The organism is Pseudomonas sp. S2_H01 (assembly GCF_054668305.1).
In genome coordinates this window covers 632,983-748,325 of record NZ_CP162756.1, presented here as the reverse complement: position 1 = coordinate 748,325, position 115,343 = coordinate 632,983, and the positions used below count along the sequence as shown (strand labels likewise).

Sequence of the window (115,343 nt, the reverse complement as noted above, 5' to 3'; positions counted from 1 at the left end):
AGGCAGGCGTGGAGCGCGTGTTTTTCCTCAACGACCTGCGCTTTACCCCCGTGATTCGTGGCAGCCGTGCCGTCGTGCATGTCGAGTCGCGCAAGGCCGTCACTGAGCCTTACATGGATTTTGTCGTGCGCCTGGTGCGGCCTAACGGCGATCAGTTGCGCGAATACACGGTCTTGCTGGACCCCCCGAACTCGCCGACAGGGCTCGCCGCGACGCGCAGCCGTACTCAATCGCCTGCCGCTGGGACGAAAAACGATGAGTCCCGATTGCCTGTCGCACCGCCAAAGGCTGTGCAGGGCAAGCGTTATACAGTGGCCGCTGGCGACACCCTGGCGGGCATCGCGCGCCGGGTGCAGGCGCCGGGCAGCAAGACCTCTGGGAACGAGTTGATCAGCGGTATTCAGGCCCTCAATCCCCAGGCGTTCCCGAATGGGGATCGCAGCCAGTTGAAGGTGGGCCAAAGCCTTCTGTTGCCGGACAGCGCCATCGAGCCCAAGCCGTCCACACCCGCCACCGCAGCGGGTGCCCAGTCTCCGGTCACCGCTCCTGCCACCGCGCCCGTTGTGCCGGGAGCCCCTGCGCCGACTCCGGATGCGGGTCAGCAACTGACCGCCACCGCACTGGAAAACCAGCAGTTGGCCAAGACCGTGGACGACCTCAAAGGTCAGGTCCAACAGGCGAACGAGGAAGAGGCGGGCAAAGACAAACAGATCATCGAGTTGCAGACGCAACTGGCGGAAATGAAAGCGCTGGCGTCGCGACCGGCGCCTGCTGCTGCGCCTGCAACCCCTCCCGTACAGAAAACCCAGCCGGTGGCGACAACGCCTGCGCCGGTGACTGCGCCAGTGCCGGTGCAACCGGTGGATGACGACGAGCTGCCATGGACGACAATCCTGGCCGCATTGCTGGTGCTGCTGTTACTGCTTGCGTTGGCGTGGTCGGTTCGTCGTAACCGGATCAAAAACGAGTTGGCGCTGCAACCGGAGCCTGTCGAGCCGATCATCAAACCGGCGCAGGCGACGGTCACGCCGGTGTTTGAAGTGCCTGCCGTGACGCCGCGCCCGGTCGCGACCGCTGCGCCTGCTGCCAGCACCACCGCGCCCGCAGGTCAGCGGCTCGCCGGTGCAGCGACTGACGCGCTGGACGGTGCGAGCATCTACATTGCTTACGGTCGTTTTGCTGAAGCCTTGGCGATCCTGCGGGAGGCGCTGGACAAGCAGCCGCAGCGCACCGACGTGCGCATGCGCATTCTCGAGTTGCTGGGAGAGCAGGGCGATACCGCGGGCTTCGACGCCGAGGAAAAGGTCCTGCTGAGTCAGGGGATTGAGGCGCAAAAGCTCAAAGAGATCCGCGCTCGTTATCCGAAGCTCAATGTGGAGGTCGCCCCGACGGCGCCCGCTCCGGCGACGACAGAGCCGTCAGCGGCTCCGGCCGTTGTGGCGGGCGCTGCTGTTGCGGTAGCAGCGGCGGCTGCGGCAGCCAGCGACACGCAGGCAGGCCAACTGGACGAAAACGCAGCCGCCGCCTTGAATCCCGATCCGGCGGACGACTTCCAGCTCAACCTGGACGACCTGTCGATGGACGCCGACTGGGACCTGGTCGATCCATTCGACAGCGCACCCGCCCCGCGCAAGCCTGCACCCGATGCCGAGCCCGCACTGGATCCAGCGTTCGCCTCCAATCTCACGGAGTTGCCGGAAGTCTTCGAAATGCCGGAGGAGCAGTTCCTCAGCGATTTCGCCGAAGAAGACGAGACGATGGACATGGACGTGCAGTTCGAGGAAGAACCTGAGCCTGCGTTGATCGTACAGAGCAACAGTGACCTGATGGACGACGCGTTTCTCGACAGCTTCATGACCGATGACACCGAATTCGACCTGATGGACCTGGATGAAGCGCCGCTGAGCAAGATCAACGAAGCGCAGGTGCTGATCGATGAAGGCAATGTCGATGAGGCACGCCGTCTGTTGCAGCAGGTCATCGATGAGTCCGACGACGGTCCTCAACAAACGGCCCGTGATTTACTGGCTGGACTGGGCTGAGCCATGACCGCGAAACCTGAGATCGTCATCACCTATTGCACGCAATGCCAGTGGCTGTTGCGTGCGGCCTGGCTTGCTCAGGAATTGCTCAGCACCTTTGGTGACGATCTGGGCAAGGTGTCGTTGGTGCCGGGCACCGGTGGCGTGTTCCACATCACCTGCAACGCGGTGCAGATCTGGGAGCGCAAGGCCGACGGCGGCTTCCCCGAAGCCAAGGTCCTCAAACAGCGCGTGCGCGACCAGATCGACCCTGAACGTGACCTCGGCCATAACGATCGCAAAACCCCGCTCGACAGCTGACGCCCGATCACTGATCGAAACCCTCGATAGGGTCTTCATTAACAGTGATTGGACGCTGTTGATACCACCGACCTATGCTCAACCGGCTTCCTGACACTTTCGCCGAGCATAGACCGACCTCATGATCGTCCGACCGCATCCCAACCTGCTGAACGTGCTGCTTGCCCTCAAAGGGTCGATTGCTCGACGTATTGCCGTCCGCAGTCTGGCGGTGACGCTGCTTGCCGCGTTTATCGTGCTGATTGAAAACCTGCACCCGGAGTATTTTTCAAAGGTCAGCGCTGTGCCGTTCACGCTGCTGGGCCTCTCGCTGTCGATCTTCATGAGCTTTCGCAACAACGCCTGCTACGACCGCTGGTACGAAGCGCGCAAGGCGTGGGGCGACGTGATTACCGAGATCCGCTCGATCATCCGTGAAACCCAGGTGATCAAGGACGTGAGCGTACGCCGTCCGGTTCTGCGCGATTTGTGCGGGTTTGCCCACGCCCTGAGTGCGACGCTGCGCCGAGAGGACGCGCGCAAGGTCGCGCAGCCGTGGTTGAGTCGGATGCCGTCCGAAGAGGGCGCGAATTTTTGCGACAGGGTGCTGCGCGAGATTGGTCTGCAGTGTTCCAACGCCAGCGACAGCGGGCAGATCGACGAGTGGCGCTATACGCTGCTGGCCAATCATCTGAGCGTGATCAGTCGCGCGGTGACCGCGTGCGAGCGGATCAAGGGCACGCCGCTGCCGTTCCCGTACACCTTGCTGCTGCACCGGACGATTTACCTGTTTTGCATCCTCTTGCCCTTCGTGATGGCAGAACCCCTGGGCTGGGTCACACCCTTGTTCATGGCGATCGTCAGCTACACCTTCTTCGGGCTGGATGCGATTGGCAACGAACTGGAGGACCCTTTTGGCTTCGACGAAAACGACCTGCCGCTGGATGCGCTGGTGCGCGTGATTGAACGCGACATCCTCGACGCCCTGGGTGAAACGCCATTGCCGCCGCTGCTTGAACCTGTGGATTTCGTGTTGACCTGAGGCTTGACCCCGGGTCACGTTTGATCCGTCTGAGCGAGACTTTGTGGGAGCGAGCTTGGTCTGAGCGGCATTCCGACGACTACGGTCGTGCTGATCTGAGAAATGTGTCGGACACCCAACTGCGTTCGCGAGCAAGCTGCTTGTGTGGTGTGCATCTCCACTATTTGGGGTGACGCTGATGGTTTGGCTTGTCCTAACGTCCAAACTGTTCCGCCTTCGGCGGGTTACTTGAAAAGACCCCAAGTAACCAAGGGTCCTATGCTCCTGGTTGGGCTCCTCCTTCGTCGGAGTTCCCTCTCTCCGGCGACGCTCCGTGGGCCCGCCGCCATCCGCCATCCATGGCGGGGGGCGGCTCTCGCGGCATCCATGCCGCTCGGCCCACTGCGCGCCACCTGCGTTCAGCCTGCACCCAAGTCGCGCTTTGTGGTGTCTGGGCTGCTGCGGTATGAAGATCAAAAGCCAGAGCGCGCTTTGCGCTGTTTAGATTCAACACCTCGATCGTTGAATAAACATAAAACCTGTGGGAGTTAGCTTGCTGACGAATGCGGTGTGTCATTCACCCATCGCAAGCAATCTGATGGTTCCCACGCTCCGCGTGGTAACACATTCAATGACGCTCTGCGTCATCCGGGATGTGGCGCGTGCTGTCAGGCTTTGGAACCTAAAGAAACGGACTGAGACCACTGGTTTGAGAGCCATAGAATCTCCCACCGTGATCGATGTTCTGTCGTTCGGCCTCCGCAACGCTGGAACCCCGCCAGTGTGTTGCTTCGTTTGTCATGTCATCAAACCTCAACAATGCCGTCATGTTCACTTCACTGACCCGGTCCACCCTTGTGGAAACCAAAGTGGAGGTCATCCATGAGCATTGCCGAGAACGTGAAACCGAGTCGTAAGCAACGTGTCCGGACCTTATGGATCTCCGATGTACATCTGGGAACCCGGGATTGTCAGGCCGAGCACCTGTCCGGTTTTCTCAAGCAGTATCATGCCGACAGGGTTTATCTGGTCGGCGATATCATCGACGGCTGGAAGCTGCGTGGCGGCATGTACTGGCCGCAAGCGCACACCAACGTCATCCGCCGTCTGTTGACCATGAGCAAGCGCGGCACTGAAGTGATCTACGTCACCGGTAACCACGACGAATTCCTGCGTCGTTATTCCAAACTGATTCTGGGCAACATCCAGCTGGTCGACGAGGCGGAGCACGTCACCGCCGACGGCCGACGCCTGCTGGTGATTCATGGCGATCAGTTCGACGTGATTACCCGTTACCACCGCTGGCTGGCGTTCCTGGGCGATTCGGCCTACGAATTCACCCTGACCCTCAACCGCTGGCTCAACCACTGGCGCGCCAAGTACGGTTATGGCTACTGGTCACTGTCGGCGTACCTGAAACACAAGGTCAAGACGGCTGTGAACTTCATCAGCGACTTCGAAGAAGCCATCGCTCACGAGTGCGTGAAGCGTGGGCTGGACGGTGTGGTCTGTGGGCACATCCACCATGCCGAGATTCGTCAGGTGGGCGGGGTGGAATACCTCAACTGCGGCGACTGGGTCGAGTCTTGCACCGCGCTGATCGAACATTGGGACGGCACCATCGAGCTGTTTCGGCTGGCCGATGCGCACATCAAAGCCAAGAGCCTGGAGACCGAGGCGGTGGGCGAGACGGTCTGATACGCCGCACCGCCGGGGACCTGTAGGCGCTTGCTTGCCTGCGTTGCGGTGTACCCGTCAACGAACCGGGTGCAGACCTAACGCCATCGCGGGCAAGCAAGCGCCTGCATAAGGTCTTTGGTCAGGCCTGGACCTTCGCTGAGTTCTGCTCGATCGCAGCCTTGTAGATCGAGTTTTTGGGTTGAGCGAAGACCCTTTCCAGCATTGGCTCGAAAAAACTCAGCGGCAGGTTCTCGTAATCGGGATCGAACGCTGCCGCATCGTATTTGGCGCAGAACTCGATGGTCTGGCGGTACTGCGGATGGTCGGCGAAGGTGTCGCGCAGGTGCCGGTCCATGCCGAGGTGATGGAAGAAGTAATAGCCCTGAAAAATCCCGTGCTTCTCGACCATCCACAGGTTTTCGTCGCTGACGAAAGGCTTGAGGATCGCGGCGGCGATGTCCGGGTGGTTGTAACTCGCCAGTGTGTCGCCAATGTCGTGCAGCAGGGCGCAGACCACGTACTCTTCATCCCGACCGTCGCGATACGCGCGGGTCGCCGTCTGCAACGAATGGGTCAGACGGTCCACCGGGAACCCGCCGAAATCACCGTCCAGCAAACGAAGATGACTGAGAATGCGCGCGGGCAGTTGTCGCGCGTAGGCGCTGAAATCCTTGGCGATGATCGCCCAGTCTTCCTGCGTGCCGTCCTTCATGTGGGTGAAACGTGCTTGGTCTGTGTGGCTCATCGGCGGCTTCGGCTCTTCTTGTCAGTGACGCAAGAAGTGTAGGCCGGGTCGATCACCATAGTGTGACTGAGCGGGACGGCTTGATGGCTCAGCGGGCCTTGCCCTCGGCGCTATAAGCGACGTTGATAGGCCGTCATCAGGCTGCGTTGCTCATTTAAAAAGGCACTTTGCCGGTCAGCATGTCCCGGTACATCACGAAATCGCCGAGCAAACTGTAGAACGGATGCTTGAACGTGGCGGGCCGATTCTTCTCGAAAAAGAAGTGCCCCACCCACGCGAAGGTGTAACCCGCCAGCGGCAGCACCCACAGCAACACCCAGCTGGCGCTGAGCAGAGCGGTCGCCAGTATCAGGATCACCAGGCTCGTGCCGATGAAATGCAGGCGACGGCAGGTGCTGTCACGGTGCTCCTGCAGGTAATAGGGATAGAAATCGGCGAAACGATCGAAGCTTCTTGCGTCATCCACAGCGTTTTTCTCTGATGCCTGTCATGTCACTGAGTTTAGCCGAGCACGCCCGGCGGCCAGTGACAATGGGTGCCAACGTAGTATCCTTCGGCTATCCGTCGCAGGGGGCGACCGATTCTGAACAAGAAGACGTGAGCATGGAAAAAACGACTTCTTCAAGTTGGGCGATGGGGATCGTCAAGTCCCTGGAAATGGATGGGCTGGACTGCCAGGCGTTGTTCAAGGAACTGGGGTTGGTGTATGCCGATCTGGAAAACCCCGACGCCCGCTTTCCGCAGGACTCCATGACCCGACTCTGGCAACGCGCCGTCGAGCTGTCCGGCAACCCGGCGGTTGGCCTTAACATGGCCCGGGTCGTTCGACCCGCCTCGTTCAGTGTTGCCGGCTACGCCTTGATGTCCAGCCGGACCCTGAAAGAAGGGTTCGAACGGTTGGTGCGCTATCAGCGAATCATCGCTGACAGCGCGGACCTGAGTTTTCGGCTTCTTCCCGAAGGCTATGCCCTGATACTCACGGTGCATGGCGACCTTTTGCCGCCCACTCGACAAAGCGCGGAGGCTTCACTGGCCTTTGCGCTGGCGTTCTGTGGCTGGCTCACCGGTCGTCCATTGCACCCGCGTCACGTGCTGATCCAGGGCGATCAGCCCAAAAACGTCGAGCCCTACAAAAAGTTTTTCCATGCGCCCCTGACGTTCAACGCGCCTTACGACGCGCTGGTGTTTGACCGTGCAGACATGGAAGCGCCGCTGCCGACTGCCGATGAGGCAATGGCCAAGCTGCATGATCGTTTTGCCGGAGAATTTCTGGCCCGCTTTGCGAGCAACCGCGTGACGCATCAGGCGCGGCAGGTGCTCTGCCGTCTGCTGCCGCAAGGCGAACCCAAGCGCGAAGCCGTCGCCCAGAGCCTGCACCTGTCGCAGCGCACGTTGCAGCGACGGTTGCAGGAAGAGGGCACCAGCTTTCAGACCCTGCTCGACGACACGCGCCGCGAACTCGCCGAGCAATACCTGGCGCAGCCGCAGATGACGCTGTTGGAGATCGCCTACCTTCTGGGTTTTGCCGACCCGAGTAACTTCTTCCGCGCGTTCCGCCGCTGGTTCGATGAGACACCGGGGGAATACAGGGTGCGTAAGGCGATCGAGTAGTCACCACCGACTCCCGTCGGAGCGCGCTTGCCCGCGATAGCTGTTGGTCAGCCAGCCTCTGTGTAGCTGACACAACGCCACCGCGTGCAAGCGCGCTCCGACAGGGATCTGGTGTGGCTTGCAGGCCTGCGTTGAATCAATGCCGCCAGAACGCCGGGATACACAGCACCAGCACGGTGATGATTTCCAGACGACCCAGCAGCATGCCCACCGAAAGAATCCACTTGGCCGCGTCCGGCAACGTTGAAAAGTTGCCCGCCGGTCCGATGGTTTCGCCCAGCCCCGGGCCGACGCCCGATACCGTGCTGGCGGCGCCGGTCAGTGCGGTCATCCAGTCCAGACCCAGCAGCGACAGCAGCAAGGCGATCAGGCAGATGGTGATCGAGAAGAAGAACGAAAAGGTCAGAATCGACCGCACGATTTCATCGTCCAGGCGGTGGCCGTTGTACTTCTGCTTGATGACCGCGCGCGGATGAATGAGCTGATGCAGGTTGGCCTTGAGCAAGATGTAGGCGACCTGAAAGCGGAATACCTTCACGCCGCCTGCCGTGGAGCCGGAACATCCGCCAATGAAGCCCAGATAAAAGAAGAACATCAGCGCGAAGTTGCCCCACAGGCTGTAGTCCCCGAGCGCAAAGCCCGTGGTGGTCACCACCGAGGTCACGTTCAGCGCGACGTGCCGAAGCGCGTCGTACCACGGCAGGTCGGTGGTCGCCCAGTACCAGGCCGACATCACCAGCCAGGTCACCAACAGCAGGCCGATGAACCCCTGAACCTGCTCATCCTTGATCAGCGCCTTGCGATGACCGCGAAGGGTGGCGACATAGAGGGTGAACGGCAGCGCGCCGAGAATCATCACCACGATCGCCACCCAGTGCACGGCCGGTTGCGGCCATTTGGCGAGGGATTGATCAGAGGTGGAGAAACCGCCTGTGGAGATGGCCGACATCGCGTGGTTGATCGCGTCGAACAGGCTCATGCCGGCCCACCAGAACGCCAGACTCCCCAGCACGGTGATGCCGACGTACACCAGCACGATAAATTTGGCCACCATGTGCGAGCGCGGCATGACCTTCTCCGACCGGTCGGAGGATTCGGTCTGGAACAGGCGCATGCCACCGATACGCAGCAGCGGCAGGATCGCCACCGCCATGCCGATAAAACCGATGCCCCCAAGCCAGTGCAGCAGCGAGCGCCAGATCAGAATGCCCGGCGACATGCTGTCCAGCCCGCTGAGCACGGTCGAGCCCGTGGCCGTAATGCCGGACATGCTCTCGAAGAAGGAATCCGTGTAGCTGATGTGTTGCGTCAGCAGGAAGGGCAGCGCGGCAAACACGCACACCACCACCCAACTGGAGACGGTCAACAGGTACATGTCGCGGGGGCGCAGATGAATGTGCTCGGGACGCCCTTGGCCCACCAGCGCCAGCCCGGCGATCAGCGTGATCATGCTCGACCACAGGAACGACGGCATGTCGCCGGTTCGCTCGAAGATCAACAGCGTGACCATGGGCACGACCATGGCAATGGCCAGGGTGATGAGGAAGATGCCGATAATGAAACCGATGATGCGAAGAGTCGGCAACGCCATGCAGTCGCTCTGATCAGGTAGTGGAAAGGCGCACATTCTACCCGTGGGTCAAGGCAAGTAAACCGAGTCCGGCTTCGGGTGTCATGTAAGTAAATGCTTCTGTCATTCGTTATTGAAGTTCAAGAACGCATTGGCGGCACTACAATGCCCCATCATTTAAGGAGACGATTCAATGGAAGCGCTCGACGTATTACTCAATCGTGTGTCTGTTCCCCGGCTGGTCGAGCCAGCCCCGGATGCTGCCCAGCGCGAAATCCTGTTCAGCGCCGCCCTGCGTGCCCCCGATCATGGGCAACTGCGGCCTTACCGCTTCCTCACCGTGGAAGGCGATGCGCGTAACCGTATGGGCGATCTGTTGGCAGAGGCGCTGATCGAGAGCGGCAAAGGTGACGACGAGAAGGCCCTGGAGAAAGCCCGCTCGGGTCCGCTGCGTGCCCCGCTCGTGGTCGTGGTGGTCGCCCGATTGCAGGACCACTTCAAAGTGCCGAAGAAGGAACAAGCCATCACCGCAGGTTGCGCCGCTCACGGCGTGCTGCTGGCGGCCTACGCATTGGGCGTGGGGGCGGTCTGGCGCACCGGTGATCTGTCTTACGCCCCACAGGTCGCCAAAGGGTTGGGTCTGGCAGCAGATGAGGAGGTCGTAGCGTTCCTGTACCTCGGCACCCCACTGAATCCGCCACGTGAAGCGCCGAAGCTCGACGTCGCGGAGTTTGTCAGCGCCTGGCAGGGTTAACAGGCAGCGCGGACCTTGTGGGCGCCGGTTCGCACCGGGCTCACCCAAGAAGCCATGTCCGGCCGTACACCTGCTTTTAAGCCTCAGCCAACGGCCGTGCCTGTGTCGCGAGGCACGACGATACTGGCAATGAACCCGCCCTGTGGATGATTCTCCAGAACCAGACTGCCGCCGTGTTTTTCCGCCGCGCGCTTGGCGATGGCCAGACCCAGACCGTAGCCCGGCGCGGTCTGGTTTGGCGCGCGGTAGAAGGGTTCACCCAGCTGCGCCAGATGCTCTTCGCTCACCCCGGGACCGTGGTCGCGTACGCTGATGAACAGCATGGCATCCTCATTGCGCGCGCTCAGTTCGATGGGTTTTCCTGACGGATTGAACCGCACGGCGTTGCGCAGCAGGTTGTCCAGGGCGCGTTCGAGTACGTTCGGCCAGCCCTGCAACTGAATGCCTGACTGAGCGTCGACACTGACGGTCTGGTCATTACTGCTCAATTCGGTTTCAGCCTTCAAGTGATGCAGCAGCCCAGGCAGGTCAACGGGTGTCGCATCGCCCATGTCAGCGTCCAGGCGCGCGAGCGCCAGAATTTCACTGATCAGCTCTTCCAGCCGGTCACACTCTCGCGTCAGGCGCGGCCAGAGTTTTTCCCGCTCGGCAGGTCCACCGCGTTCAGCCAGCGCCAAGGCAATTCGCAGCCTCGCCAAGGGCGAACGCAGTTCGTGAGACACGTCCCGCAGTAACTGACGCTGACTGCCGATCAGGCTTTGCAGGCGAGCGCCCATGCGGTTGAAGTCATTGGCCAGCACGCCGAACTCATCGCGACGGTTAGCGAGCTGGGCCAGACTGTTCTGTTGATAAGTGGTTTGCCCCAGATCGTGAACGGCGCCCCGCAGACGGCTCAGCGGGCGGGTGATCGACAGCGTGACGAACAGGCTGAACAGCGTCAGCACGACCAGCGCGATCCCCAACGCACTGAGTGGCCAGAGCAGGCTTTCGCGGTGCCAGGCATCCAGTTCCGGGTGCGGAATGCGGTAAATCAGCAAATAGGTTTCGCTGGTTTTGGGGCTGGTGTATTCCGCGGTCAGGCGACGCCAGGGCAGGGGGCGTTCATCGTCTTTTTGCTGGCGCGCTTCGAACGCGGCTGCGCGAGGCGGAAAGGTGCCGGGAATCACGGCCTCGCCGCTGTCGTTCAGCACCTGAACGTCGATGTGATACTTGCGCTTGAGATTCTGCAGAAACGCCTGCGCCGGACCTTCGCCCTGTTCCTCGTAAAGCGTCGTCCACTTTTCCGGCAGTTTGTGCAGGCCGGGGTGGCGACTGAGGATCCAGGCATCCTGATTGAGCATGTGCCCCAGCAGGATCGACAGACCCGCCACCAACGCGATCGCGAGCCAGAAGCTCGCCAGGATTCGCCAGAACAATGAACGCACGTGAATCCCTCGGTCAAACCCCTGAACTGGAAAAGCCCGACACGCCGGGGAGAGCGTGTCGGGTTGCAAGTGTACGGCCGCGCCAGCAGCGTGTTACCGGATAATTACTGAGCCTTCTGCGCTTTTTGCGCCTTCCAGGCTTCAAACTCGGCACGGTCTGCGCGACGTTGCGCCTGGTCCTTCTGAATCTGATCGAAGGTCTTCTGCTGATCAGGTGTCAGCACGGCGCGGATGTCGGCCTGGGTTTTGGCGTGTTTGGCTGCCAGTTCGTCCTGCATTGCCTTCTGATCGGCTGGCGACAGCTTGGCCAGGTATTTCTGGGTGATTTCTGAGCGGCCGTGCCATTGATCGCCCATCAGTTTACCCACTTGCTGACGTTGTTCCGGGGTCAGGTTCAGTTTGTCGAACGGGCCTTTGCGGTGATGCATGCCGGGGCCGTCAAAACCTGGGCCGGCCATCGGGCCGCCTTCCGGAGGCATGGCCATCGCAACGGTTGGCAGAGCAGCAGCGAACATCAAAGCCATCAGAGTCTTACGCATGGTGTATCTCCTTGTCTCGAATCCGGCTCTGTGCCGGTTGTGGCCAGTTTAGGGAGATCAAGGTCAAGCGAGGTCAGGCGGGCGTAAAGCTTGGGTAAAGAGGTTTTGGCATGGGGCTTACAGATAGACCGGGCCACTGATGCCGCGCTACTTGACCGCACACAGGTGTTTCTGTGGGAGTGAGCTTGCTCACGAATGCTGAAGTTCGGTCCAGACGATGGTCTGACTGTGCCGACATCTTCGTGAGCAAGCTCACTCCCACAGGATTTGTGCAGTGCCGCGATGGCGGGACAGTCGCCTTAAACGGCGTAGTAATAGCCCCGGCTGCGCAACGCCACGATGCGCGGGCGTCCGTCAGCGTGCGGGCCGATCTTCTTGCGCAGGTTGCTGACGTGCATGTCCAGGCTGCGGTCGTAAAGCGTGAGCTTGCGACCCAGTGCCAGTTGCGCCAGCTCCTGTTTCTCCAGCGGTTCACCGGGTTGACCGAGGAGTGCTTCGAGCAGACGGGCTTCGGAGACGGTCAGGGTGAACTCCTGGTCATCGATGGTCACCACGCCTCGGGCCGGACTGAAGCACAGGTCGCCCAGTTCGATCTGGCTGGACACGGCGGCCGGATGACTGCGACGCAGGACCGCCCTCAGGCGTGCCGTCAGCTCGCGAGGGTCGCAGGGTTTGGCGAGGTAATCGTCTGCGCCCAGCTCCAGACCCAGAATGCGGTCCAGCGGCTCGCCGCGTGCCGAAAGCATCAACACGGGAAGGTCGGGGTGATCGGTGCGTAATTGCTTGAGCAGTTCCAGTCCGCTGCCGTCGGGCAGCATCACGTCCAGCACCACGGCCGCGGGAGCACTTTCGGCGAGCGCCTTGCGGGCACTCTGGCCATCGTGACACGCCCGGACCTGAAAGCCTTCCTGGCTCAACCAACTGCTCAGGAGCTCACACAGCTCCTGGTCATCATCAATAAGTAACAGCTCGCTCATGACTCACTCAATTTAGCCATTGCCGACGCTGTCTACGCCAGCCGCTGGCAAAGATACCGCACAGCAGGGCCACCATTGCAACGCCGCCCCCCGTGACGAACCATTGTTGTTGCTCGGTCAGTACGCGCGCAGGCATGACCGACTGTGCTTCTTTGAGCTGCAGTTTAAGCCTTTGGTTCTCCTGACGCAGGCGTCCGAGCTGAATACTTTCGCGTTCAGTGTCGGCATTTTGCAATTGCCGGGTCAACTCTTCGCGCTGCTTCTCGCTGTCGGCCAGACGCTGGCGAAGGTCGGTCAGCTGGCTGGCGGTGCTGGGCAACGGCAACGCGTGGCTGACGGTATCGGTTGTTTCTTCGGCCTGGACATCGAAACTCATTGCCGAAACGGCCAGCGCGGCCGCTAGCAGACACCACGGACGTGGACGCATCTGAACTCCTGACTTTTCTTGCGGCACCTGAAAGCGCGCCGGCTTTATTGGGCATTTGGCAGGGTATCGGCAGCAGAATGCGAATAATGAGCAGTCAGAAGGGGCGTGTTGCGAACCCGACCTCATGGCGAGGTCGGGCGGCCTGTCAGGCGTAAGCCGTTATGGCAGGACTTGCTTGAAAGGCTTGACCACGACGTGGTCGTAGACACCCGCCTTGACGTACGGATCAGCGTCGGCCCAGGCCTGCGCCGCGGCCAGGGATTCGAACTCGGCGACGACCAGGCTGCCGGTGAATCCCGCTGTGCCCGGGTCATTGCTGTCGACGGCCGGATTGGGGCCGGCAAGTACGATGCGGCCTTCGGCTTTCATTGCGTTCAGGCGCTCAAGGTGCGCAGGCCGCGCTTCAAGGCGTTTTTCCAGCGAGTTGGCGACGTCCGTTGCTACGATTGCGTAGAGCATTTCAGTCCTCTGTCTTTTTTGTTGAAGGCTGGGTCGATGCGTCGGCATCGTGGATGTGACGGGCCAGGAAGATGCCTTGGCCGATCAGGAAGATCAGGGTCATGCCCAGGCTGCCGAAGACTTTGAAGTCAACCCAGAAGTCTTGATACGTGAACGCCACGTACAGGTTGGCAGCGCCGCAGAACAGGAAGAACACGATCCAGGCGATGTTCAATTTGACCCAGATCGCCTGAGGCAGTGTGAGTGCGTGACCCATGATGCGCTGGATCAGCAGGCGGTCGCCGATGAAATGGCTGCCGGCGAAGATCAGCGCGAACAGCCAGTTGACCACCGGAGCTTTCCATTTAAGGAAGGTTTCGCTGTGGAACGCCAGCGTCAGGCTGCCGAACACCAGACAAGCGATCAGCGTCAGCCACTGGCTTTTTTCCAGTTTGCCCTGACGGATGAACAGGATGCCGTAGACCACGATGGAGCTGGCGATCAACATCGCGGTGGCGCTGAAAATCCCGCCTACCATGAAGGTGTGACCGAGGATGTCGACGGCCTGAGGACTGATTTTGTAGACGATGAAAAACAGGATAAGCGGGATGAAGTCGATGAATTGTTTCACAGTAAGAGCCAGAAGCTGGATGTGACGGCATAATAACAAACATCAATGACTGCGAAAGCGCCCCTATGAATGTCGATCTGCACTGCCACAGTACCGCGTCCGATGGTGCGCTTGCGCCCGCGGCACTTGTCGCGCGTGCCTACGAGAACGGCGTTCGGGTGCTGGCGCTGACCGACCACGACACCATTGAGGGCCTTGAAGAAGCCCGCGCGGCGGCGGTTGCGCTGGACATGCAACTGATCAACGGCATCGAGCTGTCCTGCGCGTGGGGCGGTGCCACCATTCATATTCTGGGGTATGGCTTTAATGTCGATGCCCGGCCTTTGCTCGACGCCATTGAGCAATTGCACACCGGACGCTGGTTGCGCGCCGAAGAAATCAGTCGCAAATTGGCGATGAAAGGTATGCCCGGCGCGCTGGAAGGTGCTCGCGCGGTCCAGCAAGCGCTCGGCGACAGTGGTAATGCGCCGGCTCGGCCGCACTTCGCGGATTTCCTGATCAATGAAGGTTTCGTGAAAGACCGCGCCGAAGCATTTCGAAAATGGCTCGGTGCGGGCAAGCTGGGCGACGTCAAGCAGCACTGGCCAACGCTGGAAGACACCGTCGCGACGCTGCGGGCCGCGGGTGCCTGGGTCAGTCTGGCGCATCCATCGCATTACGATTTCACTCGCAGCAAGCGTCGCAGGCTGGTCGCCGATTTCATTGAGGCGGGTGGCCATGCAATAGAAGTGGTCAACGGCCTGCAGCCTGCCGATCAGGTCGGCAGTCTCGCCATTCTGGCCCGTGAATTCGGTCTGCTGGTCAGCGCCGGCAGTGATTTCCATGCGCCTGGCGCCTGGTCCGAAATTGGTGTTTATCGCCCTTTGCCTGAGGATCTGCCGCCACTTTGGGGGCGATTCAAACATGACCAGCCTACTGCCGTCTGAACAGGAAGATACCGTGAGTCAATTTTTCCAGGTCCACCCGGAGAACCCGCAGTCGCGTCTGATCAAGCAGGCGGTCGAGATTATCAGGGCCGGCGGTCTGGTGGTTTATCCGACCGATTCGTCCTATGCGCTGGGTTGTCGAATGGAGGACAAGACGGCGGTCGACCGCATTCGCCGCCTGCGTCAGCTCGATGACAAGCACAACTTCACCCTGATGTGCTGCGACCTGTCGCAACTGGGCACGTTTGCCAAAGTCGACACCGCCGCGTTCCGCTTGCTCAAGGCGCACACCCCTGGCCCGTACACGTTCATTCTCGGGGCGACGCGCGATGTGCCGAGACTGGTGCTGCATCCCAAGCGCCGTACCATCGGCTTGCGGGTGCCGGAGCATCCGATCGCTCAGGCGCTGTTGCGCGAGCTCGGCGAACCGCTGATGAGCGTCAGCCTGATCATGCCGGGCGAAACCCTTCCGATGAGCGATCCCCACGAAATGCGTGATGTGCTCGAGCATCAGGTCGACCTGATCATTGACGGTGGCGAGGGCGGGATATCCGCGTCCACCGTGATCAATCTGTCCGAAGGCGATCCGCAAGTGGTCCGTGTGGGCTGTGGCGATCCGACGCCGTTCGGGGTCGAAGTCGAGTGACCGACCTCCAAACGCCTGGCGTTGCAGTGCTCGACCCGCAAGCCGATGCCCAGCAGGAACTGCCCTTTGCGATGGTCTACGGTCAGGCCGTCACGCAGATGCCGCTTGACCTGTACATTCCGCCGGATGCGCTGGAAGTCTTTCTCGAAGCGTTTGAAGGCCCCCTCGACCTTCTGCTGTATCTGATTCGCAAACAGAACATCAACATCCTGGACATCCCGGTGGCGGAAATCACTCGCCAGTACATGGGCTACGTCGAGCTGATGAAGACCGTGCGCCTGGAGCTGGCCGCCGAATACCTGGTCATGGCCGCGATGCTCGCCGAGATCAAGTCGCGCATGCTGCTGCCGCGCTCGGAGTCGGTCGAAGCGGAAGAAGACGATCCGCGCGCCGAACTGATTCGTCGCTTGCAGGAATACGAGCGCTTCAAGGCCGCGGCCGAAGGCATCGACGGGTTGTCCCGCGTCGGGCGCGATGTCGTGGTGCCGAAGCTCGACGCACCGGAAGCGCGGGCGCGCAAGTTGTTACCCGACGTCGCGCTGGAAGAATTGTTGATCTCCATGGCCGAGGTGCTGCGCCGTGGTGACATGTTCGAAAGCCATCAGGTCAGCCGGGAGGCGCTCTCGACCCGCGAGCGGATGAGCGATGTTCTGGAGCGCCTGAAAGGTGCCGGGTTTGTGCCCTTTGCCGAGCTGTTCACGGCAGAGGAAGGGCGTCTGGGCGTAGTCGTCACCTTCATGGCCGTCCTTGAGCTGGTCAAGGAGCAACTGGTCGAGCTGGTCCAGAACGAACCTTTCGCTGTCATTCATGTGCGTGCGCGAGCCGAATAAAGAGCAAGAGCTGATCGATGAACCTGACCGAACCCCGCGAACTCGCGCCGCTGCTCGAAGCCTTCCTGCTGGCCTCGGGTAAACCCCAATCGCTCGAGCGGCTGTACGAGCTGTTCGAGGAGGGCGAGCGTCCCGAACCCGCCGTCTTCAAGAAAGCCCTGACGTTGTTGAGCAAATCCTGCGACAACCGTGCGTTTGAATTGAAGGAAGTGGCGACGGGGTATCGCCTGCAGATTCGCGAAAAGTTCGCGCCGTGGGTCGGTCGCTTGTGGGAAGAGCGCCCGCAGCGCTATTCCCGCGCGCTGCTCGAGACCATGGCGTTGATCGCCTATCGGCAGCCGATTACCCGGGGCGAAATCGAAGATGTTCGGGGTGTGGCGGTCAACAGCAACATCGTCAAGACCTTGCTTGAGCGTGAATGGATCAGGATCGTCGGTTACCGCGATGTGCCGGGCAAGCCGGCGATGTTCGCCACCACCAAGGCGTTTCTCGATCACTTCAACCTGAAAAACCTCGATGAGTTGCCGCCGCTGGCCGACCTTCGCGAGATGGAAGCCGAACCGATCCTGGACTTCGACGACGCCCCGGTGCCCGCGCATTTGCAAGCGCTGGCCGACGCCAGCCTGGAAGCGGACCCCGACGCCGAGCCGGAACCACCGCGCGACGAAACCAGTTTCCGCAGCCTGCTGGCTGAGCTCGACACCATGGAGCAAGGCCTGAAAACTGATTTCGACGATTTATTGCTCGATCAGGACGATAAAGAGTCTGAATTGGAAGATGAGCCGGCGGACGACGAGGATCCGCGGTAGGCAATGAGTGACGGTCGCCACAATATTGCGATGAGGCGAGATCCTGTGGGAGCGAATTCATTCGCGAGAGGCCCATATGACCGACATATCCCTTTATGCCTGGACTTTTTTTCGCGAATGAATTCGCTCCCACAGTGTTATCGCGGTGGCTAAAGAAACCATGAGCACCAAAGACCCCTGCATCAGCGTCTGCAAATTCGACGACGACATCTGCCTTGGTTGCGGGCGCAGCAAGCGCGAGATCAAGTCGTGGAAGAAGATGGACAAGGACGAGAAACGTTCGGTCCTGGCCGAGTCGGCCATGAGGTTGGTCAAGCTCAAGGCGTCCGGTCGGCGGAAAAAGAAGTGAGCCCGCCATCGTTATCAGCGTTTTCGTCTAGTCTCTGATGCGCAACGCGTTCCATGAGCGTATGATTCTCGACCTTTTGGCGATCCACACTCGCCACAGGTTTCAGTTTTCAGCCCTTCCGGCCCAGAGAGTCACTCTTGCCGGAGAACAGGGCAACAGGCCGTGCCCACTCGCGCACGCCCTGATTCGACACACCGGGAGGTGCCCAGATGAGTGAACAAGACAAGCAGGACAAAGAGATCGGCCCAGCAGGCGAAAAACTGCAAAAGGTCCTCGCACGCATTGGCGTCGGCTCGCGCCGTGACGTCGAGGCCTGGATCGGCGAAGGCCGCATCAAGGTCAACGGCGTTCAGGCAAGCCTGGGTCAGCGCGTCGATCTGCATGACGCCATCACCGTTGACGGTCGCGTCATCCGTCGCGAAGAAGCGGCCGAAACCGTTCGCCGCGTCATCATGTACAACAAGCCAGACGGCGAAATCTGCACCCGTGACGACCCTGAAGGCCGTCCGACCGTGTTTGATCGTCTGCCGCGCCCGAAAGAAGGCCGCTGGATCAACATCGGTCGTCTGGACATCAACACCACCGGTTTGCTGATGTTCACCACCGACGGTGAGCTGGCCAACCGCCTGATGCACCCCTCGTTCGAGATGGACCGCGAGTACGCCGTGCGTGTGCGTGGCGAAGTCGACGACGACATGCTGCTGCGCCTGAAGAACGGCGTGATCCTCGAAGACGGTCCCGCGCGTTTCACCGACATCCAGCAAGCGCCGGGCGGTGAAGGTTTCAACCATTGGTACCACTGCGTGGTGATGGAAGGCCGTAACCGCGAAGTGCGTCGCTTGTGGGAATCCCAAGGTCTGGTGGTCAGCCGTCTGAAGCGCGTGCGTTTCGGTCCGGTGTTCCTCAATTCCGATCTGCCGATGGGCCGCTGGCGCGAAATGAGTCAGCAGGAAGTCGACATCCTCAGCGCTGAAGTCGGTCTGACGCCGGTTGCCATGCCACAGATGAACGCCAAGACCAAGGACAAGCTGGAACGTCTTCAGCGTCAATCTTCGCGTCCATTGGGCAAAGGCGAACGCGTGCGTCAGTTGCGTCCAGCCAAGGATGCCGTGCCTGCCGAGCGTGCACCTCGCGAGCCGCGCATGGCCGACGGCGAGCGCCCTGCGCGCAAGCCGGCCGAAGGGGGCGTCCAGCCCGTACGCCACGTCCGGCAGTTGGCGGTCGTAGCGACAGCCGTGGTGAAAACCGTGGCGACAGCAGCCGCGGCACACCCGTGGCCGAACGTCCTAGCGACATGAACAAGCGCCCGGCCAAACCGAAGACCTCACGTCCCGGCATCAAGCTGGTCGATGACAAAAGCCCGTCCGGCAAGCGCCGTGGCCCGCCAGCCGGTTCCGGTCAGCGTCCGGGCTTCGGTCGTCGCAAGCCTGAGTGATTGCGGTGTGAAATAAAAAACGCCAGTCGAGAGACTGGCGTTTTTGTTTCTGTTGCAAAGGTCAGTGAGAGTGAGCTTGCATCGCGATGCTTGCGCGCAGCCACTGGAGAAGTCGACGCCTAAACGTTCAGATGAAACGCCCCGTCAAACACCACGCGTTTATCCACAGCCAGCGTTCCGCTGTTGAAAATCAGGTCCAGGTGATGGCTGCCCTTCGCGCCGCCGCCGAGTCCCAGATGGAGGCCGCAATGGCGTTCTTCGAAGCCGGCGTTGCGTGCATACAGCCGGGTCACGCCCTCGTTGGTGCCGATGCCCAGCTCCTCCACCCGCCGGTTAGACGGGTTGGCATCCAGGTATTTGTTGAAGTCGTTTTCCAGCCCCGGTACGTCGGTTGCGACGCGGGTGATGGTGGAGTTTTCGATCCGCAGTTCCAGCGGTGATTCGATCACCCCGTATTTGCGGGCGAAGGGGATCGTGCTGAGAAAGGTGCCGACGAATTTAACGTGGCCATTGATCGAGTCGCTGTGGGTGGCGATCTCACCTGGCGCCAGGTCGTAATTGCCGACCCCATTGATGTTGGTCCATTTCTTCAACTCACGCAGCGGCGCTTCGAAGTAAGAGCCACGTTCATCGCTGAAACTCAGCGTCTCGCCTTGATTCATATGGTCGATCAGGGCTGCGTTCAGGTGGGCGATGCGTTCGGGTTTAACGCTGAAGGTGTCGTAGAAATAGCGGCCGTAATCCTTGAACAGCAGGGATTTCTTCCATTGATCCGACATCACCGTCTGCAACGAGCGAATGAAGGCCGGGCCTTCGGCGCTTGGATGGGGCAGGGTTGAGGCATCGTAGAACAGCACGTAGAGGTCGGCGTGGGTAATGGCTTGGGCCAACTCATCAATGGGGGATGCATCAAGCGCCATCGTGCTGAAGCGCAAGGCATTATGGGCGGTGGCGCTTTCGACAATGTTGCCGACGATTGCCGTGTAATCTCCGGTGTGGGCCAGCAACACGTTGGGTGAGGACATGCCGTCGATAGCCGGATGGTGTCGCAGGTAATAAAGAAAGTGCTCGATTGCGCTGCTCTGTTCCATCATGGGGGCGCTCCGTTGCAAATGCCGAAAACAAAAAAAGCGAACGCGTCAGACGCGTTCGCCCTTTGTCTGCCTTAGAACGGCCACATCGCGGTGCCAAACGCCACCACGGCGTCGGCTTGCATCATCTCCACGGCAGCGTCATGAGTCGGTGCTTCAAACCAGTCGTCCAGTTGCAGTTCTTCTTCCAGAGTATGTTCCACTGATTGCATAGGTGAATCTCCTGGGGAATGACGTACTTGCCGAATGCGACGAGGACCACTGGCTGGCGCCCGAGGCTGCCTCGTCATGGAAGCACACTGACCTTCTTGGCCAGCAGCGATGAAAAAACTAGTTCAATAGTCCGACTGTTGCAAAAGAAATTTCGGACGCGAAATACTGGCAATCTGCCTGAAAAACAAAAACTTGCTGGAAAAACAACGCCAGAGCTGAAGCGTTTCTTCTGAATTTTTTTTACGACGGAATTGTGTCGGTTTTGAAAAATTTTCCGTGCCATTCGAACGCGAAATAGTCTGACGTTTAGCCAAAAGCCTCCTGTTTTCCGGGGCAGGTCTCTGACCGAGCGCACAGGTTTTCTCGGCGAACCGCAACGTTGCCGGTGTACAATGCGCCGCGTTTTTTCTGTGAATCATCGGCGTATGGACGCCACAAAAATTCGGGGTTTACCCACCCCGTTTCATTCCGCCGCGTCATGAGCGCGTCGGGTTCGATTCCGTCACAGACAAGAACAAGAAGGTGACTATTCAATGAGTGAACACATGTCCCATTCGGGTGACTTGAAGCGTGGTCTTAAAAACCGTCACATCCAGCTGATCGCCCTCGGAGGCGCCATCGGCACAGGATTGTTCCTGGGGTCGGCGGGCGTTCTCAAATCGGCGGGGCCGTCGATGATTCTCGGCTATGCCCTGTGCGGCTTCATCGCCTTCATGATCATGCGCCAGCTGGGCGAAATGATCGTCGAAGAGCCGGTCGCCGGGTCGTTCAGCCATTTCGCACACAAGTATTGGGGCGGTTTCGCCGGTTTCCTGTCCGGCTGGAATTGCTGGGTACTGTACATCCTGGTGGGCATGTCGGAGTTGACCGCCGTCGGCAAATACGTGCAGTACTGGTGGCCGGAGATCCCGGCCTGGGCGTCTGCGGCCGTGTTCTTCGTGTTGATCAACGTCATCAACCTGGCCAACGTCAAAGTCTTCGGCGAGGCGGAATTCTGGTTCGCAATCATCAAGGTTGTGGCCATCCTGGGCATGATCGCGCTGGGCAGTTACATGCTCGTCAGTGGCAGCGGTGGCCCGCAGGCCTCCGTCAGTAACCTGTGGGACCACGGCGGCTTCTTCCCCAATGGGGTCAGCGGTCTGGTGATGGCCCTGGCGTTCATCATGTTCTCGTTCGGCGGTCTGGAAATGCTGGGGTTCACCGCAGCCGAAGCCGATCAGCCAAGAACCATCATCCCCAAAGCGATCAATCAGGTGATCTACCGCATCCTGATTTTCTACATCGGATCGCTTGTGGTCCTGCTGTCGTTGACGCCATGGGATGCCTTGCTGGTTGATCTCAACGCATCGGGCGATGCCTACAGTGGCAGCCCGTTCGTGCATGTGTTCTCGATGCTGGGCAGCACGACAGCGGCGCACATTCTCAACTTTGTGGTGCTGACGGCCGCGTTGTCGGTGTACAACAGCGGCACCTATTGCAACGCGCGGATGCTGTTCGGCATGGCCGAGCAGGGCGATGCGCCGCAAGCGCTGGCGCGGGTCGATGGTCGAGGCGTGCCGGTGCGGGCGATTCTGGTGTCGGCGGCGGTGACGTTGATTGCGGTGTTGCTCAACTACCTGATCCCGCAGAATGCGCTGGAACTGTTGATGTCACTGGTAGTTGCGACGCTGGTGATCAACTGGGCGATGATCAGCTACTCGCACCTGAAATTCCGCCAGCACATGACCCGTAAGGACCAGCAACCGCTGTTCAAGGCGCTTTGGTATCCGTTTGGCAACTACCTGTGCCTGGCGTTTGTTGTGCTGATCCTGGGCATCATGCTGATGATTCCGGGTATTCAGGTGTCGGTCTATGCGATTCCGGTGTGGCTGGTGGTCATGTGGGTGTTCTACGTGATCAAGAACAAGCGCTATGCCGACGGCGAGTCGATGGCGCAGCGCACGTCGATCATTAAGTAAGCGCTGGAACGGCGGCTTTATGTAGGAGCGCGCTTGCCCGCGATTGCCATCTGTCCATCACCTCTTCGGTGGCTGATACCCTGCAATCGCGGGCAAGCGCGCTCCTACAAGGTTTTTATTCCCTTCACGAGCTGCGATGTCCCATGCTGATCATCTCCAACAACGTGCACCTGCCGGACAACGAAGTCGAGCTGACGGCCATTCGCGCGCAAGGCGCGGGCGGTCAGAACGTCAATAAGGTGTCCAGTGCGGTGCACCTGCGGTTCGACATCAACGCGTCGGCCTTGCCCCTGTTCTATAAGGAACGGTTGCTGGCACTGCGCGACAGTCGAATCACCAGTGACGGCGTGATCATCATCAAGGCTCAGCAATACCGTACCCAGGAACAGAACCGCGCGGACGCGCTGGAGCGGCTGAGCGAATTGATTGTCAGCGCGGCGAAGGTCGAGAAAAAGCGTCGGCCAACCAAACCGACGTTGGGGTCGAAAACCCGCAGGCTGGAATCGAAATCCAAACGCGGGTCGATCAAGGCGGGGCGGGGGAAAGTGGATTTTTGACGTTGCGACAGGGCTCTCACTGCCGAACGCGTGGCAGCCCTGTCTTCGTCAGACCGGCGCTGCTTTGTCCCGCATCACCTTCCCCTGTTTGTACAGGTAAATGCTCAGCCCCAGCCCGCCGAGCGAGGCCAGTGCTGCAAACAGAAAGATCGATGAGAAGCCAAAGCCTGCGGCCACGGCGCCCGCCACCGGACCGGTAATCCCGAGCGACAAGTCGATGAACAGTGAGTACGCGCCCACCGCGGCCCCTCGACTGGCAGCGGGCACCAGATTCACGGCTTCCACACCCAGCGCCGGGAACACCAGCGAGAACCCGAAACCGGTCAGCGCGGCGCCCGCCAGCGCCAGGTTTGGATTGGGCGCCAGCCACAACAGCAGCAAGCCCAGCGCCTCGACCGACAGGCAGGCAATCGCCACGCGGAAGCCGCCAATGCGGTTGATCATGTTGCCGAACAGCAGTCGCGCGCCGATGAAGCAGGCGCCGAACAGGCTCAGGCACAGCACCGCATTCGGCCACGTGTGGCTCGCGTAATACAGCGTGATGAAGGTCGCGATGGTGCCGAAACCGATAGACCCCAGGGCCAGGCCCGTACCGTGGGGCAGGACAAGACCGAGCACATGCAGGAACGGCATGCGTTCGCCGTGCACGATGGGCGCAGGCGTCTTTTTCCACGCCAGCGAAATCCCCAGCGCCGCCAGCAGCATGATGCTCACGCCCATGCTCCACAGCCCCATGGCATTCACCAGCAAGACGCCCAGGGGCGCGCCGATGGCCAATGCGCCATAGCTGGCGATGCCGTTCCAGGAAATTACCTTGGCGGTGTTCGCAGCGCCTACTCGGCCTATCCCCCAACCGATCGAACCCGAACCCACCAGGCTCTCGGCGCTACCCAGCACCAGGCGGCCGATGAACAGGCTGATGAGGCTTGCCATCGGCCAGGCATCGAGCCATCCGGCCAGCAGCATGAACACGCCGCTCAGCCCGCAGCCGAACAGGCCGATGATCACGGCTTTCTTAGGCCCCTTGGTGTCGATGATGCGCCCGGCGTACGGCCGGCTGAGCAACGTCGCAAGGTACTGAACGCTGATCACGAGACCGGCAGCAACGGCTCCGAACCCCAGGTCGGTGTGGACGTAACCGGGCAGTACGGCCAGCGGAATGCCGATGTTCAGGTAGCCGATGAACGTGAACAGAACAATGGAAACGACCTGAAGCGTGACGGCGATAGGGCGAGGTGAAGCGGCGCTTGAAGCGTCTGGCATGGGCATCCATCCACGATTACGACAGGGGAGGTACAGAGAGGGCAGAAACAGATTGAAGCGTAGACGCTTGAAAGCCAAGCGATGCCACACATGATAACGAGGCTTGCTGGCTGATGGCAGCAGAAGGCTTCGCTCACGGCAGCAGAAGGATGAACCGAACGCGGGGTGCCGATAACGGCTTTTATGATTATTGGGCGGCGGGTGCCACGAGTTGCGTCGTGACCAAAGCAGCGAGCGCGTTTTCCTGAGTGCCGAAGCGGGCCAGCAACGCGTTCTGTTTTTCCGGGCTCAGACGTGCCCAGATTTCAATCATCTTCTCGGCGGTGCCGATCAAGGCCTGAGCCTGTGTTTCAGTAAATTCGGTCATCGAGTCATCTCAAAGCAATCAGCCCTTATGGAAGTACGCCTGAAAGACGCTCTTGCATAGGGGCTGAAATCAGCCTTCAGCGTTGGCTTTGGGCTTTCTTGCTATCACCACTTTTCCCGCTGGCTTTCATCTCGATCGGCTGACCGAGTTCCTGACGGGCTGCTGCGCTTTGCTGGTTTTGGCTTGGGAAGGGGAAGTTTGGGATTTCATGCATAGCGTCGCTCCTCACAAGTTTTGTTGCTGCTGGTTTGAACAGCGCGTCCAAAAAACGCTCAGGGAGGATACAGCACACGAGATGACAAACAGACTTTTAATGCTGGCCGTTGGTCATGTAGTGGCGATTGGTTGCTACAACCAAAATCCTGTAGAGGCGAGCTTGCCCGAGCGGCGTTCCAACGATTGCAGCGGGTCAGCGGCATTTGCGCTGAATGCCCCACCGCATTCGCTGCCCTCGTAACCTCGGACGTCCCCTACAGGAACCACGTCAATCCGCAAATCGGTGGCACGCTTTGAAACTGTAGGAGCCGGCTTGCTGGCGATGCGGTGGTTCAGCAGCGCAGAGGCTGAATAATCCACTGCCTTCGTCCGAACTGAGGGCCTTACCCTGGTAACCTCGGACGTCTCCTACAGGGACCACGTTGAAGCGCAAATCGGTGGCGTTCCTGTAGGAGTCGAAGGTCAGTCCTTACAAACCGCCGCAAACGCCGCCGCCAGTGCATCCAAACGCGTAGCGTCAATCCCTGCCACGTTCGCGCGGCCAGCGGCGACCATGTATACGCTGTGTTCCTTGCGCAGGCGGGCGACCTGGTCGTCGCTCATGCCGGTGTAGGAGAACATGCCGCGTTGTACGCCGATGTGGGCGAAGCGTTCGCCCAGGCCCAATGGGGTCAGGGCTTCAACCAGGCCTTGGCGCAACTGCGCGATGCGGCTGCGCATTTCTTCGACTTCGTCGGCCCACAGCGCTTTGAGTTCTGGATCGCCGAGGATCTCAGCAACGACAGCGGCGCCGTGATCCGGTGGGTTGGACCACAGGTTGCGCGCGGTGGCCGACAGTTGGCTGCGCACATCCATCAGTTTGTCGGTGCTGTCGGCACACACCAGCAACGCGCCGGTGCGTTCGCGGTACAGGCCGAAGTTTTTCGAGCAGGAGCTCGTGATCAGCAGTTCCGGCAGCTCGGCGGCGAACAGGCGGACGGCCCAGGCGTCTTCCTGCAGGCCATCACCGAAACCTTGGTAGGCGAAATCGATCAGCGGCAGCAGGTTGCGGCGCTTGACGATCTTCAAGACTTCAAGCCAGTCATCGTGGCCGAGGTCGAAACCGGTCGGGTTGTGGCAGCAGGCGTGCAGCAGCACGACGTCGCCTTCCGGGACGGTGTTCAGTGTCTCCAGCATGGCCGGAACATTGAGCGTGTTATCGCTGCCCACGTACGGGTAGTGGTTGACCTTCAAACCGGCCGCAGCGTAGATCGTTTCATGAATCGGCCACGTCGGATCGCTGAGCCAGATGCCCTTGCCCGGAAGGCAGTTGGCGATGAAGTCAGCCGACAATCGCAAAGCGCCAGTGCCGCCCGGCGTCTGAGTAGCGCCGACGCGTTTGGTCGTGATCAACGGCGAATCGGCGCCCATCACCAGTTCACAGATCAACGTGCCGAATCGCGGTTCGCCGTGGCCACCGATGTAGGTCTTGGTCGGTTGCGAATCCACCAGACGCTGTTCGGCCAGCTTGACCGCGCGCGGGATGGTGGTCAGGCCTTGCGCGTCCTTGTACACGCCAACGCCCAGGTCGAACTTGTTCGGGTTCGGGTCGTTGGCATAGGCCTGGATCAAGCCCAGGATCGGATCATCCGGTACACGCTGAATCTGTGAAAAATGCATTTACTTACGGCCCTCGGCGCCTTTGGCCACCTCGTCGGTGCGGGCGGCCATGATGAAGTCGTTGCGGTGCAGCCCTTTGATGGAATGGCTCCACCAGGTCACGGTCACTTTGCCCCACTCGGTCAGAAGACCGGGGTGATGACCTTCGGCTTCGGCAATTTCGCCGACCGCGTTGGTAAACGCCAGCGCAAATTTGAAATTCTTGAACAGAAAGACTTTCTCCAGCTGCATCACGCCGTCACGGACTTCGATGTTCCAGTCGGGAATCTGGCGGAGCAACTCTGGCAGTTCGGCTTCGCTGACGTGAGGCGCGTCGGCGCGGCAGGCTTCGCAGTGGGCTTGGTTGAGGGAGGTCATAAAGGGTGTCCTGTTCAGGCGGCTTTTGTTTTAGGGGGGAAGCGAGGGGTATGCAGCCCCAACTGCGTGGCAGTCTGGACCATGCCCATGATGTCTTCGTGGGCGAGGTCGAACAGACGCTTGAGCTCCGGCAGTACGAAATACAGCGGCTGCAGGATGTCGATGCGGTAGGGCGTGCGCATCGCTTCGATCGGGTCGAAGGCTTGATGCTCGGGTGTTTCGGACAAGCTATACACGGTCTCCTTCGGTGAGGAAAGAATCCCCCCGCCGTAAATCTTGCGCCCCTGCGCGGTCTCAACCAACCCGAATTCGATGGTCATCCAGTAAAGGCGGGCAAGGTACACGCGCTGCTCTTTGCTGGCTGCCAGCCCGAGCTTGCCGTAGGTGTGGGTAAATTCCGCAAACCAGGGGTTGGTCAGCAGCGGGCAGTGTCCGAAGACTTCATGAAAGATGTCGGGCTCTTGCAGGTAATCCAGTTCTTCTTCGCTGCGAATGAACGTAGCCACGGGAAACCGCTTACTGGCCAGCAGTTCGAAGAAGGTCTGGAAGGGAATCAGCGCGGGCACGCGGGCGACTTGCCAGCCCGTGGTGCTGTCCAGCACCCGATTGATTTCGCCCAGTTGAGGAATCCGGTCGTGAGGCAGGTTCAATTGCTCGATGCCGTCCAGGTATTCCTGGCAGGCGCGGCCTTCGATCACCTTCAATTGGCGGGTGATCAGCGTATTCCACACGGCATGCTCGGCGTCGGGGTAGTCGATAAACCCGACGGCATCCGGTTCACGGGCGACGTACTGCGTGCTCATGCTGCTCTCCTGAATGGCTTTTTGTTATCTGGAGCGAGGCAAGGTGCCTGACGCTATAGATAACGTTTTTCATGCCGTTTGCAGCGGTGTCAACGCCGTAGTGACTTCCAGAACTGCATCAATACCGTAAAGAAAACCTGACACCTGTATGAGTAAAGCCTGAAATCTGCAGCATTCCTGCCGCTGATCCGCTTGCGCTGTAACGTAATCTTGACGATAAACTTCGCTTCATGACAAAAACCTTCCCTGCTAGAAAGCTTTCCTGCTTAGAAGAGTCGACTGCCCATGCGCATCAAAGTGCACTGCCAAAACCGCGTCGGGATCCTGCGCGACATCCTTGAGTTGCTGGTTTCCTATGGTGTCAACGTCTCTGGCGGCGAAGTCGGCGGTGAACACGGCGATGCGATTTATCTGCGCTGTCCCAATTTGGTCAATCTTCAGTTCCAGGCGCTGGTGCCGAAGTTCGAGACCATTGCGGGTGTGTTTGGCGTAAAGCGTGTGGGACTGATGCCGAGTGAGCGTCGGCATATGGAGCTGAACGCCCTGCTCGGCGCGTTGGAATTTCCGGTGCTGTCCATCGACATGAACGGGTCGATCGTGGCGGCAAATCGCTCGGCGGCACAACTGCTTGGCGTGCGCGTGGATGAGGTGCCGGGTATTCCGCTCTCCCGCTATGCCGAAGATTTCGATTTGCCACAATTGGTGCGCGCCAATCGTTCGCGCATCAATGGCCTGCGGGTGAAGGTGAAGGGCGACGTTTTTCTTGCGGACATCGCGCCGCTGCAGTCCGAGCATGAGGACAGCGAAGCGATGGCCGGTGCCGTGCTCACCCTGCATCGCGCGGACCGCGTGGGTGAGCACATCTATAACGTGCGCAAGCAGGAGTTGCGCGGTTTCGACAGCATCTTCCAAAGCTCGAAAGTCATGGCGGCAGTGGTGCGCGAGGCGCGTCGCATGGCGCCGCTGGACGCGCCCCTGTTAATAGAGGGCGAAACGGGGACCGGCAAAGAATTGCTGGCCCGCGCCTGTCATCTGGCCAGCCCGCGCGGGCAGTCGCCGATGATGGCGCTCAATTGCGCGGGCCTGTCCGAGTCGATGGCAGAAACCGAGCTGTTCGGTTACGGGCCGGGTGCCTTCGAGGGCGCGCGGGTCGAGGGCAAACTCGGCCTGCTGGAGCTCACGGCGGGCGGCACATTGTTCCTCGACGGCGTCGCGGAAATGAGTGCGCGGTTGCAGGCGAAGCTTTTGCGTTATCTGCAAGAGGGCTGCTTTCGCCGGGTCGGCAGCGATGAAGAGGTCTATCTGGATGTACGGGTGATCTGCGCGACGCAAGTGGACCTCTCGGAGTTGTGCGCGCGCGGCGAGTTCCGGCAGGACCTTTATCACCGGCTTAACGTGCTGTCATTGCACATCCCGCCGCTGCGTGAATGCCTCGACGGTCTGGAACCCCTGGTGCAGCATTTCCTCGATCAGGCGAGTCGGCAGATCGGTTGTCCGCTGCCAAAGATCGCTCCGGGCGCGATGATCCGTCTCGGCCAATACCATTGGCCCGGCAACGTGCGGCAGTTGGAAAACGTGCTGTTTCAGGCGGTCTCGTTGTGCGAAGGCGGGGTGGTCAAGGCCGAGCACATTCGTCTGCCGGATTATGGCGCGCCACAACCGCTCGGGGACTTTTCGCTGGAGGGCGGGCTGGAGGATATTGTCGGGCGCTTTGAAAAAGCGGTACTTGAACACTTATATGCGGCGCATCCAAGCAGTCGATTATTGGGTAAACGACTGGGTGTTTCTCATACCACGATTGCCAACAAGTTAAAGCAGTATGGTGTCGATAAGAGTTAAGTCCGTGCGGGAGGGGAGTTATTGAATATTAAATACGCCCCGGCGATGACAATCGTCAGGGCGTTCATATAAAACGTTTTGATTATCCGTTGCTGCACCCGTTGCCCATGACCTGGTATTCCAGTACATGGCGCTTGCCCTGGGAGTCTTCGTACGTCATGTGCTGTGGCACGACGCTGCAGACGTTGGGCACTTCGTCCACGGAGATGACTTTGGCAATGTCCAGATGAGTCGAGTAAGTGTATTGCTCGACGGGTTGTGCTTGGCTGGAAATCTCACTCGGTCCGTCCTGCGCCATTGCCGCGGCGCTGAAACCACAAAGAGCCATTACAACCAGTGCAGCTTTCATTACATGTTTCCTCTTGGTTGCTTCATCAACGCTGCGAAACAGGAACTCCATTCGGCAGGGTGCACAGAACCCTTGTGGGGCTCTGCGTGAAGCCAGTTATTTACGTGATGGGTTGTTGATTGACAGGCCAGTGTGGGGGGCTGTTAGTTGTCAATCATTTGCCGTGTTGGCGAGATGAATTCTAAGTGGCTGTCATGGATTCATATAGAAACCATTCTGATAAAGACTATTGAGCAAATGCGCAACAATCGCTGAAGCGGTCTCGCGGGCCTTCAGTTTTATAGTGCTTTGGTCGTAGTTCATACATGAAGATTTGCCACAAATGGCGCATTTGAGCGCTTTTCGGCGTTATGCTGAGGTCCGGTAAGACCATCGTCGAATGGCTTTCGCGGCCATCGGCGGATACAACGGTTCCATACAAAAACAACATTTCCACCGAGGTAAGAAAGATGAGTGCGGCTTCCCTGTACCCCGTTCGCCCTGAAGTGGCAGCAAACACGCTGACTGACGAGGCGACCTACAAGGCCATGTACCAGCAGTCGGTGGTCAATCCCGATGGCTTCTGGCGTGAGCAGGCCAAGCGCCTGGATTGGATCAAGCCTTTCACCACCGTCAAACAGACCTCCTTCGACGATCACCGCGTCGACATCAAGTGGTTCGCCGATGGCACCCTGAACGTTTCCTACAACTGCCTGGATCGCCATCTGGCCGAACGAGGCGATCAGGTCGCAATCATCTGGGAGGGCGACGATCCTTCCGAAAGCCGCAACATCACCTACCGCGAACTGCATGAAGAAGTGTGCAAGTTCGCCAACGCCTTGCGCGGCCAGGATGTGCACCGTGGCGACGTCGTCACGATCTACATGCCCATGATCCCCGAAGCCGTGGTCGCCATGCTGGCGTGTGCCCGCATCGGTGCGATTCACTCGGTCGTGTTCGGCGGCTTCTCACCTGAGGCCCTGGCCGGTCGCATCATCGACTGCAAGTCGAAAGTGGTGATCACCGCTGACGAAGGTCTGCGTGGCGGCAAGCGCACGGCGCTCAAGTCCAACGTCGACCGTGCACTCACCAACCCGGAAACCAGCAGCGTCCAGAAAGTCATCGTCTGCAAGCGCACCGGTGGCGAGATCGAGTGGAACCGTCATCGCGACATCTGGTACCACACCCTGCTGGAAGTGGCATCGGCCACCTGCGCCCCGAAAGAAATGGGCGCCGAAGAATCCCTGTTCATCCTCTACACCTCGGGGTCTACCGGCAAACCGAAAGGCGTGCTGCACACCACCGCAGGCTATCTGCTGTACGCCGCGCTGACCCATGAACGCGTGTTCGACTACAAGCCGGGTGAAGTCTATTGGTGTACCGCCGACGTGGGCTGGGTCACCGGCCACAGCTACATCGTCTACGGCCCGCTGGCCAACGGCGCGACCACGCTGCTGTTCGAAGGCATTCCGAACTACCCGGACATCACCCGCATGTCGAAAATCATCGACAAGCACAAAGTCAACATCCTCTACACCGCGCCAACCGCCATTCGCGCCATGATGGCCGAAGGCACCAAGGCCGTTGAAGGCGCTGACGGTTCGAGCCTGCGTCTGTTGGGTTCGGTGGGCGAGCCGATCAACCCGGAAGCCTGGAACTGGTACTACAACACCGTGGGCAAGAAAAACTGCCCGATCGTCGACACTTGGTGGCAGACCGAAACCGGCGGCATCCTGATCAGCCCGTTGCCAGGCGCCACCGCGCTCAAGCCAGGCTCGGCGACCCGTCCGTTCTTCGGTGTGATTCCGGCGCTTGTGGATAACCTGGGCAACCTGATCGAAGGCGCGGCCGAAGGCAATCTGGTGATTCTCGATTCCTGGCCGGGCCAGTCGCGCACGCTGTACGGCGACCACGACCGTTTCGTCGACACCTACTTCAAGACCTTCCGTGGCATGTATTTCACGGGTGACGGTGCGCGTCGCGACGAGGACGGCTACTACTGGATCACCGGGCGCGTGGACGACGTGCTCAACGTCTCCGGCCACCGCATGGGGACTGCCGAAATCGAAAGCGCGATGGTGGCGCACCCGAAAGTCGCCGAAGCGGCCGTGGTCGGTGTGCCGCATGACCTGAAAGGGCAGGGCATTTATGTCTACGTCACCCTGAACGGCGGTGAAGTGCCGGACGAAGCGTTGCGCATTGAACTGCGTAACTGGGTGCGTAAGGAAATCGGCCCGATTGCCTCACCTGACGTGATTCAGTGGGCGCCGGGCCTGCCGAAGACCCGCTCCGGGAAGATCATGCGCCGCATCCTGCGCAAGATTGCAACGGGCGAGTACGACGCGCTGGGCGACATCTCCACGTTGGCCGACCCGGGTGTGGTGGCGCATCTGGTCGAAACCCACAAGACCATGAACGTCGCCTGACGCTCAGCGGTCGAAAACGCCCCGTTCGGTGAAAGCCGGACGGGGCGTTTTTGTGTGTACGGCCCCGGATCTGCTCATATCGGATGGAGCCTCCGAGAAATTGTGGGAGCTGCTGGAGGTTACGACAGTGGCGAACGCGATTTACCTGGCACTCCGCATTCGCCACTGTCGTAACCTCCAGCAGCTCCTACAGGGACAATAGGGGGATTGGAAACCGGGATATATATCGATTTGTTACCGTCCCCCTCAGGCTGTCACCCTGCGCACCTGGGTGGGGCATTTCACCCCGAAATTGATGCACTTCATCGCCTCAAACCGGCGTGCCTCCACGCCAGACTTGCCGGATTAGAAGGCTTTGCCAATAATGGGCGCGTTATTTGCTTCGTTGATAGGTTTGCCAAAAGAGCCTCTCGCATAAACGCCTAGGGCTGTCAATCAGGCTGATCGGCATTTCCAGTGCTTCTGTAACTAGTTGTCGCATTGAAGAAATATCGACTTTCAACCTGTCGCTAAAATGCCGATCACTCGCCGAAGGCTTGTCGAGCCCTGAGACTCGATGGCACCTCGCGTCGCAATTTCAGTTATTCCTTCTGCACATTGAGCGTTTCGCTCACTGCCATTTGTCGCGTTATACCGATGGAGTTCCAAGAATGAAAAAGCTCATGCTGCTGGGTGCGCTGGCGCTGTCCGTATTGGCACAGCCGGTGTTCGCCGATGAAAAGCCACTGAAAATCGGCATCGAAGCGGCGTACCCTCCATTCGCCTCGAAAGCGCCTGATGGCAGCATCGTCGGTTTCGACTACGACATCGGCAACGCCCTGTGCGAAGAGATGAAGGTCAAGTGCGTCTGGGTCGAGCAAGAGTTCGACGGCCTGATCCCTGCGCTGAAAGTGCGCAAGATCGACGCCATCCTGTCCTCGATGTCCATCACCGAAGACCGCAAGAAGTCCGTCGACTTCACCAACAAGTACTACAACACCCCGGCCCGCCTGGTCATGAAGCAAGGCACCGTCGTCAGCGACGGCCTGACCGAACTCAAGGGCAAGAACATCGGTGTGCAGCGTGGTTCGATCCACGAGCGTTTCGCCAAGGAAGTCCTGGCTCCACTGGGCGCTGAAATCAAGCCATACAGCTCGCAGAACGAGATCTACCTGGACATCGGCGCCGGTCGTCTTGACGGTACCGTTGCAGACGCCACCCTGTTGCAGGACGGCTTCCTGAACACTGATTCAGGCAAGGGCTATGCGTTTGTCGGCCCGGCGTTCACCGACGTCAACTACTTCGGCGACGGCGTCGGCATCGCGGTTCGCAAAGGCGACAAGGCCGATCTGGACAAGATCAACGCAGCCATCGCAGCCATCCGTGCCAACGGCAAATACAAGGCCATTCAAGACAAGTACTTCAACTTCGACATCTACGGCCAGTAAGTCGAAGCCAGCACCTGATGGCGCAAGCAGTGGGTATTCGATCCTTCTGATTGCGCCATTTTTCTATCCCGCGCTCGAGGGCCAAACAACATGTTGAAAGGCTACGGAGCCGTCATCCTCGACGGTGCATGGCTGACCCTGCAACTCGCTCTGTGCTCCATGGCACTGGCGATCGTGCTCGGTCTGATCGGCGTGTCGCTGCGCCTGTCGCCGGTGCGCTGGCTGGCCTGGCTGGGCGATCTGTACTCCACGGTCATTCGTGGCATTCCTGACCTGGTGCTGATCCTGCTGATTTTCTACGGCGGTCAGGACCTGCTCAACCGCGTCGCGCCCCTGCTGGGTCACGACGATTACATCGATCTGAACCCGCTGATGGCCGGCATCGGTACGCTGGGTTTCATTTTTGGTGCGTACCTCTCGGAAACCTTCCGTGGCGCTTTCATGGCGATTCCCAAAGGGCAGGCCGAAGCCGGTATGGCCTACGGCATGAGCAGCTCGCGGGTGTTCTTCCGCATTCTGGTGCCGCAGATGATTCGTCTGGCGATCCCGGGGTTCACCAACAACTGGCTGGTGCTGACCAAGGCCACCGCGCTGATTTCCGTGGTCGGTCTGCAAGACATGATGTTCAAGGCCAAGCAGGCGGCGGATGCCACCCGCGAACCCTTCACTTTCTTCCTCGCAGTCGCGGCCATGTACCTGGTGATCACCAGTGTCTCGCTGCTGGTACTGCGCTATATCGAAAAACGCTATTCGGCCGGCGTAAGGGTGGCAGACCTATGATCTTCGATTACAACGTCGTCTGGGAAAACCTGCCGCTGTACTTCGGCGGTCTGTTGATCACCCTCAAATTGCTCGCGCTGTCGCTGTTCTTCGGCCTGTTGGCGGCGTTGCCGCTTGGCCTGATGCGCGTGTCCAAGGTCGCCTGGGTCAACCTGCTGGCCTGGAGCTACACCTACGTGATTCGTGGCACGCCGATGCTCGTGCAGTTGTTCCTGATCTATTACGGTCTGGCGCAATTCGAAGCGGTGCGCGCGAGCATCCTCTGGCCGTGGCTGTCGAGCGCGACGTTCTGCGCGTGCCTGGCGTTCGCCATCAACACCAGCGCCTACACCGCCGAGATCATCGCCGGCAGCCTCAAGTCCACACCGCCCGGCGAGATCGAAGCCGCTCGGGCGATGGGCATGTCGAAGGCCAAGATGTACCGCCGCATTCTGCTGCCGTCGGCCTTGCGCCGGGCGCTGCCGCAATACAGCAACGAAGTGATCATGATGCTGCAGACCACGAGTCTGGCCTCCATCGTCACGCTGATCGACATCACCGGCGCGGCGCGCACCGTCAATGCGCAGTTCTATCTGCCCTTCGAGGCCTACATCACCGCTGGCGTGTTTTACCTGTGCCTGACTTTCATTCTGGTGAAACTGTTCAAGCTGGCCGAGCGCCGCTGGCTCAGTTACCTCGCACCGAGGAAGCACTGATATGCAACGCATCGATCACAGCCTGCCCTGGAGCACGTTGGGCACGGAACGCACGCTGAGCGTCTTTCGCTTCGGCGAGGGCGGGCGCAAGGCCTACATTCAGGCCAGCCTGCACGCTGACGAATTGCCCGGCATGCGCACCGCCTGGGAGCTCAAAAAGCGCCTGACTCAGCTGGAGGAGCAGGGGCTGCTCAACGGTGTCATCGAGTTGGTGCCGGTCGCCAACCCGATCGGTCTGGGTCAGTTGCTGCAAGGCAATCATCAGGGCCGATTCGAATACGGCAGCGGCAAGAATTTCAATCGCGACTTCACTGAGCTGAGTGAGCCGGTCGCCCAGCGGCTGGCGGGCAAGCTGGGCGACGATGCGCACGCGAACGTGAAGCTGATTCGTCAGGCCATGGTCGATGTGCTTGACCAGTTGCCGCCTGCGGGCAGCGAACTGGCCGGCATGCAGCGCGTGTTGCTGAGCCATGCCTGCACGGCAGACATCGTGCTGGATCTGCACTGCGACACCGACGCGTCGCTGCACATGTACGCCTTGCCGCAGCACTGGCCTCAATGGCGTTCATTGTCGGCGCACTTGGGCGTGAGTGTCGGTTTGCTGGCTGAAGACTCCGGCGGCAGCTCGTTCGACGAAGCCTGCTCGTTGCCGTGGCTGAGGCTGGCCAAGCAGTTTGCGGATGCACAGATCCCGCTGGCCTGCATGTCCACCACCCTGGAACTGGGCGGCCAGACCAACACCGGCAAGGCCGACGCCGAAGCGTACGCCGAAGGCATCCTGGCCTTCCTTGCCGAGCACGGCTTGATCAGCGGTGAGTGGCCGCAGCCGGCGTTCGAAGCCTGCGAAGGCATGCCGTTTGAAGGCACTGAAATGATCTACGCGCCGCACGCGGGCGTCCTGACGTTTTTGCGCCCGGCCGGGGCCTGGGTCGAGGCTGGCGAACCGCTGTTCGAAGTCATCGACCCCTTGAACGATCGCGCGACCACCGTGTGCGCGGGGACGGCAGGCGTGTTGTTCGCCATCGAAAAACTGCGTTATGCCCAGCCGGGCTACTGGATGGCCAAAGTGGCGGGTCGTACCCCGTTGCGCAGCGGCCGCCTGCTCAGTGACTGATTACTTGTGAGAACCGACATCATGAACAAACTGGAAGTCCAGGACCTGCACAAGTGCTACGGCAGTCACGAAGTGCTCAAAGGCGTTTCGCTCACCGCCAAGGCGGGCGATGTGATCAGCATCATCGGCTCCAGCGGCTCGGGAAAAAGTACGTTTCTGCGCTGCATCAATTTGCTGGAACAACCTAAGTCTGGCCGCATTCTGCTCAACAACGAAGAGCTGAAACTGGTCGCCAACAAGGACGGCGGGCTTAAGGCCGCCGACCCGAAACAGCTGCAGCGCATGCGGTCGCGCCTGTCGATGGTGTTCCAGCACTTCAACCTGTGGTCGCACATGACGGCCCTGGAAAACATCATCGAGGCCCCGATCCATGTGCTCGGCGTATCGAAGAAAGAAGCGCTGGAAAAGGCCGAGCATTACTTGAACAAAGTGGGCGTGGCCCATCGCAAGGATGCCTACCCGGGGCACATGTCCGGTGGCGAGCAGCAGCGGGTTGCGATTGCCCGGGCGCTGGCCATGGAGCCTGAGGTCATGCTGTTCGACGAGCCTACCTCAGCGCTGGACCCGGAGTTGGTGGGTGACGTACTGAAAGTCATGCAGGCGCTGGCGCAGGAAGGCCGCACCATGGTGGTGGTGACCCACGAAATGGGCTTTGCCCGCGAGGTGTCGAACCAGTTGATCTTCCTGCACAAGGGCCTGGTCGAAGAGAGCGGAGACCCGCGCGAAGTGCTGGTTAATCCGAAGTCGGAGCGGCTGCAGCAGTTCCTGTCCGGCAGTTTGAAGTAGGGATCGGCACCGTCTCGAACGGTGCGTTTTGTGTCAGAACAGTTCATGCTGCGCGTCACCCAAACCGCTGCCATGAACTGAGCGCAAGAGATTTACCGCACGCTCGCCGTGCGGCCCATAACAGCGACACGTTTCGGATTGCACGCCATGACTGCCCATCGAATTGGATTTCTTATCTGGCCCGGTACCAAAGCCCTGACGCTGGCACTGGCGGAGGAAGCCCTGCGTGTTGCTCAGCGCGTTCATCCCGACGTGGTCTATGAACTGACGTTCATGCAGGCCGAGCCCGCCATGGCGGTTGACGGCGCCAGCTGGCAATTGCCGGGTGAGCCGTGGGGCGGTCGTCTCGAAGGGTGTCAGAAAGTGTTCCTGCTCGCCGATGAGCCGCCAGCCCCCATGGCGTCTGCGCTGGCCGGTGCGCTCAAACAATTGGTGCGTGCGGGCTGTGTGATTGGCGGTCTGTCGGCGGGGGTTTATCCGCTGGCGCAGTTGGGGTTGCTGGATGGTTACCGGGCGGCGGTGCACTGGCGCTGGCAGGATGATTTCGCCGAGCGTTTCCCCAAGGTCATCGCCACCAGTCATCTGTTCGACTGGGACCGTGATCGCCTGACCGCGTGCGGCGGCATGTCGGTGCTGGACCTGCTGCTGGCGGTGCTGGCGCGAGATCATGGTGCAGAACTGGCCGGTGCGGTTTCCGAGGAACTGGTGGTCGAACGCATTCGTGAAGGTGGCGAGCGTCAGCGCATTCCGTTGCAGAACCGTTTGGGCTCCAGCCATCCGAAGCTGACCCAGGCTGTGCTGTTGATGGAGGCCAACATCGAAGAGCCGTTGACCACCGATGAAATCGCCCAGCACGTCTGCGTGTCGCGACGACAGCTGGAGCGGATCTTCAAGCAGTACCTCAACCGCGTGCCCAGTCAGTATTACCTTGAGTTGCGCCTGAACAAGGCGCGGCAGATGCTGATGCAGACCAGCAAATCGATCATCCAGATCGGCCTCTCCTGCGGTTTCTCCTCAGGCCCCCACTTCTCCAGCGCCTACCGCAATTTCTTCGGTGCCACCCCTCGCGAAGACCGCAACCAGCGCCGCAGCAGCAGCCCGTTCGAATTGTCCTCGGTGCCTGCCGAGCGCGGATAAGCAAGTCTTCAAGCGGATTCGAATCCCTGTGGGAGCGAATTTATTCGCGAAAAATGTTTCAGGCGACAGAGGTCGGCTGGATGTAAGGCCGTCTCGCGAATGAATTCGCTCCCACAGGATGCTAAGGCGCCGCTGAAATCCTTGTTCCTGTGCGCCCAATCCAGGCCCTGCTTCAAATCGAGCTCTACTATTTCTGCTTTAGTGCTTCAGTAAATCAAATCGACACGACGCTGCTACAACCGTCGTCCAACGTTTAAACTGCGCCTTTCCGACGCTATTTGTCGCATTGCCGAAAGCCGCGGAAAAAGCCGGTTTGGCGCTATAAGAAGTTGTCGCTTGGCGGCAAGGCCCGACCGAAATCAGTCCTTACAATCCTCCCATCGCTCGCCAGTCCCAGGCAGGCGTTCCTCTTCAGGAGACTCCGATGTCCGTTGAGCAAGTTCCGGTGCAACGTGCCGATTTTGACCAGGTGATGGTCCCCAACTACGCCCCCGCAGCGTTCATTCCGGTGCGCGGCCAGGGTTCCCGCGTCTGGGATCAATCGGGTCGTGAGCTGGTTGATTTCTCCGGCGGCATCGCAGTCAACGTGCTGGGCCACGCCCATCCGGCGCTGGTCGGCGCACTGACCGAGCAAGCCAACAAGCTGTGGCACGTCTCCAACGTATTCACCAACGAACCTGCGTTGCGCCTGGCCAAAAAGCTGGTCGATGCCACGTTCGCCGAGCGCGTGTTCTTCTGTAACTCCGGCGCCGAAGCCAACGAAGCGGCCTTCAAGCTGGCCCGTCGCGTGGCTCACGACCTGTATGGCACCGAGAAGTACGAAATCGTTGCCGCGCTGAACAGCTTCCACGGTCGCACCCTGTTTACCGTCAGCGTGGGCGGTCAGCCGAAGTACTCCGACGGTTTCGGCCCGAAGATCACCGGCATCACCCACGTGCCGTACAACGACCTCGCTGCGCTGAAAGCCGCTGTCAGCGACAAAACCTGCGCCGTCGTGCTGGAGCCGATTCAGGGCGAAGGCGGTGTGCTGCCCGCCGAGCTTGAATACCTGCAAGGCGCACGCACGCTGTGTGACGAGCACAACGCGCTGCTGGTCTTCGACGAAGTGCAGAGCGGCATGGGCCGCAGCGGCCACCTGTTTGCGTACATGCATTACGGCGTCACCCCGGACATCCTTTCCAGCGCCAAGAGCATTGGCGGTGGTTTCCCGATGGCGGCCATGCTGACCACCGAAAAACTCGCCAAGCACCTGGCCGTCGGCGTTCACGGCACCACGTACGGCGGCAACCCGCTGGCGTGCTCAGTGGGCGAAGCGGTGATCGACGTCGTCAACACGCCAGAAGTATTGGCGGGCGTTAACGCCAAGCACGACCTGTTCAAGGCGCGCCTGGAGAAAATCGGCCAGCAATACGGCGTGTTCAGCGAAGTGCGTGGCCTGGGCCTGTTGATCGGCTGCGTGCTGACCGACGCCTGGAAAGGCAAGGCCAAGGAGTTCTTCAACGCCGCCGAACACGAAGGCGTGATGATTCTGCAGGCCGGCCCTGATGTCGTGCGTTTTGCACCGAGCCTGGTGATCGACGATGCGGACATCACCGAAGGCCTGGACCGCTTTGAGCGCGCCGTGGCGAAGTTGACCAAGGCTTGATGCATCCCTTGTAGGAGCCGGCTTGCTGGCGAATGCGGTTTATCAGCAACGTGTGCATTGACTGACACTCCGCGTTCGCCAGCAAGCCGGTTCCTACGAATTGCGCTATTTCCATATTTGTTTTTTCTTTTTCACATGCCGTACAACCGGCCTGTTTTTCTCAAGGAGTGACACCATGCTGGTGATGCGCCCCGCGCAAATGGCTGATCTGAGCGAGGTTCAACGACTCGCCGCGGACAGCCCGATTGGTGTCACGTCCCTTCCGGATGACGCTGGACGTTTGAGTGACAAGATCGCCGCTTCCGAAGCGTCGTTCGCCGCCGAGGTCAGCTTCAACGGCGAGGAAACCTATTTCTTTGTGCTGGAAGACACCGACACCGGGCGTCTGGTGGGCTGTTCCGGGATTGTCGCCTCGGCGGGCTATTCCGAGCCGTTCTACAGTTTCCGCAACGAGACCTTCGTTCACGCCTCTCGCGAGCTGAAGATCCACAACAAGATCCACGTGCTCTCGCAGTGCCACGACCTGACCGGCAACAGCCTGCTGACCAGCTTCTACGTCTTGCCGGATCTGGTCGGGACCCTGTGGTCGGAGCTCAACTCCCGTGCACGTCTGCTGTTCGTCGCGGCCCATCCGGAGCGCTTCGCCGATTCGGTGGTGACCGAGATCGTCGGTTACAGCGACGAGAACGGCGACTCACCGTTCTGGGACGCCATCGGTCGCAACTTCTTCGACCTGAATTACGCCGAGGCCGAGCGTTTGTGCGGTTTGAAGAGCCGGACCTTCCTCGCCGAACTGATGCCGCACTATCCGATCTACGTGCCGTTGCTGCCCGACGAGGCTCAGGAAGCGATGGGTCAGGTGCATCCGCGTGCGCAGATCACCTTCGACATCCTGATGCGTGAAGGCTTCGAGACCGACCATTACATCGACATCTTCGACGGCGGTCCGACCTTGCATGCCCGTGTTTCCGGCATTCGTTCGATTGCCCAGAGCCGCGTTGTGCCGGTCAAGGTTGACCCTGTCAGCAGCGGCGATGCGGTCAAGGGCGGCCGTCCTTATCTGGTCGCCAACAGCCAGTTGCAGGACTACCGCGCGGTCATGCTGGAGCTCGATTGGGTGCCGGGTAAGCCGGTCACCCTGAGTCTGGCGGCTGCCGAGGCATTGGGCGTCGGCGAAGGCGCGAGTGTGCGCATCGTTGCGGTTTGACAGTTGAGTCGTCGGCGGTCAGTGCCAGAGTCAAAGCCTGACGCCGTATCGCGGGTTTGAGTTCGCCGGTTCTTCAAGCAGAGAACCGGGTTGAGGAGAAAGCATGATCGTTCGTCCCGTACGCAGCAGTGACCTTCCGGCGCTGATCGAGCTGGCGCGCAGCACAGGCGCAGGCCTGACCACGCTGCCGGCCAATGAAGAGCGTCTGGCGCACCGGGTCGGCTGGGCCGAAAAAACCTTCCGCGGCGAGGCCGAGCGGGGTGACACCGACTACCTGTTTGTCCTCGAGGACGATGACGGTCGTGTGGTGGGCATTTCCGCTATCGCGGGTGCGGTCGGTCTGCGTGAGCCTTGGTACAACTACCGCGTGGGCCTGACCGTCAGCGCGTCTCAAGAGCTGAACATCTACCGCGAAATCCCGACGCTGTTCCTGGCCAACGACCTGACCGGCAACTCCGAGTTGTGCTCATTGTTCCTGCATGCCGATTACCGCAACGGCCTCAACGGCCGCTTGCTGTCCAAGGCGCGGATGCTGTTCATTGCCGAATTCCCTGAGCTGTTCGGGTCGAAGATCATCGCCGAGATGCGCGGCATGTCCGATGAGGAAGGGCACTCGCCGTTTTGGGAAAGCCTGGGCCGTCACTTCTTCAAGATGGAGTTCAGCCAGGCGGATTATCTGACCGGCGTCGGCAATCGCGCGTTCATCGCCGAATTGATGCCGAAATTCCCGCTGTACAGCTGCTTCCTGTCGGAGGCCGCGCGCAATGTCATCGGTCGTGTACACACCAGCACCGAACCAGCGCTGACCATGCTCAAGGGCGAAGGCTTCAGTTATCAGGGCTACGTCGACATTTTCGACGCGGGCCCTGCCATCGAGTGCGAAACCAGCAAGATCCGCGCAGTGCGTGACAGCCAGGCACTGGTGCTGGCGGTCGGCACGCCGGGTGACGACGCTACGCCGTTTCTTATCCACAACCGCAAACGCGAGGACTGCCGCGTAACGGCCGCTCCGGCGCGGTTTGCCGCTGGCACGCTGGTGGTCGATCCTAAAACCGCCAAGCGCCTGCGCCTGAATGCGGGCGATCAGGTGCGTGCAGTGCCTCTGTCGCCTGCTCGGGAGGGCATTTGATGAATACGCTTTATATCGCTGGCGCCTGGCAAGCCGGGCAGGGCGAGCCGTTCGAGTCGCTGAACCCGGTTACGCAACAGGTGATCTGGTCCGGTCAGGCTGCGAACACCGAGCAAGTCGATGCGGCGGTCAACGCTGCGCGTCAGGCATTTCCGGCCTGGGCTTCGCTGACACTGGACGCGCGCATCGGGGTGCTGGAAAACTTCGCCGCCACGCTGAAAGGCCGCACGGACGAAATCGCCCGATGCATCGGTGAGGAAACCGGCAAGCCGCTGTGGGAGTCCGCCACGGAAGTGACCAGCATGGTCAACAAGGTGGCGATCTCGATCCAGAGCTACCGCGAGCGTACCGGCGAGAAGAGCGGCCCGCTGGGCGACGCCACCGCTGTGCTGCGCCACAAGCCCCATGGTGTGGTCGCCGTGTTCGGGCCTTACAACTTTCCGGGTCACCTGCCCAACGGGCATATCGTGCCCGCGTTGCTGGCGGGCAACGCGGTGGTGTTCAAGCCGAGCGAGCTGACGCCGAAAGTCGCCGAGCTGACCGTCCAGTGCTGGATCGACGCCGGGCTGCCCGCCGGTGTGTTGAACCTTGTTCAGGGCGCGCGGGAAACCGGCATCGCGCTGGCGGCCCATTCAGGCATCGATGGTCTGTTTTTCACCGGGTCCAGCCGCACCGGCAATTCCTTGCATCAGCAATTCGCCGGTCGCCCGGACAAGATTCTTGCCCTGGAAATGGGTGGTAACAATCCCCTCGTCGTCGATCAGGTGGCTGACGTGGACGCCGCGGTGTACACGGTGATCCAGTCGGCGTTCATTTCCGCCGGTCAGCGCTGCACGTGCGCCCGCCGTCTGCTGGTGCCGGAAGGCGCATGGGGCGATGCGTTCATGGCGCGCCTGGTCGAAGTGACCGCAACGATTCAGGTCGGCGCCTTCGATCAGCAGCCTGCGCCGTTCATGGGGTCGGTGATTTCCCTGCGCGCCGCTCAGGCGTTGCTCGACGCTCAGGAGCAACTGCTCGCCAATGGCGCCGTGGCGTTGCTGGAAATGACCCAGCCAGAGACGCAATCGGCGTTGCTGACCCCGGGCATTCTGGATGTCAGTGACGTGAGCGATCGTCCTGACGAAGAGCTGTTCGGCCCTTTGCTGCAAGTGATTCGCTACGCTGATTTTGACGCGGCCATCGAGGAGGCGAACGCCACCCAGTATGGTTTGGCAGCGGGGTTGCTGTCGGATTCTCAGGAACGCTATCAGCAGTTCTGGCTGCAAAGCCGGGCCGGTATCGTCAACTGGAACAAGCAGCTGACGGGCGCGGCGAGTACCGCGCCGTTCGGTGGGGTCGGTGCGTCGGGCAACCATCGCGCCAGTGCCTATTATGCTGCGGACTATTGCGCGTATCCGGTGGCGTCGCTTGAGGCTGGCACGTTGACTTTGCCTTCCAGCTTGACGCCGGGCATAAGCCTGTCCTGAACCGGTTGGAATCGGCCACTGAACTCTGTAGGAGCCGGCTTGCTGGCGAACACGGTAGGTCAGCCACCCTTGATGTAACTGAGATACCGCATTCGCCAGCAAGCCGGCTCCTACAGGAGATGGCGGTGCCAGATAAAGAATGTGCACATAAAAACAGATCCACGGAGCCTCACCGATGAAATCCTGTGAAGTCAACTTTGACGGTCTAGTGGGGCCGACCCATAACTACGGCGGGCTGTCATACGGCAACGTCGCTTCCCAGAGCAACTGCCAGCAGTCGTCCAACCCGCGCGAGGCGGCGTTGCAGGGTCTGTCGAAAATGAAAGCGCTGATGGACATGGGGTTCACTCAAGGTGTGCTGGCGCCCCAGGAGCGCCCGGATGTCGCCGGGCTGCGCAAGCTGGGCTTCAGCGGCACCGACGCGCAGGTCATCGAGCGTGCGGCCAAAGAGTCCATGCCGTTGCTGGTGGCCAGTTGCTCCGCATCCAGCATGTGGGTCGCCAACGCCGCCACGGTCAGCCCGAGTGCCGACACGGCCGACGGTCGTGTGCATTTCACCGCCGCCAACCTCAACTGCAAGTACCACCGCAGCATTGAACACCCGACCACCAGCCGTGTGCTGGGCGCCATGTTCGCCGACCAACAGCACTTTGCGCACCATGCCGCCTTGCCTGCCGTCGCCCAGTTCGGTGATGAGGGCGCGGCCAACCATACGCGTTTCTGCCGCAGCTATGGCGAGGCTGGCGTCGAGTTCTTCGTGTTCGGACGTGCGGCGTTCGACACCCGCTTTCCGGCGCCACAGAAATACCCGGCCCGTCAGACCCTCGAAGCGTCGCAAGCCGTCGCGCGTCTGCACGGCCTGAGCGACGAGGGCGTGGTGTATGCGCAGCAGAACCCTGCGGTGATCGATCAGGGTGTGTTCCACAACGACGTCATCGCGGTCGGTAACGGCGAGGTCTTGTTCTATCACGAGGATGCGTTCCTCAACACGGAACACATGCTCAGCGAGCTGCATGACAAGCTGGGCCGTCGCGGCGGTCGTTTCCAGGCCATTTGCGTGCCGCGCACCGAGGTCGGCGTGGAAGATGCCGTGCGCTCATATCTGTTCAACAGTCAATTGCTGTCCCGTGCCGATGACTCGATGCTGCTGATCGTCCCGGAAGAGTGTCGCAGCAACGAGCGCGTGTGGAATTACCTGCAGCGTCTGATCGCCGACGAAAGCCCGATCCGCGAGGTCAAGGTGTTCGACCTCAAACAAAGCATGCAGAACGGCGGAGGCCCCGCCTGCCTGCGCTTGCGCGTTGCGCTGAATGAAACCGAACTGGCAGCCGTCAACCCAGGGGTTATCATGACGGCGCCGTTGTACGACACGCTGACGCAGTGGGTGGACAAGCACTATCGCGACCGCATGACGGAAAACGATCTGGCCGATCCGCAACTGCTGACCGAGTGCCGCACGGCGCTGGATGAACTGACGCAGCACCTGAAGCTGGGCGCGGTCTATCCTTTCCAGATCAATTGATGCACCTCGCACATCGCGCCCGTCGTCCTGCGGCGTCGGGCCGACGATGTTTTTGCTTTTACAGAGAGAATTTTTGACATGACCGACGCCCTGCGTTTGATCCTTGAAGACACCGACGGCACTCAGCTGGAAACGTCCTGCACCCGTTTTGCCGTTATCTGGCAGGGTAAAGAGGTCTGGATTCAGCAAGACGGCCGCGGCCAACTGCTGATCGGTGTCGACGTCGAAGAAGACGATGCCGAATACGCCAACTTGCTGCTGCGTCCATTGGCCACCAACCTGGTCAGCCTGCAACTGGAAATGGAACCGGCGGATATGAGTGGCGACGACGAAGACGGCCACGTTCATGGCCCGGACTGCAACCACTAAGCGGATATCGACACATGCTCGCCCTCGGCAAACTGCTTGAACTGACCCTGGCGGGTCGTGAACCCGCGGAAAAGACTCAGCTGACCGTCGAAGGCGTTCGCATGCGCTGGCTGGCCGAAGGTGCGCTGGAAGTCCGGCCACCCGAAGCGCGGGACAACGGCACTGACTTGCTGCTGTCCGCTGGCATCCATGGCAATGAAACGGCGCCGATCGAGTTGCTCGACGAGCTGATTCACGCCATCGCGCGAGGCGAACTCAAGCCTCGCGCGCGTATTCTTTTCCTGTTCGGTAACCCCGAAGCGATGCGTCGCGGCGAGCGATACGTCGAACAGGACGTCAACCGGCTGTTCAACGGCCGTCATGAACAAAGCGGCGGCAGCGAAGCCTTGCGCGCCTGTGAGCTTGAGCGACTGGCCGCCGGTTTCTTCAGCCTGCCCGATCGCTACCGCTTGCACTACGACCTGCACACGGCGATTCGCGGCTCGAAGATTGAGCAGTTTGCCCTGTACCCGTGGAAGGAGGAGCGTCAGCATTCGCGCCGTGAGCTGGTGCGTTTGCACAAAGCGGGTATGGAAGCGGTGTTGTTGCAGAACAAGTCGTCCATTGTGTTCAGCGCCTACACCTACGACAAACTGGATGCCGAGGCTTTCACGCTGGAGCTGGGCAAGGCGCGACCGTTCGGGCAAAACCAGCAGGTCAACCTCGCGCCGTTGAAAGCGACGCTGGAGCAATTGATCGAAGGCAAAGAGGCGCTTGTCGGGGATGAGCTCGACGGCCTCAAACTGTTCAGCGTGGCGCGCGAAATCATCAAGCACAGCGATGCATTCCGCCTGAACCTGCCGGCCGAGATCGAGAACTTCACGGTGCTGGATAAAGGCTTTGTGCTGGCCGAGGACCTGGCCGATTCACGCTGGGTGGTGGAAGAGGAGGGCGCCCGCATCATCTTCCCGAACCCGAAGGTCAAGAACGGGTTGCGCGCAGGTATTTTGATTGTGCCGACGACCGGGGAAGGGTTGGTGTGAGCCATGTCTCGGGTTGACGCGGTTCATTGTAGGAGCGCGCTTGCCCGCGATTGCAGTGTGTCAGCCAACTATCGGTAACTGACCCACCGCATTCGCGGGCAAGCGCGCTCCTACAAGGGAATGGCGGCGTCCCGGGGGACGCCGTCATTCCATCAACCCACCGCTTTCTGCGACTCGCTGCTGCGACGCACGGCGCGCAGCTTGGTCAGCGTGTCGGCACACGTCTTGGCCGCTTCCTGGCCTTTGTGCACGAAATGGTCGAAGAAGAACTTCTGGTGCTCTTCCCCGGCGTGGAAATGGTGCGGGGTCAGGACGACCGAGAACACCGGTACTTCGGTTTCCAGCTGGACCTGCATCAGGGCGCTGATCACCGACTGCGCAACGAACTCGTGACGGTAAATACCGCCGTCCACCACCAGACCGGCCGCCACGACGCCGCCATAACGACCTGTCTTGGCCAACAGCTTGGCGTGCAGAGGGATTTCAAAGGCGCCGCCCACTTCGAAGAAGTCGATATCGCTCTCGGCGTAGCCGTGGTTCGCCATTTCGGCGACAAAGCCTTTGCGCGCCTGATCGACGATATCTTTGTGCCAGCAAGCTTGAATGAAAGCGATGCGGTCGTGGGCGTGAATTGCGGTGGGTTGCATCTGTTCTGACTCCTGTTTAATTAAAAAACAGGGCGTGTTGGATCGAATGGGATGCCAGGGTACGGTCGACAGCCGTCCGGGCGACAAGCGCACGTGACGACACTGCGAGACGATCCTGTGGTGCCAATCCCGTTCTCTCTTCATCCGGACTATGACCGTCGGCCCTGGAATCACACCAGGTCTGCTGACCTCGCCTTCGCGAGCGCTCGCGGGCTAGACGCATTGCGCGCCATTACCGCCGGTGGGGAATCGCACCCCGCCCTGAGAACGTTGCCGACGGCATTTGTCGTCGGCGTGCAGTTTGTAACACAGATTTTCAGAATGTGCTTGGAGCCTTTTTGATGGGTTTCATCAGCTTTTCTTATAAGCACGGCTTGGCATCGTGAACCGAAGCCTTGATTATCGATCGTCCCGGCCTCAGAACTGAGGCCTGAACCATTTCTCAGGGAGCTTCATCGTGACGGTTATCGATCTGCGCAGCGACACAGTGACCCAACCCACCGCCGGCATGCGCGACGCCATGGCCTGTGCGCCATTGGGCGACGACGTTTATGGCGAAGACCCGACGGTCAACACACTGGAGTCATGGCTGGCGGAACGTCTGGGTTTTGCCGCAGCGCTGTTCGTACCGACCGGCACCATGAGCAACCTGCTTGGCCTGATGGCGCATTGCGAGCGTGGCGACGAATACATCGTGGGTCAGCAAGCGCACACCTACAAGTACGAAGGCGGAGGCGCAGCGGTGCTGGGTTCCATCCAGCCACAGCCGCTGGACAACCAGGCGGACGGTTCTCTGGATCTGAATCAGGTCGTTGCCGCGATCAAAGCGGACGATTTCCACTTCGCGCGCACCCGCCTGCTGGCGCTTGAAAACACCATGCAGGGCAAGGTTCTGTCGCTGGACTACCTCGCTGCCGCGCGCAAACTGACCCGCGACAAAGGGCTGGCGCTGCATCTGGACGGCGCTCGTCTGTACAACGCAGCGGTCAAGCTGGGCGTGGATGCACGTGAAATCACGCAGCACTTCGATTCGGTGTCGGTTTGCCTGTCCAAGGGCTTGGGCGCCCCGATCGGCTCGGTGCTGTGCGGCTCGAACGAACTGATTGCCAAGGCGCGTCGTCTGCGCAAAATGGTCGGCGGCGGCATGCGCCAGGCCGGTTTGCTGGCAGCGGCGGGGTTGTATGCGCTTGAGCATCAAGTCGAGCGTCTGGCTGACGATCACGCTAACGCGGCGTTTCTTGCCAAGGGGCTGACCGAACTGGGCTACGAGGTGGAGCCGGTGCAGACCAACATGGTCTATGTGCAGATCGGTGACCGCGCCGAGGCGCTGAAGGCTTTTTGCGCCGAGCGAGGGATTGTCCTGAGCGCGGCGTCCCGTTTGCGCATGGTCACGCACCTTGACGTGTCCGCCGCGCAAATGGAGCAGGTGGTCGCGGCATTTGCCGAATTCGCAAGCTGATAATCGACCGATAATCCAATTGGCTGCTTCTATCGTACAAAGTCACTGTACCGTGGAAGCAACGCCTATATAATGCGGCCCTTTGCCGTCGCTACGTCGAATGACGTTATGCACTTGCCTCTGGCCGCAGTTCCCGTGGAAGAACCTATGAAAAGCGCAGAAATCCGTGAAGCCTTCCTTCGCTTCTTCGAAGAGCAAGGCCACACCCGTGTAGCCTCCAGCTCCTTGATTCCGGGCAATGACCCGACCCTGCTGTTTACCAACGCAGGCATGAACCAGTTCAAGGACTGCTTCCTGGGCCAGGAAAAACGGGCGTATACCCGTGCCGTCAGCAGCCAGAAGTGCGTGCGCGCCGGTGGCAAGCACAACGACCTGGAAAACGTCGGCTACACCGCCCGTCACCACACCTTCTTCGAAATGCTGGGTAACTTCAGCTTCGGTGACTACTTCAAGCGCGATGCGATCACCTACGCCTGGACCTTCCTGACCTCCGACAAATGGCTGAACCTGCCCAAGGAAAAACTCTGGGTCACGGTTTACGCCTCGGACGACGAGGCCTATGACATCTGGACCAAGGAAATCGGCGTTCCGGCCGAGCGCATGGTCCGCATCGGCGACAACAAGGGCGCGCCTTACGCGTCGGACAATTTCTGGACCATGGGCGACACCGGTCCGTGCGGTCCTTGCACCGAGATTTTCTACGATCACGGCGCCGACATTTGGGGCGGCCCACCGGGTTCGCCGGAAGAAGACGGCGACCGTTACATCGAGATCTGGAACAACGTTTTCATGCAGTTCAACCGCACCGCCGACGGCGTGCTGCACCCGCTGCCAGCACCGTCGGTCGACACCGGCATGGGCCTGGAGCGCGTCAGCGCCGTGCTGCAGCACGTGAACTCCAACTACGAAATCGACCTGTTCCAGAGCCTGCTGTCTGCCGCTGCCAAGGCGATCGGCTGCAGCAACGACAATCAGGCTTCCTTGAAAGTGGTGGCTGACCACATTCGTTCCTGCGGTTTCCTGATCGCCGACGGTGTATTGCCCTCCAACGAAGGCCGCGGCTACGTGCTGCGCCGCATCATTCGTCGCGCCTGCCGTCACGGCAACAAACTGGGCGCCAAGGGCAGCTTCTTCTATCAGATCGTCGCCGCGCTGGTGGCCGAGATGGGCGAAGCGTTCCCTGAGCTGAAATCCCAGCAGGCGCACATCGAGCGCGTGCTGAAAGCCGAAGAAGAGCAGTTCGCCAAGACCCTGGAGCAGGGCCTGAAGATTCTCGAGCAGGATCTGGCTGAACTCAAAGGCACCGTGGTGCCCGGCGATGTGGTGTTCAAGCTGTATGACACCTACGGTTTCCCGATGGACCTGACCGGCGACATCGCCCGTGAACGTAACCTGACCCTCGACGAGGCAGGTTTCGAGCGCGAGATGGACGCCCAGCGTGAGCGCGCGCGTTCCGCCAGCGCCTTCGGCATGGATTACAACAGCCTGGTCAAGGTTGATGTGGCCACCGAGTTCACCGGCTACAGCGCCACGGCCGGCGACGCCAAAGTCGTTGCGCTTTATAAAGAAGGCGTGGCGGTCGAGCAGCTGAGCGAAGGTGAAGACGGCGTGGTCATCCTTGATCGCACCCCGTTCTACGCCGAGTCCGGCGGCCAGATCGGCGACAGCGGTTACCTCACTGCCGGCGACGTGCGTTTCGACGTCAGCGACACCACCAAGACCGGCGGTGCTTTCCTGCACCATGGCGTCCAGGTGTCGGGCAGCCTGAACGTCGGCGCGACCGTCAGCACTCAGGTCGCCGCTGAGGTACGTCAGGCCACCTCGCTGAACCACTCGGCCACTCACTTGCTGCACGCGGCCTTGCGTCAGGTGCTGGGCGATCACGTTCAGCAGAAAGGCTCGTTGGTCGACAGTCAGCGCCTGCGCTTCGACTTCAGCCACTTCGAAGCCATCAAGCCTGAGCAGATCAAGGCGCTGGAAGACATCGTCAACGCCGAAGTGCGCAAGAACACTGCGGTCGAAACCGAAGAAACCGACATCGAAACCGCCAAGAGGAAAGGCGCCATGGCGCTGTTCGGCGAGAAGTACGGCGACAGCGTTCGCGTACTGAGCATGGGCGGTGATTTCTCGGTCGAGCTGTGCGGCGGCATTCACGCCAACCGTACCGGCGACATCGCGCTGTTCAAGATCATCAGCGAAGGCGGCGTGGCGGCTGGCGTGCGTCGTATCGAAGCGGTGACGGGCGCTGTGGCGCTGGCCTACCTGAATACGGCTGAAGAACAACTGAAGGAGGCTGCGAGCCTCGTCAAGGGCAATCGCGACAACCTGCTGGACAAGCTGTCGGCTGTCCTGGAGCGCAATCGCCTGTTGGAAAAACAATTGGAACAACTGCAGGCCAAGGCGGCCAGTGCGGCGGGCGACGATCTGTCGGCCTCGGCAGTGGACGTCAAAGGCGCCAAGGTCCTCGCTGCCCGTCTCGACGGTCAGGATGGCAAGGCGTTGCTGGCGCTGGTGGATCAGTTGAAGAACAAGCTCGGTCGCGCAGTGATCCTGCTCGGCGGGGTGCATGAGGACAAGGTCGTTCTGGTGGCGGGTGTCACCAAAGACCTGACTGGCCAACTCAAAGCCGGTGATTTGATGAAGCAAGCGGCTGCCGCCGTGGGCGGTAAAGGCGGTGGTCGTCCTGATATGGCGCAGGGCGGTGGCGTGGATGCCGCTGGCCTGGACGCAGCGCTCGCGCTGGCGGTTCCGTTCGCCGAACAGGGAATGTAAGGGAAGCTAAGTCGACCCACCGAAGTCCGCTATCCAGCGGGCTTCGGCGCTTTGCGGTTTGAATGATTAACGGGCGCCCTTCACGGGCTGAGGCGGCTTTGAGATGGCTTTAATCGTACAGAAATTTGGAGGCACCTCCGTGGGCTCGGTAGAGCGCATCGAGCAGGTGGCCGACAAAGTCAAAAAATTCCGCGACGCGGGCGATGATCTGGTGGTGGTTCTGTCCGCCATGAGCGGCGAGACCAATCGCCTGATCGACCTGGCGAAGCAGATCAGCGATCAACCGGTTCCTCGCGAACTGGACGTGATCGTGTCCACCGGCGAGCAGGTGACCATTGCCTTGCTGGCCATGGCGCTGATCAAGCGCGGTGTACCGGCGGTGTCCTACACCGGTAATCAGGTTCGCATCCTGACCGACAGCGCGCACAACAAGGCGCGTATTCTGCAGATCGACGATCAGAAGATTCGCGCAGACCTGAAAGAAGGTCGCGTCGTCGTGGTCGCAGGTTTCCAGGGTGTGGACGAGAGCGGCAACATCACGACCCTGGGTCGTGGCGGTTCCGACACCACCGGTGTGGCGCTGGCCGCCGCCTTGAAAGCGGATGAATGCCAGATTTACACCGACGTCGACGGCGTTTACACCACCGATCCGCGCGTCGTGTCTCAGGCTCAGCGCCTGGACAAGATCACGTTCGAAGAGATGCTGGAAATGGCCAGCCTCGGTTCCAAGGTGTTGCAGATCCGCGCGGTGGAATTCGCCGGCAAGTACAACGTCCCGCTGCGCGTACTGCACAGCTTCAAGGAGGGTCCAGGCACCCTCATTACCATTGATGAAGAGGAATCCATGGAACAGCCGATCATTTCTGGCATCGCCTTCAATCGCGACGAAGCCAAGCTGACGATCCGTGGCGTGCCAGACACCCCGGGCGTTGCATTCAAGATTCTGGGCCCGATCAGCGGCGCGAACATCGAAGTGGACATGATCGTGCAGAACGTTGCGCACGATAACACCACCGACTTCACCTTCACCGTGCACCGCAACGACTACCAGTCGGCGCTGACCGTGCTGGAAAACACCGCCAAGGAAATCGGCGCGCGTGAAGTCGTTGGCGACACCAAGATCGCCAAGGTGTCCATCGTCGGTGTCGGCATGCGTTCGCACGCAGGTGTTGCCAGCCGTATGTTCGAAGCACTGGCCAAGGAAAGCATCAACATCCAGATGATCTCCACCTCCGAAATCAAGGTTTCGGTCGTCATCGAGGAGAAGTATTTGGAGCTGGCTGTGCGCGCCCTGCACACAGCGTTCGAGCTCGACGCCCCTCGCCAGGGCGAGTAAGGCATTGAACAAAGGGCGCGGTGGCTACCGCGCCTTTTGTGTTTCTGATGTGCGCGAGAAAACTGTTTTTTTTCCGGCGCTAGTCAATACTCAAGGCGTAGACCTGCTGCCGATGCTGGTGGGGGCCAACGCCTTTTTGGTTGTGCAGACTGTTGTCCCTGAATGCAGGTTGAGGAGATAGGTATGCTGATTTTGACCCGCCGGTGCGCGGAGAGCCTGATTATTGGTGACGGTGAAATCACCGTGACCGTGCTCGGCGTTAAAGGTAATCAAGTCCGGATTGGGGTCAACGCACCCAAGGAAGTGGCTGTTCACCGTGAAGAGATTTACCTGCGCATCAAGAAAGAGAAGGACCAGGAACCAAGCCATTAATTTTTATTGAATTTTTGGTTTGCAAACGGGGAAAAGGGTGGTTATTATACGCCCCGTGTTGCGGAGAGCTGGCCGAGTGGCCGAAGGCGCTCCCCTGCTAAGGGAGTACACCTCAAAAGGGTGTCGGGGGTTCGAATCCCCCGTTCTCCGCCATTATTTGCGTAGTACGTTGTAATCTGGCTTGATCGGTAAGTTGTTGAATTTACTAGAAAAAGTTCTTGACCAAAAGATTTAACGGCCTATAATGCGCGGCAACAAATGCACTCGTAGCTCAGCTGGATAGAGTACTCGGCTACGAACCGAGCGGTCACAGGTTCGAATCCTGTCGAGTGCACCATTTAAGCGTTGTTGGTAGTAATACGAACAACTGCTTTAAGAAAGAGCCTGGCTTTAACAGGTCTTCGGAAGTACCACTCACTTCTGGAAGTAAAACGCATTAACCAGAGGTGATCTGGTTTATCAAGCGCCACCTGCACTCGTAGCTCAGCTGGATAGAGTACTCGGCTACGAACCGAGCGGTCACAGGTTCGAATCCTGTCGAGTGCACCATAAAACGAAAAGCCCGCATGCAAATGCGGGCTTTTTGCTTTTCTAGCGTTTGCCTTTTACGCAGCCGTTTTCGTCGAACGTCACCTGCCGGCTTTTCCCTTTCTTCTCCTCGTACACGTACCGAAGCTCGGCGTTGCGCCCGACAATCTTGTCCGGCTTGCCCAGCAGGCTTTCGACGTCACGTTTTGTCATGCCCGTGGGTGTCTGCTGATTGATGATCGCCCTCCGCCGTTGTTCGGCGCTCAGCACGTTTCCACAGCCGTCGTCGCGCTGACCTACGATGACCAGTTCTTCGCTTCTCTTTCGGGTCTTGGTTTCTGAAGGGGCGCTGGGGGTTAACACGCTGCCCGGCGGGGGATTGTGTGCGTTCTGCAGTTTCAGCTCGTGGCCTGCCGGGCAGGCAAGGGTGGTGAAAGTGATCTTTCCATTCGCGTCCTCGCAACGATGCACTGTGGCTGCAGTGGCCAGAACGGGGAAAAAGAGCAGGGCAGCAAAAACTGGTTTGCGGGTGTCCAACAGCATGACAGCGTCCTCCGTGACAGGTGTCAGGGCAGACTAGCCATGTGAAATTTTTGAGGCGAGCGTGTTTTCCTCTCCGGATGTGACGTCGTAGCAATAACGACTCGGACAATAGTTAACATTGTGTTGCAACCGATTGTTCCGCGTTGAATTTTTAACATGAAGGCCCGGCAAGCGGTGTATGATTGCGCCCGTCAGCCCCGCCGGGGCTTGTGGAATACCTCCATGGACTTACCCAGTAGCAACTCAGCCTTAAGCTTTACCAATCAAGAATCGACTGATTGATCTTCCGGCGTGGTCCACTGCTGGGAGTGGAGTTCGCCTATGACCGAAATCGAAGTAAAAAAGACGCAGGAAAGCCTTCAGGACCGCCTTGCGCAGGTTGTCGACCTGTTGCAACGTCAGCGTGTCGTCGAAGACCTGACTCATCGCCAGGAAGGCCAGCACCAAGACCGTGTTGAAAACCTGGTTCACCGGCAGAATCTGGTCGAGCTGCAACGCAAGCTCGATGATCTGCACTCCGCCGACGTTGCCTACATCCTTGAAGCGCTGCCGGTCGAAGACCGTCTGACGGTCTGGCAACTGGTCAAGGCCGAGCGCGACGGCGACATTCTCCTCGAAGTATCCGACTCCGTTCGTGAAACGCTGATTGCCGACATGGACGATCACGAGTTGCTGGCGGCCGCCAAGGAAATGGACGCCGACGAGCTTGCCGACCTTGCACCTGAGCTGCCACGTGACGTCGTCCATGAGTTGATGGAAGCGCTGGACAGCCAGCAACGCGAGCGCGTGCGTTCGGCGCTGTCTTACGACGAAGACCAGGTCGGCGCGCTGATGGACTTCGAGATGGTCACCATCCGCGAAGACGTCAGTCTTGAGGTAGTGCTGCGTTACCTGCGCCGTCTCAAGGAGTTGCCGGGCCACACGGACAAATTGTTCGTGGTCGACTCTGACGGCGTGCTCAAGGGCGTATTGCCCATCAAGCGTCTGTTGGTCAACGATCCTGAAAAGCAGGTGTCGGAGGTCATGGCCAGCGATCCGGTGAGTTTCCACCCGGACGGTGATGCCTATGAAGCGGCCCAGGCGTTCGAGCGTTACGACCTTATTTCCTCGCCGGTGGTGGACAAGAACGGCAAATTGATCGGCCGTCTGACCATCGACGAAATGGTTGACCTGATCCGCGAAGAAAGTGAAACCGAAGTCCTCAACATGGCCGGTCTGCGTGAAGAGGAAGACATCTTTGCATCAGTGTGGCGCTCGTTGCGCAACCGTTGGTCATGGCTGGCAGTCAACCTCATCACTGCCTTTTTAGCCTCGCGAGTCATCGGCCTGTTCGAAGGCTCCATCGAGAAACTGGTGGCACTGGCCGCCTTGATGCCGATCGTTGCCGGCATTGGTGGTAACTCCGGTAACCAGACCATCACCATGATCGTTCGCGCCATGGCGCTGGATCAGGTCAGTACCGGCAACACCTCGCGACTGATGCGCAAGGAGCTGGGCGTTGCGCTGATTAACGGCCTTGTGTGGGGTGGGGTGATTGGTGTCGTGGCTTACCTGCTTTATCACAGCTGGTCGCTGGGCGTGGTCATGACGGCTGCGATGACGCTTAACCTGCTGCTCGCCGCCTTCATGGGTGTATTGATTCCGATGACCTTGGCGCGGTTCGGCCGCGATCCTGCCATGGGCGCCAGTGTCATGATCACGGCCATGACGGACAGTGGAGGGTTCTTCATCTTCCTTGGTCTGGCGACCCTGTTCTTGCTCTAGCCATATAAGAGCACCCACAAATACCGCCCTTGTGGCGGTTTTTTGTGCCCGGCAATCATGAAAGTCCCAAATCACAGGCACAAAAAAGCCAGCGAGAGGCTGGCTTTTGAGTTTCTGAGACGCGCCGACTTATTCGTCGTCGTTCGTCATCTTGGTGTCGTGTGCGATCAGGGACACGAGTGCGTTCTGCTGGCGATGAGCGAGCTGGCGGAAGCGCTGCAGCAATTCACGCTCGTGCAGTGACAGCTCAGGGCTGTCCAGACGCAGGCTTGGCTCGTCTCCCAAGTTGCCTTCCTGAATCAAGCTTTGCTCGAGGCGGGCAATGATTTCAGAGTTCATGCTCCGGTGATGATTCTTGGCGACATCAGCGATCCGTTCACGCATGCCTTCCGGGAGACGGACAACGAACTTGTCAGCTGTGCGACTGGAATAAGGGGCCTGTTTCATAGGGCTCATATATTTAACCGATTTAGTTCAAAGGGGGAGGCGGTTCGTGCATCAGGCCGCTTGATGTCATGGTCTGACTGTCATTTTGGCGAAATGTTCAACCGTCCAACATAAAGGTCCGTCATCATGCATCAATCCGCCGGAACCTTGGCGTCAAATCTGTGACAAATATTGAACTAGATAAAGGCGTTTAGCCAGCACCAATTATCAGAAATGCGTTCTGGTTTGCAAAGTTCCCGATCACCGTCCATCTGATCGACAGCCGCCGGGTACGCGGGTTTGCGCCATGGTGGCTATCTGTCTTCAGCGTAGAGGTGTCTGAGGAAAAATACGAGAAAGGTGCCAAGAAAGAGACGAAGGGTCTGTCAAAGAAGTGGACAGCTCGGCGGCGCGAGTGTCAGAACCGGATCAAATGGCGCTCGAAATGCCGATCACGCCATCAGGTATGAAAGTCAGGGTTTGGCTTGGCGCAGCACTGGATCAAACTTGATTCGGCGACCGACGAACAGAGCCGCCACGAAAAGGCTGGCGAATACGCCAGCTGCCGTCTTGGCAGCGGTGCTCAGCATGTCCATCGACGGTGGAAGCAACTGGTCAATGGCAACGGCCATGATGGCCAGGATCAGAAAGGACAGTGCTGCTTTTGACATGGCGGTTCTCTAAACGAAAGACTGATTGGCAAGCCCGATTTCACATTCAGCGTCAAAACACCCAGCGTTCGGAGCGATCCACAGGGATCGCTTCGTCAGTGTCATTGGCCAGCATCGCATCTGAGCGGTGTGCCGGTTGTGCGACGAAGCGAGGCGCCTGTTTCATGAGGTAATGCGGTTGAGCCTGAACAGCTACGCTTTCTGTGTTGGCAGCGTTGCCTGCCTTGCTGCCATCGTCCTGGAAGTGGAAAGCCACCAGAGCGACGAGAGCCGCTGCGTTCAACAGAGAGAGAGTCATGTTCATCTCGATTACCTTCGCTTGGAATTCGGGTTGTGAAGGGGATTGCACAGAAAGGGATAATGCAGTCTGCATGCCAAGCGTTTATTCATAATAAATGTCAATAAAATCAAATGCTTATCGATTGATTGGATGGTAGGCAGGTTGCAGTTTGCAATGATGTCACTTTGTGGCATTGCAATTTGCATGATGCCCTTGAGGCGCCGGTGTTGGGCGTTCTGGACTACACCCTAAAAAGACAATGACGACATGACAAAACAAGGGCTTGCCGTTAACATGCACGCCGTCCCGTTGGCGCCATTCAGAGCGTCGGCACAGTGTCTCAGTAGCTCAATTGGATAGAGCATCCCCCTCCTAAGGGGAAGGTTGCAGGTTCGAACCCCGCCTGGGACACCATCTTCTACTTGTCGCGCCAAAATCATCGATATTCCCTCTCCATATCGTCTGTCCGCGTCCGGAGGAACCCCAGGGTCTCAGCCCGGCGCTTCAGCCATCCCTACGACGGTCAACTCCACCCTGAATCCACCGCGCTGTTGGTGATCGACCTGCAGGAAAATTTTCTGTCCTCGACCGGTTGTTTCGCGCGAAGCGGACATGACCCGACGCCGCTGAGGGCGATTTTTCCTGCTATGAGTGCGTGGATTTGCAACGCACGGTCGGTGGGGTGCAGGTGGTTCATGCCTGGCAGCGCTAACGTGCGGATCTTGCGGATATGACGCCGTATGATCAGTGGCAGCGCCCGGGCGGGGCTTGAGGGGGCGAATGTCCTGCTGCGGTCCAGCCCGGGGCTTCAACGAGTGCCGGACCTTGATTTAAGCCCTGACGACGTCATCGTCGATATACGTGACCTGGCGATCCCGTTTTTTAAGAATTGATAGCGGGCAGTGGCAAATCCACGAGGACAAAAAAAGCCCACCGTCCGAGCGCTCAGGCAATGGGCTCATCAACGCGGGCAAGCGCGCTTTATTTCGAGGCTTCCCCGGTTTTACCGGTGTAGACAGGCAGGCGTTTTTCAACATCGGGGTTCTGTTGCAGACCCATGTCCATCAATTGTTTGATGCGGTGTTGAGTTGCTGGCCGTTGCACTGAATCAATGAATCCTTGCCATTCCGCACCGATGTCTTCGTCAGCAGGCAGGCTGGATTTGTTCACCAGATTCTTGATGTCTGCGATCGTTTCTTTGTCAAAACGGGCGATACGACGCGCCATGGCGTCAACGAAACCGTCCAGTTGTCCATCGGGGAGCGCGCGGTTGACGTAGCCGTAACGCTCGGCGAGATCACCATTGATGTCCTCTCCGGTGAGCAGTACTTCGAGCGCACGGCCGCGGCCTATCAGGCGTGGCAGCCGAGAGCTGGGTCCGCCTCCCGGCACCAGGCCGGCGGCAATTTCCCATTGCGACAGAACGGCTTTTTCACGGCTGGCGAATCGCATGTCACTTGCCAGTGCAAGCTCGCTGCCCACGCCCGTGGCGCGCCCACGTATCGAGGTGATCGACACGACCGGTGCCTTGCTCAGGCGCACCAACATGTCGGGAAGCGGCGGCAGCCCGGTCTTGCCGTTTGGCATGCTGGTCGTGTCGGTCAGGGGCGGTACGAAATCGTAGTGCGTCAGGAAAAAGTCAGGCACGTCACTGTCGAATACCACAACACGCAGCTTGGGGTCGGATTCGATGGCGGTGATGACTTCGTTCAACTGAGGCATGGTTTCCGGGCCGTAGATATTGAACGGAGGGTTGTGAAAGGTGACCCGCCAGTACTCGGGCGTCACCCGGGTCAGCTTCACTTCCTGTTTCACTGCACTGGTTTTGCCAGCCGATGCCGCAGGGGCTGTCGACGTTTCGGCGGCTTGAGTGGCCCCAGAGATCGACAGCCCACCGATGATCAGTGCAGCCGTGAGCATTTGCAGTTTCATATAGAACCTCCAGCGTAAGAAGTTTTATTTGAAGACTGCGTGCCGCAGGGCAGAGCGGGCTGGAAAGGCAGGGCCAGCGGGCGTCGACGCTACGTCAGTGCACGCAGTTCAATCAGGTGAGCGCGTCAAACCAGCGTGATTACGGCATTGATGTTGCCGCGCGTTGCCTTCGAGTAAGGACAGGCTTCGTGGGCGGCATCCACGACTTTTTGCGCCGTTTCGCGGTCCATTCCGGGCAATGCGACGTTGAGCCGTGCCTGGATCAGGTAGCCGCCGGCGTTAGTGCCCAGATCGACCTCTGCATCCACGGTGGTGTCGGGTGGCATGGTGACTTTCATCTTGGCGGTTACGACGCCGATGGCGCCAATGAAGCACGCCGACCAGCCTGCCGCGAACAGTTGCTCGGGGTTGGTGCCCTCGCCTTTGGCGCCGGGCGAGGAGAGTTTGATGTCCAGGCGTTTGTCGGAACTGACCGCTGTGCCGTCGCGGCCACCGGCCGTGTGGACCTTGGCGGTGTACAGCACTTTCTCGATGTTCTTGTCCATGGTGCGCTCCTTACGATAAATGCGGGCTACGCCGGATGGCGCAGCGTGGCGTGAGCCGTTTCCAACAGTAGCCCGCTTTTTGAAGATATCGAGTCGGCAATCAGTGACCGGCGCTCTGACCACCGTCGACGTGCAGGATTTCGCCTGTCACGAAGGCGGCGCTGTCGAGGTACAGCACGGCCCCGACGATGTCCTGGACTTCGCCCATGTGGCCCATCGGGTGCAGGCTGCCCAGCGCTGCGTGGGTTTCTTCGCCGTGCATCGGCGTCTTGATAATGCCCGGGGAGACCGCGTTCACGCGGATGCCACGCTTGGCGTATTCGATCGCCAACGATTTGGTGGCGGCGTTCATGCCGCCCTTGGTCAGCGACGCGAGCACCGAAGGCACACCGTCAATGGCGTGGTCGACCAGCGTGGTGGTGATGCTGACGACGTGACCGCCATCGCCCTGTTTTTCCATCTGCGCAATGGCGTGCTGCGACATGTGGAAGAAGCTCCCCATGTTGGTGGCCACGGTGTTTACGTAGTCTTCTCGGGTGTATTGGGTGAACGGCTTGGCCAGGAAGATACCGGCGTTGTTGACCAGCGTGTCGATGCGGCCGAAGCGGGCCACACCTTCGCGGATGATCTTCTCGGCGGTCGCAGGGTCGGCGATGTCACCGGCCACGGTGAGGATGTCCGGGTCGGTCGATGGCTGGATCGAACGCGAGGTGGCGACGACCTGATAGCCCAGCTTGCGGAAACCCGCGACGATGCCAGCGCCAAGACCTTGGGATGCACCGGTGACCACAACGACTTTTTTCGAATTGCTCATGATGATGTTCTCGCTCATTAATGGATAGGGTGTGAATCGGTAAGTGGGTGATCAAGCGGCGGCGGGTTCTTGCGCCATCTGCCTGAGGACGGTTTCGTAGTGCTCGACCGACTGCGATCCGGCCACCAACTGGCGATCGTTCAGTACCATCGCCGGGACAGAATTGATTCCGCGGTCGGTGTAGAAACGCTCCAGCTCACGGACTTCGTCGGCAAACTCACCGGCTGCCAGCACTTCACGGGCGCGGTCGCTTGACAGTCCGGTTTCACCCGCCAGGCGCACCAGCGTTTCTTGATCGCCGGGGTTCTGGCCATCCGTGAAGTAGGCTTTCAGCAGGGCTTTCTTCAGCGGGACCTGACGACCTTCGTGGGTGGCCCACAACAGCAGGCGATGGGCGTCGAAGGTGTTGTAGAAGTGACTGCGTTTTTCCAGGTCGAAGCGAAAGCCAAGCGCCTTGCCACGGGCGATGATCATCTCGTTACGGGAAGCGACTTCTTCTAGGGTGCGGCCATATTTGCGCATCATGTGCTTGACGGCGTGCTCGCCCTCGGCCGGCATGTCCGGGTTCAGTTCGAAGGGCTTGTAGGTCAGCTCGACGGTGATTTCCCCGGCGAGGTTCGCTATGGCCTGCTCGAGTGCTGTCGCTCCCAACGCACACCAGGGGCACACGACATCCGACACGAAATCGACCTTGACGGTACGGTTCACGGCCGGGTTCACGAGGCTGACTCCGCCAGGTTCTTGCGGTACTCCGTGGTGGTAATACCGGCGTACCCCCAGTTATCGGTGTCCACTTCTTCGATGACGATGTGGGTGAGGTGAGGGTCCTTGTTCAGGACGGTCTGCATGGTCTGGGTGATTTCGGCGATGACTTGAGCTTTCTGCTCCTTGGTAACGCCATCGCGGGTGATGCGAACGCTGATGAAAGGCATGGAAAAGTCTCCAGTGTGCTTCCCACCGGGAGGGTGGAAGAGCAAGTGGAGTTGACTTTAGGAGCTTGCAGCGACGGGATAAATGCGGGGCGGGGTACTTCATTTGTGATGCGGTGTAACGAATCAAACGGGTCGCAACCCCCCGACGTGCGGACCTCAAACGATAAAGCCACGGGTTTTCAGCCCCGTGGCTTTATCTTCACTGCGTCATCAATGCCGGCAAGCGGCAGCGAGTCTTACAGTGCCATGTCGTTCGCTGGCTTGCTTTCAGCCGGCTTGGACGGCGTCGCCGGGCTGGTGCCAACGGTCTGGTCAATGACCGGAGGCTTGCCCAGTTGCAGGACTTCAGCGGTGTAGTTCCACTCCTGCTGAACAGCGGCCGGCGATTCGTTCAACTTGGTGCCGTAGCTCGGCACGATCTGATGGATCTTCGCTTGCCACTCAGGTGTTGCCACCTGGGTTTTGAAGATCTTTTCCAGCACGTTCAGCATGATCGGAGCGGCGGTCGAAGCGCCTGGCGATGCGCCCAGCAGCGCAGCGATGGTGCCGTCCTGAGACGACACGACTTCGGTGCCCAGCTTGAGCACGCCGCCTTTGTCCGCGTCACGCTTGATGATCTGCACGCGCTGACCGGCTTGCCACAGGCGCCAGTCTTCTTTCTTGGCGTGCGGGAAGTATTCCTGCAGCGCTTTGAAACGGTCGTCGTCAGACAGCATCAGTTGACCGGCGAGGTACTCGACCAGCGGGTACTGCTCGATGCCGACCTTGGTCATCGGCCAGAAGTTGTGCGTGGTCATGCTGCTGAACAGGTCCAGGTACGAACCTTCTTTCAGGAACTTGGTGGAGAAGGTCGCGAACGGGCCAAACAGGATGACACGCTTGCCGTCGAGCACACGGGTGTCCAGGTGCGGAACCGACATCGGTGGCGCGCCGGTGGAAGCGATGCCGTAGGCCTTGGCCATGTGCTGCATGGCGACGGTCGGGTTCTCGGTTACCAGGAACGAACCGCCGACCGGGAAGCCTGCGTAGTCGCGAGCCTCTGGGATGCCGGATTTCTGCAGCAGCTTCAGCGCGCCGCCGCCTGCACCGATGAACAGGAACTTGGCATCGGTACCGGAAGTGGTGCCGTCTTTCAGGTTCTTGTACTCGACGTGCCAGGAGCCGTCTTCGTTACGCGTGATGTCGTTGACTTCGCTGGACAGCTTCAAGTCGAAGTTCGGGCGAGTCTGCAGGTAGGACACGTATTGACGGGTGACTTCGCCCCAGTTGACGTCGGTGCCGATCGGCGTCCAGGTGGTCGCCAGCTTCTGGGAAGGATCGCGGCCTTCCATCATCAGCGGGACCCACTTGGCGATCTGCGCCGGGTCTTCGGAGTATTGCATCGGACGGAACAGCGGGCTGGCTTGCAGCGCGTCGTAACGCTTCTTCAGGAATTTGATGTTGTCATCGCCCCACACGAAGCTCATGTGCGGAGTGGTGTTGATGAACGAAGGCGGGTTCTTCAGGACATTCTGGCGGACCTGCCAGGAGAGGAACTGACGGGTCACCTGGAAGGCTTCGTTGATTTCGATGGCCTTGGAGATATTGACCTTGCCGTCTTTGTCTTCTGGCGTGTAGTTCAGTTCGGCCAGGCCCGAGTGGCCGGTACCGGCGTTGTTCCAGCCATTGGAGCTTTCTTCGGCGACCGCGTCCAGACGCTCGACCATTTCCATCGACCAGCCCGGCTCCAGCTCGTTGAGCCAGACACCCAGGGTCGAACTCATGATGCCGCCACCGATCAGCAGGACGTCGACTTTCTTGCTTTCAGCCGCGTGGGCTTGCAGGAAGGTCGCCGAAATCGCCAGGCCCAACAGAGCCTTGCTCGTTTTCTTGAACATTGAGTCATCCAATAGAGAGAAAGTTATCCACCTGCGGTCCTTCATCAGGCAACGTCCCGCCGTTGCTGCAACCCGGTTCGGGGTACAAACGTCAGAAGGCTTCGCTCTCAGAAGACGAGGAGGCAGGGTCAGGAAGTCTGTGAATCCGGGACTTCCCGTTCTATGTCCCTCGGTGCTGGCTTTTTATTCGATCATTGGATTCAGCAGCTTGAGTAAACATCTACACCCCCGCAGGACTCGGTCATCAGGTCCAAGCGATCTGCGGGAGGGGCGGGATTGTACCCGAAATGAGATTTACGACAAATCGTAGGACGATTTAGTCAATTGGCCAATTTGTCTCAGGTGGCTAAAGGGTGGCTGCGGTGTCTGCATCGACACGGTTTTTGTGGAGCCGGCTTGCTGGCGAAAGTGTCCTTTCAGCCACATCGGCAGTGGCCGACAGTTCTCCATTCGCCAGCAAGCCTGCTCCCACACGGCGGCCAAGAATCAAAGGGTGAACTTGCCCACCATGGCGTTGAACGACACCGCCAGACGCGACAGTTCCTGGCTGGAGGCGTTGGTCTGGTTGGCGCCTGCCGCGGTCTGGGCCGACAGGTCCTGGATGTTCACCAGGTTGCGGTCGACCTCGCGGGCGACTTGGGCCTGTTCCTCGGCGGCGCTGGCGATGACCAGGTTGCGTTCGTTGATCTGGCTGACGCCCTCGCTGATGCGTTCCAGTGCCAGTCCGGCTTCGGTGGCCAGCGTCTGGGTATTGGCCGCGATGGACTGGCTCTTGCCCATGGCCTGCACGGCTTCATCGGCGCCGTTGCGCACCTGGGTGATCATCGATTCGATTTCACCGGTCGATACCTGAGTGCGGTGGGCGAGTGCGCGGACTTCGTCGGCGACCACCGCAAAACCGCGGCCTTGCTCACCGGCGCGTGCGGCTTCAATGGCGGCGTTAAGGGCCAGCAGGTTGGTCTGTTCGGCGATGCCGCGAATCACATCCAGCACCTTGGTGATGTCGCGAATCTGGCCCGCGAGGGCTTCGACCCGTTGCGTCGAATCGTTGATTTCCACCGTCATGGTGTTCATGGCGGTGACCGCTTGCTGCACCTGACGCTGCCCTTTGAGTGCATCGTCGGCGGTCTGGGCCGAAACTTGCGAGGCGCTGGCCGCATTCCGGGCGACTTCCTCGACCGCTGCGGTCATCTGGTTCACGGCGGTGGCGGCCTGTTGAATCTCATCGTTCTGACGCTGCAATCCGCGGGTGCTGTCATCGGTCACCACCGTCAGCTCTTCTGCGGCCGACGCCAGTTGATCCGAGGCATTGGCAATCTGCTGCACGGTGTCTTTGAGGTTGCCTTGCATGTTGGACAGTGCCTTGAGCAACTGACCGGTTTCGTCCTGGCCGCCCACGGCAATGGCATGGGTCAGGTCGCCGCTGGCCACGCGCGTCGCGCTTTCCACCGACTGATAAATCGGACGGGTGATCATCCGCGTGACGATCAGGCCCAAGGCGATGGCGCAGACCACAGCGATCAGGGACCCGATGACCAGCATCCACGTCACCTGACGATCCAGGTCGACACCCGCCTGAGTGGCTTCGGCGGCCTGCCGTGCGTTGGACTCAATGATGATTTTCAGCTCGCCCATGGTTTTGCGGTAGCTCGGCGTGACGCTGCTGGCGGCCAGTTTGCTGGCTTGCTCGATGTCGCCGCTTTGCAGCACAGCGAACGCGTTTTGTGCGGCGCTCAGGTACGCGGCCCAATCACGCTCGAAATCGTCGCCAGCGGCTTTTTCGTCGGTCTCCAGAGGTGTACTGCGGTAGTAACGGAAGTCGGTGTCTGCTTGCGTCTGGTTTTCTTTGAACGACTGAAGGGCCGAGCTGATTTCGGCCGGGTCGGCCTTGAGCGCGCTCAGACCAATGATTTTGAAGAAGTCGCGATTGGTGGCGATCACGTTGGCTTTGACGGAGTCAACCTTGGCAATCGTCATCAAGTTATCGCTAACGGTGTTTTGAAACAGCGCATAGAGGCGCGAAACACCGTTCTGTCCCAACACCCCCATCGCGATGGTGATCAAGGCGCACAGGCTAAACGCAAACAGGAGTTTGGACTTGAGTTTCAGATCGGTCAGCCAGGACATGACGATTACTCGGACAGGGTAAGGGTGGGCGGTGCAAAACCGCTTTCACTCCCTATCGGCGGGGGGATGAGGGACTTTACACAATTCGAAATAACGTCGATGAACGTCGTCTTTCAGGCCATTTTGAAGGTGTTATTGGATCCATTAGTCCGTGTGGGTGAGTGCGCTCATGTTTGGTGATTCGGGACCGACACACTGCGTCACAGATCCGTCATCAGCAATCGGCGCGAGGCGCCTTGCAGTCGCTTTTTCCCACTGCCATCACCTAAGCTTTACCCTGGTGCCGCCGATAACCCGGACAAGCGGCGTCGTGCCGCACCTGAACAGGCCAAAGCTTTCGCGAAATAGCTTGATGGCAAATTGATGTTGGCTATCATTTCCCCCGCCAAAAAGTGGGAGCGGTGCAGCCGACCCGTAACGTAATTGCCCCTGGGCTGATTTTCTCTCCCGTGACAGGAATCTCGATGCTGGCGTGGAACCAAAAAAGCTTTCTGATCGTCGATGATTTCTCCGATTTCCGCAGTTCGGTCAGGTCGATGCTGCGCGAGTTGGGCGTCAAGGAAGTGGACACCGCCGATACCGGCGAACAGGCGCTGAAGATGTGTTCGCAGAAGCGCTATGACTTCATCCTGCACGATTTCAACCTGGGCGATGGCAAGAAGAACGGTCAGCAGGTGCTCGAAGACCTGATGACCGATAAGTTGATCAGCCATGAAAGCGTCTTTGTCATGGTCACCGCCGAGAACAGTCAGGCGATGGTCATGAGCGCGCTGGAGTGGGAGCCCGATGCTTACCTGACCAAACCGTTCAACCGCGCAAGTCTTGCGCAGCGTCTGGAAAAGATCGTTCAGCGCAAGAACCTGCTCAAGCCGATTCTTCAGGCACTGGATCGCGGCAAGCCGGCCGAGGTGCTGGCGGCGTGCGTGAACCTGACCAAACAAGACCCACGTTTCGCGCCGCTGTGCCTGCGTTACAAAGCCGACGCCCTGCGTGATCTGAACCAGCACGAGCCGCTGGAAGCCTTTCTCAAATCGATTCTGGCCGACCGTCCTCAGCCTTGGGCCTACGCGGCATTGGGCAAACTGCTGTTCAAGCGCGGACGTAATGCCGAGGCGCAGGCGGTCTACGAAGACGCGATCCGTGCGTTCAATGCGATGCCGGTGTTGTTTGACGGTCTGGCCGATGTGCTGATCGCCAGCGGCGACAAAAAGCGCGCGCAGAAGATGCTCGAAGAGGCTGTCCGGCTGTCCCCTTACGCCGTGCGTCGTCAACGTTTACTTGGCCAGTTGGCGCTGGAAAACCAGGACTTCGATGGCGCCTCCAAGGCCTATCGTCAGGCGGTGGCGCAGGGTCAGTTTTCGCGCTTCAAGGACCCGGAAACCAACCTCGGTCTGGCGCAGGCGTTGATCAGTCGCGGCGGTGAGCGTGGTCTGGATGCGCGCACCCGTGTGGAGATCAACACGACGTTAAGCGAAGTCGCCAAGGAGCACACCAACGATGCCGGCCTGCAAGTGCGTGCACGGTTGATGAAAGCCACTAGCGTGGCGAGCTCCGATCCGGAAATGGCCGCCAAGCTGACCGAGCAGGCCATGGCGCGCCTGGAAGGCATGGAACAGTTTTTGAGTGCCGACGCGGCGCTGGCCGTGGCCGCGCAGCTTAAACAGCTGGGTCAGGAATCTGCCGGGGCCGGCATTCTGAAAAGCTGTGCGGAAATCTACGGTGACGATCCGGTGGTCATGCAAGGCATTGCCAGGCAGACCGACGATCCGGAAATCCTCAGCGCGGGCAAAGCGGCCATCGACCTGAACCTGCAGGGCATTCGCAGCTACCGCGCGGGCAAGCTTGGCGAGGCGCAGGACCTGTTCCGTCAGGCGCTGGCGCTGCAACCGAAGAACATCAGTATTGCGTTGAACATGGCCCAGTCGCTGCTGCACGTCGGTGTGCAGAACCTGGACACGGCCAGCCTGCTGGAGTGCCAGAACAGTCTGAAAATGGTGGGCAAGATGCCCGACACCGATCCACGTTACGACCGTTATCAGAAACTGCGACTCAGGGCGTTTGGCGAATGAACGATCAGGAAACAGGGCTTGATTTCTCCATGGTGATTGCCTCCACCGTGCACGACATGAAGAACTCGCTGGCGTCGTTGATCCAGGCTCACGGGCAATGGGTAAAGGATCTGCCCGACGCACAGCGTGGTACGCCAGAGCAGGGTGTGATCGAGTACGAATTCGCGCACCTGAACGGCATGCTGGTGCAGTTGTTGGGTCTGTATAAACTGGGTGTGAATCAGCTGCCGTTGCGCCCGGATTATCACGAGCTGGACGACTTCATCGAGGCACAACTGGCGTTTCATCAAGAGGTGCTCGACAGCCGAGGCATCGTGGCGCGCTACCACGTGGACGACTTTGGATTGCCGGGCTTCTTCGACCGCGAGCTGATCGGCTCGGTTGTGTCGAACGTGGTCATCAACGCCATCCGCTTTGCCCGCCAGCACGTGCTGATCAGCGCCGGTCAGGTCGGCGAGCAACTGGTCATCCGCATCAACGACGACGGTCCCGGGTTTCCCGAGCGCATGATCGAACACCAGACCGACTACGTACTGGGCCTCAACCAGAGCAGCGGCAGCACCGGCCTCGGTCTGTACTTCGCGGCGAATATCGCCAGGCAGCATCAGCGTCAGGGCGTGACGGGCCACATCGAGATCGCCAACGGCGGCGAGCTGGGCGGCGGGTTGTTCAGTATTTATTTGCCGTAGCTAGAAAATAGGCGATCCCGCTTCTGCCTGGAGGAAGCGCACGTCATGCCAGGCACTGCCTTGTTTGTGCCCGGAGGGCTTAGGTCATGCCAGGCACGGTATTGTTTCTGCCTGGAAGGTGCAGGGAGCGATCGGGTCGACTGATTTTGCTGCCGCTTCGCGCCAGATCGCGGGCAAGGTGGAGCGCCACCCCGGTCGCTCCTACGGCCTTCGGCCAGAATCAAAAGCCGAGAGCGCTTGCAACACCGCTTCTGCCTGGAAGGCGTAGGAGCGTGGCTTGTCCCGCGATCTGCCGGGGACCGGCAGCAAAACCTGTGCATGCGGTGTGTCAGGAAGAACCGGGTCGACTGATTTTGCTGCCGCTTCGCGCCAGATCGTCCGGATGCGGCCCAGACACAAGCCGCGCTCCTACGGCCTCCGGCCAGAATCAGGAACATCCGCGATCCGAGTGTCTCATTTCGCATCCGCGACATTCAGTTTCGGGGGCGTCCATCCGCCGCCCAGTGCCTTGTACAGATCGACCTGATTGACCTCCCGTGCCAGTTCCAGATTCAGGTATTCCTGTTGGGCTGCAAACAGGGAGCGTTGTGCGTCCATGGTCGAGAAGTAGCTGTCCAGCCCGGCCTCGAAGCGCAAGCGCGACTGGCGCCAGGCTTCCTGATAATCCCCGACCAGCCGCTGTTGCGCCGCGACTTGCGCGAGCATTTCCTGACGGGCGTTCAGCGCGTCGGCGGCTTCGCGAAAAGCGTTTTGCACGGTGCCTTCGTACGCTGCGGTATTGGCGTCATAACGGGCATGACTGGCGTCCACCACGGCACGTCGCTGACCACCGTCGATCAGCGTCATCGAGCCGGCCGCCGCCAGTTGCCAGAACTGGGCCGGGCCGGTGAGGAGTTTCGAGAAATCCCCGCTCAGGCTGCCCAGCGCGCCGGTCAACGACAGGGTCGGGAAATACGCACTGCGCGCGGCACCGATGTCGGCGTTGGAGGCTCGCAGCACGGCCTCGGCGGACATGATATCGGGACGTCGCTGGATCAGGCTGGAGGGCAAGCCGGACGGAACATCGGCCGTCGCCAGCGTCTTCCCGAGATCGCCGACCGGCAACAGTTGGTCGGGCACCGGTTGGCCGACCAGCACGCGCAGTGCGTTGAGGTTCTGTGCGACCTTCATGCGGTAGGTGTTGACCTGCACGGCGGCGGTGTTGGTCATCGCGTCGCCCTGATGCACATCGATGCGTGCCGTCGAGCCGGCGTTGTAACTGCTGCGCAGCAGCTCGCCGTAATGCTGCTGGGACTGGTAGGTGGTTTCCGCAAGGTTGAGCAGCGTCTGATTGGCCTTCAGGGTCAGCCAGGTGCTGGCGACTTCGCCGATCAAACCCAGGCGCGCGGTCTGGTAATCGGCCTCGCTGGCCTCGAAGCGCGCATCGGCCGCGTTGCGCTGACTGCGCAGGCGCCCGAAGAGGTCCAGTTCATAGGAGGTGAAACCCGCAGTGGCCTGAAACGTATTGTCCAGGCTGCCCGAACTGACGCCACCGCCCTGGGTACGCACCAGGGGCGGGATCTTGCTGCGCCCTGCATAGGTGTTGATGCCGATGGACGGAAACAACGAGGCATGCGCGCCGTCGGATTCGGCGCGGGACTCTTCCACCGAGGCCGCGTATTGGCGCAGGCCACGGTTGTTCTCCAACGCCAGATCGATCACCTGTCGCAGCCGCGGGTCGGTGATGAACGTGTGCCAGTCTTCCTGAAACGCCCGCTTCGGATCAGCCACCGCGCCTTTGGTGTTGGCAGGCCATTGCTGATCGATCGGCGCGTCGGGGCGCTCATAGGTCGGCTCCAGCGAGCAGCCGCCGAGCAGGAGCAGGGTGAAGCAGGTGAAGGGTAGAGAACTGTTCATCGGCGTGCTCTCGGTAAACGTGGAACAACCAAAGATTCTTGTGAGGCAAACGTCCTCTGAGCGTTGTGGTGAACCCTTTTTCGCGAAGGAATTCGCTCCCACAGGGAGGGAGTGCGCTCCAACTCAGCCCAGACGGTTGAAACCACCTGATCACAACCGCATCCCGAACCACGCGCGTATGTGCATGAACAGCCACGACACCACGTCCCCGCGCGGGGCCGACAGTCTTGGCATAGGGCCTTCGGGCAGGCGCATGCTGACGGTCTTGAAACGCGGCAACGGTCGACGGCCGCGCACGGCCCGTTGTTGGCGCGCGGCGCGGGTGTGAAGCGGCTGAGGCGGGCGTTTTTCGCCGATCAGCGAGCGGCGCAGCAAACTGCTGAATGCGACACCCGGCATGGCCTTACCCGCGACGTTGGTGTTGGCGTCGCTGAACAATCGTCCGATCAGCCGCTGGCGCAAGGCGTCGTCCATGTCGATGAACTGCAGCCCCAGGCGGCCGTCGCCGGTCTGGCGTTTCACCTCGACGGACACGCGGCCCACCTTGTTGACCCAGACCTCGCCCCGCAACCCCGGCTTGATCAACTCGGCGTGTTCGCAGGCGAACGAGACGCCGGTGAGCGAGATGTCCGTCAGGCGTCCGGCGAACATGCGTCCGGTCAGATGCAACCCGGCGGGTTTGAGGAAGGGGAAGCGCTCTTCGCCGTGCAGGCGCGGACGGTCGACGCAGGCCACCAGCGTGGCGACGTTGTAGATCAACGCGACCACCGTCCAGCACAGGTTGAATTGCACGTTGCCGTCGAAGGTGTCCGCGGTGGCAATCGCCGTGAACGCACCGACTTGCGCGAACAGCGTGAGAAAGAAAAAGAACCCGAACAGCTTCCAGTGCACCATGGTCTTCGACCGGTCCAGCCCTTTGGCCGTGACCTTGAACGGCCGGCCAAAGGGACGAATCAACGCGCTGATGATCGTGGCCGTGACCGCCAGCGAGGCGACGATCTGCGTGACTTCGGTGAAGATCGGCAGCGTCCTGCGGTCGGTGACCCACGTGCCGTAACCCCAGAACGCAATGAGCGCCGGCATGCCGAACGCCAGAAAGTCCATCGGCTTGGCGTAGAACCCGGCGATGCCGAAATACCAGTAGAGCAACGGCGAGATCAGCATCATCAGAATGAACGGCTTGGAAAACCAGTGCAGCATCCCGTGGATGTAATGCAGTCGATCGTTGAGCGTGTAGCCGCGCCCCCGAAGTGGACCGTCCGCAAGCAGCGCGACCTGAATCGTGCCCAGGCACCAGCGGCCGCGCTGGTTGATGTACTCGGTCAGGCCTTCGGCGGACAGGCCGATCGACAGCCGCTCGTTGAGCCAGCGCGTCACGTAGCCGCGTTGCAGCAAGCGGTAGGTGGTGTAGATGTCTTCGCACACGGAGCCGGTTGGAAAGCCGCCGATCTCGTTGATCCGGTCGCGGCGCACGACGAAGGATGTGCCGACACAGAAGGCCGCGTCCCAGCCGTCCTTGGCCGGTTGAAACACGTCGAAGAACACCCGCTGTTCATCGACCCAGCAAGTGGACGAGCCAAGGTTGTGCTGAATCGGATCCGGGTTGTAATAGAACTGCGGGGTTTGCACCAGTGCGACTTTCGGGTCTTCAAACAAGCCGAGCGTGCGCATCAGGATCGGTTGCTGCGGCGCGAAGTCGGCGTCCAGCACCAGTATGTAGGGCGCGTTGGTCGAGGCTTCTGACTGGCGCAAACCGTTGTTCAGGTTGCCCGCCTTGGCGTGGCTGTTGTCGGGTCGGCGGGCGTAGTAAACGCCCATTTGCGCGCAGTAGTCGCGCAGCCAGTCGCGACGCGTGTCGTCCAGTACCCAGACGTTGAAGTTGGGATAGTCCATGGCCTTGGCGGCAATGATCGTCTTCTCGAGCACGTCCAGGCCTTCGTTGTACGTGCAGATGAACACATCGACGGCAGGCACGTGTGGACCGGCGGCGCGCAGGCGTTCCTCGCCCGCATCGGCGGCTTGCGAGTGGTCGCTGCGCACCAGCATGACCACGATCGACACCAGCGTGTAGGTGATCGCCAGCATCTCGAAAAACAGGAACGTGTACGACCACAGCGCAGCGAAGCCCGAATGAATGTCCGGCAGTGTTTCGCGCACTCGCCAGATCACGTAGTTGATCAACAGCAGCCCGGTCATGATGCCGAACACGGCGCGTGCGCCCCATTGATCGCGATGGGTCAGGCAGGCGAACAACACGACCATGGCCAGGGTGCCAAGGTTGAGCTGCCACAGTTGCAGCGAATCGAGGGCGTGCATGTCAGTTCGCCTCCTGGGCTCCGGTGAAGGGGTTCACGCCGCTGGCCGCGATGGCCGCCCACGCTGTGGCCCCCAGATGAGGCAGGTGGTAATAGAAAAAGTCGTTGCCGGTGGAATCCGGGCCGATGGCCAGTCCGGTGCTGATCTGCGGTTGCGGTGTCGCGAAGAGCCAGCCATCGGCTGCCTGCTGGTCGATCAGCAGTGACCACAGCGGCTTGGCTTTGTCGGTGGCGCCGGTCAGTTGCGCGACGGCGGCGGCCTGCGCGGTGCCTTCGGTCCACAGCCCGTCCGGGTCCCGGTTGAAGCCGTAACCGCCGCCAAAACGGTGCACCTGATCGATGAAGGTGAACACGCGGGACCAGTCGGCAGGCGGATTTCCAACGGCAATCAGCGGCCAGATCTGTGCATCCAGGCCGGAGCGTTGATGCTCGGCGGTGCGGCCGCCGGGCAGGGTGCCGATCAGGAACCGACCTTCGGTGGCGAGCCACTGGCTGTCGACGAAATGCCGGGCAATCTGCGCCTGCTTGGCGCTGTCCTGACTGGCCGTGATGCTGTTCAGCGCGGCCCAGGCCGCAGCCAGATCGACGTTGTGCTCAGTGGACTTCCATCCCTGACGCACCGGGTTGGGCGGATAACCGTAGAAGCCGCCGATGAAACCCGCCGGTGCCTGACTGTCGTAGGTGTTGCGCTGGGTCCACAGCAGGACTTTTTCCGCCGCCAGCAGATAGCGCTGTTCCTCGCTCTGGCGGAACGCTTCCAGCAACGCCAGCACCGCCCAGGCTTGATTGCCGGTAGCGCTGCCGACCTGATAGGCGTCCTGATTCCAGGCGTTGCGTTCCTGGCTCCAGTAGCCCGGCAGCAGAATCGGACCCTTTCGCTTCACCGAACCTGCGGCATAGGCGTTGCGCAGACGGCCGTCCTGGTAATCGGGATCGTTGTCGGTGGCGTAGACAAGGGCATCGGCGATGCGTTGCGCGGAGATCGGTTTGCCGCAGCCGAACAGGGCGATGCTGGCGAGCGCGTTGTCGTAGGTGAAGGCCACGCCGCGCAGGGCGACGATGGCCGGAGGACGCCCCTCGAACGCGGGATAACTGGCGAGCATCACCGGGCCGTCGGGGAGGGACTGGACGGCACGGTCGAGGGCCGCGCAGGTCAGGTGTTCGAGCTGGGGGCGGCTTTGTTCGGCCAGCGCGGGCGTAATGACAAGGGTCATCAGCAGCGACGTCAGCAAGGCTTTCAACGCCAGACCTCGGTCGTCACCCAGTTGCCCGGGTTGCAGGTGCGGGCGCGCTCGTTTTCTGACAGGCCTTCGTCGAAGGCGCCCACCACGTACACCGAGTTTTGCTCGGCGAACGGGAAGGGCACGCTGTAGTTCGCAGACTGGGTATCGCTGGGCTTGGACAGCAGCTGGACCACGTGGGCCTGCAACGGTTGGTTCAGGCCGGCGACATTGACTTTCAACACCGTATCGCGGGTGATCTTGCTTGCCATGCGCTCGGGGAAAACCGCGATGACGTTGCTTTCATTGCAATGCGTGGCGCGCACCAGCGTGGAACCGGCGCGCACCAGCGTGCCTTGCGGCGCGATCAGCTCCTGCACGGTGCCCGGTGCGTAGGCGACCACGTTATAGGCGGCCATCAACCTGACCCGGTTCTGTTCGGTCTCGATCAGCCGGTTGAGATTGTCCAGTTCCTCCTGTTGCGTCGCGCGGTTCTTCGTCTGGTTCGCCAGGCTCAGCTGCAAGGTGGTCATCTGCGCCTGAAGGTCGAACATGCGCAGTTGGTCCGGATCGAGATACACCTGTTCGCTGGCCGCTGAGACGTCGCCGCTGTTGATGCGCACCTGCGAACGAATCGATTCGGCGGCGCCTTGCAGCGACGCCAGTTGAGCTTTGGACGAGGTCACTGCCGCCTCGCTGACTGCGCCCTGACGGAACAACTCCAGGTTGCGCGTCACCGTGGCCTGAGCGTCCTGCAGACGGGCATCGGCCGCGACACTTTCGGCTTTCAGCGCGCGCTGGGCGTACAGCTGTCGGGTGCGGTACGCGCTCTGGTATTGCTGACTGGTTTTGTCCAGCGCGTCGTAAAACTGCTGGTCATGCTCGGCCTGGCTTTTCAGTGACGCGAGTTGTTGCTCCAGGGTAAGGCGACGGGTTTGCAGGGTGAGCAGGGTTTCCTGATTGGCACGGGGGTTTTCGATGGTGGCGATGGTCTGACCTTTCTCGAATGCCTCACCGGGTTTGATCCTGAGCGAGCTGACCACCCCGTCGATGGGCGTGGTCAGCAGAATCACCGGAGCGTTCAGGATCGCGCGGGTGGCGGACGATGACAGCAGGGGCATGAAGAGGGTGGAAAACAGCAGCCACACGATGAAAAACAGCACGCTGAACCCCACCAGCCTGGGCAGCAGCGACAGCGTAAAAAAGCGCGGCTTCGAAGGCTTGCCCGTCATCTCGATCGGCTCGATCGACAAATTGGTCATCATCCGGTACTCCAGGGTCGAGCGTGTAGAAATCAGTTCGCAGACGCGGGCACACAGGCGCCGTGACTGCGTCAGGTCGACGACAGCTAAACCAAGGCATACGAAAGCGTCGCCTGGTCAGAGGCGGGGTAAGGGGACTGTCTTGTTGAAAGCGCAGGACTGAAAAAGCTGGATACGTCCCGTCTTGTAGAAATGCAGCCGAAGTGATCCAGGCAGGAGAAAACGATCACTGCCGTTACGCTAGGCGGGAAGTCTTTTACTGTCAATCACCTGCGCGCGCTCAAAGATTGGCGCCGGTTTGACGGCACGCTTTTTTGACGCGATGAACGGCAGGCGGGTTTTTTCGTTGCCTGTAACCCACTGATCTGGCGATGTTTATGAAGGCACCAGATACAGCGAACCTTTGGTCGTTGCTACGGTTAAAGCCAGAGTGAAAAGCGCGATAGCGCAAAAAAATATAAGGATCCCGTTTGTCATGCCAATGCTTCAGCGCTTGGCGGGCGGCTCCGTGATCAGCCTGGAAACGGAAACGTCATTGAGCACCACTGTGTAATTGAGTGAGCCGATGGACGGTGGCAGCTCAGTGTCGATGTATTCGCGGGAGGAGTCCGTGAGTTTGGCGATCAGTTGACCCGAGCGATAAATGCGCAGCGGTTGTTTGCTGCCTTCAGTGACGCGCCAATGCAGACTGACCGAGCGCGTGGCGGTGTTCAGGGTTGCGCTGAGCTGGCGCACACCGACATGCCCGATCAGCGGCACGCCGTCGATGACATAGCGTTCCGGATCCGAGTTGATGCCCAGATGAACGAGGATCGTCGGGGCGATGTCGGCGACGCTGGCAAACCCGTAGAGGCCCTCAAGCCTGCTGTCGAACGGGTCGCCGATTGGGTGCGTCAGCTCCTCGTTGGCCGGTTTGTTAAGCCCGATGAAGGTGGTTTTTTCGCTGCGGCTCTGTTCGCCATGGTCATAACCGTCTGGCGGGCGCCGTCCATGGTCGGTGGTCAGCATGACCAGCCAGTCTTCGTCGGGGTTCTGTTGTTTGCGTTTGTCCAGCGCCCCGAGGATTTGCCCGATCTGCAGGTCCACCCGCGCGATTGCCTCCTGATAGCGGGGACCAAACCCGTTTTCGTGCCCTGCGTTGTCCGCTTGATCGAGGTGCACGAAGATAAAGTCGAAATTGCCGGTGCGCAGTTCCTGAACCGTACGGTCGGTCGTGCATTGATCATCGCCCCCACACTTCACGCCCAGTTCGATGAACCCGGCGTTGATGTCGTCGATGAAGTTGTCATTGATCGGGTTCCAACTGACGATGCTCGCGGTGTGACGCGTGGGGGAGGACAGGCTGATCAGCTTGAACAGGCTGTCGGTCTTGTTGCGCAGGCTGCTGTCGTTGCCGGCAATTCGGTGGCGGTTGACCCAGGCGCCCGTCAGCACTGTGGCCCAGCCGGGACCGCTGAACGTGGGTTGCTGAGTCGAGCTGCCGATGATGCCACCGGTGTAGCTCATGGCCGGATGAAGCTGGGTGATGAAAGGGGCTTTGCCGGCATCCATGGCGTGTTTGAGTTGTTCGTACTGCACACCGTCGATGCCGATCAGCAGGGCTTTGTGCCGATGAAAGTCGACAGCGTCGCCCAACAGCATGTTTTTCAGGAGCAGCGCTGCCAATAACCCCAGAAGCACAGCGATGCCGCAGAGCCTGGCGATTGGATACATGATGAGCCTCATTTTTTGCACTGAGGTCGCGGGCAATAAGGCATGAAAGGGCGACTAATCCGTGTCGATGGCGAATTGGGTTCTATTGGTTATAGCGGAGTTTTGGCGGGGTGCAGGCTGCAGAGACGACATAGGGCTGGGCCCGCGACGGTGGGGGGCTAGCTTGATCTCGAAGGCGGTGGGTCATCCGGTATCGATGTCTCAGAACTGACGCATTCGTCGGCATGCCGCCCAGATCAAGCTCGCACAATTGCGTGGCGGCCTACAGCTTCAATCCTTGTCCCAGCACCACATTCAGCGCGTTACGTGCGTCGTCCAACTGGACCAGCGTGGCGTGGTGAGCGCCGAGGGCATCGCGGTTTTCGATGGCGGTCAGAATCGCCTTGTGCCGGGGCAGGGCCAGTTCGTGCAGGTTCGGGCGTTTGTTGGAATGCTTCAACGCTTCGCGCAAGGCCAGCGACAGCATGTTGCACAAATGGGCCAGCAGATCGTTGTGGGTGGCGTCGGCGATACGGCTGTGGAAATCCAGGTCCGGTTGCAGCACGGCTTCCACTGTCGGCGCGGCTTCCATGCGTTGATACGCCTCGCCGATGGCGGCGATTTCATCGGTGGTGGCATGTTGCGCGGCGAGGGCAGCGGCAGCGGGTTCGATGATGCTGCGCACGCTGGTGAGCAGGGCGAAGAACTCGTTCTGCGGCGAGCTTTGCATCAGCCAGTGAAGGACGTCCGGGTCGAGGATGTGCCATTCGCGGCGAGGTTTCACCACCGTGCCGACACGCGGACGCGAATAGACCAGGCCCTTGGCGACCAGCACACGCGTGGCCTCTCGCAACACCGGGCGACTGACGGCATATTCTTCACAGAGCAAGGCTTCAGCGGGCAGCTTGTCGTCAGGTTTGAAGCGGCCTGAAACGATCTGCATGCCGATGTCCTGGACGATGCGTGAGTGCATGCTTTTGCGGTCGGAGGGCTTACGGTAATCCATGGGGGCGCGGGGCGATCCTGAGCGGTGAATGCCGCGCATCATAGCATTGGCGGGGAATGGGCGGCGCAACGCGAAATTCGATGTCACACCCAGACCTGTAGGAGCGCGCTTGCCCGCGATCAGGGTGTGTCAGGCAAATTATTTGAACCTGACACACCGCTATCGCGGGCAAGCGCGCTCCTGCAGGTTCTGCGTCGATCAGTGAGAATGCCTTGGCACTTCCGACCCGCGCATCCCCACCAGGAAGTCAAAATCGCACCCCTGATCCGCCTGCATGACGTGGTCGATGTACAGCTGGCGATAACCGCCGATCAGCAGTTGCTGAGGCGCTTGCCAGTCGGCCAGACGCGCGGCCAGTTCTGCTTCGGAAATGTCCAGATGCAAGCGTCCGGTCGAGCAGTCGAGTTCGATGTAGTCACCTTCCTGCACCACCGCCAACGGACCGCCTGCGGCCGCTTCCGGCGCAACGTGCAGCACAACCGTGCCATACGCCGTGCCGCTCATGCGCGCATCGGAAATCCGCACCATGTCCGTCACGCCCTGCGCCAGCAGCTTGGCCGGAAGGCCCATGTTGCCAACCTCTGCCATGCCCGGATAACCCTTCGGCCCGCAGTTTTTCATGACCAGAATGCTGTTGGCGTCCACGTCCAGTTCCGGATCGTTGATTCGCGCCTTGTACATGTCGAAGTTCTCGAACACCACCGCGCGACCGCGATGCTTCATCAAGGCGGGCGTCGCAGCGGATGGTTTGAGCACAGCGCCCAACGGCGCAAGGTTGCCACGCAGCACACAGATGCCGCCGTCGGCCACCAATGGATTGTCGATGGCGCGGATCACTTCGTCATCACCGTAGATCGGTGAGTTCTGCACGTTTTCCCAGAGCGTTTTGCCGTTCGCGGTCAGCGCTTCAGGGTGGGGAATCAGGTTGTTTTCGCCCAGACGACGCAGTACCGCAGGCAGGCCGCCCGCGTAGTAGAACTCTTCCATCAGGAAGCGTCCTGAAGGCTGCAGGTCGACCAGAGTCGGCGTGCCGCGACCGATGCGGGTCCAGTCGTCCAGTTCCAGGTCCACGCCGATACGACCGGCGATGGCCTTGAGGTGAATCACGGCGTTGGTCGAGCCGCCGATGGCAGCGTTGACGCGAATGGCGTTTTCGAACGCCTCTTTCGTGAGGATCTTCGACAGGCGCAGGTCTTCGTTGACCATCTGCACCGCGCGCATGCCGGACATGTGCGCCAATACGTAACGGCGTGAATCCACCGCAGGAATGGCGGCGTTGTGCGGCAACGACGTGCCCAGTGCTTCGGCCATGCAGGCCATGGTCGAGGCGGTGCCCATGGTGTTGCAGGTGCCTGCCGAGCGCGACATGCCGGCTTCGGCGGAGAGGAATTCATCCAGGCTGATCTGCCCGGCTTTATAGGACTCGTGCATCTGCCAGACGATGGTCCCGGCGCCGATGTCTTTGCCTTTGTGTTTGCCGTTCAGCATCGGCCCGCCGGTGACGACGATGGCTGGCACGTCGCAGCTCGCCGCGCCCATCAGCAGCGCCGGGGTGGTCTTGTCGCAACCGGTCAACAGCACCACGCCGTCAATCGGGTTGCCGCGAATCGCCTCTTCCACGTCCATGCTCGCCAGGTTGCGGGTCAGCATTGCAGTTGGACGCAGGTTCGATTCGCCGTTGGAGAAGACTGGGAATTCAACCGGGAAACCACCGGCTTCGATCACGCCGCGTTTGACGTGTTCGGCGATGGTGCGGAAGTGGGCATTGCACGGTGTGAGCTCGGACCAGGTGTTGCAAATGCCGATGATGGGCTTGCCCTGAAACTGGTGGTCGGCAATGCCCTGGTTCTTCATCCAGCTGCGGTACATGAAGCCGTTCTTGTCGGCGGTACCGAACCATTGGGCAGAACGCAGGGTGGGTTTCTTATTGGAATCAGACATAAATCAGCACTCTTATTGTAAGACTAAAGGCTTCGCGTGCTGACTAAAATAGGCCGAAAATCGTCTGAGTGGAAGTGTTGTAACGTCAAATAGTAATACTATATAGTCGGTTTCCATCGAGGGACGACCCTGCCAGCCCGACTCACTGCAGTAAGGCACACACGAAGGCAGAGGCGATCCCCGGAAGCTTCCATAACAAAAACAACGTGGAGACCGCATACATGAGCCAGGAACTCAGGCTTATTCGCCGCATCACCTTGAAACTCATCCCTTTTTTGATCCTGTTGTACCTGATCGCGTATGTGGACCGGTCTGCCGTCGGCTTCGCCAAGTTGCACATGGGCGCAGACGTCGGCATCGGTGACGCGGCCTATGGCATGGGCGCCGGGCTGTTCTTCATTGGCTACTTCCTGCTGGAAATCCCCAGCAACCTGATGCTTGAACGCTTCGGCGCGCGGCGCTGGTTTGCGCGGATCATGATCACCTGGGGCGCCATCACCATGGGCATGGCCTTTGTACAAGGGCCGACCAGCTTCTATGTGATGCGCTTCCTGCTCGGCGCGGCCGAAGCGGGCTTCTTTCCGGGCGTGCTGTACTACATCACTCAGTGGTTCCCGGTGCGCCATCGCGGCAAGATCCTCGGGCTCTTCATCCTGTCCCAACCCATCGCGATGATGATCACCGGCCCGATTTCCGGCGGTCTGCTGGGCATGGAAGGCGTTGGCGGCCTGCACGGTTGGCAATGGCTGTTCCTGTGCATCGGCGCCCCGGCGATCCTGCTGACCTGGCCCGTGCTGCGCTGGTTGCCGGATGGCCCGAAAGACGTGAAGTGGATGGATCCGGTCGAAAAAGACTGGCTCGCCGGTGAGCTGAAAAAAGACCTGGAAGCCTACGGCCAGACCCGTCACGGCAATCCACTGCACGCCCTGAAGGACAAGCGAGTGCTGTTGCTGGCGCTGTTCTATCTGCCCGTCACGTTGAGCATCTATGGCCTGGGCCTGTGGTTGCCGACGCTGATCAAACAGTTCGGCGGCAGCGATCTGGTCACCGGCTTCGTTTCGGCAGTGCCTTACATCTTCGGCATCGTCGGTCTGTTGATCGTGCCCCGCAGCTCCGACCGCCTGAACGATCGCTACGGTCACCTCGCCGTGCTCTACGTCATCGGCGCGCTGGGCCTTTTCCTGTCGGCTTACCTGACCGTGCCGGTGCTGCAACTGGCGGCGTTGTCTCTGGTGGCGTTTTCCCTGTTTTCCTGCACCGCGGTGTTCTGGACCTTGCCGGGCCGTTTCTTCGCCGGTGCCAGTGCAGCGGCCGGTATCGCGCTGATCAACTCGGTCGGCAACCTCGGCGGTTACATCGGCCCGTTCGTTATTGGCTGGCTGAAGGAAATCACCGGCAACCTGGCCACCGGCCTGTATTTCCTGTCGGGCGTGATGATCTGCGGATTGATCCTCACCGGCGTCGTGTACCGCGTCCTGGAACGCAAGCACGTCTTGCCGGAATCCAAATTCGCGGCCAGCGCGCGCAGCTCTCGTTAAAGACGCGGCCTGTGTAGGAGCGCGCTTGCCCGCGAAGGCGTTGTGTCAGGCATGAAGATGTCTCATGCAAAAAGCTATCGCGGGCAAGCGCGCTCCTACAGGGACCGTGCACACCATCTGGAAAGGAGACATTTCATGCATTTGGTTCAATTCGAATTGGGTAACGGCGAACGCCGTGTCGGTCTGGTGGACGGCGCGCTGGTGCGCGAAGTGCAGGGTGCGACCAGCACCCGTGAACTGGCGCTGGCGGCCATCGACAAGAAGATCTCGTTGGCCGAACAGGTCGACAGCCTGGGCCTGGGTGACAGTCATGATTACTCGCAACTGCGTGCCGACCTTATGATCCTGCCGCCGCTGGACCATCCGGATCCTGCGCACGTATTGGTCAGCGGCACCGGTCTGACCCATTTGGGCAGTGCCTCGGCCCGCGACAAGATGCACCAGCACGGCAATGACGAATCGGCCATGACCGACACCATGCGCATCTTCAAATGGGGCATCGAAGGCGGCAAACCTGCAGCCGGTCAGGCAGGTGTGCAACCGGAGTGGTTCTACAAAGGTGACGGCGGCATCGTGGTTCGTCCTGGCGCTGCGTTCCCGCAACCCCCGTTTTCCGAAGACGCGGGCGAAGAGCCCGAGCTGAGCGGCCTGTACGTGATCGGCAACGATGGCAAACCGTATCGCCTGGGCTTTGCCATCGGCAACGAGTTCTCCGACCACGTCATGGAGCGCAAAAACTACCTGTACCTGGCGCATTCCAAACTGCGTGCCTGTTCGTTCGGGCCGGAACTGCGCGTCGGTGATCTGCCGCAGAACCTGGCCGGCACCAGCCGCATCCTGCGCGACGGTCAGGTGCTGTGGGAGAAGGAATTCCTGAGCGGCGAAGCCAACATGTGCCACAGCCTCGAAAACCTCGAATACCACCACTTCAAATACAGCCAGTTCCTTCGTCCGGGCGACGTGCACGTGCATTTCTTCGGCACCGCGACGCTGTCGTTCGCCGACGGCATCAAGACCCAGCCGGGTGACACGTTCGAGATCAGCCAGCGCGAATTCGGCGCGCCATTGACCAACGGCATTGCGCCAACCGAGGGCGTGTTCCAGCCCGGCGGTATCAAGCAGCTTTGATGCAATGGCTGATCGTTCCCACGCTCAGCGTGGTGACGCCTTGGGTAACGCTCCGCGTCACGGGGACGCAGAGCGTCCGGAGGGGCATTACCACGCAGAGCGTGGGAACGATCAATCGTTGATCTGACAGGCGACAGACATTCTGTGGGAGCGAGCTTGCTCGCGAAGACGTGAATCAGGGCGATGGACATCCTTCGGATTCACCGACCCCTTCGCGAGCAAGCTCGCTCCCACAGGGCCGCAACGGCCGGAAAGTGTCGGCGCCTGTTTCGAATGTCCTAAAGGAAACGCTTTCATGACCCAGATTCTCGGCCACAACTACATCGGCGGCCAGCGCAGCGCCGCTGGCACCGTCATCGTCTATAGCGTCGACGCCAGTACCGGTGAAAACCTGCCCCACGACTTCTATCAGGCCACGGTCGAAGAGGTCGACGCTGCGGCGAAAGCGGCCGCTTCCGCATACCCGGCCTACCGGGCGTTGAGCGCAAAAAAACGCGCACAGTTCCTCGATGCCATCGCAGACGAACTGGACGCACTGGGCGACGACTTCATCGCCACAGTCTGCCGCGAGACCGCGCTGCCGACGGCGCGCATTCAAGGCGAGCGCGGTCGTGTGACCGGGCAAATGCGTCTGTTCGCCAAGGTCCTGCGTCGCGGTGATTTCTACGGCGCACGTATCGATCTGCCATTGCCGGATCGCAAGCCCGCGCCACGACCCGACTTGCGCCAGTACCGCATCGGCCTCGGCCCGGTGGCCGTGTTCGGCGCGAGCAACTTCCCGCTGGCGTTTTCCACGGCTGGCGGGGATACAGCTTCTGCGCTGGCGGCCGGTTGCCCGGTGGTGTTCAAGGCACACAGCGGTCACATGGCGACAGCCGAGTGGGTCGCCGACGCGTTGCTGCGTGCCGCCGACAAAACCGGCATGCCCAAGGGCGTGTTCAACATGATCTATGGGGGCGGCGTCGGCGAGTGGCTGGTCAAGCACCCGGCGATCCAGGCGGTAGGCTTTACCGGTTCGCTCAAAGGCGGTCGTGCGCTGTGTGACATGGCGGCTGCGCGTGCGCAACCGATTCCGGTGTTCGCGGAAATGTCGAGCATCAACCCGGTGATCATCCTGCCTCAAGCGTTGGCGCTGCGCAGCGAACGCATCGCCGCAGAACTCGCCGGTTCCATCGTTCAAGGCTGCGGGCAGTTCTGCACCAATCCGGGCCTGATCATCGGCGTCAGTTCACCGACCTTCAGCGAATTCCAGCAGCGTCTCGCGGCACAGATCAACGACCAGCCAGCACAGACCATGCTCAACGCCGGGACCCTGAGCAGTTACACCCGTGGCCTCAAGGCATTGAACGCTCATGCGGGCATCCAGCATCTGGCGGGCCAGGAGCAGAAGGGCGATCAGGCCCATCCGCAGCTGTTCAAAGCCGATGTCAGTCTGTTGCTGGAAGGGGACGAACTGCTGCAGGAAGAAGTCTTCGGCCCGACCTCAATCGTGGTTGAAGTCGCCGACCAGGCACAGCTCACCGAGGCCTTGCTCGGGCTTCATGGCCAGCTCACGGCGACGCTGTTGGTCGACGGCGACGACATGCAGCGCTTCAGCGAATTGACCGGCCTGCTGGAACAGAAGGTTGGGCGCATCCTGATCAATGGCTATCCGACCGGGGTTGAAGTGGTTGACTCGATGGTCCACGGCGGGCCGTATCCTGCGACCTCCGATGCACGCGGCACGTCGGTCGGCACCTTGGCGATCGACCGTTATCTGCGCCCGGTCTGCTTCCAGAATTACCCTGACAGTGCCTTGCCCGACGCCCTGAAAAACGTCAACCCGCTGGGGATTCAGCGGTTGGTGGATGGGGTGAATACCACCGCAGCAGTAGGTTGATACGCCTGACCTGCTCGTTCCCACGCTCCGCGTCCTGGTGACGCGGAGCGTCACGAGCTGCATGCCCACGCAGAGCGTGGGGACGATCAGGAGCCACGCTCCTACAGATTTTTACATTCCTATACGAACACCCGACACCCACATAAAAACAAACGAGGTGCGCCCCATGACCGCCAACGCCATACCGCTGGAACAGCTCGACACCGACGCGCTCGAGGACAGCATCTACCGCAAGGTAAGCTGGCGCATCGTCCCGTTGTTCATCTGCTGTTTTCTGTTCGCTTATCTGGATCGGGTCAACATCAGTTTCGCCAAGCTGCAAATGGCCAGCGACCTGGGCTTCAGCGAGACCGTTTACGGCCTCGGCGCCAGTCTGTTCTTTGTCGGCTACTTTCTCTTCGAAGTACCCAGTAACGTGCTACTGCACAAGATCGGCGCGAGAATCTGGATCGCCCGGATCATGGTGTCGTGGGGTATCGCTTCAGCTTGCATGATGTTCGTGCAGACCGAATTCTGGTTCTACACCCTGCGTTTTCTGATTGGCGTGATGGAAGCCGGCTTCGTCCCGGGCGTGCTGTATTTTTTTACCCAGTGGTACCCGAGCACGCGACGGGCTCGGGTCAATTCCTACTTCAAGAGCTCCATCTGCCTGTGCGGTATCGTGGGCGGTCCGATTGCCGGCCTGATCCTCGGCCACTTCGACGGCGTCATGGGCCTGGCCGGCTGGCGCTGGCTGTTCTTGCTGGAAGGCATTCCGTCCATCCTGCTGGGCGGCGTGGTGTTCTGGCTGGTCAAGGACCGCATCGAAGACGCCCCTTGGCTCAGCGCTGAGGAAAAACAGGTGGTGCTGTCGCGCATGGCCAAAGAGGCCAAACCCGCCACGCCGCAGAAGGTCAAGGACATCTGGAAACACCCGACCACCTACGTCATGTCGGCGATCTACCTCTGCCTGGTGATGGCGCTGACAGGTCTGCTGTTCTGGATGCCGCAACTGATCAAGAGTGCGGGCGTGACCGACACGATGAACATCGGCTGGCTGACGGTGATTCCCTACGTCGGCGCGGTGATCGGCAACCTGCTGATCGGTGCCAGCTCCGACCGTCATGGCGAACGTCGCTGGCACATGGCGGCCTGCGCAACCCTGACGGCCGCAGGCTATCTGGTCTGCGCGCTGTTCCCCGGCCAGTTGCTGCCTTTGATGATCGGCATGACCATGATCATGACCGGCATCATTGCCTGGATGCCGATCTTCTGGACCATCCCGCCACGCTTCCTGACCGGTATCGCCGCGGCAGCCGGGATCGCGCTGATCAACTCGCTGGGTCAGTTGGGCGGCATCATCGCGCCGTTCATGGTCGGGCGCATCAAGGACCTCACCGGCACGGCAACGCCTGCGTTGTTCGCCTTGTTTGCGGTAAGCGTGTTGGCCATTGCGCTGATCGTGTGGGGCATTCCGAAGCGTTACTACGCGAAGGAAGCGCTTCAGGATTGAAAAGAAACCGATGGGAGCGAGCTTGAGCGCGGCAGGGTAAATGTTGCCGAGCACCGAATCTGTGGGAGCGAATTCATTCGCGAAGAGGGCCCAGACGATGGATCTTCATTGGATGCACCGACCTCTCGCGAATAAATTCGCTCCCACAGAGGTGTATGCAGCGTTGCTTAACCTGGGCGCACGCCGCGATGGCAGCTTTTGTCCTATCATTCGCGCTTTAACCTACGCGAACGACTGCCATGACCGACACCCCCGAAACCCTGCGCACCGCGCTGCATACTGCACTGACGTCTCACAGCATGCTGCAGATCGACGGCCTTCACTCCTACGAGTTCAGGCTGGACGAAATGCTGCAAATCGAAAGCATGGACGGACGCGAACGCAAGGTCTGGCGATTCTCGCTGGCGCAAATCGATTCTGCCGAGTTCGACAGCGAACTGCAGAGTTGGGTCATCAACGACGGCAATGCCGATCACCGCATCGTTGTCTTGAGCGGCTTCTCCGCGCGTGATGAGGATGAGGAAGGCGAGCAGGGCTGATTCCTTCCTGCAGTGTTGAGGCCAGGCAACTACTGCGCTGAAACCGCTGTCATAGACCTGATTCTCGCGTTTACCACGCCAACAATTTCAAAAAGAGAATGCCCCAATGACCCCAAGACTCCTGCCGTGGCTGGTGCTTGCCAGCAGCCTCACCGCTGTTTCCGTTCAGGCGAAATCCATGACCGACTACGACGTACTGGTGGGTGCCTACACCGCTGGCGCCAGCGAAGGCATCTATCGTTATGGCTTCAACACCCAGACCGGCCAGCTCGAAGCGAAGCCACGTCAGGTGATCAAAAGCGAAAACCCGTCCTGGTTGACCCTCTCCAAAGACCAGCGCCACCTGTTTGCGGTCAACGAGAACGGTCCGGGTCAGACGGACGTCGTCGGCAAGGTCAGCAGCTTCTCCATCGACCCCAAGACCCACGCGGTGTCGTTCATCAACCAGATCGAGAGCAAGGGTGAAGAGCCGACGCATTCGAACCTGAGTCTGGATGGGCGCTTCCTGTTCGTGGCCAACTACGCCGTACACCCCGATCCGGGCGGTTCTCTGGCGGTCGTGCCGGTCGGCAAGGATGGCAAGCTGTCTGCCGTCGCGCAGACTGCGACGCACGAGGCCAGTAAGGTCAACCCGGAACGCCAGGCGTCATCCCACGTGCATGCCGCCGTGCCGACCCCCGATGGCAAGTACCTGATCGCCATGGATCTGGGCGCCGACAAGATGTTCGTCTTCAACTACGACGGCAAGAAAACCCAACCCCTGACGCCCGCCAAAGCGCCATCGGTTGACCTGCCGCCGGGCAGCGGTCCACGTCACTTGCTGTTCAGCAAGGACGGCAAGCACGCCTGGCTGACCATGGAAATGAGCGCGCAGGTGGCGGTGTTCGATTACCACGATGGCGTGTTCAAGCGCACGGCGTTGGTGGACCTGGCCAATAAAGACGGTCAGCAATACCGCGCAGCCGGTGGCTTGCACACCTCGCCGGATGGCAAGTTCCTTTACGTCGCCAATCGGGGCGAGGTCAACGAACTGCTGGTCTTCAGCATCAATTCGGGCACTGGCCAGTTGAAGGAAATCCAGCGCCGCTCGGTGGAAGGCAAGGAGCCTCGTGAGTTCAGCTTCGACCCTAGCGGTCATTTCGTGCTGATCGCGAACCAGAAGAGCAACCAGATCGTGACGGTCCGTGTGGACCCCAAAACCGGTGTGTTGGGCGACACCGTGCAGAAAGTCGACTTCGATTCCCCTTCGGATTTCCGTTTTTTGAAGCCGTGACGGCTGGCAAGTGACACGTTGACGCAGGCTCCAGCCCTTGAAAATCAAGGGCCGGAGCCATGTATTAATTCAAGTGATAAGGGCTAGTGCCAGAAAAGATTTTTTCTGAAAGCTCCTCGGGCGTACTTTTAATTCCACGGCCAAGACGGTCAAGACTTGAAACGAAACATCAACACCGAGGTACACCCCATGAACTTCAATATCTTCTCCATCATCGCCGCGTCTGCCATCTCCGCTACTGTTGCATTGCCCGCCAGTGCCAGTGTCGAAGTCACAGACAAAAAAGTCAGCTCGACCCAGAGTTACACCCCGAAGTACTTGCAACAAAGCGCTAACTTCTATGCGGCTCTGGATCATAAGACCCAGCAATGAATAGAACTCGATGTGAATCCATTCCCCGTTAACGAAGCACACGATACCGGGGAATGGATTTGTAAGAAGTGAACGGGTTCAATTGTTATACCTGCTCCGAGTGCAAGAACGCTTTCGCGAGCAAATTCGCCTTTAACAGGTTGATGCGACCCACTGACCACTGCGTGTCAGGCCATGCATCAAATGTCGGCGAGCTTGCTCGCGAAAGCGTTGAATTCCCTCCTTTGGTCCCCGTCTGCTGAATAAGCGACGGGGATTTTTTTATGCCTTTATCTTCATGTTTCTGTTGTGTAGGAGCGCGCTTGCCCGCGATTGCGGTGTGTCAGTCAGCAGAGATTTCACAGATTTACCACCATTATCCGGATGCAGCCCAGAGCAAGCGCGTGCCTACACAAGGCATTACGCTATCGGCTTAATTAAGATCTTACATAATCAACCGAATCGATCTTTTGAATCGCTGCGCATCGTTTTTCATTAATAGTCACTCCGGGCATTCTGGGCGCCAGAAACGAAACATCCTGGAGCAACTGTTATGGCCACTGCCATTCTTCATTCACTTAAACACGGCGCTTACACCGCCATCGCGTTGTATGTTGTTTTCATTGCAGTGGTCACCGTCACCAGCATGAATCCACAACTGACTGCACCGGCATCGGTGTCGGCTCAATCGTCCGTCGTCAAACTTGATCGTGCTGCTGTCAACACGCCGGAGCGTGCGTCGTGAGAGGCGTGAATTTTTGGGTGATCGTGTTTTTCGCCCTGATCAACAACGGCTGCTCGCTGCTGGGTCACGGCGAAGGGTCGGTGGGCGGTGTGGCGCGCAGCATGGAATTCAAGACCGAAGTTGCCGAAGCCATCGAAATGCAGCGGGCGCAACAGCTCAACGCCGGCAACCCGCCGCCGAAGCACGGCGAGTTGTTTTCGTTGGTTTTTCAGTTGAACACGATGGTGTGATCTCCGGATACCTCGTAGCAGTGCGGCTTTTCGGCGATAGCGATTTCAAGACACTCGCGCCGGAAAGCCATGCTGCCAGGTGGGACGTTGAGTTGCACATGTAGGGCATTTCTGAAAATCTCGAAGTCATGGCTTTTTCATCAGTTTGTTTAATGACATCGCCAAGCTCTGAACTTACTGTCCGGCCTCCATGGAAATGGAAAGGACGCTGCGCGGCGGCAGTTCTTTCACGCAAAAGGAGCCTGACGTGTCGCAACCCTACGCTTTCGTTAACGACGAAATCCGTATCTACAACCATATGCGCGATAACCTTCTGCCCGCGAGCACTCGCGCGAAACTCGATCAACTCAATCCTTTTCTTCGCAACGGCGTGGTGATGCCGGGAGAGATAGTGGTAGTGAGTGAAGGCTCCACTCATCTGTGCACTCCGGAAGAAACCCAATTGATGCAATTGGCATCGGACGTTCGAGGCGCGCTGATTGGCGTGGAACGGGACGCCAGCTACGCGATGGTGCATAACTACGACATGATCCAGAGCATCATGTCGTATGGGTCCATTGGTATCGGAGCCACCACGTCTGTGTGGAGCAAATATCTCAAGGAATTGGAGGACTTGCTAAAGCAGACCGAGGCGCTGCATCGGCGGTGGCGTGCTAGTGGTGTGACCAACGACGAGTTCTTCGCACAGCGCCGTGTCTTGTTTACCCGTATTGAAGCCAACCTCAAGGGAATTGGTCGCTTTGGGTCGGGCCTCGGCAGGGATGGCAAGATGAAGCGAATACTCGGTATCTCCAGCAAGAGTTATCTGCATACGGGCGAGATCCGGGGGTATGCGAATAATGTTAGAGGTATTTCCAGACTGGCAGGAGCATTGAGCAAAGGGGCTTATGTGGGAATTGCCCTCGACGTGGGCGCTGGAGCGCTGGAGATCAAAGAGGCGTGTTCTAAGGGACGAGAGGAGGAATGTACCAGGGCGAAATATGTGGAAACCGGGAAAACGGTAGCGGGGATAGCAGGCTCTTGGGCTGGCGGAACTGTTGGAACACTGGCGGGCGAAGCAGTTTGCGTTGGGCTGGGGGCCGCGTCCGGCGGGATGATATTAGCTGCATGCGCCGTAGTGGCAGGAGCAGTTACAGCATGGGGTGGTGGAAAAATCGGATCGATGGTGGGAGAAGACTCAACCATCCTGTTATACGAGGAAATCCATGGACGCTAAATTCCTCCTGGACTGGAGCATGGTTTTGAGCATGGTTATCTTACTTGTCGATGGGGCGGTCTCGTTGTGGGCCGCACTCTTCAGGCTGGAGCAAATAGAAGACGCGTTGGGGAATTGCCAAATCATCATCGACTCCAGGCGACAGCGTCAGAATTTAGGGTTGCAAGGGCGTCAATGGAGGTACGCAACGGCAACAGGGGCATTGTTGTTCACAAAAATGTATGCGCGCAAAGGCCTAGTAGACCCAGACGATGTTAAAAACATGCCAATCCACCTCAAACGTTGGGCCATTATTCCGAATGTGACGGGGGCCGTATTGCTCTTGGTGATGTTTGTTCAGCTGTTGCTGGCCGGAAAAATACTCTGACGGCGAACTCAAATACGCCCCCGCCGGTAAGCCGTGCGGCTACGAGAGCCGGGGCGTGCCGTATCTATTTCTTCATCGCCTGCTTGAACAACCCCGACTCCAGAAACCCCGCGAGCCACGCCTGCAAACGCGGATACGGCGCTTGCCAGAACCACTCCGGATCGACCCCGCAGAACTGGCGCACGAAAGGCGCCAGCGCAATGTCGGCCAGCGTCAGGTGATCGGTCACCAGAAAGTCGCGATCACTCAACAAACCTTCCAGCTTATTCAGGAACACTTCCCCACGTGCGCGGTACTCAGCCTGAGTGAATTCCGGATAGCGCACGGCGTATTTGTAGTGATCCAGATCGGTCTTGAAACGGCTGTCGTTCTCCGCGATCAGTTCCGCGATCTGCCGCTGCGCCTCCGGATCAGAGGCCATGGACCAATTGTCCGGGTCATTCTGGGCCAGTGCCCAGCGCATGATGTCCAGGCTCTGTTCCAGCACCTGGTCATCCAACACCAGCACCGGCACGGTGCCCTTGGGCGAGCGCTCGAGCATCTCCGGCGGCTTGGCCTTGAGGCTGACTTCAATCAGTTCAACCTGAACGCCCGAATACGCCACCGCCATGCGCGCACGCATGGCATACGGGCAACGTCGGAACGAATAGAGCAGGGCGCTCATCCACTGACCTCCACAGTGCTCAGGCCATTGCCCTGGCGGCGGACCTGGATCTGCACCGGAATCCGCTCGTGCATTTCCTGTACGTGGGAAATCACCCCCACCTTGCGCCCTTGAGCCTGCAAGCCATCCAGGGCATCCATCGCCAGCTGCAGCGATTCGGGGTCGAGGCTGCCGAAGCCTTCGTCGATGAACAGCGACTCGATTTTCAAGGTGCTGGACGCCATGGACGCCAGGCCGAGTGCGAGGGCGAGCGACACCAGGAAGGTTTCGCCGCCTGACAACGAATGCACCGAACGCAGCTCATCGCCCATTTCGGTGTCCATCACCAGCAAGCCGAGCATGCTGCCGCCGCGCTTCAGGCGATAACGCCGCACCAGTTGTTTGAGCTGCGCGTTGGCGTGATGCACCAGCAGATCAAGGTTGTACGTCTGGGCGATCTTGCGGAAGGTGTCGCCCGTGGCCGACCCGATCAAGGCATTGATCCGGCCCCAACGCTGGAACTCCGAATAGGCAGCGGCGATTCGCGCCTGCAATTCGCTGCTGGCAGTGCGACGGCGGTCGTCTTCACTGATTTGCGCGCGCAAATCGGCACACAACTGATCGTGAGTGGCCGACAGGCTCTGCGCATCCATCAACGCCGACGCCAATTGCTCGCCATCCGCGATGTCGCTGTGATGCGCCTGATGCTGTTGCAACTGAGCGTCGCGCTCTTGCACCAGCACTCTGGCTTGCTCCAGGGCTTTTTCGCTCAGCTGCAAGCGCTGGCGCAATTGCCCGACGCTGTCATCGCTCATGCCCAGCAAGGTGTCCAGTGCGGCGTCGTCCAGTTCGCTGTGCTGACCGCGCCACGCGTTGATCTGTCCGTCGAGGTCGGCCAGTTCTTGCTCCAGGCCTTGCAGTCGCTGAGTTTCGTTGTCCAGCTCTGCGCTCAGCTTGATCAGTTCGCTGCGGGCCAGTTGCAAGGCCTCGGTCGTGGTGGCCTGGGCTTGCCGCGCTTGCTCCACAGTGCGTTCGAGGTGCTGTTGCCACTGCTCGGCGCTGGCATGTTCGCCGAGGATTTCCTGCAAGCGTTGCTGAACGACCCGCTGTTGCTGCTGGCTGGCGTCGAGCTGTTTTTGCAGCTTCTGATGCTCGTGCAGGCGAGCTTCTTGAGTGATCTGCTCGCGCTCGATTTTCAGTGCCCGCGCGCTGTGTTCCTGTTGTTCGTCCTTCTGTTGCCCCAACTGTTCAATGCGGCGGGCAATGTCGTTGTCCAGCTGCAGAAAGCTTTCTGTGGCCGAATCGCGCCACGACGACAGGCTCTCGGCGGGCAACAGCGGCTCGAATTCCTGCAGTGCGGTTTCGAACGTCTGATTGTCCAGGGAGATGTTGCGCTGTTGATCGTCCAGCAGTTTCATCGCCTGCTGACTGGCCTCGCGCGCGTCCTGAACCTGCTGCTGCAAGGATTCGGCGTCGCGCTGCACCTTGAGCAGCCGGGTCTGGCGTTGCTCGGCGGTGAGAATTTCCTGCGCCAGCTGGTGCAGCCGCTCGCTCAGCCAGTCAGTACGCAGGTGCTCGGGTTGCTCCAGCAATCGCGCATACAGGGCATGGCCTTCCAGTTCCGGTGTGAGCTTGTGCAACTGCTCGCTGAGCTGATCCAGTTGCGGTTTGGAGACCTTCAACTGGTTGTTCAGCTCACCGACTTCTGCGCGCAATTCAGCGAGCTTTTCGCTGAGCTGGCTGACCTTCAGCCGTGCCTGGGTTTCTTCGCTGTCGTCATGCCCGGACAGCGCCTCGAGCAACGCTTCGGACTGGTGATACGGATGCTCTTCGCTGCCGCACACCGGGCACGGCTGTTGATCCACCAGTTGCCCGCGCAATTGCTCCACGCTTGCACTGCGCGCCAGCCGCTGGCGTTGCAGCAGTTCGACGGTGACCTTCAGCGCTTGCTCGGCGGCCTCGTGTTCACCCTTGAGCTTCAGGCCCTGAGCGATGCCTTGCGCGCGGCGCTCGGTGGCCTGTTGCTGACCGTTCTGCACGTCCTGCAGGCGCGTCGCGATGTCCTGATGACGCTGCCACAGGCGTTCGAGTGAGTCGCTGGCGGCGTGCTGCTGACGGTTTTCCTGCAACAGCGTGCCGAGGCGTTCGATCTCCTGACTGACAGCGTCGGCCTTGACCTGGGCATCGTCATACAGTGCCTGCAAGGCGCTTCGGCGTTCGCTCAGGGCCTGTTCGGCCCGCGTGGCCCCTTGCTCCAGTGCGGGCAGTTCTTCACGGCCTTTGTTCAGGCGCGAACTGACCAGCACGATCTGCTGCAGGCGGGGTCGATAGGCATCCCACGACTGGCTGAGCGAGCTGAGGGCTGCGCTGTTCTGCAGGTGTTCGGCGATGGATTGCAGACGGGCTTCGACCTGCCGTTGCTGCTCGCCCATTTCATTGAGCAGGACCTGGCCGTTGTGGCTGGATTGCTCGGCCACACGGGCCTGCTCACTGACCTGTTGCAGTTCCTGATTCAGATGGTTGAGCTGAACCTGCTGCTCGAACGCCTCGCGCAGTGTCGGCGCGCTGGCTTGCTGGTGTTCCTGTGCGTGTTGAAGCGCGGTGAGCGCGCTGGCGAGCTGGGTTTCAAGAGCGTCCAGGCGGGCCTGAGCCTCTGCCTGTTGCTGAGCATGGGCCTGAATACCCGCTGTCAGCGGGCTGAGTTGAGCGTCCAGCTTCTTGCGCTGACCGAACAGATGACGCTGTGGGGCAAGGCGTTCGAGCTGGCCCAGTTGCTGGCGGTCGCCGGCCTGGTTATCCCAGGTCTGCTGCGCATCGATGAGTTTTTCATTGGCCGCCTGATGGCTGTCGCGCAGGCGGTTCAGCTCCGTCAGCCATTGCTGTTTGAGTTCCAGCTGGCGCAGTTGAGCCTGCCCCTGTTTCAGTTGCTGCTGGGCGTCAGCGAAGCGTTGCTCGAGCTCGGCGCGCTGGTCGGGCTCCAGCGGGGTCAGGTTGCCGGCCTGCGCATTCAGGGCTTTCAGTGTTTCCTCGGCTTCCTTGCTCTTGCTGAACGCGCGACGGCCGAGCTGGCTGTAGATGGCGGTGTCCGTGAGCTTTTCCAGCAGCTCGCTGCGCTCTTTATCGTCGGCCTTGAGGAACGCGCTGAACTCGCTTTGCGCCAGCATCACGGCGCGGGTGAACTGCTCGAAATTAAGCCCCAGCCGGGCTTCGAGCAGGGTCTTGTATTCGGTCTTGTTTTGGCTGCTGAGAATCTGCTCGCTGTCCAGATCGGTCAGGGTCTGACGGCTGGCCTGAAGCTTTTTCGTGGCGTTGTCACGAGCGCGGTTGGTTTCCCAGCGCGCACGATAACGACGCTTGTCGATGCCGACGAAATCCACCTCGGCGTAACCGCTGCCGGTGCCGCGCCGCAGCAGGTTACGTGGATCGCTGGTGCTGATGTCGCCGTCGATTTCCGGGACCCTGGACTGGCCGACATCGTTCAGCCGCGGGATCGCGCCGAACAGCGCCAGGCACAGCGCATCGAGCAGTGTGCTTTTGCCTGCGCCGGTCGGACCGGTGATGGCGAACAGGCCCGCGCTGGCCAGAGGCTCGGCGGTGAAATCCAGTTCGAACGGGCCTGCAAGTGAGGCGAGGTTTTTCAAGCGAATGGCGAGAATCTTCATGGCTGTTCGCTCTCCAGTTGCACGTCCTGCAGCAGCAAGGCGAAGTCCTGCAACGTCTGTTCGTCGACCTCGTTGCCGTAATTGTCGAGCCAGGCGCGGCTGAACAATTCCTGCGGGCTGAGTTGATCCAGTTCGATCAGGTCCTGATTGCCGTCTTCGTCGCGGGCGCCTTTGCCCGCGTATTCGGCGGCGATGCGCACCAGTCGCACGGCCTTGTTTTCCAGCGAGGCCTCGATCTGGTTGCGCAAGTCAGGCTGCGGTTCGTCCAGGCGCACGCGGACTTCGAGCCAGGGTTGGCGGTCGATGTCGGCCAGCAGGTCGATGTCCGGCAGGTCCTTGAGTTGCATCAACAGGTCGGCCAGCGGTGCCGGCCCGATCCGTTGCAGGTTGACCGCGCGGGGGATCAGCAGCGGTTTGACGCTGGCGAGCGTGTCGCCCTCGCATTCGATTTCGAGGATCTGATGCTGATAGCCGATCTCCGAGAACGACAACGGGATCGGCGAGCCGCTGTAGCGAATGCGGTCTTCGCCATTGACCCGTTGTGGCTTGTGCAGGTGGCCGAGGGCAACGTAGGTGATGCTCTCGCCAAACAAGCTGGCGGGCAGGGCTTCGGCGTTGCCGATGATCAGGCTGCGCTCGGAGTCTTCCGAGACCGAGCCGCCCGCCATGTGGGCGTGACTGATAGCGATCAGCGCCTGGCCTTTTTTGCGTTTCAGATTGGCGGCGGCAATCAGCATCTCGTGGACCTGCCCGATGCCGCGCAGGTAGCTGTCGCCCAACGTCGGGCCGGTGACTTCGGCGGGACGCAGGAACGGCAGCGCCAGGCACCAGCCCAGCACTTTGCCTTTGGCGTTGGTCAGCGGGAGCAACAGGCGATCGACGTCGAGCACGCCGTCATCGAGCCACAGCACACGGCCCAGCGCGTGGGTGCGCAGGCGTCGCATCAGCGGTGCGGGAAGTTCGATGCGCGAACCGGAGTCGTGGTTGCCGGCGATCATCACGATGGTCAGTTGCGGGTTTTGTTCGTGGGCGCTGACGATGAAGTCGTACAGCCGCTCCTGGGATTTGACCGGCGGGTTGACGGTGTCGAAGATATCGCCGGCGATCAACAGCACATCGGGCTTGCGCTCGGCCAGTCGGGCCAGCAGCCAGGTCAGGAAGCTGGCGTGTTCGAAGTCCCGTTCCTGGCCATGGAGGTTTTGGCCCAGGTGCCAGTCGGAGGTGTGGAACAAACGCATGGGGGTACCTTGTGTTGAATGGTTTTCAGATGGCCGCAAGCCAACCCCGTTGATCGTTCCTCACGCTCCGCGTGGGAATGTCGGGTCGGTCGCTCTGCGGCCAATGTGACGCGGAGCGTCACGGGTTGCGTTCCCCCCGGAGCAGGGGAACGATCGATGCGCGAAGAGTACGCATCGATCCAGAGAAATTATTTCGGATACAGCGGCGGCAGGCTGTCACCGCCGTTCGGGTCTTGCGGTCGTTCGACCGCTGGCAATGCCTTGACGGCGCGCCACAAATCCTCACCCAGCCACAGCTTGCCGGTTTCGCTGTACAGCGCGCCGTTCAGGCCGTCGAGCGCATCGGACAGTGGCACGAATCGCGCGGCCATGTCAGCGAGGGTTTCCGGTTGCTGACGGGCCCAGGCATCCAGCGCCTGCCGGGTCGCGTGCGGGTCATTGGCCAGACTGGCGCGTTTCAGGTCGTCCAGCACGGTGCGTGGGCTGGGACCGGCTTGTGCAACGCGGGTCAGCGCAGGCTGCCAGCGTGCCCGCCACCACAGGCCGAAGCCCAGCAGCGTGGTAAAACTCAACAGCACCGTGCTCAACTGCCACGGCCACACCGGCGGCCCGATCACCGTGACGCCGGTGTTTTCACTGACCGGCGTGTCCACCGCCAGGGCCGGGTTGGTGCTGACTTGCAGCGTGCGAGCGGGCAGGGCGCTGTGCTCCAGATGGTCTTCCTGAGTGTTCCACCACACCAGATCCACCGCCGGGATGTCGATGGCGCCGGGTCGGTTGGGCACCAGCGCTTCACGTTCTTCACGCACGCCGACCAGACCCCGTTCGCTCGCCTGATTGCTCAGTTGCGGCTGATCCGGGTAGCGACGCAGGGCGCTCACGTCGGTGGCGGGCAAGGGGGGCAGTTGTGCGCTCGACAAGCCTTCGGCCTTGATGACCAGGGTGCGGGTCAACGAATCGCCGATCTGACTGTGGGCCGGATCCGGACTCCAGTTCTCGCTCAGGCTGATACTGCGCGCGGGCAACCACGGCGTGTTGGCGGGGTAATGCTCGGGTTGCGGCTTGACCTTCAGCCCCAGCGGCTCGGACGTCACGCGCATCAGCTTGCCCGGCTTCGGGCTGGTGGCCATCGTCGGCTGACTGGTGGCTGCCGCCTGGGTGTCGGGAATGTCCTGCACCATCGTTGCACTGAATTCCTGGGCCGGAATCGTCAGCTCGCCGCTGTGCTGTGGATACAGCGCATAACGCATTTCGATGACGCCATGACGAATGCCATTGATCTGCTTCTCGTACGTGCGTGTGTCGCCGAGTTTTTCAATGCGCGCGTCCGGGACCTGCAACGGGGTCAGGTTGCTGTCATCGAACAGCGACACCGAGTGATAGACGCGCACCGTGAGCACCGCCTGCGCCTGCACGTAAACGGTGTCCTGGTCCAGGCTCGCTTCCATGAACACCGGCGCCAGCTTCTGTTCCTGAGACTGCGCGGACGGTTCGACCTCCACGACCTGCAAGGCGATAGGCTGGCTGACCAGTTCCCCCAGTTTCAGCGAGGGAATATCGATCGAGCCGCTGTGCTTGGGCATCAACGTGATCAGCCAACGGGTGGTCGCATGAACGTTGCCCTCGAGGGTGGTCAGGCTGTTGAGCTGGCGGGTGTCGCGCACTTCGAAATCGGCGTCCAGTGGGCTCATGTCCGGCTTGCCGAACAGCGTCGCATCGTCAGACTCCAGGGTCAGTTCGACCGTTTCGCCGGTGTTGACGCGTGTGCGGTCGACGCTGGCCTGCAACGTTGCAGCACGGGTGTCGGCCTGTGCCGCGAGCGCGACCAGGCACAACAACCAGGCGATTACGATTGTGTGCACACGACTCATCGGGCTTTTTCCTGATGTTGCTGTTGCTCGTACCAGAATTTGCGTCGCAGCAGTTCGCCGGGTTCGTCGGGGATCTGTCGCAGCCATTGTTCGAGCGCCTGGCGCTGTTCGCCGTTGAGGTGAGTGTCGGCCGGACGACTGGGCGCCCGGGTCGGTTCGTCGTCATTGGACAGTGCGTCGGAGGTGCCGGCGCCACCGGACAGGTCCGCCGTGCTACGCCCGTTGGCGTCATCGTCCCCGTTCTGAATCGGCGCCTGCGGATTCGTTTGCTGTTGCTCTGCGCTGTCCGATCGTGAACTGTTCGCGGCGTCATCGCCTTCGGTTTTACCTTCACTGGCGTCTTCGGCTGCGGCCTGTTTGTTCTGTTCCTGCATCTGTTCCACCAGCGCCTTGTTCGCGGCGGCGGCCGGAAAGTCCGGCTGACGTTCGAGCGCCTGTTCATAGGCATCGATGGCCGCGTCCAGTTCACCGCTTTTGGCCAGGGCATTGCCGCGATTGTAATGGTCGGCGGCGCTGTTGCCTTGGGCAAAACGCTGAGCGGCACCGGCATAGTCGCCCGCTTCGTAGAGCGCGATGCCCTGCCATTGCACGTCTTGGAAGTGCCGCGCCGCTTCGCCGGGGCGATGGCGTTGCAGCAAGTGCTGGCCCTGTTGATCGGGACGCAGAAACAGGTCCTTGAACTCGAAGGCATAGCTGTGTTGGGGAACCAGCATCAGCATCGGCAGGCACAGTACCCAACCGCGTCGACCGGCACAGGCGGCCAGCAAGAGCAGGGGCAGTAACAGCCAGTAACCCTGGTCGGCCCAACTGTCGAGGTGCACGGTCTGACCCTGACTGCGCAGGTCTTTGGGCCCATCGAGCAAGCCGAGTTCGCGCAAGTCGTCATCGTCCAGCCGCAATGGGGTGTAACGACCGCCGAGTTCTTCAGCGAAGTCCCTGAGGCTGTTGCCATCAAGGCGCGGCACCAGGATGCCGCCTTGCGCGTCCTTCAAGAAGCCGCCTTTCTCCTGCGCAACGGGTGCGCCTTCGGCGGTGCCGACGCCGAGCATCAGCAGTTCTGGCGCATGACCGGTCATGACGGAGCGGATGCCCTGACGCTCGGCGTCGTTCAGCGACGAGCCGATCCACAGCAGCCGCCCTACGCCCAGATCCCCCTGCTTGAGCAGGGCGAGGGCCTTGATTACGCCCAGGTCCGCGCGCTGCCCGGCTTCGGGCATGATCGAGGGCTTGATGGCGTCCAACAGGTTTTTGCTGGTCGACAGGTCATCGGACAGCGGCACGAGGGTGTGTGCGCTGCCGGCGTAGACGATGATCGCGGTCTGCGAATCGCTGCGCGCCTGCAACAGGTCCAGCAGTTTGCGCCGTGCCTGCTCCAGACGGGTGGGCGGGCTGTCGGCAGCGAGCATTTCCGGGGTCAACTCCAGCAGCACCACCAACGGGTCCACAGGCTTCTGGCTGGTCTGCTCGACACGTTGCCAACTCGGCCCCAGCAAGGCCAGCAATGCCAGCAGCCAGCCAAAGCCCAGGGCGATCCACGGCAATTTGCTCTCGCGACCGTTGCCCCCGCTGAGCAACGTCGAGTGAAACGCGCTGGGCAGAATCATCTGCCAGCGACCCACACGCTTCTGCCGGTTCCACAACCGCCACAGCAGCCAGCCGAGCAACGGCAGGAGCAACAGCCACCAGAGTCGCAGCCAGTGCGGCCACAGCGCGGACAGCGAGGCGATCATCGGCGCCTCCGCAAGCGCTTGAAGCGCTGCCGCCACTGCGGACCCTGGTGCAAGACCGGCTGGCGGGCAAGGAAGCGGTACACCGGGTTTTGCGGCCAGCGTTCGTGAATCACCAGCACAATGCTCAACAGCAACGCCATTGCCAGTGGCCAGTGATAGAGGGCGAGCGCGGGACGGGCCTGAGTGGGTTGTTGTGTGACGGGTTCGAGGGTGTCGAGGGCCTTGCCGATTTTTTCCAGCTGCACGCCGTCGCGGGCGCGGAAATATTGCCCGCCTGAGATCTCGGCGATTTCGCGCAGGGCGGGCTCATCCAGATCCAGGCTCGGGTTCAGACCGAGAATGGTGGTCGCGCCCTTGTCGGGGTCGGCGCCAATACCGATCGGATAAATCTTCACGCCTTCTCCCGCTGCCAGACGCGCTGCAGTCGCGGGGTCGATCTGACCGGCGTTGTTGGCGCCGTCAGTCACCAGAATCAACACACGGCTCTGCGCGGGACGTGACCGCAGGCGTTTCAGCGCCAGGCCAATGGCGTCACCGATGGCCGTGTTTTTACCGGCGATGCCGATGCGCGCCTCGTCCAGCCAGACGCGCACGGTCTTGCGGTCGAAGGTCAACGGTGCCTGCAAATAAGCCTGGCTGCCGAACAGGATCAGGCCGACCCGATCGCCCTGACGATGCTCGAGAAAGTCGCCGAGCAACTGCTTGACCAGCGTCAGGCGGCTGACTTCTTCGTTCTGCCAGACCATGTCCGGATAATCCATCGAGCCTGAGACGTCGACCGCCACCAACAGATCGCGCCCACTGGCCGCCACGGGCAACGGGTCGCCAAGCCACTGCGGGCGCGCAGCCGCCACCAGCAGCAACAGCCAGAGGGTCACGAAGGGCAGTTGCCGACGCCATCCCGGCAGATGAGCACGGGCGCGACGACCGGCCAGGCCCTCCAGCTCATTAAGGAAACTCACCTTGAGCGCGGCCTCGCCGCTGTCGGCCACCGGCAACACGACCCTCAGCAGCCAAGGCAGCGGCAACAGGGCGAAAACCCAGGGCCAGGCGAACTCAAACATGTTTGCGAATCCAGGTGTCGACCGACTGGGTCAGGCCATTGATGGCCTTGTCGTCGAGTTTGCACTCAGGTTTGTAAGCGCCTTCGACCAGGATCATCCAGCGGGTCAGGCCCGCCGCCGGGCAGCGATTGTCGAGAAATGCCAGCCATTTGCGGCCATTGAGGGTGTGGCTCTGGCTATAGGGGTAGTCGTTGCGGCACAGGCGTTTGAGCAAGCCATTGATCTGCTGCAGCCATGCGCCGGCCGGGGCACCGTCATAGGGTTTGGGCAACTGGGCGAGTTCGATCAACGCCGCCTGGCGCAGCGGATCGAGCGGCTGCTCGACCGCCTCGCCGGCAGCCTTTTTCGGCAGGAAAACCCGCGCGCGCCACAGGCCATAACCCAATAGCGGGATCAGGGCCAGCAGCAGCCACCAGCCGGGCGCGGGTGGCCAGACACTCACCGGCTCGGGGAGAATCATCGGCTGCAACTGGTCCAGCAGGCTCATTTTGGTTTAACCGGTTGCTGGGCATTCAGGTAATCGCGCAGCTGCTCCACCATCTCGCGTTGCGTGCTCAGCGGAATCATCAACACGCGCAGCTTCTTGGCCAGCAATTCCCAGCGCGCCTGCCTCGCTTCGCCTTGCGCGCGGTAGGTCTGACGCAGGTCGGGGTTGAGGGTGTCGAGTTCCAGTTGCGCGCCTTTCTCGGCGAACCTCAGCAGTCCGGCGGCGGGCAGCGCATGGTCCAATGGATCGGACAGCGGCAGCAGCAACAGATCGCAGTGCCGCGAAAGCAGGGTCAGTTGTTGTTCGGCGGAATCGGACAGGGCGCGCTCATCGCACAGAATGAACACCAGGCTCCCCGGTCGCAGGACTTCCCGCGCGCGACGCAACGCGACACCGAAGGTGTCCCGGTCTGCCACCGCCTCGGTGTGCAGCGACTGATTGACCCGCACCAGCCGGTTGAGCAGTTGCAGCAGGCTTTGCTTGCTGCGGCGCGGTTTGATTTCGTAATGCTCGTTGTCGCCGAACACCAGCCCGCCGACCCGGTCGTTGTGGCCCAGCGCCGCCCAGCCGATCAAAGCGGCGGCCTGTGCCGCGAGCACCGATTTGAACATCAGGCCCGAGCCGAAAAACAGGCGGCGGCTTTGTTCGACCATCAGGAAAATCGGCCGCTCACGCTCTTCGTGGAACAGCTTGGTGTGCGGCTCCTGCGTCCGGGCGGTGACGCGCCAGTCGATGGTGCGCACGTCGTCGCCTGCCTGATAGACACGCACCTGATCGAAGTCGACACCGCGCCCGCGCAATTTGGAGTGATGCAGACCGATCAGCGGGCTGCGCCGGCTTGGCGACGAAAACAGCTGCACTTCCCGCACGCGATGGCGCATCTCGATCAGCTCGGCAAGGCTGATGCGGATGCCCGGTTGGGAAATCAGATAGGGTTGCATGGGATCAGGCGACGGCAACGACGTCGAGAATGCGCTGGATCACGCGGTCCTGATCAATGCCTGCGGCTTCGGCTTCGAACGACAGGATGATGCGATGGCGCAGCACGTCAAAAACCATCGCCTGAATGTCCTCGGGGCTGACGAAGTCACGGCCCGCCAGCCAGGCATGGGCCCGTGCGCAACGGTCCAGGGAAATCGAGCCACGGGGGCTGGCGCCGTAACCGATCCACTCGGCCAGCTCCGCGTCGAATTTGGCAGGCGTGCGGGTCGCCATCACCAGTTGCACCAGGTACTCCTCCACCGCGTCGGCCATGTACAGGCCCAGGATTTCCTTGCGCGCGGCGAAGATTGCCTGCTGGGTCACACGCCGCTCGGGCTTGGTCTCACCGTTCAAGGCTTCGCCACGGGCCTGCTGCAGAATCTTGCGTTCGACGTTGGCATCAGGGAAACCGATTTTGACGTGCATCAGAAAGCGGTCGAGCTGTGCTTCGGGCAGCGGGTACGTGCCTTCCTGCTCGATCGGGTTCTGCGTGGCCATGACCAGAAACAGCGGCGACAGATCATAGGTGCTTCGTCCCACGCTGACCTGACGCTCGGCCATGGCTTCAAGCAGTGCCGACTGGACCTTTGCGGGCGCGCGGTTGATTTCGTCTGCCAAGACCAGATTGTGGAAGATCGGACCCTGTTGAAAGACAAAGCTGCCGGTTTCCGGACGATAGATCTCGGTGCCGGTGATGTCGGCAGGCAACAGGTCGGGCGTGAACTGGATGCGATGGAACTCGGCCTCGATGCCTTCGGCCAGTTCCTTGATCGCTTTGGTCTTGGCCAGGCCCGGCGCGCCTTCGACCAGCATGTGGCCGTCGGCAAGCAGCGCGATCAGCAGGCGCTCGACCAGTTTCTCCTGCCCCAGAATCTGAGTGGAGAGAAAGGTTCGCAGCGCGATCAACGCTTCACGATGTTCCATCGATGACGGTTCCTGGCAGGTTCGCAGCAGCGCCAAAAGGGCGCCGAAGCTGGGGGCGTTACTTTAATCCATCCGAGGGGCTGGCGACTAACCGGGCAAGGGGTTTTTTCAGTGTTGGGCGGCGTTCGTGGGGCAAAAGTGAGAATTGTCTGACAGATTCCGGGTATTCCCACTGTTACGCGGCGTTTACGCTGTGATCTCGCTGACGTACGTCCCCACCTCCTTGAGGATGATCTTCAGCGTTTGATCCAGATCCCGCAGCTCATTGGGCGGCGTGCTGTGGGTGATCTCGTAAACGGTGTCGCCGCCGAAAGGTTTGGCGTCGGCGGCATCGATCTCCACGACCAGACGGGTCGCTGAGAGCGTCACTTTCAGATGTGAATCGACGTGAATGGTGTCGTCGCGGAAGGTGATGTCGACCTCGTCCTCATCCGGAAAGCGCGCCAGCAGGAACAGGTCGCCGTTGGTGGCGTGGCAGCAGGCCAGCGCCATGTCATCTTCTTCCTCGTCGCAAGGGTTGTGGATGAAGCTGTCGGTGATCATCTTCATGGGCGTGGTCCTGTGGCTCGGTTCGGGGCAGGGGGAGATTTTGCCAGTCCTGAACATTTTTTGCCTACTTGTCGACTGGCCCGGTTCCCATGGCTTGCGCCAACACCTGTGGGAGCGAATTCATTCGCGAAAATGTTTCAGGCGACGGAGATGTAGGGATTGTACTGGGGTCTCGCGCATGAATTCGCTCCCACAGGTGTCCGCAACCTCCCGGTTATCGAAGTGTTCAAGCCCCTCCTGCGTACCTGGGAAACATTCCGTTGCAAGCCGATGTCCGAATATGTCGCAGGACCGCAAGCAGCCGCGTGGCCGCTATCGTTAAGCTGCGTAGCAGATGAACGGACGTGTGGCCGAGCCTGCCTGGGCAGACGTCACACCGATCGTCATTCGGGTCGGATCAATGTGACGACGCACACACGACGAGCGTTAGTACTCAGGCAAGTGTGATCACGCACCGCGCCTTGTCACGTTTTGCTGACTATCATCGAACAGACGCAAAACGGGCACACGCATGCACGACCCTGAAACACGCATCTCTCCTACATAAAAAGCCCAAGCCAAGCGGAGTACCACAGATGGCGTTCTTCACCGCAGCCAGCAAGTCCGACTTCCAGCACCAACTGAGAGCGGCACTGGCCCAGCACATCAGTGAACAGGCACTGCCACAAGTGGCGCTGTTCGCCGATCAATTCTTCGGCATCATTTCCCTCGATGAACTGACTCAGCGCAGGCTTTCCGACCTTGCCGGTTGCACCTTGTCGGCTTGGCGTCTGCTCGAGCGTTTCGAACACAGCAAGCCTGAGGTTCGCGTCTACAACCCTGATTACGAACGTCACGGCTGGCAGTCGACGCACACCGCAGTCGAAGTGTTGCACCACGACCTGCCGTTCCTCGTCGACTCTGTCCGTACCGAGCTGAACCGTCGCGGTTACAGCATTCACACGTTGCAGACCACCGTGCTGAGCGTGCGTCGCGACGCAAAAGGTCAGTTGGTCGAGCTGCTGCCAAAAGGCACCACCGGCGATGGCGTGCTGCAAGAATCGCTGATGTACCTGGAAATCGATCGCTGCGCCAACGCCGCAGAATTGAACGTGCTGGCCCGCGAGCTCGAGCAAGTGCTCGGTGAAGTCCGTGTGGCCGTTGAAGACTTCGAACCGATGAAGGCCAAGCTGCACGAGCTGCTGGCAGGCATCGACGCCATCGGGTACACCGTTGACCCGGACGAGAAAGCCGAGGTCAAGGTGTTCCTCGAATGGCTGGTGAACAACCACTTCACTTTCCTGGGCTACGAGGAATTCACGGTCAGCGGTGGCGGCGAAGGCGGTCAACTGACTTACGATCCGTCCTCCTTCCTGGGCCTGACCAAATTGCTGCGTGCCGGGCTCACGGCCGAAGACCTGCACATCGAAGGCTATGCAGTGAATTACCTGCAGGAGCCCACGCTGCTGTCGTTTGCCAAAGCCGCGCACCCGAGTCGTGTGCATCGCCCGGCGTACCCGGACTACGTGTCGATCCGCCAGATAGACGCCGACGGCAACGTGATCAAGGAATGCCGCTTCATGGGCCTGTACACCTCTTCGGTGTACGGCGAGAGTGTGCGCAATATCCCTTACATTCGCCGCAAGGTCGCCGAAGTCGAACGCCGTTCCGGTTTCGATGCCAAGGCGCACCTTGGCAAAGAGCTGGCGCAAGTCGTTGAAGTGCTGCCGCGCGACGACCTGTTCCAGACCCCGGTGGACGAACTGTTCACCACGGTCATGTCGATCGTGCAGATCCAGGAACGCAACAAGATTCGCGTATTCCTGCGTAAAGACCCGTACGGCCGTTTCTGCTACTGCCTGGCCTACGTGCCGCGCGACGTCTATTCCACCGAAGTCCGTCAGAAGATCCAGCAAGTGCTCATGGAGCGCCTGAAGGCCAGCGATTGCGAGTTCTGGACCTTCTTCTCCGAATCGGTACTGGCCCGCGTGCAGTTGATTCTGCGAGTGGACCCGAAAGTTGCCCTGGACATCGACCCGATACAACTGGAAAACGAAGTCATCCAGGCCTGCCGTTCGTGGAAGGACGATTACGCGAGCCTGGTCATTGAAAGCTTCGGCGAAGCACAAGGCACCAATGTGCTGGCCGACTTCCCGAAAGGCTTCCCGGCCGGCTACCGCGAGCGTTTCGCCGCGCATTCCGCCGTGGTCGACATGCAGCACCTGCTGAACCTGTCCGAAGCCAACCCGCTGGTCATGAGCTTCTATCAGCCGCTGTCGGGCGACAAGGCGCAGCTGCACTGCAAGCTGTACCACGCCGACACCCCGCTGGCGCTGTCCGACGTCTTGCCGATTCTGGAAAACCTCGGCCTGCGCGTTCTGGGCGAGTTCCCGTATCGCCTGCGCCACACCAATGGCCGCGAGTTCTGGATTCACGACTTCGCCTTCACCTATGGCGAGGGTCTGAACCTCGACCTGCAACAGCTCAACGACACCCTGCAGGACGCCTTTGTCCACATCGTCCGTGGCGAGGCTGAAAACGATGCGTTCAACCGCCTGGTCCTGACCGCCGGTTTGCCATGGCGCGACGTAGCGCTGTTGCGCGCCTATGCCCGGTATCTGAAACAGATCCGTCTGGGCTTCGACCTGGGTTACATCGCCAGCACCCTGAACAACCACGCCGACATCGCGCGTGAGCTGACCCGACTGTTCAAAACCCGCTTCTACCTCGCGCGCAAGCTGAGCGGTGGCGATCTGGACGACATGCAGTCGCGTCTGGAGCAGGCCATTCTTTCGGCGCTGGACGACGTTCAGGTCCTCAACGAAGACCGCATCCTGCGTCGCTACCTTGATCTCATCAAGTCGACCATGCGCACCAACTTCTACCAGACCGACGCCAATGGTCAGAACAAGAGCTACTTCAGCTTCAAGTTCAACCCGCGTCTGATTCCTGAGCTGCCCAAGCCAGTGCCGAAGTTTGAAATCTTCGTGTATTCGCCGCGAGTCGAAGGCGTTCACCTGCGTTTCGGCAACGTTGCGCGCGGTGGCCTGCGCTGGTCCGACCGTGAAGAAGACTTCCGTACCGAAGTTCTGGGCCTGGTAAAAGCCCAGCAAGTGAAGAACTCGGTCATCGTGCCCGTGGGCGCGAAGGGCGGCTTCCTGCCGCGCCGTCTGCCGACCACCGGCACCCGTGACGAGATCCAGGCTGAAGCGATTGCCTGCTACCGCGTCTTCATTTCCGGTCTGCTGGACATCACCGACAACCTGAAAGAAGGCGCGCTGGTTCCGCCGGCCAACGTCGTGCGTCATGACGACGATGACCCGTACCTGGTGGTGGCGGCGGACAAAGGCACCGCGACCTTCTCCGACATCGCCAACGGGATCGCCATCGACTACGGCTTCTGGCTGGGCGACGCATTCGCCTCGGGCGGTTCGGCCGGTTACGACCACAAGAAGATGGGCATCACCGCCAAAGGCGCGTGGGTTGGCGTTCAACGCCACTTCCGCGAGCGCGGCATCAACGTTCAACAGGACAGCATCAGCGTGATCGGCGTCGGCGACATGGCCGGTGACGTGTTCGGTAACGGCCTGTTGATGTCCGACAAGCTGCAACTGGTGGCGGCGTTCAACCACCTGCACATCTTTATCGACCCCAATCCCGATCCGGCCAGCAGCTTCGCCGAGCGTCAACGTCTGTTTGACCTGCCGCGTTCGGCCTGGACCGATTACGACACCAGCATCATGTCCGAGGGCGGCGGTATTTTCCCGCGCAGCCTCAAGAGCATCACCATCACGCCGCAGATGAAGGCGCGCTTCGACATTAGCGCCGACAAACTGACCCCGACCGAACTGATGCACGCGTTGCTCAAGGCGCCGGTGGACCTGTTGTGGAACGGCGGTATCGGCACTTACGTCAAGGCCAGCTCCGAGAGCCATGCCGACGTCGGCGACAAGGCCAACGACGCCCTGCGTGTCAACGGCAATCAGTTGCGCTGCAAGGTGGTGGGCGAGGGCGGCAACCTGGGCATGACCCAGTTGGGTCGCGTCGAGTTCGGGCTGCTGGGCGGCGCCACCAACACCGACTTCATCGACAACGCCGGTGGTGTGGACTGCTCCGACCACGAAGTGAACATCAAGATCCTGCTCAACGAAGTGGTGCAGGCCGGTGACATGACCGAGAAGCAGCGCAACCTGCTGCTCGAAAGCATGACCGACGAAGTGGGCAATCTGGTGCTCGGCAACAACTACAAGCAGACCCAGGCTCTGTCGTTGGCCGCGCGTCGTGCTTACGAACGCATCGCCGAATACAAGCGTCTGATGAGCGACCTGGAATCTCGCGGCAAGCTGGACCGTGCCATCGAGTTCCTGCCGGCCGAGGATCAGTTGGCCGAGCGCATCGCCGAGAAGCAAGGCCTGACGCGTGCGGAACTGTCGGTGCTGATCTCGTACAGCAAGATCGACCTCAAGGAAGCGCTGCTGGAGTCTCGCGTACCGGACGACGATTACCTGGCCCGCGACATGGAAACCGCATTTCCGCCTTCACTGGGCGCGAAATTCTCGGAATCCATGCGCCGTCACCGCCTGAAGCGCGAAATCGTCAGCACCCAGATCGCCAACGATCTGGTGAACCACATGGGCATCACCTTCGTGCAGCGGCTCAAAGAGTCGACCGGCATGAGCGCCGCGAACGTGGCCGGTGCTTACGTGATCGTGCGGGACATCTTCCACCTCCCGCACTGGTTCCGTCAGATCGAGGCGCTGGACTACAAGGTCCCGGCTGAGATCCAGCTGGCGCTGATGGATGAACTCATGCGCCTGGGCCGTCGTGCCACGCGCTGGTTCCTGCGCAGCCGTCGCAACGAACTGGACGCCGCCCGCGACGTCGCGCACTTCGGTCCGCACATCGCCGCGCTGGGGCTGAAACTGGACGAGCTGCTGGAAGGCCCGACCCGTGAAGTCTGGCAGGCGCGTTATCAGGAATACGTCGAAGCGGGCGTGCCGGAGTTGCTGGCGCGGATGGTTGCCGGGACCACGCACCTGTACACGCTGCTGCCGATCATCGAAGCCTCTGACGTGACGGGCCAGAACGCGGCCGATGTGGCGAAAGTGTACTTCGCCGTTGGCAGCTCGCTGGACGTGACCTGGTACCTGCAGCAGATCAGTGCGCTGCCGGTCGAGAACAACTGGCAGGCCCTGGCCCGCGAGGCGTTTCGCGACGATATCGACTGGCAGCAACGGGCGATCACGGTGTCCGTCCTGCAGATGCCGAACGGCCCTGTGGATGTGGAAGAGCGCCTGAACCTGTGGCTGGAGCAGCACATGCCGATGGTCGAGCGCTGGCGCGCGATGTTGGTCGAACTGCGTGCAGCGAGTGGTAATGACTACGCGATGTACGCCGTTGCCAACCGCGAACTGCTGGACCTGGCCATGAGCGGGCAGACTGTGGTGGTTTGATGATTGTTTGAGTGATAACCGGAGCCCCGTGTCGAGAGATGCGGGGCTTTTTTGTTTTGTGTTGGGATTGGGATTGGGGGTATATCCGTTTCTGCGGTAACGGCGGCTTACGGTTCCGCTCTTACAGCGGGTCACTTTTGTAAAAAGCGACAAAAGTAACCCAAACGCTTTGCTCCCGGCTTGGCCCTCCTGCGTCGGGTACCCGCACTCCGACGACGCTCCGTGGGCCCGCGCCGAACGGACATCCATGTCCTGACGGCGCTCTCGTGGCATCCATGCCGCTCGACCCACTCCGCGCCGCCTGCGTTTGGCCTGCACCCAAGTCGCGTTTGGTGGTGTCTGGGCTGGCGAGGCAGGAAGATCAAAAGCCAAAGCCAAAGCCAAAGCCAAAGCGAAAACGAAAGCTGGAGGTAGTGCGATCCCCTGAGCGGTCCGGCTATAGGGGTCCGTGCCCGCCGCCGAACCTGTAGGAGCAGTCGGAGGTTACGACGGCCGCGAAAGCGGTGGGTCAGCTGCAAATGTTTTATCTGATACACCGCCTTCGCGGCCGTCGTAACCTCCGACTGCTCCTACAAGGGGGTCGGGGCGAAGCCAAGATCAACGTTCGCTTTTGATCTTGATCTTCATACGCGATAGATCAGACGCCGCAGAACGCGACTTGGGTGCAGGCCAAACGCAGACGACGCGCAGTGGGCCGAGCGGCAGGGATGCCGCGAGAGCGCTGCCAGGACATGGATATCCGTTCAGCGCGGGCCCACGGAGCGTCGTAGGAGTGCGGGTACCCGACGAAGTCGGGCCCAACCAGGAGCAGGGCACTTTTGGTTACTTTTGGTGCCTTTTCAAAAGTGACCCGCTGTAAGAGCGGAACCCATATCCGCGCCACCCCAAATAACGGATATACACCCACCACCCAGAGCCACCCAAACCCAAACCCAAACCCAAACACCCATAAAAAAACCCCGCCGAAGCGGGGTTCTTTCAACGCTCTGTTTCGCGCTTACGCTTGAACAACCGGAATCTTGGCGTTCGCTGCGATTTCACGGAACTCGGCAATCTGGTCGAAGCTCAGGTAACGGTAAACATCGGCAGCCATGCTGTCGATCTTGCCCGCGTACTCCATGTACTCCTCAACGGTCGGCAGACGACCCAGGATCGACGCAACGGACGCCAACTCGGCCGAAGCCAGGTAAACGTTCGCACCATCACCCAGACGGTTCGGGAAGTTACGGGTCGACGTCGACACCACGGTCGAGTTCGGCTCTACGCGTGCCTGGTTACCCATGCACAACGAGCAGCCCGGCATTTCCATGCGCGCGCCAGCCTTGCCGTAGATACCGTAGTAGCCTTCCTCGGTCAGCTGGTGAGCGTCCATCTTGGTCGGCGGCGACAGCCACAGACGGGTTGGAAGCTGACCTTTGACCTGATCCAGCAACTTACCGGCAGCGCGGAAGTGACCGATGTTGGTCATGCACGAACCGATGAACACTTCGTCGATCTTCTCGCCAGCAACGCTGGACAGCAGACGGGCGTCGTCCGGGTCGTTCGGCGCGCAGAGCACGGGCTCTTTGACGTCGGCCAGGTCGATCTCGATGATCTCGGCGTATTCAGCGTCAGCGTCGGCTTCCAGCAGCTCAGGGTTGGCCACCCAGGCTTCCATCGCCTGAGCACGACGCTCCAGCGTACGTGGGTCGCCGTAGCCTTCGCCGATCATCCAGCGCAGCAGGGTGATGTTCGAGTTGAGGTACTCGGTGATCGACTCTTTCGACAGTTTGATGGTGCAACCGGCGGCAGAGCGCTCGGCCGACGCGTCAGACAGTTCGAAGGCTTGCTCGACGGTCAGGGTTTCCAGACCTTCGATCTCCAGGATGCGGCCGGAGAAGGCGTTCTTCTTGCCTTTCTTCTCGACGGTCAACAGGCCTTTCTGGATCGCGTAGTAAGGAATGGCATGAACCAGGTCACGCAGGGTGACGCCCGGTTGCAGCTTGCCTTTGAAACGAACCAGGATCGACTCCGGCATGTCCAGCGGCATGACGCCGGTGGCAGCGGCGAACGCAACCAGACCGGAACCGGCCGGGAACGAGATACCGATCGGGAAACGGGTGTGGGAGTCACCACCGGTACCGACGGTGTCCGGCAGCAGCATGCGGTTCAGCCAGCTGTGGATGATGCCGTCGCCCGGACGCAGCGAAACGCCGCCACGGGTCATGATGAAGTCAGGCAGGGTGTGGTGAGTCTTGACGTCGATCGGCTTTGGATACGCCGCGGTGTGACAGAAGGACTGCATCACCAGGTCGGTCGAGAAGCCCAGGCACGCCAGGTCTTTCAGTTCGTCACGGGTCATTGGACCGGTGGTGTCCTGAGAGCCGACGGTGGTCATTTTCGGTTCGCAGTAGGTGCCAGGACGAACGCCTTTGCCTTCCGGGAGAGCACACGCCTTGCCGACCATCTTCTGTGCCAGGGTGAAGCCTTTGGTGCTGGCAGCAGGAACTTCAGGCAGCTTGAACAGGGTCGATGGCGGCAGGCCCAGCTCTGTACGTGCCTTGCCGGTCAGACCGCGACCGATGATCAGCGGGATACGACCGCCAGCACGGACTTCGTCCAGCAGGACTGGAGTCTTCAGTTCGAAAGTGGTGATCACTTCGTCGCTGTCGTGCTTGCAGACCTTACCCGCGTAGGGGTAAACGTCGATCACGTCGCCCATGTTGATGTTGGTCACATCGAATTCGATGGGCAGTGCGCCCGCATCTTCCATGGTGTTGTAGAAGATCGGAGCGATCTTGCTGCCGAAGCAGAAGCCGCCAGCGCGCTTGTTCGGGACGTACGGAACGTCGTCACCGAAGAACCAAAGCACCGAGTTGGTCGCCGATTTACGCGAGGAGCCGGTACCGACCACGTCACCGACGTAGGCGATAGGGAAACCCTGGCCACGCATTTCTTCGATCTGCTTCATCGGGCCGATGGAGCCTTGTACGTCAGGCACGATGCCGTCGCGCGCCATTTTCAGCATGGCCAGGGCGTGCAGCGGGATGTCCGGGCGGGACCAGGCGTCAGGCGCAGGGGACAGGTCGTCGGTGTTGGTTTCGCCGGTCACTTTGAAAACGCGCAGGCTGATTTTCTCGGCCAGGGTCGGGCGCTTCTGGAACCACTCGCCGTCAGCCCAGGACTGCAACACGCCTTGAGCGTGAGCGTTGCCGTTCTTGGCTTTTTCAGCGACGTCGTGGAAGGCGTCGAACATCAGCAGGGTGTGCTTCAGTTGTTCGGCGGCAACCGGTGCCAGCTCGGCGTCGTCCAGGAGGTCGACCATCGTTACGATGTTGTAGCCGCCTTGCATGGTGCCAAGCAGTTCTACAGCGCGTTTCTTGTCCAGCAGAGGGGAGGTGACTTCGCCTTTGGCCAGAGCGGAAAGGAAACCGGCTTTGACGTAGGCAGCTTCGTCAACGCCAGGCGGAACGCGATTGGTGATCAGGTCAAGCAGGACAGCTTCTTCGCCAGCCGGTGGGTTTTTCAGCAGCTCGACCAGGCCTGCAGTTTGTTCGGCGTTAAGCGGCTGGGGCACGATACCCTGGGCGGCACGCTCTTCGATGTGTTTACGGTAGGCTTCAAGCACAGTATTACCCTCATCAGTGGTCCCAAATGGGTGTCCGGGACGCTCATCCAGAGAAAGTCCGCAGCCGTGCTCGTCAAAAACTTTTTGAGTCTTATGGCAGGCAGCTGACGATCTCCAACAGAAGCTGTTTTCAAAGTTTTACGCCTGCATGAACGGTTCCTGAGGAGGGGACGCAGGGCGAGCCTGCGTCGTAGAACCGACTGCTGGGTAGACTTGACTGTGCTCGTGACGCTTTGAAAACAGCTTCCAACGGACATTGGCGCCTTAAAAGGCCCGGTGATTCTACGGCAAAAAAAAAGTAAAGGTAAGTTAGACCCTACATCTTCGGGGGTGTACCCCGTTAGACAAAGGGCTAACATGCGGGCTTGTTTCGTCCGCCGCCGTGTTTTTCCACCATGTCCAATCACGTGATCAAGACGCCCTGCGTGGGCTTGTGTTCCACCGTCTACGGCGACCTGGTGTGCCGGGGCTGCAAGCGCTTCCACCATGAGGTGATCCACTGGAACGGCTACAACGAGGACGAAAAGCGCGCGGTCTGGTTGCGTCTGGAGCAGTTGCTGGTGCAGGTGATGGCGGCCAAGGTTGAAGTGTTCGATGCTGGCAAGCTGCGCCAACAGCTGGAGCTGCGCAAGATCCGCTTCGTGCCGCAGCAGTCTGAGTATTGCTGGGCGTACCAATTGATTGCCCGCGGTGCGCGGGTCATCAATCAGCTGGAGGCTTATGGCATGGTGCTGTTGCCCGAATTTCGTGACTGGCCGCTGCCGGATCTGCGCGATGCCATTGATCGGGAATTCTTCCTGCTGTCCGAGGCGCATTATGAGCGCTACATCGCCCCGGGATTTCTGAAGGATGCGATCGGCTGAGTCCCACGGCCTTTCGGGCAGCAGCCTTTCGCGGCAGGTCAGTCGCGAGCCAGCCCCTCTTCGCTCTTGAGCACCAGCACGTCACTTTCCAGAGAATCCAGCACCACTTCGGCGGTATTGCCGATCAGCGCGCCGGAGATGCCCGTGCGCCCCACGGTGCCAATGACCGTGACGGCCGCTTTCAGGTGGTGCGCGGTAAAAGGAATCAGCACGTCCGCCGGCCCCTCGGCAATGTGCAAATGCGCGTCGTCGATGTTGAATTCGGTCTGAAAAACCTTGCACTGCTCACGGTATTGGCCTTCCACACTCGACGACAACTGATACACAGGATCAGCAGCCGACAGCAGGGGAGACGGGTGGGCGGCAATCACGTGCAGGTCTATCCCTGTGATCTGAGCGAGGTGGTGGCCATGCTGGATGATGCTGTAATGCAGGGCGCTGTGCTCGCCGTCGGGATTCCCTACATCCACGGCCGCCAGCACCGCCGAACCTTTCCAGGGGCGATCGGTTTTAACCATCAGCACCGGGCAGGGGCAGTAGCGCAGCAACTTCCAGTCGGCGGGCGTCAGCAGGGCACGCTTGAGCGTGCTGTCGGGAAAGTGCTGTTTGATGACCAGGTCCGAGCCTTCGGCCTGCTGCACCTTGATGATGGTCTGATGAGCGCTCTCATGCCATTCCTGTTGCGCGGTGACATTGAAGTCTTCCGCCTGCAAGTCATGCTTCAGGGTTGCGAGTAGCTCGGAATGGTCGAGCTTCTTGTCGCAGATCAGCAGATGCAGGCTGGGCTCCTTAATGTCGGGGTTCGACTTCGACTTCGCTGCGTTAGCGATCAGACACGCCCGTCGCATCGCCAGGCTCTCGACCTTGTCCGTTTCCGCGCTGGGTTCGATGATGACCAGAATTCGGCGAATCGATTGCATGAGCTGATCTCCCTGGAGTATTTCCATGAAGTGTTCGACCGCCTGGGTGCCAGGACTGTTCGATGACTTAACTATAGTTGCCCGTCGTCATTCGTCGCGTTGATCGCGGTCATGCTTTTTCCGGCCAAAGACACTGGTCCTGTGCCGCAGCGCCCGTATAATGCTGCGCCTTGTCATCCATCCAGTTGTGAAACCATGCAGATTTACCCAGAAGTCGACGCTTTCCTGCTTTGCCCCACCCCTGACAGCTGGGTTCAGGCCGCGTTGCAGAATCTGGATATTTTGCTGATCGACCACGCCAACAATGAAAAGAAGGCCGCCGGCGCGGCGTTTCAGTTCATGTTTCAGTACAACGACAAATTCGATCTGCTGGCCAAGATGTCGCGCCTGGCCCGTGAAGAGTTGCGTCATTTCGAGCAAGTGATCGGCATCATCAAGAAACGTGGCATCCCGATGGCCAACATCAGCTCGGCCCGGTATGCCGGTTCGCTGCGCAAATTGGTGCGCAACCACAACCCCTATCGCCTGACCGATGCGCTGGTGGTCGGTGCTATCGTCGAGGCGCGTTCATGCGAAAGGTTTGCCGCGCTGGTGCCGCACCTGGATGCCGACCTGTCGAAGTTCTACGCCAGCCTGCTCAAGTCCGAAGCCCGGCACTTTCAGGACTACCTCAAGCTCGCCTACCTGTATGGCGATGAGAAGGACGTCGACGCCAAGATCGAAGAAATCCGCCTCGCCGAGCGCGAGCTGATCGAAAGCCCTGACGAGGACTTTCGCTTTCACAGCGGTGTGCCTGCGCTGTAACGCCGTTTTCGCCACGCTGACGCCCATAACACTGCCGAACGCCGGCTCCCATAGGCGCTGCGCCAGCCGCGAATCCAGATTACGCCGCGATAACTGTAGGAGACGTCCGAGGTTACGAGGGCAGCGAACGCGATGGGTCAGTGATGAACATGTCGGATGACCCACCGCATTCGCCAGCAAGCTCGC

Annotated in this window: 99 protein-coding genes, 4 tRNA genes, 1 pseudogene and 1 riboswitch (1 of these 105 running past the window's edge); of the genes and pseudogenes, 54 read left to right on the top strand and 50 right to left on the bottom strand. The window is 60.3% G+C overall.

The window, feature by feature from the left end:
- The 4 genes from AB4N84_RS03355 to AB4N84_RS03340 all read left to right on the top strand — a co-directional run.
- On the top strand, positions 1 to 2,042 hold the 3' portion of the coding sequence (locus AB4N84_RS03355; RefSeq protein WP_460045249.1) for a FimV/HubP family polar landmark protein. It extends 268 nt beyond the left edge of the window; the window shows 2,042 of its 2,310 coding nt (coding positions 269-2,310); its start codon lies off the left edge, out of view; the stop codon is at positions 2,040 to 2,042.
- Between the two features lie 3 nt (positions 2,043 to 2,045).
- Positions 2,046 to 2,342: an Rdx family protein gene (locus tag AB4N84_RS03350; protein WP_346829599.1), complete on the top strand. Its 297-nt coding sequence runs from the start codon at positions 2,046 to 2,048 to the stop codon at positions 2,340 to 2,342.
- Between the two features lie 121 nt (positions 2,343 to 2,463).
- On the top strand, positions 2,464 to 3,363 hold the full coding sequence (locus tag AB4N84_RS03345; RefSeq protein WP_460045248.1) for a bestrophin family protein: 900 nt from the start codon (positions 2,464 to 2,466) through the stop codon (positions 3,361 to 3,363).
- A gap of 861 nt (positions 3,364 to 4,224) precedes the next feature.
- Entirely contained in the window at positions 4,225 to 5,040 is an 816-nt protein-coding gene (locus AB4N84_RS03340) for a UDP-2,3-diacylglucosamine diphosphatase (RefSeq protein ID WP_460045247.1), read from the top strand.
- A gap of 121 nt (positions 5,041 to 5,161) precedes the next feature.
- Here the strand turns inward: AB4N84_RS03340 and AB4N84_RS03335 are convergent, their stop codons facing one another.
- On the bottom strand, positions 5,162 to 5,767 hold the full coding sequence (locus AB4N84_RS03335; RefSeq protein WP_460045246.1) for an HD domain-containing protein: 606 nt from the start codon (positions 5,765 to 5,767) through the stop codon (positions 5,162 to 5,164).
- 154 nt (positions 5,768 to 5,921) lie between these two features.
- On the bottom strand, positions 5,922 to 6,233 hold the full coding sequence (locus tag AB4N84_RS03330; RefSeq protein ID WP_460045245.1) for an Mpo1-like protein: 312 nt from the start codon (positions 6,231 to 6,233) through the stop codon (positions 5,922 to 5,924).
- A 137-nt stretch (positions 6,234 to 6,370) separates the two neighbouring features.
- Here AB4N84_RS03330 and AB4N84_RS03325 point away from each other — a divergent pair, with 137 nt between their 5' ends.
- A complete protein-coding gene (locus AB4N84_RS03325; RefSeq protein ID WP_460045244.1) occupies positions 6,371 to 7,378 on the top strand; it encodes an AraC family transcriptional regulator in 1,008 nt (335 codons plus the stop codon).
- A gap of 136 nt (positions 7,379 to 7,514) precedes the next feature.
- Here AB4N84_RS03325 and AB4N84_RS03320 read toward each other — a convergent pair whose 3' ends face one another.
- Positions 7,515 to 8,969 carry a TrkH family potassium uptake protein gene (locus AB4N84_RS03320; protein ID WP_460045243.1) on the bottom strand — a complete coding sequence of 485 codons (1,455 nt, stop codon included), beginning with the start codon at positions 8,967 to 8,969 and terminating at the stop codon, positions 7,515 to 7,517.
- A 172-nt stretch (positions 8,970 to 9,141) separates the two neighbouring features.
- On the opposite strand from AB4N84_RS03320, the gene AB4N84_RS03315 reads away from it, so the two are divergent.
- Positions 9,142 to 9,702, top strand: a complete 561-nt coding sequence (locus AB4N84_RS03315; RefSeq protein ID WP_460045242.1) for a nitroreductase family protein — start codon at positions 9,142 to 9,144, stop codon at positions 9,700 to 9,702.
- An 83-nt stretch (positions 9,703 to 9,785) separates the two neighbouring features.
- Here AB4N84_RS03315 and AB4N84_RS03310 read toward each other — a convergent pair whose 3' ends face one another.
- The 6 genes from AB4N84_RS03310 to AB4N84_RS03285 form a co-directional block, all read right to left on the bottom strand.
- Positions 9,786 to 11,126, bottom strand: a complete 1,341-nt coding sequence (locus AB4N84_RS03310) for a sensor histidine kinase (RefSeq protein WP_460045241.1) — start codon at positions 11,124 to 11,126, stop codon at positions 9,786 to 9,788.
- Between the two features lie 104 nt (positions 11,127 to 11,230).
- The gene (locus tag AB4N84_RS03305) at positions 11,231 to 11,665 is read right to left on the bottom strand and encodes a Spy/CpxP family protein refolding chaperone (RefSeq protein ID WP_460045240.1); all 435 of its coding nucleotides are present in this window, start codon (positions 11,663 to 11,665) and stop codon (positions 11,231 to 11,233) included.
- 299 nt (positions 11,666 to 11,964) lie between these two features.
- The gene (locus AB4N84_RS03300; RefSeq protein ID WP_346829608.1) at positions 11,965 to 12,642 is read right to left on the bottom strand and encodes a response regulator transcription factor; all 678 of its coding nucleotides are present in this window, start codon (positions 12,640 to 12,642) and stop codon (positions 11,965 to 11,967) included.
- Positions 12,643 to 12,649: 7 nt separating this feature from the next.
- Complete coding sequence (locus tag AB4N84_RS03295) at positions 12,650 to 13,069, bottom strand: translation initiation factor 2 (RefSeq protein WP_074757337.1); 420 nt, start codon at positions 13,067 to 13,069, stop codon at positions 12,650 to 12,652.
- A gap of 159 nt (positions 13,070 to 13,228) precedes the next feature.
- Positions 13,229 to 13,528, bottom strand: a complete 300-nt coding sequence (locus AB4N84_RS03290; protein ID WP_460045239.1) for a YciI family protein — start codon at positions 13,526 to 13,528, stop codon at positions 13,229 to 13,231.
- 1 nt (position 13,529) lies between these two features.
- A complete protein-coding gene (locus AB4N84_RS03285; RefSeq protein WP_074757333.1) occupies positions 13,530 to 14,138 on the bottom strand; it encodes a septation protein A in 609 nt (202 codons plus the stop codon).
- 65 nt (positions 14,139 to 14,203) lie between these two features.
- On the opposite strand from AB4N84_RS03285, the gene AB4N84_RS03280 reads away from it, so the two are divergent.
- The 6 genes and pseudogenes from AB4N84_RS03280 to rluB all read left to right on the top strand — a co-directional run bounded on the left by AB4N84_RS03280 (position 14,204) and on the right by rluB (position 19,133).
- Positions 14,204 to 15,064: a PHP domain-containing protein gene (locus AB4N84_RS03280; protein WP_460045238.1), complete on the top strand. Its 861-nt coding sequence runs from the start codon at positions 14,204 to 14,206 to the stop codon at positions 15,062 to 15,064.
- A gap of 13 nt (positions 15,065 to 15,077) precedes the next feature.
- Positions 15,078 to 15,710, top strand: coding sequence for an L-threonylcarbamoyladenylate synthase (locus AB4N84_RS03275; protein ID WP_143024490.1), 633 nt, complete (start codon positions 15,078 to 15,080; stop codon positions 15,708 to 15,710).
- A gap of 131 nt (positions 15,711 to 15,841) precedes the next feature.
- On the top strand, positions 15,842 to 16,540 hold the full coding sequence (locus AB4N84_RS03270) for a segregation and condensation protein A (RefSeq protein ID WP_167362112.1): 699 nt from the start codon (positions 15,842 to 15,844) through the stop codon (positions 16,538 to 16,540).
- A 17-nt stretch (positions 16,541 to 16,557) separates the two neighbouring features.
- Positions 16,558 to 17,349 carry an SMC-Scp complex subunit ScpB gene (gene scpB / locus AB4N84_RS03265; RefSeq protein ID WP_074757327.1) on the top strand — a complete coding sequence of 264 codons (792 nt, stop codon included), beginning with the start codon at positions 16,558 to 16,560 and terminating at the stop codon, positions 17,347 to 17,349.
- 160 nt (positions 17,350 to 17,509) lie between these two features.
- Positions 17,510 to 17,698: a DUF1289 domain-containing protein gene (locus AB4N84_RS03260; RefSeq protein WP_074757325.1), complete on the top strand. Its 189-nt coding sequence runs from the start codon at positions 17,510 to 17,512 to the stop codon at positions 17,696 to 17,698.
- 209 nt (positions 17,699 to 17,907) lie between these two features.
- Positions 17,908 to 19,133: pseudogene (gene rluB / locus AB4N84_RS03255) on the top strand (23S rRNA pseudouridine(2605) synthase RluB).
- 119 nt (positions 19,134 to 19,252) lie between these two features.
- On the opposite strand, the gene AB4N84_RS03250 reads toward rluB, so the two are convergent.
- From AB4N84_RS03250 to AB4N84_RS03240, 3 genes are all read right to left on the bottom strand, one after another.
- Positions 19,253 to 20,224, bottom strand: a complete 972-nt coding sequence (locus AB4N84_RS03250; RefSeq protein ID WP_074757382.1) for a M29 family metallopeptidase — start codon at positions 20,222 to 20,224, stop codon at positions 19,253 to 19,255.
- Positions 20,225 to 20,298: 74 nt separating this feature from the next.
- The gene (locus tag AB4N84_RS03245) at positions 20,299 to 20,436 is read right to left on the bottom strand and encodes a hypothetical protein (RefSeq protein ID WP_167362111.1); all 138 of its coding nucleotides are present in this window, start codon (positions 20,434 to 20,436) and stop codon (positions 20,299 to 20,301) included.
- Positions 20,437 to 20,559: 123 nt separating this feature from the next.
- Positions 20,560 to 20,751, bottom strand: a complete 192-nt coding sequence (locus AB4N84_RS03240; protein ID WP_460045237.1) for a hypothetical protein — start codon at positions 20,749 to 20,751, stop codon at positions 20,560 to 20,562.
- Positions 20,752 to 20,970: 219 nt separating this feature from the next.
- Here AB4N84_RS03240 and AB4N84_RS03235 point away from each other — a divergent pair, with 219 nt between their 5' ends.
- Positions 20,971 to 22,395 (top strand): amino acid permease, encoded by a 1,425-nt coding sequence (locus AB4N84_RS03235; protein WP_460045236.1) that lies wholly within the window; start codon positions 20,971 to 20,973, stop codon positions 22,393 to 22,395.
- A gap of 143 nt (positions 22,396 to 22,538) precedes the next feature.
- A complete protein-coding gene (gene arfB / locus AB4N84_RS03230; RefSeq protein ID WP_460045235.1) occupies positions 22,539 to 22,952 on the top strand; it encodes an alternative ribosome rescue aminoacyl-tRNA hydrolase ArfB in 414 nt (137 codons plus the stop codon).
- A 48-nt stretch (positions 22,953 to 23,000) separates the two neighbouring features.
- On the opposite strand, the gene AB4N84_RS03225 is transcribed toward arfB, so the two are convergent.
- The 6 genes from AB4N84_RS03225 to phhA form a co-directional block, all read right to left on the bottom strand.
- On the bottom strand, positions 23,001 to 24,215 hold the full coding sequence (locus AB4N84_RS03225; protein ID WP_074757317.1) for an MFS transporter: 1,215 nt from the start codon (positions 24,213 to 24,215) through the stop codon (positions 23,001 to 23,003).
- A gap of 187 nt (positions 24,216 to 24,402) precedes the next feature.
- The gene (locus AB4N84_RS03220) at positions 24,403 to 24,582 is read right to left on the bottom strand and encodes a hypothetical protein (protein ID WP_460045234.1); all 180 of its coding nucleotides are present in this window, start codon (positions 24,580 to 24,582) and stop codon (positions 24,403 to 24,405) included.
- A gap of 76 nt (positions 24,583 to 24,658) precedes the next feature.
- Entirely contained in the window at positions 24,659 to 24,796 is a 138-nt protein-coding gene (locus AB4N84_RS03215; RefSeq protein WP_460045233.1) for a hypothetical protein, read from the bottom strand.
- 464 nt (positions 24,797 to 25,260) lie between these two features.
- Positions 25,261 to 26,457, bottom strand: a complete 1,197-nt coding sequence (locus tag AB4N84_RS03210) for an amino acid aminotransferase (RefSeq protein WP_460045232.1) — start codon at positions 26,455 to 26,457, stop codon at positions 25,261 to 25,263.
- Complete coding sequence (locus AB4N84_RS03205; protein WP_074757311.1) at positions 26,458 to 26,814, bottom strand: 4a-hydroxytetrahydrobiopterin dehydratase; 357 nt, start codon at positions 26,812 to 26,814, stop codon at positions 26,458 to 26,460. It lies immediately after the preceding gene.
- 14 nt (positions 26,815 to 26,828) lie between these two features.
- Positions 26,829 to 27,617, bottom strand: a complete 789-nt coding sequence (phhA, locus tag AB4N84_RS03200; RefSeq protein ID WP_460045231.1) for a phenylalanine 4-monooxygenase — start codon at positions 27,615 to 27,617, stop codon at positions 26,829 to 26,831.
- A gap of 285 nt (positions 27,618 to 27,902) precedes the next feature.
- On the opposite strand from phhA, the gene AB4N84_RS03195 reads away from it, so the two are divergent.
- Positions 27,903 to 29,456 (top strand): sigma-54-dependent transcriptional regulator, encoded by a 1,554-nt coding sequence (locus AB4N84_RS03195; RefSeq protein ID WP_074757307.1) that lies wholly within the window; start codon positions 27,903 to 27,905, stop codon positions 29,454 to 29,456.
- An 82-nt stretch (positions 29,457 to 29,538) separates the two neighbouring features.
- On the opposite strand, the gene AB4N84_RS03190 is transcribed toward AB4N84_RS03195, so the two are convergent.
- Positions 29,539 to 29,805 carry a DUF2790 domain-containing protein gene (locus AB4N84_RS03190; protein WP_074757305.1) on the bottom strand — a complete coding sequence of 89 codons (267 nt, stop codon included), beginning with the start codon at positions 29,803 to 29,805 and terminating at the stop codon, positions 29,539 to 29,541.
- 449 nt (positions 29,806 to 30,254) lie between these two features.
- Between AB4N84_RS03190 and acs the strand changes: the two genes are divergently transcribed.
- From acs to astE, 14 genes are all read left to right on the top strand, one after another.
- Entirely contained in the window at positions 30,255 to 32,210 is a 1,956-nt protein-coding gene (gene acs / locus AB4N84_RS03185) for an acetate--CoA ligase (RefSeq protein WP_074757303.1), read from the top strand.
- 650 nt (positions 32,211 to 32,860) lie between these two features.
- Positions 32,861 to 33,637: an ABC transporter substrate-binding protein gene (locus tag AB4N84_RS03180; protein WP_074757301.1), complete on the top strand. Its 777-nt coding sequence runs from the start codon at positions 32,861 to 32,863 to the stop codon at positions 33,635 to 33,637.
- A gap of 90 nt (positions 33,638 to 33,727) precedes the next feature.
- Complete coding sequence (locus AB4N84_RS03175) at positions 33,728 to 34,417, top strand: ABC transporter permease (RefSeq protein WP_460045229.1); 690 nt, start codon at positions 33,728 to 33,730, stop codon at positions 34,415 to 34,417.
- Positions 34,414 to 35,112 (top strand): ABC transporter permease, encoded by a 699-nt coding sequence (locus tag AB4N84_RS03170; RefSeq protein WP_460045227.1) that lies wholly within the window; start codon positions 34,414 to 34,416, stop codon positions 35,110 to 35,112. Before AB4N84_RS03175 ends, AB4N84_RS03170 begins: the two co-directional genes overlap by 4 nt.
- A 1-nt stretch (position 35,113) precedes the next feature.
- A complete protein-coding gene (locus AB4N84_RS03165) occupies positions 35,114 to 36,226 on the top strand; it encodes a succinylglutamate desuccinylase/aspartoacylase family protein (protein ID WP_460045226.1) in 1,113 nt (370 codons plus the stop codon).
- Positions 36,227 to 36,247: 21 nt separating this feature from the next.
- Entirely contained in the window at positions 36,248 to 37,012 is a 765-nt protein-coding gene (locus tag AB4N84_RS03160) for an ABC transporter ATP-binding protein (protein ID WP_460045224.1), read from the top strand.
- Positions 37,013 to 37,159: 147 nt separating this feature from the next.
- Entirely contained in the window at positions 37,160 to 38,149 is a 990-nt protein-coding gene (locus AB4N84_RS03155) for a GlxA family transcriptional regulator (RefSeq protein ID WP_460045222.1), read from the top strand.
- 424 nt (positions 38,150 to 38,573) lie between these two features.
- Positions 38,574 to 39,794 (top strand): aspartate aminotransferase family protein, encoded by a 1,221-nt coding sequence (locus AB4N84_RS03150; protein ID WP_074757290.1) that lies wholly within the window; start codon positions 38,574 to 38,576, stop codon positions 39,792 to 39,794.
- 175 nt (positions 39,795 to 39,969) lie between these two features.
- Positions 39,970 to 41,001, top strand: coding sequence for an arginine/ornithine succinyltransferase subunit alpha (gene aruF, locus AB4N84_RS03145; RefSeq protein ID WP_460045221.1), 1,032 nt, complete (start codon positions 39,970 to 39,972; stop codon positions 40,999 to 41,001).
- Between the two features lie 103 nt (positions 41,002 to 41,104).
- A complete protein-coding gene (gene astA, locus AB4N84_RS03140; protein WP_074757286.1) occupies positions 41,105 to 42,130 on the top strand; it encodes an arginine N-succinyltransferase in 1,026 nt (341 codons plus the stop codon).
- Positions 42,127 to 43,596, top strand: a complete 1,470-nt coding sequence (gene astD, locus AB4N84_RS03135) for a succinylglutamate-semialdehyde dehydrogenase (protein ID WP_460045220.1) — start codon at positions 42,127 to 42,129, stop codon at positions 43,594 to 43,596. The genes astA and astD overlap by 4 nt, the downstream gene beginning before the upstream one ends.
- A 175-nt stretch (positions 43,597 to 43,771) precedes the next feature.
- On the top strand, positions 43,772 to 45,118 hold the full coding sequence (gene astB, locus AB4N84_RS03130) for an N-succinylarginine dihydrolase (protein WP_460045219.1): 1,347 nt from the start codon (positions 43,772 to 43,774) through the stop codon (positions 45,116 to 45,118).
- A 78-nt stretch (positions 45,119 to 45,196) separates the two neighbouring features.
- A complete protein-coding gene (locus AB4N84_RS03125) occupies positions 45,197 to 45,487 on the top strand; it encodes a topoisomerase II (RefSeq protein WP_074757280.1) in 291 nt (96 codons plus the stop codon).
- Positions 45,488 to 45,501: 14 nt separating this feature from the next.
- On the top strand, positions 45,502 to 46,509 hold the full coding sequence (gene astE / locus AB4N84_RS03120) for a succinylglutamate desuccinylase (protein ID WP_460045218.1): 1,008 nt from the start codon (positions 45,502 to 45,504) through the stop codon (positions 46,507 to 46,509).
- Positions 46,510 to 46,661: 152 nt separating this feature from the next.
- On the opposite strand, the gene AB4N84_RS03115 is transcribed toward astE, so the two are convergent.
- Positions 46,662 to 47,156 (bottom strand): 6,7-dimethyl-8-ribityllumazine synthase, encoded by a 495-nt coding sequence (locus AB4N84_RS03115; RefSeq protein ID WP_062389371.1) that lies wholly within the window; start codon positions 47,154 to 47,156, stop codon positions 46,662 to 46,664.
- A 127-nt stretch (positions 47,157 to 47,283) separates the two neighbouring features.
- A riboswitch (FMN riboswitch) is annotated at positions 47,284 to 47,429 on the bottom strand.
- A gap of 184 nt (positions 47,430 to 47,613) precedes the next feature.
- Between AB4N84_RS03115 and ltaE the strand changes: the two genes are divergently transcribed.
- The 7 genes from ltaE to AB4N84_RS03080 all read left to right on the top strand — a co-directional run bounded on the left by ltaE (position 47,614) and on the right by AB4N84_RS03080 (position 53,644).
- Complete coding sequence (ltaE, locus tag AB4N84_RS03110; RefSeq protein ID WP_460045216.1) at positions 47,614 to 48,615, top strand: low-specificity L-threonine aldolase; 1,002 nt, start codon at positions 47,614 to 47,616, stop codon at positions 48,613 to 48,615.
- A 147-nt stretch (positions 48,616 to 48,762) separates the two neighbouring features.
- Entirely contained in the window at positions 48,763 to 51,387 is a 2,625-nt protein-coding gene (gene alaS, locus AB4N84_RS03105; RefSeq protein WP_460045214.1) for an alanine--tRNA ligase, read from the top strand.
- A gap of 103 nt (positions 51,388 to 51,490) precedes the next feature.
- Positions 51,491 to 52,723: an aspartate kinase gene (locus AB4N84_RS03100; protein WP_074757272.1), complete on the top strand. Its 1,233-nt coding sequence runs from the start codon at positions 51,491 to 51,493 to the stop codon at positions 52,721 to 52,723.
- Between the two features lie 183 nt (positions 52,724 to 52,906).
- The gene (gene csrA / locus AB4N84_RS03095; RefSeq protein ID WP_020290522.1) at positions 52,907 to 53,095 is read left to right on the top strand and encodes a carbon storage regulator CsrA; all 189 of its coding nucleotides are present in this window, start codon (positions 52,907 to 52,909) and stop codon (positions 53,093 to 53,095) included.
- Positions 53,096 to 53,157: 62 nt separating this feature from the next.
- A tRNA-Ser gene (locus AB4N84_RS03090) sits at positions 53,158 to 53,248 on the top strand.
- A gap of 107 nt (positions 53,249 to 53,355) precedes the next feature.
- A tRNA-Arg gene (locus AB4N84_RS03085) sits at positions 53,356 to 53,432 on the top strand.
- 135 nt (positions 53,433 to 53,567) lie between these two features.
- Positions 53,568 to 53,644: transfer RNA gene (locus AB4N84_RS03080), tRNA-Arg, on the top strand.
- A gap of 42 nt (positions 53,645 to 53,686) precedes the next feature.
- Here AB4N84_RS03080 and AB4N84_RS03075 read toward each other — a convergent pair.
- Positions 53,687 to 54,166 (bottom strand): DUF4124 domain-containing protein, encoded by a 480-nt coding sequence (locus tag AB4N84_RS03075; RefSeq protein WP_074757270.1) that lies wholly within the window; start codon positions 54,164 to 54,166, stop codon positions 53,687 to 53,689.
- 321 nt (positions 54,167 to 54,487) lie between these two features.
- Between AB4N84_RS03075 and mgtE the strand changes: the two genes are divergently transcribed.
- Positions 54,488 to 55,930, top strand: a complete 1,443-nt coding sequence (gene mgtE / locus AB4N84_RS03070) for a magnesium transporter (protein ID WP_460045213.1) — start codon at positions 54,488 to 54,490, stop codon at positions 55,928 to 55,930.
- A 129-nt stretch (positions 55,931 to 56,059) separates the two neighbouring features.
- On the opposite strand, the gene AB4N84_RS03065 is transcribed toward mgtE, so the two are convergent.
- The 3 genes from AB4N84_RS03065 to AB4N84_RS03055 all read right to left on the bottom strand — a co-directional run bounded on the left by AB4N84_RS03065 (position 56,060) and on the right by AB4N84_RS03055 (position 57,331).
- Complete coding sequence (locus AB4N84_RS03065) at positions 56,060 to 56,386, bottom strand: Arc family DNA-binding protein (RefSeq protein ID WP_074757266.1); 327 nt, start codon at positions 56,384 to 56,386, stop codon at positions 56,060 to 56,062.
- Positions 56,387 to 56,829: 443 nt separating this feature from the next.
- Positions 56,830 to 57,027 carry a PA3371 family protein gene (locus tag AB4N84_RS03060; RefSeq protein WP_460045212.1) on the bottom strand — a complete coding sequence of 66 codons (198 nt, stop codon included), beginning with the start codon at positions 57,025 to 57,027 and terminating at the stop codon, positions 56,830 to 56,832.
- A gap of 52 nt (positions 57,028 to 57,079) precedes the next feature.
- Positions 57,080 to 57,331: a hypothetical protein gene (locus AB4N84_RS03055; RefSeq protein ID WP_074757262.1), complete on the bottom strand. Its 252-nt coding sequence runs from the start codon at positions 57,329 to 57,331 to the stop codon at positions 57,080 to 57,082.
- Between the two features lie 313 nt (positions 57,332 to 57,644).
- Between AB4N84_RS03055 and AB4N84_RS03050 the strand changes: the two genes are divergently transcribed.
- Positions 57,645 to 57,721 (top strand) — tRNA-Arg (locus AB4N84_RS03050).
- 567 nt (positions 57,722 to 58,288) lie between these two features.
- On the opposite strand, the gene AB4N84_RS03045 is transcribed toward AB4N84_RS03050, so the two are convergent.
- The 7 genes from AB4N84_RS03045 to AB4N84_RS03015 all read right to left on the bottom strand — a co-directional run bounded on the left by AB4N84_RS03045 (position 58,289) and on the right by AB4N84_RS03015 (position 65,534).
- Entirely contained in the window at positions 58,289 to 59,239 is a 951-nt protein-coding gene (locus tag AB4N84_RS03045; RefSeq protein WP_074757233.1) for an enoyl-CoA hydratase/isomerase family protein, read from the bottom strand.
- Positions 59,240 to 59,364: 125 nt separating this feature from the next.
- Positions 59,365 to 59,784 carry an organic hydroperoxide resistance protein gene (locus AB4N84_RS03040; RefSeq protein ID WP_460045211.1) on the bottom strand — a complete coding sequence of 140 codons (420 nt, stop codon included), beginning with the start codon at positions 59,782 to 59,784 and terminating at the stop codon, positions 59,365 to 59,367.
- 100 nt (positions 59,785 to 59,884) lie between these two features.
- Positions 59,885 to 60,598 carry an SDR family NAD(P)-dependent oxidoreductase gene (locus tag AB4N84_RS03035; protein WP_074757378.1) on the bottom strand — a complete coding sequence of 238 codons (714 nt, stop codon included), beginning with the start codon at positions 60,596 to 60,598 and terminating at the stop codon, positions 59,885 to 59,887.
- A 51-nt stretch (positions 60,599 to 60,649) separates the two neighbouring features.
- Positions 60,650 to 61,306 carry a DsbA family oxidoreductase gene (locus AB4N84_RS03030; protein ID WP_460046929.1) on the bottom strand — a complete coding sequence of 219 codons (657 nt, stop codon included), beginning with the start codon at positions 61,304 to 61,306 and terminating at the stop codon, positions 60,650 to 60,652.
- 8 nt (positions 61,307 to 61,314) lie between these two features.
- Positions 61,315 to 61,530 (bottom strand): tautomerase family protein, encoded by a 216-nt coding sequence (locus AB4N84_RS03025; RefSeq protein WP_074757229.1) that lies wholly within the window; start codon positions 61,528 to 61,530, stop codon positions 61,315 to 61,317.
- Between the two features lie 236 nt (positions 61,531 to 61,766).
- Positions 61,767 to 63,407: a malate dehydrogenase (quinone) gene (gene mqo / locus AB4N84_RS03020; RefSeq protein ID WP_460045210.1), complete on the bottom strand. Its 1,641-nt coding sequence runs from the start codon at positions 63,405 to 63,407 to the stop codon at positions 61,767 to 61,769.
- A 486-nt stretch (positions 63,408 to 63,893) separates the two neighbouring features.
- On the bottom strand, positions 63,894 to 65,534 hold the full coding sequence (locus tag AB4N84_RS03015) for a methyl-accepting chemotaxis protein (RefSeq protein ID WP_460045209.1): 1,641 nt from the start codon (positions 65,532 to 65,534) through the stop codon (positions 63,894 to 63,896).
- A 464-nt stretch (positions 65,535 to 65,998) separates the two neighbouring features.
- On the opposite strand from AB4N84_RS03015, the gene AB4N84_RS03010 reads away from it, so the two are divergent.
- Positions 65,999 to 67,603 (top strand): response regulator, encoded by a 1,605-nt coding sequence (locus tag AB4N84_RS03010; RefSeq protein WP_074757223.1) that lies wholly within the window; start codon positions 65,999 to 66,001, stop codon positions 67,601 to 67,603.
- A complete protein-coding gene (locus AB4N84_RS03005; RefSeq protein ID WP_074757222.1) occupies positions 67,600 to 68,292 on the top strand; it encodes a sensor histidine kinase in 693 nt (230 codons plus the stop codon). The genes AB4N84_RS03010 and AB4N84_RS03005 overlap by 4 nt, the downstream gene beginning before the upstream one ends.
- 453 nt (positions 68,293 to 68,745) lie before the next feature.
- Here the strand turns inward: AB4N84_RS03005 and AB4N84_RS03000 are convergent, their stop codons facing one another.
- The 7 genes from AB4N84_RS03000 to AB4N84_RS02970 all read right to left on the bottom strand — a co-directional run bounded on the left by AB4N84_RS03000 (position 68,746) and on the right by AB4N84_RS02970 (position 79,624).
- Complete coding sequence (locus AB4N84_RS03000; RefSeq protein ID WP_460045207.1) at positions 68,746 to 70,188, bottom strand: efflux transporter outer membrane subunit; 1,443 nt, start codon at positions 70,186 to 70,188, stop codon at positions 68,746 to 68,748.
- Positions 70,189 to 70,338: 150 nt separating this feature from the next.
- Entirely contained in the window at positions 70,339 to 72,504 is a 2,166-nt protein-coding gene (locus AB4N84_RS02995; RefSeq protein WP_460045206.1) for a glycosyltransferase family 2 protein, read from the bottom strand.
- A gap of 1 nt (position 72,505) precedes the next feature.
- Complete coding sequence (locus AB4N84_RS02990) at positions 72,506 to 73,744, bottom strand: hypothetical protein (protein ID WP_460045205.1); 1,239 nt, start codon at positions 73,742 to 73,744, stop codon at positions 72,506 to 72,508.
- A complete protein-coding gene (locus tag AB4N84_RS02985) occupies positions 73,741 to 74,988 on the bottom strand; it encodes an HlyD family secretion protein (protein ID WP_460045203.1) in 1,248 nt (415 codons plus the stop codon). Before AB4N84_RS02985 ends, AB4N84_RS02990 begins: the two co-directional genes overlap by 4 nt.
- A 483-nt stretch (positions 74,989 to 75,471) precedes the next feature.
- A complete protein-coding gene (locus AB4N84_RS02980) occupies positions 75,472 to 76,698 on the bottom strand; it encodes an alkaline phosphatase family protein (protein WP_460045202.1) in 1,227 nt (408 codons plus the stop codon).
- Between the two features lie 262 nt (positions 76,699 to 76,960).
- The gene (locus AB4N84_RS02975) at positions 76,961 to 77,683 is read right to left on the bottom strand and encodes a FadR/GntR family transcriptional regulator (protein WP_074757216.1); all 723 of its coding nucleotides are present in this window, start codon (positions 77,681 to 77,683) and stop codon (positions 76,961 to 76,963) included.
- Positions 77,684 to 77,881: 198 nt separating this feature from the next.
- A complete protein-coding gene (locus AB4N84_RS02970; RefSeq protein WP_460045200.1) occupies positions 77,882 to 79,624 on the bottom strand; it encodes an IlvD/Edd family dehydratase in 1,743 nt (580 codons plus the stop codon).
- A 221-nt stretch (positions 79,625 to 79,845) separates the two neighbouring features.
- Here AB4N84_RS02970 and AB4N84_RS02965 point away from each other — a divergent pair, with 221 nt between their 5' ends.
- The 11 genes from AB4N84_RS02965 to AB4N84_RS02915 all read left to right on the top strand — a co-directional run bounded on the left by AB4N84_RS02965 (position 79,846) and on the right by AB4N84_RS02915 (position 90,382).
- Positions 79,846 to 81,162: an MFS transporter gene (locus AB4N84_RS02965; protein WP_074757212.1), complete on the top strand. Its 1,317-nt coding sequence runs from the start codon at positions 79,846 to 79,848 to the stop codon at positions 81,160 to 81,162.
- 135 nt (positions 81,163 to 81,297) lie between these two features.
- A complete protein-coding gene (gene araD1 / locus AB4N84_RS02960; RefSeq protein ID WP_074757210.1) occupies positions 81,298 to 82,290 on the top strand; it encodes an AraD1 family protein in 993 nt (330 codons plus the stop codon).
- Between the two features lie 295 nt (positions 82,291 to 82,585).
- Positions 82,586 to 84,169, top strand: coding sequence for an aldehyde dehydrogenase (NADP(+)) (locus AB4N84_RS02955; protein WP_460045199.1), 1,584 nt, complete (start codon positions 82,586 to 82,588; stop codon positions 84,167 to 84,169).
- 166 nt (positions 84,170 to 84,335) lie between these two features.
- Positions 84,336 to 85,661, top strand: a complete 1,326-nt coding sequence (locus AB4N84_RS02950; RefSeq protein WP_460045198.1) for an MFS transporter — start codon at positions 84,336 to 84,338, stop codon at positions 85,659 to 85,661.
- Positions 85,662 to 85,900: 239 nt separating this feature from the next.
- A complete protein-coding gene (locus tag AB4N84_RS02945) occupies positions 85,901 to 86,200 on the top strand; it encodes a DUF5629 family protein (protein WP_074757204.1) in 300 nt (99 codons plus the stop codon).
- 106 nt (positions 86,201 to 86,306) lie between these two features.
- Positions 86,307 to 87,473: a lactonase family protein gene (locus AB4N84_RS02940; RefSeq protein ID WP_074757202.1), complete on the top strand. Its 1,167-nt coding sequence runs from the start codon at positions 86,307 to 86,309 to the stop codon at positions 87,471 to 87,473.
- 189 nt (positions 87,474 to 87,662) lie between these two features.
- Positions 87,663 to 87,845 carry a hypothetical protein gene (locus tag AB4N84_RS02935; RefSeq protein WP_314580532.1) on the top strand — a complete coding sequence of 61 codons (183 nt, stop codon included), beginning with the start codon at positions 87,663 to 87,665 and terminating at the stop codon, positions 87,843 to 87,845.
- 532 nt (positions 87,846 to 88,377) lie between these two features.
- Positions 88,378 to 88,569, top strand: a complete 192-nt coding sequence (locus tag AB4N84_RS02930; protein WP_460045196.1) for a hypothetical protein — start codon at positions 88,378 to 88,380, stop codon at positions 88,567 to 88,569.
- Positions 88,566 to 88,799: a hypothetical protein gene (locus AB4N84_RS02925; RefSeq protein WP_460045195.1), complete on the top strand. Its 234-nt coding sequence runs from the start codon at positions 88,566 to 88,568 to the stop codon at positions 88,797 to 88,799. Before AB4N84_RS02930 ends, AB4N84_RS02925 begins: the two co-directional genes overlap by 4 nt.
- 247 nt (positions 88,800 to 89,046) lie before the next feature.
- On the top strand, positions 89,047 to 90,015 hold the full coding sequence (locus AB4N84_RS02920; RefSeq protein ID WP_460045194.1) for a hypothetical protein: 969 nt from the start codon (positions 89,047 to 89,049) through the stop codon (positions 90,013 to 90,015).
- Positions 90,005 to 90,382, top strand: a complete 378-nt coding sequence (locus AB4N84_RS02915) for a hypothetical protein (RefSeq protein WP_460045193.1) — start codon at positions 90,005 to 90,007, stop codon at positions 90,380 to 90,382. Before AB4N84_RS02920 ends, AB4N84_RS02915 begins: the two co-directional genes overlap by 11 nt.
- Positions 90,383 to 90,446: 64 nt before the next feature.
- Here AB4N84_RS02915 and AB4N84_RS02910 read toward each other — a convergent pair whose 3' ends face one another.
- The 10 genes from AB4N84_RS02910 to AB4N84_RS02865 form a co-directional block, all read right to left on the bottom strand.
- On the bottom strand, positions 90,447 to 91,046 hold the full coding sequence (locus AB4N84_RS02910; protein ID WP_460045191.1) for a glutathione S-transferase: 600 nt from the start codon (positions 91,044 to 91,046) through the stop codon (positions 90,447 to 90,449).
- Positions 91,043 to 94,687, bottom strand: a complete 3,645-nt coding sequence (locus AB4N84_RS02905; RefSeq protein ID WP_460045190.1) for an AAA family ATPase — start codon at positions 94,685 to 94,687, stop codon at positions 91,043 to 91,045. The genes AB4N84_RS02910 and AB4N84_RS02905 overlap by 4 nt, the downstream gene beginning before the upstream one ends.
- On the bottom strand, positions 94,684 to 95,925 hold the full coding sequence (locus AB4N84_RS02900) for an exonuclease SbcCD subunit D C-terminal domain-containing protein (protein ID WP_460045188.1): 1,242 nt from the start codon (positions 95,923 to 95,925) through the stop codon (positions 94,684 to 94,686). The genes AB4N84_RS02905 and AB4N84_RS02900 overlap by 4 nt, the downstream gene beginning before the upstream one ends.
- A 188-nt stretch (positions 95,926 to 96,113) precedes the next feature.
- On the bottom strand, positions 96,114 to 97,796 hold the full coding sequence (locus AB4N84_RS02895; RefSeq protein WP_460045187.1) for a BatD family protein: 1,683 nt from the start codon (positions 97,794 to 97,796) through the stop codon (positions 96,114 to 96,116).
- Positions 97,793 to 99,514, bottom strand: a complete 1,722-nt coding sequence (locus AB4N84_RS02890; RefSeq protein WP_460046928.1) for a VWA domain-containing protein — start codon at positions 99,512 to 99,514, stop codon at positions 97,793 to 97,795. The genes AB4N84_RS02895 and AB4N84_RS02890 overlap by 4 nt, the downstream gene beginning before the upstream one ends.
- Positions 99,515 to 99,522: 8 nt before the next feature.
- The gene (locus AB4N84_RS02885) at positions 99,523 to 100,590 is read right to left on the bottom strand and encodes a vWA domain-containing protein (protein ID WP_460045186.1); all 1,068 of its coding nucleotides are present in this window, start codon (positions 100,588 to 100,590) and stop codon (positions 99,523 to 99,525) included.
- On the bottom strand, positions 100,583 to 101,077 hold the full coding sequence (locus AB4N84_RS02880) for a DUF4381 domain-containing protein (RefSeq protein ID WP_074757180.1): 495 nt from the start codon (positions 101,075 to 101,077) through the stop codon (positions 100,583 to 100,585). The genes AB4N84_RS02885 and AB4N84_RS02880 overlap by 8 nt, the downstream gene beginning before the upstream one ends.
- The gene (locus AB4N84_RS02875) at positions 101,074 to 102,018 is read right to left on the bottom strand and encodes a DUF58 domain-containing protein (RefSeq protein WP_074757178.1); all 945 of its coding nucleotides are present in this window, start codon (positions 102,016 to 102,018) and stop codon (positions 101,074 to 101,076) included. Before AB4N84_RS02875 ends, AB4N84_RS02880 begins: the two co-directional genes overlap by 4 nt.
- A gap of 4 nt (positions 102,019 to 102,022) precedes the next feature.
- A complete protein-coding gene (locus AB4N84_RS02870) occupies positions 102,023 to 102,982 on the bottom strand; it encodes an AAA family ATPase (protein ID WP_074757176.1) in 960 nt (319 codons plus the stop codon).
- Positions 102,983 to 103,168: 186 nt separating this feature from the next.
- On the bottom strand, positions 103,169 to 103,531 hold the full coding sequence (locus AB4N84_RS02865; RefSeq protein WP_460045185.1) for a hypothetical protein: 363 nt from the start codon (positions 103,529 to 103,531) through the stop codon (positions 103,169 to 103,171).
- A gap of 575 nt (positions 103,532 to 104,106) precedes the next feature.
- On the opposite strand from AB4N84_RS02865, the gene AB4N84_RS02860 reads away from it, so the two are divergent.
- The gene (locus tag AB4N84_RS02860; protein WP_460045184.1) at positions 104,107 to 108,963 is read left to right on the top strand and encodes an NAD-glutamate dehydrogenase; all 4,857 of its coding nucleotides are present in this window, start codon (positions 104,107 to 104,109) and stop codon (positions 108,961 to 108,963) included.
- Positions 108,964 to 109,960: 997 nt separating this feature from the next.
- On the opposite strand, the gene acnB is transcribed toward AB4N84_RS02860, so the two are convergent.
- Positions 109,961 to 112,570 carry a bifunctional aconitate hydratase 2/2-methylisocitrate dehydratase gene (acnB, locus tag AB4N84_RS02855; protein WP_074757170.1) on the bottom strand — a complete coding sequence of 870 codons (2,610 nt, stop codon included), beginning with the start codon at positions 112,568 to 112,570 and terminating at the stop codon, positions 109,961 to 109,963.
- 395 nt (positions 112,571 to 112,965) lie between these two features.
- Here acnB and AB4N84_RS02850 point away from each other — a divergent pair, with 395 nt between their 5' ends.
- On the top strand, positions 112,966 to 113,433 hold the full coding sequence (locus AB4N84_RS02850) for a DUF1289 domain-containing protein (protein WP_074757168.1): 468 nt from the start codon (positions 112,966 to 112,968) through the stop codon (positions 113,431 to 113,433).
- A gap of 38 nt (positions 113,434 to 113,471) precedes the next feature.
- Here AB4N84_RS02850 and AB4N84_RS02845 read toward each other — a convergent pair whose 3' ends face one another.
- Positions 113,472 to 114,353, bottom strand: coding sequence for a universal stress protein (locus tag AB4N84_RS02845; RefSeq protein WP_460045183.1), 882 nt, complete (start codon positions 114,351 to 114,353; stop codon positions 113,472 to 113,474).
- A gap of 195 nt (positions 114,354 to 114,548) precedes the next feature.
- On the opposite strand from AB4N84_RS02845, the gene AB4N84_RS02840 reads away from it, so the two are divergent.
- A complete protein-coding gene (locus AB4N84_RS02840) occupies positions 114,549 to 115,157 on the top strand; it encodes a MiaE family protein (protein ID WP_460045181.1) in 609 nt (202 codons plus the stop codon).
- Positions 115,158 to 115,343: the final 186 nt, after the last annotated feature.

Coding starts and splice junctions, on each gene's coding strand:
- AB4N84_RS03350 (WP_346829599.1), top strand. CDS start 2,046: ATGACCGCGAAACCTGAGATCGTCATCACCTATTGCACGCAATGCCAG.
- AB4N84_RS03345 (WP_460045248.1), top strand. CDS start 2,464: ATGATCGTCCGACCGCATCCCAACCTGCTGAACGTGCTGCTTGCCCTC.
- AB4N84_RS03340 (WP_460045247.1), top strand. CDS start 4,225: ATGAGCATTGCCGAGAACGTGAAACCGAGTCGTAAGCAACGTGTCCGG.
- AB4N84_RS03335 (WP_460045246.1), bottom strand. CDS start 5,767: ATGAGCCACACAGACCAAGCACGTTTCACCCACATGAAGGACGGCACG.
- AB4N84_RS03325 (WP_460045244.1), top strand. CDS start 6,371: ATGGAAAAAACGACTTCTTCAAGTTGGGCGATGGGGATCGTCAAGTCC.
- AB4N84_RS03320 (WP_460045243.1), bottom strand. CDS start 8,969: ATGGCGTTGCCGACTCTTCGCATCATCGGTTTCATTATCGGCATCTTC.
- AB4N84_RS03315 (WP_460045242.1), top strand. CDS start 9,142: ATGGAAGCGCTCGACGTATTACTCAATCGTGTGTCTGTTCCCCGGCTG.
- AB4N84_RS03305 (WP_460045240.1), bottom strand. CDS start 11,665: ATGCGTAAGACTCTGATGGCTTTGATGTTCGCTGCTGCTCTGCCAACC.
- AB4N84_RS03300 (WP_346829608.1), bottom strand. CDS start 12,642: ATGAGCGAGCTGTTACTTATTGATGATGACCAGGAGCTGTGTGAGCTC.
- AB4N84_RS03295 (WP_074757337.1), bottom strand. CDS start 13,069: ATGCGTCCACGTCCGTGGTGTCTGCTAGCGGCCGCGCTGGCCGTTTCG.
- AB4N84_RS03290 (WP_460045239.1), bottom strand. CDS start 13,528: ATGCTCTACGCAATCGTAGCAACGGACGTCGCCAACTCGCTGGAAAAA.
- AB4N84_RS03280 (WP_460045238.1), top strand. CDS start 14,204: ATGAATGTCGATCTGCACTGCCACAGTACCGCGTCCGATGGTGCGCTT.
- scpB (WP_074757327.1), top strand. CDS start 16,558: ATGAACCTGACCGAACCCCGCGAACTCGCGCCGCTGCTCGAAGCCTTC.
- AB4N84_RS03260 (WP_074757325.1), top strand. CDS start 17,510: ATGAGCACCAAAGACCCCTGCATCAGCGTCTGCAAATTCGACGACGAC.
- AB4N84_RS03250 (WP_074757382.1), bottom strand. CDS start 20,224: ATGGAACAGAGCAGCGCAATCGAGCACTTTCTTTATTACCTGCGACAC.
- AB4N84_RS03245 (WP_167362111.1), bottom strand. CDS start 20,436: ATGCAATCAGTGGAACATACTCTGGAAGAAGAACTGCAACTGGACGAC.
- AB4N84_RS03235 (WP_460045236.1), top strand. CDS start 20,971: ATGAGTGAACACATGTCCCATTCGGGTGACTTGAAGCGTGGTCTTAAA.
- arfB (WP_460045235.1), top strand. CDS start 22,539: ATGCTGATCATCTCCAACAACGTGCACCTGCCGGACAACGAAGTCGAG.
- AB4N84_RS03225 (WP_074757317.1), bottom strand. CDS start 24,215: ATGCCAGACGCTTCAAGCGCCGCTTCACCTCGCCCTATCGCCGTCACG.
- AB4N84_RS03220 (WP_460045234.1), bottom strand. CDS start 24,582: ATGACCGAATTTACTGAAACACAGGCTCAGGCCTTGATCGGCACCGCC.
- AB4N84_RS03215 (WP_460045233.1), bottom strand. CDS start 24,796: ATGCATGAAATCCCAAACTTCCCCTTCCCAAGCCAAAACCAGCAAAGC.
- AB4N84_RS03210 (WP_460045232.1), bottom strand. CDS start 26,457: ATGCATTTTTCACAGATTCAGCGTGTACCGGATGATCCGATCCTGGGC.
- AB4N84_RS03205 (WP_074757311.1), bottom strand. CDS start 26,814: ATGACCTCCCTCAACCAAGCCCACTGCGAAGCCTGCCGCGCCGACGCG.
- phhA (WP_460045231.1), bottom strand. CDS start 27,617: ATGAGCACGCAGTACGTCGCCCGTGAACCGGATGCCGTCGGGTTTATC.
- AB4N84_RS03195 (WP_074757307.1), top strand. CDS start 27,903: ATGCGCATCAAAGTGCACTGCCAAAACCGCGTCGGGATCCTGCGCGAC.
- AB4N84_RS03190 (WP_074757305.1), bottom strand. CDS start 29,805: ATGAAAGCTGCACTGGTTGTAATGGCTCTTTGTGGTTTCAGCGCCGCG.
- acs (WP_074757303.1), top strand. CDS start 30,255: ATGAGTGCGGCTTCCCTGTACCCCGTTCGCCCTGAAGTGGCAGCAAAC.
- AB4N84_RS03180 (WP_074757301.1), top strand. CDS start 32,861: ATGAAAAAGCTCATGCTGCTGGGTGCGCTGGCGCTGTCCGTATTGGCA.
- AB4N84_RS03175 (WP_460045229.1), top strand. CDS start 33,728: ATGTTGAAAGGCTACGGAGCCGTCATCCTCGACGGTGCATGGCTGACC.
- AB4N84_RS03170 (WP_460045227.1), top strand. CDS start 34,414: ATGATCTTCGATTACAACGTCGTCTGGGAAAACCTGCCGCTGTACTTC.
- AB4N84_RS03165 (WP_460045226.1), top strand. CDS start 35,114: ATGCAACGCATCGATCACAGCCTGCCCTGGAGCACGTTGGGCACGGAA.
- AB4N84_RS03160 (WP_460045224.1), top strand. CDS start 36,248: ATGAACAAACTGGAAGTCCAGGACCTGCACAAGTGCTACGGCAGTCAC.
- AB4N84_RS03155 (WP_460045222.1), top strand. CDS start 37,160: ATGACTGCCCATCGAATTGGATTTCTTATCTGGCCCGGTACCAAAGCC.
- AB4N84_RS03150 (WP_074757290.1), top strand. CDS start 38,574: ATGTCCGTTGAGCAAGTTCCGGTGCAACGTGCCGATTTTGACCAGGTG.
- aruF (WP_460045221.1), top strand. CDS start 39,970: ATGCTGGTGATGCGCCCCGCGCAAATGGCTGATCTGAGCGAGGTTCAA.
- astA (WP_074757286.1), top strand. CDS start 41,105: ATGATCGTTCGTCCCGTACGCAGCAGTGACCTTCCGGCGCTGATCGAG.
- astB (WP_460045219.1), top strand. CDS start 43,772: ATGAAATCCTGTGAAGTCAACTTTGACGGTCTAGTGGGGCCGACCCAT.
- AB4N84_RS03125 (WP_074757280.1), top strand. CDS start 45,197: ATGACCGACGCCCTGCGTTTGATCCTTGAAGACACCGACGGCACTCAG.
- astE (WP_460045218.1), top strand. CDS start 45,502: ATGCTCGCCCTCGGCAAACTGCTTGAACTGACCCTGGCGGGTCGTGAA.
- AB4N84_RS03115 (WP_062389371.1), bottom strand. CDS start 47,156: ATGCAACCCACCGCAATTCACGCCCACGACCGCATCGCTTTCATTCAA.
- alaS (WP_460045214.1), top strand. CDS start 48,763: ATGAAAAGCGCAGAAATCCGTGAAGCCTTCCTTCGCTTCTTCGAAGAG.
- AB4N84_RS03100 (WP_074757272.1), top strand. CDS start 51,491: ATGGCTTTAATCGTACAGAAATTTGGAGGCACCTCCGTGGGCTCGGTA.
- csrA (WP_020290522.1), top strand. CDS start 52,907: ATGCTGATTTTGACCCGCCGGTGCGCGGAGAGCCTGATTATTGGTGAC.
- AB4N84_RS03075 (WP_074757270.1), bottom strand. CDS start 54,166: ATGCTGTTGGACACCCGCAAACCAGTTTTTGCTGCCCTGCTCTTTTTC.
- mgtE (WP_460045213.1), top strand. CDS start 54,488: ATGACCGAAATCGAAGTAAAAAAGACGCAGGAAAGCCTTCAGGACCGC.
- AB4N84_RS03065 (WP_074757266.1), bottom strand. CDS start 56,386: ATGAGCCCTATGAAACAGGCCCCTTATTCCAGTCGCACAGCTGACAAG.
- AB4N84_RS03060 (WP_460045212.1), bottom strand. CDS start 57,027: ATGTCAAAAGCAGCACTGTCCTTTCTGATCCTGGCCATCATGGCCGTT.
- AB4N84_RS03055 (WP_074757262.1), bottom strand. CDS start 57,331: ATGAACATGACTCTCTCTCTGTTGAACGCAGCGGCTCTCGTCGCTCTG.
- AB4N84_RS03045 (WP_074757233.1), bottom strand. CDS start 59,239: ATGAAACTGCAAATGCTCACGGCTGCACTGATCATCGGTGGGCTGTCG.
- AB4N84_RS03040 (WP_460045211.1), bottom strand. CDS start 59,784: ATGGACAAGAACATCGAGAAAGTGCTGTACACCGCCAAGGTCCACACG.
- AB4N84_RS03035 (WP_074757378.1), bottom strand. CDS start 60,598: ATGAGCAATTCGAAAAAAGTCGTTGTGGTCACCGGTGCATCCCAAGGT.
- AB4N84_RS03025 (WP_074757229.1), bottom strand. CDS start 61,530: ATGCCTTTCATCAGCGTTCGCATCACCCGCGATGGCGTTACCAAGGAG.
- mqo (WP_460045210.1), bottom strand. CDS start 63,407: ATGTTCAAGAAAACGAGCAAGGCTCTGTTGGGCCTGGCGATTTCGGCG.
- AB4N84_RS03015 (WP_460045209.1), bottom strand. CDS start 65,534: ATGTCCTGGCTGACCGATCTGAAACTCAAGTCCAAACTCCTGTTTGCG.
- AB4N84_RS03010 (WP_074757223.1), top strand. CDS start 65,999: ATGCTGGCGTGGAACCAAAAAAGCTTTCTGATCGTCGATGATTTCTCC.
- AB4N84_RS03005 (WP_074757222.1), top strand. CDS start 67,600: ATGAACGATCAGGAAACAGGGCTTGATTTCTCCATGGTGATTGCCTCC.
- AB4N84_RS03000 (WP_460045207.1), bottom strand. CDS start 70,188: ATGAACAGTTCTCTACCCTTCACCTGCTTCACCCTGCTCCTGCTCGGC.
- AB4N84_RS02995 (WP_460045206.1), bottom strand. CDS start 72,504: ATGCACGCCCTCGATTCGCTGCAACTGTGGCAGCTCAACCTTGGCACC.
- AB4N84_RS02985 (WP_460045203.1), bottom strand. CDS start 74,988: ATGATGACCAATTTGTCGATCGAGCCGATCGAGATGACGGGCAAGCCT.
- AB4N84_RS02980 (WP_460045202.1), bottom strand. CDS start 76,698: ATGTATCCAATCGCCAGGCTCTGCGGCATCGCTGTGCTTCTGGGGTTA.
- AB4N84_RS02975 (WP_074757216.1), bottom strand. CDS start 77,683: ATGGATTACCGTAAGCCCTCCGACCGCAAAAGCATGCACTCACGCATC.
- AB4N84_RS02970 (WP_460045200.1), bottom strand. CDS start 79,624: ATGTCTGATTCCAATAAGAAACCCACCCTGCGTTCTGCCCAATGGTTC.
- AB4N84_RS02965 (WP_074757212.1), top strand. CDS start 79,846: ATGAGCCAGGAACTCAGGCTTATTCGCCGCATCACCTTGAAACTCATC.
- araD1 (WP_074757210.1), top strand. CDS start 81,298: ATGCATTTGGTTCAATTCGAATTGGGTAACGGCGAACGCCGTGTCGGT.
- AB4N84_RS02955 (WP_460045199.1), top strand. CDS start 82,586: ATGACCCAGATTCTCGGCCACAACTACATCGGCGGCCAGCGCAGCGCC.
- AB4N84_RS02950 (WP_460045198.1), top strand. CDS start 84,336: ATGACCGCCAACGCCATACCGCTGGAACAGCTCGACACCGACGCGCTC.
- AB4N84_RS02945 (WP_074757204.1), top strand. CDS start 85,901: ATGACCGACACCCCCGAAACCCTGCGCACCGCGCTGCATACTGCACTG.
- AB4N84_RS02940 (WP_074757202.1), top strand. CDS start 86,307: ATGACCCCAAGACTCCTGCCGTGGCTGGTGCTTGCCAGCAGCCTCACC.
- AB4N84_RS02935 (WP_314580532.1), top strand. CDS start 87,663: ATGAACTTCAATATCTTCTCCATCATCGCCGCGTCTGCCATCTCCGCT.
- AB4N84_RS02930 (WP_460045196.1), top strand. CDS start 88,378: ATGGCCACTGCCATTCTTCATTCACTTAAACACGGCGCTTACACCGCC.
- AB4N84_RS02915 (WP_460045193.1), top strand. CDS start 90,005: ATGGACGCTAAATTCCTCCTGGACTGGAGCATGGTTTTGAGCATGGTT.
- AB4N84_RS02910 (WP_460045191.1), bottom strand. CDS start 91,046: ATGAGCGCCCTGCTCTATTCGTTCCGACGTTGCCCGTATGCCATGCGT.
- AB4N84_RS02905 (WP_460045190.1), bottom strand. CDS start 94,687: ATGAAGATTCTCGCCATTCGCTTGAAAAACCTCGCCTCACTTGCAGGC.
- AB4N84_RS02900 (WP_460045188.1), bottom strand. CDS start 95,925: ATGCGTTTGTTCCACACCTCCGACTGGCACCTGGGCCAAAACCTCCAT.
- AB4N84_RS02895 (WP_460045187.1), bottom strand. CDS start 97,796: ATGAGTCGTGTGCACACAATCGTAATCGCCTGGTTGTTGTGCCTGGTC.
- AB4N84_RS02885 (WP_460045186.1), bottom strand. CDS start 100,590: ATGTTTGAGTTCGCCTGGCCCTGGGTTTTCGCCCTGTTGCCGCTGCCT.
- AB4N84_RS02880 (WP_074757180.1), bottom strand. CDS start 101,077: ATGAGCCTGCTGGACCAGTTGCAGCCGATGATTCTCCCCGAGCCGGTG.
- AB4N84_RS02875 (WP_074757178.1), bottom strand. CDS start 102,018: ATGCAACCCTATCTGATTTCCCAACCGGGCATCCGCATCAGCCTTGCC.
- AB4N84_RS02870 (WP_074757176.1), bottom strand. CDS start 102,982: ATGGAACATCGTGAAGCGTTGATCGCGCTGCGAACCTTTCTCTCCACT.
- AB4N84_RS02865 (WP_460045185.1), bottom strand. CDS start 103,531: ATGAAGATGATCACCGACAGCTTCATCCACAACCCTTGCGACGAGGAA.
- AB4N84_RS02860 (WP_460045184.1), top strand. CDS start 104,107: ATGGCGTTCTTCACCGCAGCCAGCAAGTCCGACTTCCAGCACCAACTG.
- AB4N84_RS02850 (WP_074757168.1), top strand. CDS start 112,966: ATGTCCAATCACGTGATCAAGACGCCCTGCGTGGGCTTGTGTTCCACC.
- AB4N84_RS02845 (WP_460045183.1), bottom strand. CDS start 114,353: ATGCAATCGATTCGCCGAATTCTGGTCATCATCGAACCCAGCGCGGAA.
- AB4N84_RS02840 (WP_460045181.1), top strand. CDS start 114,549: ATGCAGATTTACCCAGAAGTCGACGCTTTCCTGCTTTGCCCCACCCCT.